The organism is Mesorhizobium sp. CNPSo 4670 (assembly GCF_057784235.1).
On record NZ_JBWJFQ010000024.1, the window covers coordinates 1 to 107523 of the forward strand.

Annotated in this window: 84 protein-coding genes and 14 pseudogenes; 53 read left to right on the plus strand and 45 right to left on the minus strand. The window is 57.9% G+C overall.

Translation table 11 applies throughout. From position 1 onward, the window contains the following. From AC0ZT5_RS29410 to AC0ZT5_RS29425, 4 genes and pseudogenes are all read left to right on the plus strand, one after another. Positions 1-290: transketolase C-terminal domain-containing protein (locus AC0ZT5_RS29410; RefSeq protein WP_488499287.1), on the plus strand; the 290-nt coding region annotated here is incomplete at its 5' end. Positions 291-798: 508 nt separating this feature from the next. Next, the gene (locus AC0ZT5_RS29415; RefSeq protein ID WP_488499288.1) at positions 799-1632 is read left to right on the plus strand and encodes an aldo/keto reductase; all 834 of its coding nucleotides are present in this window, start codon (positions 799-801) and stop codon (positions 1630-1632) included. A 268-nt stretch (positions 1633-1900) separates the two neighbouring features. Further along, positions 1901-2051, plus strand: a pseudogene (locus AC0ZT5_RS29420) (IS630 family transposase); the annotation flags it as partial. Between the two features lie 203 nt (positions 2052-2254). Further along, positions 2255-3019 carry an SDR family NAD(P)-dependent oxidoreductase gene (locus AC0ZT5_RS29425; protein WP_488499289.1) on the plus strand — a complete coding sequence of 255 codons (765 nt, stop codon included), beginning with the start codon at positions 2255-2257 and terminating at the stop codon, positions 3017-3019. 53 nt (positions 3020-3072) lie between these two features. Here AC0ZT5_RS29425 and AC0ZT5_RS29430 read toward each other — a convergent pair. The 3 genes and pseudogenes from AC0ZT5_RS29430 to AC0ZT5_RS29440 all read right to left on the minus strand — a co-directional run bounded on the left by AC0ZT5_RS29430 (position 3073) and on the right by AC0ZT5_RS29440 (position 5710). Beyond that, positions 3073-3770, minus strand: a pseudogene (locus AC0ZT5_RS29430) (IS6 family transposase). 26 nt (positions 3771-3796) lie between these two features. Next, positions 3797-5188, minus strand: a complete 1392-nt coding sequence (locus tag AC0ZT5_RS29435) for a radical SAM family RiPP maturation amino acid epimerase (protein WP_488499290.1) — start codon at positions 5186-5188, stop codon at positions 3797-3799. 159 nt (positions 5189-5347) lie between these two features. Beyond that, positions 5348-5710: a hypothetical protein gene (locus AC0ZT5_RS29440; RefSeq protein ID WP_488481722.1), complete on the minus strand. Its 363-nt coding sequence runs from the start codon at positions 5708-5710 to the stop codon at positions 5348-5350. Between the two features lie 728 nt (positions 5711-6438). Between AC0ZT5_RS29440 and AC0ZT5_RS29445 the strand changes: the two genes are divergently transcribed. After that, positions 6439-6747, plus strand: coding sequence for a hypothetical protein (locus AC0ZT5_RS29445; protein WP_488499291.1), 309 nt, complete (start codon positions 6439-6441; stop codon positions 6745-6747). A gap of 5 nt (positions 6748-6752) precedes the next feature. Here the strand turns inward: AC0ZT5_RS29445 and AC0ZT5_RS29450 are convergent, their stop codons facing one another. The 3 genes from AC0ZT5_RS29450 to AC0ZT5_RS29460 all read right to left on the minus strand — a co-directional run bounded on the left by AC0ZT5_RS29450 (position 6753) and on the right by AC0ZT5_RS29460 (position 8440). Continuing rightward, a complete protein-coding gene (locus tag AC0ZT5_RS29450) occupies positions 6753-7250 on the minus strand; it encodes an RES family NAD+ phosphorylase (protein WP_488499362.1) in 498 nt (165 codons plus the stop codon). 4 nt (positions 7251-7254) lie between these two features. Beyond that, positions 7255-7605 carry an MbcA/ParS/Xre antitoxin family protein gene (locus AC0ZT5_RS29455; protein WP_488499292.1) on the minus strand — a complete coding sequence of 117 codons (351 nt, stop codon included), beginning with the start codon at positions 7603-7605 and terminating at the stop codon, positions 7255-7257. A gap of 400 nt (positions 7606-8005) precedes the next feature. Then, positions 8006-8440: a hypothetical protein gene (locus AC0ZT5_RS29460; protein WP_488499293.1), complete on the minus strand. Its 435-nt coding sequence runs from the start codon at positions 8438-8440 to the stop codon at positions 8006-8008. A gap of 68 nt (positions 8441-8508) precedes the next feature. Here AC0ZT5_RS29460 and AC0ZT5_RS29465 point away from each other — a divergent pair. Continuing rightward, positions 8509-8923: pseudogene (locus AC0ZT5_RS29465) on the plus strand (ParB/RepB/Spo0J family partition protein); the annotation flags it as partial. 69 nt (positions 8924-8992) lie between these two features. On the opposite strand, the gene AC0ZT5_RS29470 reads toward AC0ZT5_RS29465, so the two are convergent. The 12 genes from AC0ZT5_RS29470 to AC0ZT5_RS29525 all read right to left on the minus strand — a co-directional run bounded on the left by AC0ZT5_RS29470 (position 8993) and on the right by AC0ZT5_RS29525 (position 18374). Then, the gene (locus tag AC0ZT5_RS29470; RefSeq protein WP_488499294.1) at positions 8993-9823 is read right to left on the minus strand and encodes an Effector protein NopP; all 831 of its coding nucleotides are present in this window, start codon (positions 9821-9823) and stop codon (positions 8993-8995) included. Positions 9824-10009: 186 nt separating this feature from the next. Beyond that, complete coding sequence (locus tag AC0ZT5_RS29475) at positions 10010-11047, minus strand: EscU/YscU/HrcU family type III secretion system export apparatus switch protein (RefSeq protein ID WP_488499295.1); 1038 nt, start codon at positions 11045-11047, stop codon at positions 10010-10012. After that, the gene (gene sctT, locus AC0ZT5_RS29480; protein WP_488499296.1) at positions 11044-11862 is read right to left on the minus strand and encodes a type III secretion system export apparatus subunit SctT; all 819 of its coding nucleotides are present in this window, start codon (positions 11860-11862) and stop codon (positions 11044-11046) included. The genes AC0ZT5_RS29475 and sctT overlap by 4 nt, the downstream gene beginning before the upstream one ends. Before the next feature lie 5 nt (positions 11863-11867). Beyond that, a complete protein-coding gene (locus AC0ZT5_RS29485) occupies positions 11868-12116 on the minus strand; it encodes an EscS/YscS/HrcS family type III secretion system export apparatus protein (RefSeq protein ID WP_488481770.1) in 249 nt (82 codons plus the stop codon). Between the two features lie 29 nt (positions 12117-12145). Next, positions 12146-12811, minus strand: a complete 666-nt coding sequence (sctR, locus tag AC0ZT5_RS29490) for a type III secretion system export apparatus subunit SctR (RefSeq protein WP_488499297.1) — start codon at positions 12809-12811, stop codon at positions 12146-12148. Continuing rightward, the gene (sctQ, locus tag AC0ZT5_RS29495) at positions 12804-13856 is read right to left on the minus strand and encodes a type III secretion system cytoplasmic ring protein SctQ (protein ID WP_488499298.1); all 1053 of its coding nucleotides are present in this window, start codon (positions 13854-13856) and stop codon (positions 12804-12806) included. The genes sctR and sctQ overlap by 8 nt, the downstream gene beginning before the upstream one ends. 15 nt (positions 13857-13871) lie before the next feature. Beyond that, positions 13872-14408 (minus strand): hypothetical protein, encoded by a 537-nt coding sequence (locus AC0ZT5_RS29500; protein ID WP_488499299.1) that lies wholly within the window; start codon positions 14406-14408, stop codon positions 13872-13874. Further along, positions 14384-15742 carry a type III secretion system ATPase SctN gene (gene sctN, locus AC0ZT5_RS29505; RefSeq protein ID WP_488499300.1) on the minus strand — a complete coding sequence of 453 codons (1359 nt, stop codon included), beginning with the start codon at positions 15740-15742 and terminating at the stop codon, positions 14384-14386. The genes AC0ZT5_RS29500 and sctN overlap by 25 nt, the downstream gene beginning before the upstream one ends. Continuing rightward, positions 15739-16362, minus strand: coding sequence for a type III secretion system stator protein SctL (gene sctL, locus AC0ZT5_RS29510; RefSeq protein ID WP_488499301.1), 624 nt, complete (start codon positions 16360-16362; stop codon positions 15739-15741). The genes sctN and sctL overlap by 4 nt, the downstream gene beginning before the upstream one ends. A 1-nt stretch (position 16363) precedes the next feature. Further along, positions 16364-16990 carry a nodulation protein NolU gene (locus tag AC0ZT5_RS29515; protein ID WP_488499302.1) on the minus strand — a complete coding sequence of 209 codons (627 nt, stop codon included), beginning with the start codon at positions 16988-16990 and terminating at the stop codon, positions 16364-16366. A gap of 13 nt (positions 16991-17003) precedes the next feature. Then, on the minus strand, positions 17004-17870 hold the full coding sequence (gene sctJ, locus AC0ZT5_RS29520) for a type III secretion system inner membrane ring lipoprotein SctJ (protein WP_488481777.1): 867 nt from the start codon (positions 17868-17870) through the stop codon (positions 17004-17006). Positions 17871-17879: 9 nt separating this feature from the next. Further along, on the minus strand, positions 17880-18374 hold the full coding sequence (locus tag AC0ZT5_RS29525; protein ID WP_488499303.1) for a nodulation protein NolB: 495 nt from the start codon (positions 18372-18374) through the stop codon (positions 17880-17882). A 185-nt stretch (positions 18375-18559) separates the two neighbouring features. Here AC0ZT5_RS29525 and AC0ZT5_RS29530 point away from each other — a divergent pair, with 185 nt between their 5' ends. Together AC0ZT5_RS29530 and AC0ZT5_RS29535 are read left to right on the plus strand one after the other, a co-directional pair. After that, on the plus strand, positions 18560-19258 hold the full coding sequence (locus tag AC0ZT5_RS29530; RefSeq protein WP_488499304.1) for a secretin N-terminal domain-containing protein: 699 nt from the start codon (positions 18560-18562) through the stop codon (positions 19256-19258). A 299-nt stretch (positions 19259-19557) separates the two neighbouring features. Continuing rightward, the gene (locus tag AC0ZT5_RS29535; RefSeq protein WP_488499305.1) at positions 19558-21435 is read left to right on the plus strand and encodes an HrpF/NolX family T3SS translocon protein; all 1878 of its coding nucleotides are present in this window, start codon (positions 19558-19560) and stop codon (positions 21433-21435) included. 974 nt (positions 21436-22409) lie between these two features. Here AC0ZT5_RS29535 and AC0ZT5_RS29540 read toward each other — a convergent pair. The 4 genes from AC0ZT5_RS29540 to AC0ZT5_RS29555 are packed head-to-tail and all read right to left on the minus strand — an operon-like array spanning position 22410 to position 25395. After that, complete coding sequence (locus AC0ZT5_RS29540; protein ID WP_488499306.1) at positions 22410-22973, minus strand: CpaD family pilus assembly lipoprotein; 564 nt, start codon at positions 22971-22973, stop codon at positions 22410-22412. Positions 22974-22981: 8 nt separating this feature from the next. Continuing rightward, the gene (locus AC0ZT5_RS29545; RefSeq protein ID WP_488499363.1) at positions 22982-24439 is read right to left on the minus strand and encodes a type II and III secretion system protein family protein; all 1458 of its coding nucleotides are present in this window, start codon (positions 24437-24439) and stop codon (positions 22982-22984) included. 28 nt (positions 24440-24467) lie between these two features. Beyond that, the gene (locus AC0ZT5_RS29550) at positions 24468-25154 is read right to left on the minus strand and encodes a response regulator (RefSeq protein WP_488481782.1); all 687 of its coding nucleotides are present in this window, start codon (positions 25152-25154) and stop codon (positions 24468-24470) included. A gap of 25 nt (positions 25155-25179) precedes the next feature. Beyond that, positions 25180-25395 carry a hypothetical protein gene (locus AC0ZT5_RS29555; RefSeq protein WP_488499307.1) on the minus strand — a complete coding sequence of 72 codons (216 nt, stop codon included), beginning with the start codon at positions 25393-25395 and terminating at the stop codon, positions 25180-25182. A 1330-nt stretch (positions 25396-26725) separates the two neighbouring features. Here AC0ZT5_RS29555 and AC0ZT5_RS29560 point away from each other — a divergent pair. From AC0ZT5_RS29560 to AC0ZT5_RS29590, 7 genes are all read left to right on the plus strand, one after another. Next, on the plus strand, positions 26726-26902 hold the full coding sequence (locus AC0ZT5_RS29560; RefSeq protein WP_488499308.1) for a hypothetical protein: 177 nt from the start codon (positions 26726-26728) through the stop codon (positions 26900-26902). Positions 26903-27109: 207 nt separating this feature from the next. Continuing rightward, positions 27110-28261: a TlpA disulfide reductase family protein gene (locus AC0ZT5_RS29565; protein ID WP_488499309.1), complete on the plus strand. Its 1152-nt coding sequence runs from the start codon at positions 27110-27112 to the stop codon at positions 28259-28261. A gap of 327 nt (positions 28262-28588) precedes the next feature. Beyond that, positions 28589-29068, plus strand: coding sequence for a DUF269 domain-containing protein (locus AC0ZT5_RS29570; RefSeq protein WP_488499310.1), 480 nt, complete (start codon positions 28589-28591; stop codon positions 29066-29068). Between the two features lie 20 nt (positions 29069-29088). Then, a complete protein-coding gene (locus tag AC0ZT5_RS29575; RefSeq protein ID WP_488481786.1) occupies positions 29089-29292 on the plus strand; it encodes a CCE_0567 family metalloprotein in 204 nt (67 codons plus the stop codon). Further along, entirely contained in the window at positions 29289-29606 is a 318-nt protein-coding gene (gene fdxB, locus AC0ZT5_RS29580; RefSeq protein WP_488499311.1) for a ferredoxin III, nif-specific, read from the plus strand. Before AC0ZT5_RS29575 ends, fdxB begins: the two co-directional genes overlap by 4 nt. Positions 29607-29726: 120 nt before the next feature. After that, complete coding sequence (locus tag AC0ZT5_RS29585; RefSeq protein ID WP_488499364.1) at positions 29727-29945, plus strand: exopolysaccharide production repressor protein; 219 nt, start codon at positions 29727-29729, stop codon at positions 29943-29945. A gap of 237 nt (positions 29946-30182) precedes the next feature. After that, entirely contained in the window at positions 30183-31196 is a 1014-nt protein-coding gene (locus tag AC0ZT5_RS29590) for a 1-aminocyclopropane-1-carboxylate deaminase (protein WP_488499312.1), read from the plus strand. A gap of 271 nt (positions 31197-31467) precedes the next feature. Here the strand turns inward: AC0ZT5_RS29590 and dcd are convergent, their stop codons facing one another. Beyond that, the gene (dcd, locus tag AC0ZT5_RS29595; RefSeq protein ID WP_488499313.1) at positions 31468-32034 is read right to left on the minus strand and encodes a dCTP deaminase; all 567 of its coding nucleotides are present in this window, start codon (positions 32032-32034) and stop codon (positions 31468-31470) included. Positions 32035-32725: 691 nt separating this feature from the next. Here dcd and AC0ZT5_RS29600 point away from each other — a divergent pair. From AC0ZT5_RS29600 to AC0ZT5_RS29625, 6 genes and pseudogenes are all read left to right on the plus strand, one after another. Next, a pseudogene (locus AC0ZT5_RS29600) lies at positions 32726-32932 on the plus strand (ATP-binding protein); the annotation flags it as partial. A 672-nt stretch (positions 32933-33604) separates the two neighbouring features. Next, on the plus strand, positions 33605-41611 hold the full coding sequence (gene xopAD / locus AC0ZT5_RS29605; RefSeq protein WP_488499314.1) for a XopAD/skwp family type III secretion system effector: 8007 nt from the start codon (positions 33605-33607) through the stop codon (positions 41609-41611). Between the two features lie 124 nt (positions 41612-41735). Further along, complete coding sequence (locus tag AC0ZT5_RS29610; protein ID WP_488499315.1) at positions 41736-41861, plus strand: hypothetical protein; 126 nt, start codon at positions 41736-41738, stop codon at positions 41859-41861. A gap of 913 nt (positions 41862-42774) precedes the next feature. Continuing rightward, the gene (locus tag AC0ZT5_RS29615; RefSeq protein WP_488499316.1) at positions 42775-43446 is read left to right on the plus strand and encodes a hypothetical protein; all 672 of its coding nucleotides are present in this window, start codon (positions 42775-42777) and stop codon (positions 43444-43446) included. Positions 43447-43874: 428 nt separating this feature from the next. Next, entirely contained in the window at positions 43875-44303 is a 429-nt protein-coding gene (locus AC0ZT5_RS29620; protein ID WP_488499317.1) for a hypothetical protein, read from the plus strand. A gap of 141 nt (positions 44304-44444) precedes the next feature. Then, positions 44445-44657, plus strand: a complete 213-nt coding sequence (locus tag AC0ZT5_RS29625) for a cold-shock protein (RefSeq protein ID WP_488481525.1) — start codon at positions 44445-44447, stop codon at positions 44655-44657. Between the two features lie 1316 nt (positions 44658-45973). Here AC0ZT5_RS29625 and AC0ZT5_RS29630 read toward each other — a convergent pair. Further along, on the minus strand, positions 45974-46369 hold the full coding sequence (locus tag AC0ZT5_RS29630) for an exopolysaccharide production repressor protein (RefSeq protein WP_488499318.1): 396 nt from the start codon (positions 46367-46369) through the stop codon (positions 45974-45976). Between the two features lie 1859 nt (positions 46370-48228). Here AC0ZT5_RS29630 and AC0ZT5_RS29635 point away from each other — a divergent pair. The 4 genes from AC0ZT5_RS29635 (at position 48229) to AC0ZT5_RS29650 (ending at position 52836) form a co-directional block, all read left to right on the plus strand. Beyond that, positions 48229-48918, plus strand: a complete 690-nt coding sequence (locus AC0ZT5_RS29635; protein WP_488499319.1) for an OmpW/AlkL family protein — start codon at positions 48229-48231, stop codon at positions 48916-48918. A gap of 161 nt (positions 48919-49079) precedes the next feature. Next, positions 49080-50339: a diaminobutyrate--2-oxoglutarate transaminase gene (gene ectB / locus AC0ZT5_RS29640; RefSeq protein ID WP_488499320.1), complete on the plus strand. Its 1260-nt coding sequence runs from the start codon at positions 49080-49082 to the stop codon at positions 50337-50339. Next, positions 50329-51171, plus strand: a complete 843-nt coding sequence (locus tag AC0ZT5_RS29645; protein ID WP_488499321.1) for a 2OG-Fe(II)-dependent halogenase WelO5 family protein — start codon at positions 50329-50331, stop codon at positions 51169-51171. Before ectB ends, AC0ZT5_RS29645 begins: the two co-directional genes overlap by 11 nt. A gap of 930 nt (positions 51172-52101) precedes the next feature. Further along, positions 52102-52836 carry a helix-turn-helix transcriptional regulator gene (locus tag AC0ZT5_RS29650; protein WP_488499322.1) on the plus strand — a complete coding sequence of 245 codons (735 nt, stop codon included), beginning with the start codon at positions 52102-52104 and terminating at the stop codon, positions 52834-52836. Positions 52837-53468: 632 nt separating this feature from the next. Here AC0ZT5_RS29650 and AC0ZT5_RS29655 read toward each other — a convergent pair. Together AC0ZT5_RS29655 and AC0ZT5_RS29660 are read right to left on the minus strand one after the other, a co-directional pair. Then, positions 53469-53888 carry a DUF2267 domain-containing protein gene (locus AC0ZT5_RS29655; RefSeq protein WP_488499323.1) on the minus strand — a complete coding sequence of 140 codons (420 nt, stop codon included), beginning with the start codon at positions 53886-53888 and terminating at the stop codon, positions 53469-53471. Between the two features lie 317 nt (positions 53889-54205). Beyond that, positions 54206-55135: a 2-oxoglutarate and iron-dependent oxygenase domain-containing protein gene (locus tag AC0ZT5_RS29660; RefSeq protein ID WP_488499324.1), complete on the minus strand. Its 930-nt coding sequence runs from the start codon at positions 55133-55135 to the stop codon at positions 54206-54208. Between the two features lie 739 nt (positions 55136-55874). On the opposite strand from AC0ZT5_RS29660, the gene AC0ZT5_RS29665 reads away from it, so the two are divergent. Then, positions 55875-56258, plus strand: coding sequence for a hypothetical protein (locus tag AC0ZT5_RS29665; RefSeq protein ID WP_488499325.1), 384 nt, complete (start codon positions 55875-55877; stop codon positions 56256-56258). A gap of 327 nt (positions 56259-56585) precedes the next feature. Here AC0ZT5_RS29665 and AC0ZT5_RS29670 read toward each other — a convergent pair. Next, positions 56586-56738 (minus strand): annotated as a pseudogene (locus tag AC0ZT5_RS29670) (helix-turn-helix domain-containing protein); the annotation flags it as partial. A gap of 320 nt (positions 56739-57058) precedes the next feature. After that, the gene (locus tag AC0ZT5_RS29675; protein WP_488499326.1) at positions 57059-58735 is read right to left on the minus strand and encodes a GMC family oxidoreductase; all 1677 of its coding nucleotides are present in this window, start codon (positions 58733-58735) and stop codon (positions 57059-57061) included. 215 nt (positions 58736-58950) lie between these two features. Here AC0ZT5_RS29675 and AC0ZT5_RS29680 point away from each other — a divergent pair. Continuing rightward, positions 58951-59064: pseudogene (locus AC0ZT5_RS29680) on the plus strand (hypothetical protein); the annotation flags it as partial. 32 nt (positions 59065-59096) lie between these two features. Next, positions 59097-59294 carry a hypothetical protein gene (locus tag AC0ZT5_RS29685; protein ID WP_488499327.1) on the plus strand — a complete coding sequence of 66 codons (198 nt, stop codon included), beginning with the start codon at positions 59097-59099 and terminating at the stop codon, positions 59292-59294. A 187-nt stretch (positions 59295-59481) separates the two neighbouring features. Here AC0ZT5_RS29685 and AC0ZT5_RS29690 read toward each other — a convergent pair whose 3' ends face one another. After that, positions 59482-60189 carry a hypothetical protein gene (locus AC0ZT5_RS29690; protein WP_488499328.1) on the minus strand — a complete coding sequence of 236 codons (708 nt, stop codon included), beginning with the start codon at positions 60187-60189 and terminating at the stop codon, positions 59482-59484. A 558-nt stretch (positions 60190-60747) separates the two neighbouring features. On the opposite strand from AC0ZT5_RS29690, the gene AC0ZT5_RS29695 reads away from it, so the two are divergent. The 4 genes from AC0ZT5_RS29695 (at position 60748) to AC0ZT5_RS29710 (ending at position 63362) form a co-directional block, all read left to right on the plus strand. Beyond that, positions 60748-61191, plus strand: a complete 444-nt coding sequence (locus AC0ZT5_RS29695) for an SET domain-containing protein-lysine N-methyltransferase (RefSeq protein ID WP_488499329.1) — start codon at positions 60748-60750, stop codon at positions 61189-61191. A gap of 210 nt (positions 61192-61401) precedes the next feature. Next, positions 61402-61587, plus strand: a complete 186-nt coding sequence (locus AC0ZT5_RS29700; RefSeq protein ID WP_488499330.1) for a hypothetical protein — start codon at positions 61402-61404, stop codon at positions 61585-61587. 236 nt (positions 61588-61823) lie between these two features. Further along, complete coding sequence (locus AC0ZT5_RS29705) at positions 61824-62102, plus strand: aldehyde dehydrogenase family protein (RefSeq protein WP_488499331.1); 279 nt, start codon at positions 61824-61826, stop codon at positions 62100-62102. 90 nt (positions 62103-62192) lie between these two features. Continuing rightward, positions 62193-63362, plus strand: coding sequence for a M24 family metallopeptidase (locus tag AC0ZT5_RS29710; protein ID WP_488499332.1), 1170 nt, complete (start codon positions 62193-62195; stop codon positions 63360-63362). A gap of 117 nt (positions 63363-63479) precedes the next feature. Here the strand turns inward: AC0ZT5_RS29710 and AC0ZT5_RS29715 are convergent. After that, positions 63480-63752 (minus strand): annotated as a pseudogene (locus AC0ZT5_RS29715) (IS66 family transposase); the annotation flags it as partial. A 238-nt stretch (positions 63753-63990) separates the two neighbouring features. Between AC0ZT5_RS29715 and AC0ZT5_RS29720 the strand changes: the two are divergent. Both AC0ZT5_RS29720 and thpD read left to right on the plus strand, forming a co-directional pair. Next, positions 63991-64176: a hypothetical protein gene (locus AC0ZT5_RS29720; protein WP_488499333.1), complete on the plus strand. Its 186-nt coding sequence runs from the start codon at positions 63991-63993 to the stop codon at positions 64174-64176. A gap of 698 nt (positions 64177-64874) precedes the next feature. Beyond that, the gene (gene thpD, locus AC0ZT5_RS29725; protein ID WP_488499334.1) at positions 64875-65807 is read left to right on the plus strand and encodes an ectoine hydroxylase; all 933 of its coding nucleotides are present in this window, start codon (positions 64875-64877) and stop codon (positions 65805-65807) included. 561 nt (positions 65808-66368) lie between these two features. Here the strand turns inward: thpD and AC0ZT5_RS29730 are convergent. The 6 genes from AC0ZT5_RS29730 to AC0ZT5_RS29755 form a co-directional block, all read right to left on the minus strand. After that, complete coding sequence (locus AC0ZT5_RS29730) at positions 66369-67652, minus strand: NAD(P)/FAD-dependent oxidoreductase (RefSeq protein WP_488499335.1); 1284 nt, start codon at positions 67650-67652, stop codon at positions 66369-66371. A 126-nt stretch (positions 67653-67778) separates the two neighbouring features. Next, positions 67779-68921, minus strand: a complete 1143-nt coding sequence (locus AC0ZT5_RS29735; RefSeq protein WP_488499336.1) for a M20 metallopeptidase family protein — start codon at positions 68919-68921, stop codon at positions 67779-67781. Between the two features lie 40 nt (positions 68922-68961). Then, positions 68962-70140 carry a M24 family metallopeptidase gene (locus tag AC0ZT5_RS29740; RefSeq protein ID WP_488499337.1) on the minus strand — a complete coding sequence of 393 codons (1179 nt, stop codon included), beginning with the start codon at positions 70138-70140 and terminating at the stop codon, positions 68962-68964. Between the two features lie 207 nt (positions 70141-70347). Continuing rightward, positions 70348-71418, minus strand: coding sequence for a GlxA family transcriptional regulator (locus AC0ZT5_RS29745; RefSeq protein WP_488499338.1), 1071 nt, complete (start codon positions 71416-71418; stop codon positions 70348-70350). Between the two features lie 389 nt (positions 71419-71807). Continuing rightward, a complete protein-coding gene (locus tag AC0ZT5_RS29750) occupies positions 71808-73211 on the minus strand; it encodes an aminotransferase (protein WP_488499339.1) in 1404 nt (467 codons plus the stop codon). A gap of 11 nt (positions 73212-73222) precedes the next feature. Continuing rightward, positions 73223-74701 carry an NAD-dependent succinate-semialdehyde dehydrogenase gene (locus AC0ZT5_RS29755; RefSeq protein ID WP_488499340.1) on the minus strand — a complete coding sequence of 493 codons (1479 nt, stop codon included), beginning with the start codon at positions 74699-74701 and terminating at the stop codon, positions 73223-73225. 682 nt (positions 74702-75383) lie between these two features. Here AC0ZT5_RS29755 and AC0ZT5_RS29760 point away from each other — a divergent pair. The 4 genes and pseudogenes from AC0ZT5_RS29760 to AC0ZT5_RS29775 all read left to right on the plus strand — a co-directional run bounded on the left by AC0ZT5_RS29760 (position 75384) and on the right by AC0ZT5_RS29775 (position 80722). Then, a complete protein-coding gene (locus AC0ZT5_RS29760) occupies positions 75384-76565 on the plus strand; it encodes a M24 family metallopeptidase (protein ID WP_488499341.1) in 1182 nt (393 codons plus the stop codon). Between the two features lie 879 nt (positions 76566-77444). Continuing rightward, positions 77445-79919, plus strand: a complete 2475-nt coding sequence (locus AC0ZT5_RS29765) for a GcvT family protein (RefSeq protein WP_488499342.1) — start codon at positions 77445-77447, stop codon at positions 79917-79919. Positions 79920-79931: 12 nt separating this feature from the next. Continuing rightward, positions 79932-80211, plus strand: a pseudogene (locus AC0ZT5_RS29770) (IS66 family transposase); the annotation flags it as partial. A 313-nt stretch (positions 80212-80524) separates the two neighbouring features. Next, on the plus strand, positions 80525-80722 hold the full coding sequence (locus AC0ZT5_RS29775; RefSeq protein ID WP_488499343.1) for an IS1096 element passenger TnpR family protein: 198 nt from the start codon (positions 80525-80527) through the stop codon (positions 80720-80722). Positions 80723-81527: 805 nt separating this feature from the next. Here the strand turns inward: AC0ZT5_RS29775 and AC0ZT5_RS29780 are convergent. Together AC0ZT5_RS29780 and AC0ZT5_RS29785 are read right to left on the minus strand one after the other, a co-directional pair. Further along, complete coding sequence (locus tag AC0ZT5_RS29780; RefSeq protein ID WP_488499344.1) at positions 81528-82913, minus strand: MmgE/PrpD family protein; 1386 nt, start codon at positions 82911-82913, stop codon at positions 81528-81530. A 226-nt stretch (positions 82914-83139) separates the two neighbouring features. Then, entirely contained in the window at positions 83140-83901 is a 762-nt protein-coding gene (locus AC0ZT5_RS29785) for an SDR family NAD(P)-dependent oxidoreductase (protein WP_488499345.1), read from the minus strand. A gap of 669 nt (positions 83902-84570) precedes the next feature. Here AC0ZT5_RS29785 and AC0ZT5_RS29790 point away from each other — a divergent pair. Then, a pseudogene (locus AC0ZT5_RS29790) lies at positions 84571-85080 on the plus strand (transposase); the annotation flags it as partial. A gap of 37 nt (positions 85081-85117) precedes the next feature. On the opposite strand, the gene AC0ZT5_RS29795 reads toward AC0ZT5_RS29790, so the two are convergent. Together AC0ZT5_RS29795 and AC0ZT5_RS29800 are read right to left on the minus strand one after the other, a co-directional pair. After that, on the minus strand, positions 85118-86263 hold the full coding sequence (locus AC0ZT5_RS29795; protein WP_488499346.1) for a M20 family metallopeptidase: 1146 nt from the start codon (positions 86261-86263) through the stop codon (positions 85118-85120). Between the two features lie 34 nt (positions 86264-86297). After that, complete coding sequence (locus tag AC0ZT5_RS29800; RefSeq protein WP_488499347.1) at positions 86298-87488, minus strand: aminotransferase class V-fold PLP-dependent enzyme; 1191 nt, start codon at positions 87486-87488, stop codon at positions 86298-86300. A gap of 300 nt (positions 87489-87788) precedes the next feature. Here AC0ZT5_RS29800 and AC0ZT5_RS29805 point away from each other — a divergent pair, with 300 nt between their 5' ends. From AC0ZT5_RS29805 to AC0ZT5_RS29845, 9 genes are all read left to right on the plus strand, one after another. Beyond that, positions 87789-88250 (plus strand): Lrp/AsnC family transcriptional regulator, encoded by a 462-nt coding sequence (locus AC0ZT5_RS29805; protein ID WP_488499348.1) that lies wholly within the window; start codon positions 87789-87791, stop codon positions 88248-88250. Positions 88251-88720: 470 nt separating this feature from the next. Continuing rightward, complete coding sequence (locus tag AC0ZT5_RS29810) at positions 88721-90115, plus strand: MmgE/PrpD family protein (RefSeq protein ID WP_488499349.1); 1395 nt, start codon at positions 88721-88723, stop codon at positions 90113-90115. A gap of 466 nt (positions 90116-90581) precedes the next feature. Then, positions 90582-92165 carry an ABC transporter substrate-binding protein gene (locus AC0ZT5_RS29815; RefSeq protein ID WP_488499350.1) on the plus strand — a complete coding sequence of 528 codons (1584 nt, stop codon included), beginning with the start codon at positions 90582-90584 and terminating at the stop codon, positions 92163-92165. Positions 92166-92376: 211 nt separating this feature from the next. Then, positions 92377-93966 (plus strand): GMC family oxidoreductase, encoded by a 1590-nt coding sequence (locus AC0ZT5_RS29820; protein WP_488499351.1) that lies wholly within the window; start codon positions 92377-92379, stop codon positions 93964-93966. Positions 93967-94125: 159 nt separating this feature from the next. Continuing rightward, complete coding sequence (locus AC0ZT5_RS29825; RefSeq protein ID WP_488499352.1) at positions 94126-95583, plus strand: aldehyde dehydrogenase family protein; 1458 nt, start codon at positions 94126-94128, stop codon at positions 95581-95583. Between the two features lie 231 nt (positions 95584-95814). After that, positions 95815-97404 carry an ABC transporter substrate-binding protein gene (locus AC0ZT5_RS29830; RefSeq protein WP_488499353.1) on the plus strand — a complete coding sequence of 530 codons (1590 nt, stop codon included), beginning with the start codon at positions 95815-95817 and terminating at the stop codon, positions 97402-97404. Between the two features lie 11 nt (positions 97405-97415). Continuing rightward, the gene (locus tag AC0ZT5_RS29835; RefSeq protein WP_488499354.1) at positions 97416-98375 is read left to right on the plus strand and encodes an ABC transporter permease; all 960 of its coding nucleotides are present in this window, start codon (positions 97416-97418) and stop codon (positions 98373-98375) included. A 9-nt stretch (positions 98376-98384) separates the two neighbouring features. Continuing rightward, positions 98385-99209: an ABC transporter permease gene (locus AC0ZT5_RS29840; RefSeq protein ID WP_488499355.1), complete on the plus strand. Its 825-nt coding sequence runs from the start codon at positions 98385-98387 to the stop codon at positions 99207-99209. Then, positions 99206-100879 carry an ABC transporter ATP-binding protein gene (locus AC0ZT5_RS29845; protein WP_488499356.1) on the plus strand — a complete coding sequence of 558 codons (1674 nt, stop codon included), beginning with the start codon at positions 99206-99208 and terminating at the stop codon, positions 100877-100879. The genes AC0ZT5_RS29840 and AC0ZT5_RS29845 overlap by 4 nt, the downstream gene beginning before the upstream one ends. A 66-nt stretch (positions 100880-100945) precedes the next feature. Here the strand turns inward: AC0ZT5_RS29845 and AC0ZT5_RS29850 are convergent. The 3 genes and pseudogenes from AC0ZT5_RS29850 to AC0ZT5_RS29860 all read right to left on the minus strand — a co-directional run. Beyond that, positions 100946-101233: pseudogene (locus tag AC0ZT5_RS29850) on the minus strand (ISAzo13-like element transposase-related protein); the annotation flags it as partial. A 78-nt stretch (positions 101234-101311) separates the two neighbouring features. After that, positions 101312-101755, minus strand: coding sequence for a UPF0149 family protein (locus AC0ZT5_RS29855; protein ID WP_488499357.1), 444 nt, complete (start codon positions 101753-101755; stop codon positions 101312-101314). Further along, positions 101728-101898 (minus strand): annotated as a pseudogene (locus AC0ZT5_RS29860) (transposase domain-containing protein); the annotation flags it as partial. The gene AC0ZT5_RS29855 and the pseudogene AC0ZT5_RS29860, both read right to left, overlap by 28 nt. Before the next feature lie 477 nt (positions 101899-102375). Here AC0ZT5_RS29860 and AC0ZT5_RS29865 point away from each other — a divergent pair. The 3 genes and pseudogenes from AC0ZT5_RS29865 to AC0ZT5_RS29875 all read left to right on the plus strand — a co-directional run bounded on the left by AC0ZT5_RS29865 (position 102376) and on the right by AC0ZT5_RS29875 (position 105415). After that, positions 102376-102582 (plus strand): hypothetical protein, encoded by a 207-nt coding sequence (locus AC0ZT5_RS29865; RefSeq protein ID WP_488499358.1) that lies wholly within the window; start codon positions 102376-102378, stop codon positions 102580-102582. Between the two features lie 645 nt (positions 102583-103227). Beyond that, positions 103228-103785, plus strand: a pseudogene (locus AC0ZT5_RS29870) (ATP-grasp domain-containing protein); the annotation flags it as partial. 235 nt (positions 103786-104020) lie between these two features. After that, positions 104021-105415, plus strand: coding sequence for an MmgE/PrpD family protein (locus AC0ZT5_RS29875; RefSeq protein WP_488499359.1), 1395 nt, complete (start codon positions 104021-104023; stop codon positions 105413-105415). A gap of 152 nt (positions 105416-105567) precedes the next feature. On the opposite strand, the gene AC0ZT5_RS29880 is transcribed toward AC0ZT5_RS29875, so the two are convergent. After that, the gene (locus tag AC0ZT5_RS29880; RefSeq protein ID WP_488499360.1) at positions 105568-105777 is read right to left on the minus strand and encodes a hypothetical protein; all 210 of its coding nucleotides are present in this window, start codon (positions 105775-105777) and stop codon (positions 105568-105570) included. 179 nt (positions 105778-105956) lie between these two features. Between AC0ZT5_RS29880 and AC0ZT5_RS29885 the strand changes: the two genes are divergently transcribed. Next, positions 105957-106952: an aldo/keto reductase gene (locus AC0ZT5_RS29885; RefSeq protein WP_488499361.1), complete on the plus strand. Its 996-nt coding sequence runs from the start codon at positions 105957-105959 to the stop codon at positions 106950-106952. Between the two features lie 96 nt (positions 106953-107048). Here the strand turns inward: AC0ZT5_RS29885 and AC0ZT5_RS29890 are convergent. Continuing rightward, positions 107049-107207 (minus strand): annotated as a pseudogene (locus tag AC0ZT5_RS29890) (integrase core domain-containing protein); the annotation flags it as partial. A 167-nt stretch (positions 107208-107374) separates the two neighbouring features. On the opposite strand from AC0ZT5_RS29890, the pseudogene AC0ZT5_RS29895 reads away from it, so the two are divergent. Then, a pseudogene (locus AC0ZT5_RS29895) lies at positions 107375-107523 on the plus strand (IS110 family transposase); the annotation flags it as partial.

Here is a 107523-nt window from a genome sequence, read left to right on the forward strand (position 1 = left end):
TTTCGGTCGAAGTGATCGATCCACGTACGTTGAAGCCGCTCGATCATGAGGCCTTCAAAACGTCAGTCGCCAAGACCGGACGGTTAGTGATCGTTGAGAACGCGCACCGCGTCTGCAATGTCGGAAGTGAAATCGCCGCGGTGATGGCGGAGGAGGCGTTCGACCTGTTGAAGCGCCCGATCCTACGGGTGAGCGCTCCAGATATTCACGTACCCTTCAGTCCAGCCCTCGAGAAGGAGTTCTTCCCGACGGAGGATCACATCATCGCCGCCGTACGGCGGCTGCTCTGACATTCTCAAAAAATTCGACAGAAGGGAAAGCACATCTAATCGAATGCATATTGATAGGTACAATAGCTACAGGTTGCAATTTAGGAGACGAGGTCAGTACGATGGGATGATTTTTCCAGTGGCGCGACCAAGACCGCGGCAGAGCGAATGGTATGATGACGAGAACCGTCGTATCGGAAGGTGCCGCCATTCTGGCCGTAGGTGCGCGGCGCCGCGAGCTGCAGCAGTTCGCCTTAGCAAGACGGAAATTGCGATGATTCTGACTTGTAGCCTGTCAGTTGAGTCTCGCGGTCGATGCACCGAAACGAGCAAATTTCTAGGCTTGCGGTAAGTCATATTCCACCCAAATTGGTTGACATGAGCTTGAACCTCAATTGTCCCCGATCAGGTATTTAAGTAGCATATTTGAATAGATTTCAACCGCCTGACGCAATCCTCTGGCGCGTCCACACTGTCGAAACTATTAACAAAAATACCTGGGGGTGGGGAGAAAAAACAAGGAGTTTTTATGTATAACGTTATGGCGAATGGCGCTGCGATCCCGGCAATCGGGCTTGGGACCTGGATGCTAAAGGGTGAAGTATGCTCGAAGTTGGTCGCGCATGCGCTTTCTCTCGGCTACCGTCATCTTGACACTGCCGCAGTCTATGATAACGAGAGCGCGGTGGGCGAGGGACTGCGATTTTCCGGGGTACCGCGCAACGACGTCTTCGTCACAACAAAAGTCTGGTTTACCGATATCGCTCCGGGAGATCTAGAGCGATCGGCGGCTGCGAGCCTAGAGCGGCTTGGACTCGATACAGTCGACTTGCTCCTGATTCATTGGCCAAACCCCACGATCGCGCTGGCCGGATCCATCAAGTCGCTGAACGCGGCTCGCGAATCGGGCATAGCGCGGCACATCGGAGTGTCGAACTTCCCCGCCGGGATGCTTGCGGAGGCGGTAGGCCTGTCGGATGCCCCGCTTGTGGCGAACCAAGTCGAATGTCACCCTTTTCTTGACCAGACCAAGATCTATGCCGCCTGCCGAGCGGCCGGCATGGCGATGGTTGCTTATTGTCCACTCGCCCGAGGCGGAGTGTTGTTCGAGGAGGCGGCGGTCCGGGACGCCGTTAAACGGCATGGCAAGAGCCCGGCGCAGATTGTGCTTCGATGGCAACTGCAGCAAGAAGGTTTGGTCGCCATCCCGCGCACTGAGCGAAACGAGAGGTTAGAGGAAAACCTTGACCTGTTCGATTTCGAGCTTTCGCAGGAGGAGATGACAGCGATCTCGCGGCTCGGGTCGCGCAACCACCGAATCTGCAATCCCGATTACTCGCCGACGTGGGATACGCTACCCTGACTAAATGTTCGCCTGGGATGTAGGTATCGGGGGGTTGCGTGAGTTATCCCACCGAGCCTCATGTATAGGAGACGGGCTGTGCAAGAGGCTACCACATATTTCGGATACGATTTCGGTTCTTCAAATCCCCCAGGTAGGGTCAGTCAAACTCCCCCACCCGCAAGACAGGAGAGAGGTGGTTTGTTAGTTTGACTTTGTTTCGCTGGCAAGGGATTCAGCGGATTCTTTGAGAAGATAGCTGCGTCCACCGAACTCAAGCAGATGGCATAAGATGGCCCGTCTGCGAGGACGTGCGCTGCGCGGTGAGCGCTGCCGGGCCGGCTTGCCGCACGGCGATTGGAAGACCTTTTACCGACGCGTTACGGCTGACGGACATGACCGCTCCGTCCGTTTACGACGGAGCCATGAACGGCAATGTGTAAGGACGACGGAGTTACGTCGGTGGGTTCAACCGTCGGATTCCGTACATTTGCGTCATCATCATGCACGGCTGCCAAATTAAAGTAGCCACAGCAAACTTATCGCGATGTTTCAAAAGGATTATTTCGTTTGGCACGGTGGATGCGTCGCTGTTTGCATCGGCGTGAAGAAGGCGCGATGGTGTTAATAAGGAGATTTGAAAATGGATTTAGGACTTGACGGCAAGGTGGCAATGGTCGCGGCCGCCTCCAGCGGCTTAGGTTTGGCCACAGCTGAGGAGTTGGCCAATGAAGGCTGCCGCCTGTCCATCTGTGGGCGGGATCCGATGCGGCTGGAAACAGCAGTGGATCGGTTGCGCAGCAAAGGCAAGGAAGTGCTTGCGCGCGTGACCGATGTAACTAACTGCGCGGATGCAGCAGCTTGGGTTACCGAAACAGCAAAGCATTTTCAGTCTATCGACATCTTGGTGACGAATTGCGGCGGTGTTTCTGCCGGGCCACCCTTGGCCATGACGCCCAAGGATTTCGACGATGCGTTTGACCGAGTGCTTTTGCCTTCGATAAATCTGGTCACGGCTGCCTTGCCGTATCTGCGGGGCTCGCCAGCGGGGCGAATATTGATGCTCGCTTCCGAGGCTATTGTGCGGACTCCGGTACATTTCGCGCTGTCGGGTGTCGCGCGAGCAGGGTTGGTGCCATACTGCCACACGCTCGTACAAGAATTGTCGGGCGAGAGCATCACGGTAAACGTGCTTGCACCTGGTGCACATAGTACCGCGATCCACGAAGCCAATCGCGTCGGCGAGTACGCCGAAGGCATTCGTGCTCTCGAGGATAGGACCCCGGCTCGACGCCTCGGCGATCCCTCGGAATTCGCAGCAGTAGCTGCATTCTTGGCCAGCGCCCGCGCGGCCTATGTCAGCGGCGCTTTGATCGTCATCGATGGCGGGCTGAGCGCAACTGTCTGAACGGCGATGTCACATTGTTTGATAACGGCCGCGATGAGCCAATGCCCTCGACCTCAGACGCCGGCGGTCACGGCATTCCATTCCGCCATGGCAAGCAACGATGAATATGTGTGGCGAGAGCGCAGCGCTTTGAGCGGGGTGGGACGAAGAGATTGCGGATGGTGGAGAAGATCGAGACGAAGCGAAGGCTTCCCGGTGATCGGAAGCCCTGCATCGTCCGCTCACGTTTTCGCAGCGGCACGTGGGAGTTTTCCGCCCGGTTGTTAAGCCCCTTGCGCGACCGGTGCTCGACATCCGGCATCACCTGACGCCTGGCTGCTCCGTAGGAACACAGCTTGTCGGTGATCATGCGCTTCGGCGCGACGCCCTGCTTCTTCAACAGCCGGATCAGCAGCCGCTTGGCAGTCTTGGTGTTGCGGCGGTTCTGGGCGATCTCGTCGAGCACATATCCATCTTGATCGACGGCCCGCCACAGCCAATGTATCCTGCCGGCGATACTGATGACGACTTCATCCAGATGCCAGATATCGCTCCGGCTTGGCTGCTTGCGGCGCAAGCGGCGAGCATAATCAGGTCCGAATTTGATGTCCCAGCGGCGGATCGTCTCATAAGAAACCACGATCCCTCGCTCCAGCAGCATTTCCTCGACCAAGCGCAGGCTCAGGGGGAACCGATAGTAGAGCCAGACCGCATGAGCGAGGATCTGGGATGGGAAACGGTGGCGCTTGTAGCTGATGACGGGCGTATTCATGCCAGCGCACTTATGCCACAAATCGCTCACAGCGAGTTAACTTGATAAGGCCCGTCGAGGTCCTCTTCGATCACCCCCGCCGCGTACAACTGGTCTAGCAGATCGGCGACTGCAAGGGCGCTCGCTCCGTCCGTTCCGACTCGCATAATAAGCTCGGAGGCTGTGCAGTTGCCGTACGCGATCAGATCGCCAACGGAAATCGGAGCGACCTGGTCGAGAACCCGGTGTTCCATGTTGCGTGAGCGGAGATGGAAGTACCGGTTCCCTGCCTCGTATTGCAGATCTCCGCGGAAGCGGATCGGTAGGTTGGGAGGTGGGCTTTCGAACATATGCTCGTCGATGATGCACTGCAGCCCTTCCCGGAACTCGTCGGGCGTGCTGAAGAAACGTTCGTCCACGATACGGTATCCGAGAGGCCAGCGTTCACTACCCGGTACCGGCGTTACCAGTTGTATACGTCCTTGCCGCATATTTACGAGGAAGCCGGAAACACAGGCGATCGTAGTGGGATAGTCCTCCGACAAGGCGAGTGAATCATCTTTGTTGGCTGCCTGGAGTTTCTCCTGCCGCTTGCGTGCGCGCCCGGCAAAAGCCTTTGTGGTCGGCCCCTCTTTGCCCTGCAGGACGAGTTCGACCCCCATCAGGTCCTCGGGCGAAAACGCCGCGTGAATCTGATTGAGATGGTTCGTGCTCAGCACTGAGAAACGATTCGTCACGCTACCGTAACGTTTGAACAGTTCAAGCACGCGCCTAGTGAGCGCGTGATCCTTAAGCGGGGCGGCCGTCGTCGTTTGTGGCAATGCGCCCGTGATTTGATAGTAGTCGAACAGAAAGCGGTCGTAGTCCGGGTTATCGATCGGATCTGTGGCCCAGTAGCAGAAGCCAGTGCGGGCTGCCGAACCGAACATCTCGCTCGCGACACCGACCACACCGCGCCAAACCTCGGCATGCTCCTTGCTATACTCATAATACCCCTTTAAGCGGTCGGCCGACAAGCCGCAGAACCAGCAACCGACGGAACAGCCTTCACTCAGCTCGAAAGCGATGATGGGGTGCGTGATCGACGGCGCCAATTCGCCCAGTTCGTCGTTGCAGCGCCGGATTTGGCGCTCGCGCCAAGCATGGAAGCGAGGGTTGGCTGTCAACATTTCGCCCTCGGCGCGCAGGATGTAGCGATGGCGCAACATCTCGCCCATGTACTCGTCCCACATCATAACCAGCGGCCACGTGGCGGCCTCCGGCTCGAAGCGGTGCTCGACGTAGTCCCCGCACCAGAGCGGCAGCATCTCCATTGGGTCAACTTCGATGCCGTAGCGCTCTGTTACCGATCGAGGGGCGTCGATGTTCTCCGAAAGGGCCGTGCGGAACTTCCTGTCGCCGGCAAGCCGCTCCATGAAGCGCTTGACGTGTGGCAACATTCGGCGGTCCTCCAGCGTTCGCTGGGCAAAGATTTGTTGCCAGTCTTCGCGAGGCTTCGAGTCAACCCTTGAAGTGGCCTGTTGTACGCCTGATGGCATGATCCCTCGACGCGGGTTGCTTTGATGTTACTTTAGGCCGGCTCGACCGAGCCAATGCGGTTAGGTTGCGACCAAAACAGCAATTACGACAACTAATACGACCGCAGCGACTCTAGCTCTTCCGTCGATTTGCGCAGGGCTAGTGGAATTAGCCAACGCAGTGGTCTGTACAAAGCTGGTCAAGGCCGGAACGCTCGAACCACACTTGCGGCCTGCGATCGCGCTGAGCTTCTTCGTACTGGACTTGTGCCGGCTGTTCGATCGGATGTAACTTTTAACCTCGTCAAGCGTGATGTTGTAGTTGAGGCTCTTTCCAATCGCTACGATCGATGCAAGCCCTCCAGCGCGTCGTTTGAGATTTTCAAGCGGACTGCCTTTTTTTCCTAGATCGTTGACGAATCGCTCTAAGTCAGTTTTCCGCATGACGAATTCGTGCCTTTGCTCGATGTTGCCTAACTATCCATCGCTCTCTCAAGCGATCGGATGATGATCCCGTGAACGTGCAAGCGCCGTACCAACCTCAAAATCCTGAATTTGCGCGTTGTCTGACAGTACGCATTGTCAACTTGCCGACTTTTCGGGTTGCGAATCGACCAATTGGCCCGCTCCGCTCGGATGCGGGTGAGAGCTCGCCCCAAACCTAGCCCGCCGTGATTGGGTGGCGAGATCAAGACGCAAGATCCGCCTGCACCTGTCGACATCCTGCCCCGATCAAGGCATCCTGCGCATCGTTCTCGATCGCATCCCCCAACTCGTGACATAGCCGACGGGCGCCGGACGCCCCGCTAAACAAACTCGCTGACCTCTCCGCAAACCCCGCCTTCCATCACAACGGATCATCGCTGGTCTGCTTGCCATGGCGGAATGGAATGCCGTGACCACCGGCATCTGAGGTCGACGGCATTGGCATCATCGCGGCCGTTATCAGACAACGTGACATCGTCCGAGCGCCTGATGCCCACGAGGGGCGATGCTTTCGCCATGACCGTAGTCGGCGTTCGACGAGCGCAAGCTCGCTGGCCGCGCTGATGAAGGAAATCCTCACCCTCGTGCAGCTCCATGATGGCGAGGCGATCGCCGCCCGCGATCGGCGGCTTCGATCTAAAATTCTCCGGTGAGCGTTCGGGAAGGACGGCTTCCACTACGCCACCATGCTGCTGCGCACCGGCGCCGAGCATGAGGTCGAGCTGCCCATCACCACGACCCCGATCGGCGCCATCGCCCGACTTGAGCATGCCCTCGACAATTTCGAAAGCGAGCGGGAGAGCTATGGCCGACGGCTCGCCGGTGCGCGAAAGCGCCTCGCCTCGTACAGGCTGCGGGTTGGCGAAGCCTTCACCTTCGAAGCCGAATTGACGCTGAAGCGCGAGCAACTGGCCGAGGTCGAAGCTGATCTCGCCAGCGACAAGGACGACGCCGACAACGGAAGTGGCGGTGCGGCTGATCGGAAAGCAGCATAGGCTTTCTATCTCGACAGGCGGTTCTCGTCGTCGATCAGGATCACGCGGGCCGGGGCTGCATCGCCCCATTTCCAAAGCACCAGGTTAAGATCGTCGGCGGCGGCACCGGAGGCGAAGCTCCTTACCAGCAAGCCATGATAGCCGCCGGCGATCAGCCGTCGGGCGAAGGCCTGCGTTCGTGGTTCCCCGCTCGCCCTCATCTGGTCGCGCCATGTTTTGTCGGCGAGTGCGGCAGCATCCATGCCCTCTGCCTCGAGCGCGAGATCATCCCGACAATCGAACACACCATTGATCTCAGCGTCGTAGGAGACGAGCGTCGTCGGCTGGAGATTGCCGACCTGGTTGGCTTCGCGTAAGGCCGTCATCACCGACAGCGACGCATAGAGCGCGGGCAGGCCCTTCGGATTGAATCGTCCACCGTAGAGTTCCGCGCCCCGCCCCGACAGCGGCTCGCGCGCATAGATCGGATTCAGCGCCCGATAGAGCTTTCCACGATACAGCACCGTTTCAGGCGTGCACGCCGGCGTCGACCGCGTCGACATAGTCCAGCACATCGTCGGCGCGGCCGCTGCGCACGAGCTGCATGGCCGTCTGACCCGAGAAGCCAGGCAGTGGCTCGGAGCGATACCAGGCATAAGCCATTAACTGCGAACCGAAACGCGGCTCGACCTTGTTGATCACCTCAACCATCTCGCGCAGCCGGCGCTGGGTCTTGTCCGACCGGATGCGATCCTTGCGCTGGACCGCGTCCTTGCCAAGCCCTGCGGTTCGGGCGACTTCCTCGCTGGTCGTGCGGAATGCTTCCGCGATTTTGCGCGGCGCGAAGAGGCCGTTGTCGGAATACTGGACGAGACCCATAGCCATCTCCTGCGGTTGTCGATGCCAATTTCTGTGACGCAATATAGCGTCGGTCGGTGCGGCATTCAATGGAAATAGTGAGACTTGGAGGGAGGGGAGGGAGGGAGAAAATCTGGTTCGCCGATCGGCCGACCCGGTGGCGCTGAAGCTCAACCGCGCCTCTCGCGAACCCGGCCGCGGCAGTCCCGCGCAGGGCTGTGAGGCCCGCTTGGCCGGCCGGGCAGGGATGCTCGCCCGCAGTTGCACCGCACGTCCGCTCCGCGTGCCGGGGGTGTCTTCGAGATGAAGACGAGGAGATCGCCAGGTCGCAGGACAGACGAACCAGCCCTGCTCGAAGGGCGATGATCGACTGGACGAAGCGCCCGGCATCCGTCCGGGCTGCCGTCCGGCGGCGATGACCTCAAGGCAATCCTTCGCGCGTGCTATGAGGAAATTGACGAGGCGTGGGATCGCTTCGATGCGGGTCGGCCATCCTCGCCACGAGCGGCCCGGTCGATGGCGTCGATCCCGCACTTTGTGAGCTGGTCCGGGCGCTTGCTCGAGTGGATGACAGCGTCCTGCCGTCCCGCACGCTTGCGCTCCGCAGCCAGGTCAGCATGTCGGCGGTCAACCGGCTGGCGGGCTTTGTCATCTTGGCGGCTATCTTCACCTGACCGGCGAAACGGTCGTCGCATTCTTCATCGCGCTTTCGATCCAGACGGCGGGCAATCCGGATGCGCTGCGGATAATCACGCGCGATTGCGAGGTGGCGCATCCGCTTGACGAGCATCGCATCATTGTCGGCTCGAAAGTGAGGCGCGCGCAAAGGCGATCCTTCGATTGCCGTCGGCGACATGCGGCGCCGAACCTGACCCCGGCCTGCTTCGGCGACGAGCGGGGGGAGCGAACCCTGTGCTCAGAACCGAAACGCTGCACCCTGCCGATCAGTTGGAGGCGTTCCGTGCGCTTCACGAGGAACGCGGATGGGGTGCGGAGAATCGCCGCCCGATTCGGCATTACCGCGCATTTCGTGAGGCAGCGCCTGCGGCTCGGCGCGGTCAGCCCCAAGCTGATGTAGGGTCTACCGAGACGGAGAGCTGACCCTTGACCAGCTGATGGCCTCGCCATCACCGACGATCCCGCCCGGCAGGAGCAGGTTTTCGAAAGCCTCACCTACAATAGAGCCCTACATCATCCGCCGCGAACTGACGCGGACGTATTTTGCAGCGAACAACCGGCGAGCCGTCTTATCGGCGCGGAAGCCTACATGGACGCGGGTGGCGCCATCCTGCGCGACCTGTTCACCGAGGATCGTGGCGGCTTCTACGAGGATGCCGCGGACAGATGTCCATATCGACTACCCGCACGCAAACGGCGGGGCGCGCCAAGATCAAATCCACCTGGCCGGTCACATAAAGTCATCCTCGTATGAGTATCTGGGTGAACTTGGTTTGCTGTTGGTATCACTGCTTCCGTTATCCTCAGTTCTGCAGAGATAGAGCGGAGATTTGCCTGCTCGCTGCCATTCACCGGCACTGTTCTTCGTCCACTTTTCAGGATGCTGGCTAGGATCAAGCACCATGTCGCCCTCATCCACCTCAACGAACCCCATCGCGGCCGCGCGGGCTTGTGCTTCTGGATTAGCGGCGCGCCAATTCAGTAACGGTCGGTCGCCGTCTTGCCGGAGTTGATGCTCCAGTAGGATGTCGCCTGCATTCTCGACTAGTGGATGAGTGACCTGTAGATCCACAATCGAGGTGACTTCGGTTCGGCCAGGAAATTGTTGCCTCCAACTTTCGCATTCGAAGTCAGTCATTCTGAAGCCGCCTTCCGTTCTCATCAGTCCGGCACTTTCACTTCCCAATTGGTAGCTAAAATATCGTGCGTGCTCGGTATCTCGACGAAGACCGTATTGGCTAGCAACGTCCGCGGTGCGAGAGGCTCGGGTCGAGACGAAGTCGGAATACACTTGTGGATTACCAGCAATGTGCTTGATTTCATCGCCGTGAAATTTCCTCACTTTCTCCCTGAAAGCAGACCTGTCGATCTCCACCACTGGAGGTCTGGGTTGCAGGGAATAGGCCTGTGTTGCCGCCGAAGACGAGCTACCGATGGGATCCGATCCGGTTAAGTGCATCCGGTCAAATATGTCCTCAAATCCTTGGCTTGCGGCATCCGTTTGCCTGGAGGCACTCCGCGCGTAGCGGATATCGGACGAGACACCGATTCGATTATACATGCCGATTTCGCTCCTTTTGCAATGAGCTAAGGCTGGCCAGACTGCAGCAGGCCTCAATAGATCGCTCGTTGACGATTAGCTGACGAGGGATTGTTCGGCTCCAGAAAAACGAACCGGACTGACTTGAGCGTCGTCGACGGTAATTTAAAATCAACTACAGCTGACCGGTCGAGTGATGCACCAAACCTATACTAGGCCGGCGGCGATAAGTGTTTTTGCGACAGGCGCGAAGAATTGTTTAGGGACGGCGTCGCTGAGCTTCATTGTGCTGATGAGCTGATGGGCAAGCACATGATCATCGACAATGTGGACACGTAGTGACCGCGCCTCATTTAACATGTCTGAAGCAGCATCGCCCTCTGCGCGGCAAACCAAGATCGGTATCCCGATCTCGTCGCGAACGTAACGCAGACCGACCAATATTCCACTCCCTTTGAAGACCAAGTTGGCCCGGTGCACCCCAAGCGGAGGTTCGCCAGCAGACTCGTCGCGGACGCGACGCCGCTCACTTTTCAACTCGGGCGCGCCTTGTTGTTCCTTCACCTCGCGCATCACCTCGGTCTTGGTCATGCGCATTTCGCGCATAAACAACGCACGCTGGACCAGAAGATCGATGAGTCCGCCGATAAGAAGTGCGCCGGCGCCAATCTCGCTCAGCAGCTTCGCCTGTGTAAACACGAGGCCGACGCAGCCCATGCCACAGACCGGCAAATAGACCATCGTCTTCCACGTGCCGAGAAGGAAGAGGAGAAAGATTGCGCTGAGAACCACGAATTTGAAAAATGTCTTGCCAACCTCCACTGCAGAGCGCGCAGACGCCATGCGCTTCAGCCCTTGAAACGGGTTAATCTTGTCGAAGTTGAACGTCATAGACTCTAGTGAGAAGACAAAGCCACCATTGGCTACCAATCCTGCCAGAATTACGGCGGCGACCAGGCTTCCAAGCAGCGGCCCTACAGTATTCAGTATAAGTTCTGCTAGCAGGACTAATGCTTGCCCCACCGCGAGATCGAAAGGCAGATTCTGCAGATTGTCGGCTAACAGTAGCGCTTCCTGACATTTGTCTTGGATCACATGCGCCCTTAGCCAGATGTAGCCGAACCCAACGCAAGTGGCGGCCGCGCGGGCGAAATCGGCGCTACGTGGAATCTGCCCCTTTTTTCGCGCTTCGCTCAGCTTCTTCGGGGTGGCGGGGTATGTCTTCTCTTCACTCTCATCGCTCATTTTAGCAGCCCGGCGAACCACTCAAGCGTGCCATTCGCCTGTGTAATCTCCAGTTTCATCCCCTCGATGAGAAAGGCGGTATACGTAACCATGATGATCGGAAAACCGATATTCTTGATCGTTGGGGATAGTTGGCTCGACTTGAACTGCGGCGCAAAACGCCGCAGTATCATCATTGATATGTCAACAAGCAGCAGAAAGGACACCACAGGCCCGGAGACCAACAGGGTCGTGCGCATGATGTGGTCGAGGAGACTTAGTACCTGCATTGCTCCTTGCGCGCTCATTGTAGGGTGGAACCGATACACGGGCCAGATCTGGAAGCTGCCGTAAAGCGCGCTGATCACGGCCTCCAGGCCTCCTGATGCGACGAAGATGGTAATTGCAGTGATTCCGAGGAAAACACCCATGGCGGAAGCTTGGCTGTTCGTCGCCGGGTCCGACGGAGCGGACGGGCTGGTAATGCCACGCTGGTTGTCGATAAACTCGCCGGCCGCCTGAAGGCTCCATAACGGGATGCCGAGAAAAGTGCCAAGCAGCAGGCCGACAAATACCTCCTTCAATCCGAGCAGAGCCACCTGGATCATGCGTGTTTCAGGATCGAGTGCCTGCAGCCCGTCACTGACGTGTACGATGCATGGGAGTGCGAAGGAAACAGCCAGGCAGCTGCGGACCAGTCCGCCGATCTGAGCCCGTGCAAACAACGGAAGAACCATCATAATGCTTATGGTGCGGGCCGTACCGAGGCCGCCTGCAACGACAAGTTCGATCGCCGCATGGATCAGGACTTGAATCTCTGCCGATGACGGATACATGTGGGCTAGTAGCCAGGTGTCATTGTGGGAAAGTCGGTAAAGATCTGGTCGGCCAGCCCAATGAGCGGGGCGCTTAGCACAGGGGCAGACAGGCTAATCACCGCGATCACGACCAAAAGCTTCACGGTGAGCGGCAAGCTCTCGTCCTGGATCTGCGTTGCCGCCTGGATGATGCCAATGACGAGGCCAACAATCACGGATGCAATGAGCGGTGGCAGAATCCAGATCATGAAAACCACCAGGGACTGGCTCATAAAAGTGACAATACTGGATTGAGTGATAATCAACCTCCCGGTGTGGCGTAACTCAACACAAGTCCGTGCATCAATCTCGACCAACCATCAATGGCAACAAACAAGAAGAGTTTGAACGGGACAGATATGACTGTCGGCGATACCATCGACATGCCCATCGCCATCAAAATCGTCGTTACGACAAGGTCGATGACGATAAACGGAAGATAAAGAAGGAAGCCTATTTCAAACGCACGCTTGAGTTCTGATATTAGAAAAGATGGTATGAGAATGGCAAAGTCATCAGATGTGGTTTTGGCACGCATTTCCTCGGGCCAGAGCTTCTCGGTCGAGGAGAGGAAAAAACGGCGCTGCTCATCATTTGTGAACTTCTTGAGATATTCGTGCATGGGCTCGCTCCCCGTTTTAGCGGCGTTTACCCAGTCATCCAACGTTTGATAGCGGAGCTTCGGATCGGTCATCCGGTCATAGGTCTGTTCAATAACAGGCGCGCTGACGAAAATGGTGAGGATCAATGCCGCAGCATACAATACTATGTTCGGCGGTATCGTCTGAGTACCGAGCGCATTGCGGACGAGAAACAGAACAACCGAGACCTTTACAAACGCCGTGGTTGTTACGACTACCAAAACCAGCAGGCCAAGGCCCGCTGTCACCGCAAGAAGCGATAGAATTGCCGGCTGGACCTCAGTCATGGGATGCCAACCTGCCACGGAGCCTGACGCCGAGCTGATCTCCGATCCGCACGATATCGCCACGCCCGATACGCCGACCATTGGCAAGTATGTCGACTGGACCCTCGATCGGTCGACCAAGTTCGAAAATATGCCCTTCGCCGGCGCTCCGCAATTCGCCAAGAGGCATCGGCCAGCGGCCGCATTCGAAGACAAGCACGAGCTCGACATCGTCCAGATCAGCTTCCGACGGTTCCTGCTGCAATTCGAATTGTGTCGTCATATGCGTATTCTCCAAGGGCCAAGACTGGGGGAAAAAGGGCCCCCGCAGGATCAGGTGGTCGCCCTCAATATCTGCCCCGGCCAATAACCGGCCCACGGATAGAGCAATCTGGCCGTGGCCGAACGGCGACACGTCTGGCAACAGAGCATCACCGACGCTTGCCTTGCGAAGAAGCGCGGCCGGAATGCAAAGCGTGCCGATCCGCCCTGCAACCATGACCGGCAGCTCTGGGGGTAGCTCGCGTGGCTGTCTCGATAACAGGCCAACCAATTTGCCGAACGTGCGGAAAACAGACGGCACCAAGCCATCTAGAGGCGAGAACAAGAACAGGTGGCCCTTGCCATTGACCGGCCCGAAGGTGATATCAAGTCCTAGATAAGGAGCCACTGTCATCGCTTCGCGAACATGCAACAGCTGCACGTTTGCTTGCGTCTGCTCCTCCAGTCGGGTGACGAGCGGCTCGAGTGCAAATTCGACAATGAGCGAAGCAGTAGGCTCAGAAGGGAAAGCAAGGCCGCTCTGCACAGTCGTGACGAGCGCCTCTACAAGCCGTCGCGACAACGACAAGACGATCGTTTCAGCTCCCACGCGCCACACGCAGTCAAGCATTGGAGTGGCGGAGGCTGGTTCCTGCCGCCAGACAATCCCATCCATGCGAACCGACAGCGGCTGATCGCTGATGCGGCTCTGAAAGGGCTTACGGGTGGCCGCTATATCATTGACCCACGAGACAACCTCGTGGGACAGCGTTAGCGCCGGTTCAAATATAGTAGGTGTGACCACTGGGGCTAGCTCAATCTATCGGATTTCGTTGTCCGACATTCGGGCCAGCGAATCCCTGCCGTATCGAAGGGACATCTCATCATCAGCCTCTATTTCGCCTGCGGCCTCCGAATGAATATCAACGGCGCGCCGGACGTCATCGTCGATTTGTTGCCACTTGCGCCTTGCCGCCGAACGTCTGACCCATAGGGCCCTCGTCTCGGACGCCGCTGTCTCGGCCTTTGTTTGGGTGGCGCGCGCATCATCAAGCGTCTGGCGTCTGGTGTTGACCACAGTCGCAAGCCGCTCAATGTGAAGGTGGTGATGGTCGAGTGCTGCGCTCGACAAGGTGTCGAGCGACATCAGCTCCTGGTAGTGATCCGCTTCGGCCCTTGCGCAATGCTGCTGTGCGATTGCGAGCCCGTGGGAGGCATCCTGTACGGCTAAGGCGGCCATACGGCACTCGGCCTCCTTCTCGGACAGCTCCCTAAGGGCACTACGCTCTTGCATATCCTTCAGAAGCCGTAACCTCGAAGCGTGAATACATTTCACGCGGTCAGACGCGACATCCATGCCACTGTTTCCTCAAAATCCGACGCCTCGCCTTCGCTCTGCTGCAAAAACTCCCTCAGTTCGCCAATCGAGGCGACAGCCCTGTCCGTTAGCGGATCGCCGCCTTGCTTATATTCGCCGACGTTGATCAAAAACTCCGTCTCGGCATAGCGCGAGAGGAGATCACGGAAGACGGATGCAGCCTTGCGATGCGCCCCGGACACGACCGCGTCCATCACGCGGCTGCGGCTCTGCAGTACATCAATAGCGGGAAAATGCGATCGCGCCGCGATAGCGCGTGACAGCACGACATGGCCGTCGAGAATGCCGCGCGATTCCTCCGCGATGGGATCGCCTGTGCCATCACCTTCGACAAGTACGGTATAGAAGGCCGTGATTGAGCCGTGCTCACCCATGCCGGCACGTTCCAGTAGGCCCGGCAACATGGCAAAAACGGAAGGCGGAAAGCCTCGCCGGGTCGGCGGCTCGCCCGCGGCAAGGCCTATTTCGCGCATGGCGCGGCAGAAGCGCGTCAGTGAGTCCAACATGAGCGCAACGCGTAGGCCTTGTTCGCGAAAGTATTCCGCGAGTGCGGTTGCCATAGGGGCACATTGCGCCCGCTCCACAGCGGAGCGGTCGGAGGTTTCAACGACAACAACCGCGCGGCGCAGACCCTCCTCCCCAAGATGCCGCTCGATGAATTCGCGAACCTCACGTCCACGTTCTCCTATGAGCGCCACAATGATAACGTCGGCGGCAGCGCCTTTTACGATCTGCGACAACAAGGTCGACTTGCCACAGCCAGGCTCGCCATAAATCCCGATCCGCTGGCCTTCGCCGCATGTGAGCAGACCATCCAGTGCACGGACCCCGAGCGGGAACGGCAACTCGACAATACGCCTTGTCATCGGATTGGGCGCCCTGCCGTGCAGCGGCCGCGTTTCGGCGGTCTTGATTTCGCCTTTGCCATCAAGCGGGCGGCAACGGCTATCAACCACACGGCCAAGCAAATCCTGGCCTACTGGTACTTCACGCATACGTCCAGTCGATATGACCTCTGCGCGGCTGGAAAGGCCCATCAAGTCACCGATTGGCGTGAGCAACACCTCGTTGTCCAACAAGCCGATCACCTCGGCTTCGAGCGACAGGCCAGTCCGCGTATCCTGCAGCAAACAGAGTTCGCCAATCCGCGTGTCTGGCAGGACAGCATGGACGAGTGTCCCGACAGCCCGCGTGACCCGCCCGCGTACGACACGCGTGTCGATTTGCTTTGCTGTAGACCTCAAAGACGCGATCGCCGGATCGTGAACCCGGCTGCCGGCGAGATTATTATGCTGCGGCACCGGCGTGATCACGCTTCGCCGTCTTCGTGTTGCAACCCGAAGCCAAGGCGCAGTGCGCGCAACTGTGCATCAAGTCCAAGATCGACATTGCCATACTCGCTCCACAGCACGCACTGTTGCGGCGACAAGGCCGGATCTGGATCAATGCGAACCCTCGGCCGGCCCTCCCGCCCGTCGCATTCAGCAAACGCACGCGCGAGCAAATCGACTTGTGTGGGACACACATGAAGGCAAACTTCCGCGCCGCTATATTTGCGCTCGATCGCGTGGCGAACCGCTTTCACTAACAGCTCGCCCGGATCGAAAGCGCCCAGTAGATCGGTTAGGATTTCTATTACCAGCTGTGGCAATTCCTGCTCCAGAGCCGCCCTTCGTCGCGCGACATCGGAGGCTGCCCGCGCAACCAATCCTGTCATTTCCTCCGCGCCTGCTTGCAAGCCCTCAGCATGGCCGCGCGCCCGCTCACGCTCATAAGCTGCGCGTATATGGCTGCGAACCCGCTCTTGATACCGTTTTGCTGCGTCAAGTGCTTCTGTGGCGTTGTGCCAGATATCGAGCTCAGGCCCCGGTATCAGTGGTCCGACTGGGCGCATCTGCGGCGCGCCGCGTGCTGCGGAAACATCGACTGTCATATCACCGGAACTCCGTCTCAAGATGGGCCAGGACAAGCGAAAACAACTGGCCCGAAGCATTCCTGTGTTCGGGCGCAGGGTTCTCGGTGGCGGTCCCGACGGGCAACCGCAGAAGCACGCGTTTGCGCTCAAGCGCCGAACTGTCATCGAGCCAAGCACCAAGGCAGGCAAGTCCATCGCGCTCAATTTGCTGCGCGAGTTTTTCCGGATCAGCAATCAAGCTGGTTTCAATCGCATGCGCGAGGTGTCGGATGCCAAACGCGTGAGCATCCTCGCCGATATGTCCAATAAGCGCGGTGAGGTGAGGCTTTGAAACGAGCTTCAGCAGCGAACGGGCATGCCAGATACTCCCGGCAAGGAGAGCAGCCCGACGCGGATCGTATCCGCGCAGAAGATCCGGCCCCCAGCCGCTTCCGTCCGAACCCATTTGATTGTCAAGCAGCAATTCTGCCAGTCTTGGTTGCAGCCTGGGACACTTCTGCAACTGCACCAATGTCGGAGCCGACAACGCCGGATCAAGACATGCGGCAAGACGAGTTGGATGAGCCGAAGCAGCAAGATCGCTCAGGCGTACGGAACGCAATTGAATCTCATGATCACGCTCGGCGGTCTCTATCGCTGTTGGCATCTGGGTATATTACCTATGCCCTATAGCCGATGAGCTTTTTGCGAATAGCCTCGACGGCTGACCCACCGGGGCGGCCCTCGACTTTGGCTATTTCGCCCGATGACTGCCTGCGCCGACGCCTTAGAACACTGGCCAGAAGATAGCACGCCACTGCGAACACAGCCGCGGCAACACCGGTCACGATTGCCAGAAGTGGCGCTGGATCGGATCTCGGTGCCTGGGCCGAAACAGTCGCCTGTAGAGGCTGTTGCTCATGTACGGACGGTTCCACCGGCACCAAAACCACTTCGACCTTTTCGTAGGACAGGCCTTCGATGCTGTCAGCGACGAGCATCTTTATCTTGGGCAGCAGAGCTGAGATGTTTGCTTTCGCGTCATGCCGGATGAAAACCGAGGCCGAGGATGGCGTGCCGCCCGATCGTAACAGGTCGTTGTTCGGCAGAACGACATGAACACGTACCGAGAAGACGCCATCGATATCGCTGATCGTTCGCGACAACTCTTCGCTCAGGGCATAGACGTAGCGGGCACGCTCCTCGGTCGGCGAGGCAATCAGGCCTGATCCGCTGAAAATCTCGCCGAGGTTCTTGAAAGATTGGCGGGGCAAGCCCTTGGCATTCAGCAGATTGATTGACCGCGCAAGCAGCTTCTCGTCGACCTGGATCGTGCTGGTCCCATCTTTAGCGGCAACTCGGACCGCATCAACCCCATTGTCAATCAGAAGTGCGACCATCTCATTCGCCTCGCGCTCCTGTAATTGCGTATAGAGGTCGACCTTGCACCCACTCAGGGCGAAGAGAAGTGGCAGCACGACAAAATGAAGCGATCGCCAACCGGGCGGGCGACTACGCATGATCTCGCCATGGGCCAAGCCAGTCATGCGGGCCGTTCATCCCTCTTTCAAGAGCTTGTTCACAGATGAGGTGATGCCGCTGACCCCTTTGGTTATAAGGGAAACTTGGGTGACACCATTATAGACATCACGCAGATCAGCAATCATCGATTCGAAATCATGTCCTGGCTGCGTTCCGGGTCCCCCACTTTCGACGGGTAGCTTCTGTGTCGGCTGAGCGAGAGCGTCCTTCTGCAGGGCTACAGGATGGTCAAACGCTGCAGACGTAACTGCGCTGACACGGTACATTGAAGAAATCGTCTCGATCACGCGGTCGCCCAGTGGGCTTGTCGGTGCAGCTGCGCGTTGAACATCCAACTGTGCGGCAACTGGCGCCTCTCCCGCATGCGCAGAAACGGTATCGTTTTTCATCGTGGCTGCCGCCTGCGCTAGCGCGCGATCGAACTGGGCCTGTTCGCCCAATGACGGTGACGCGACCCGGGGAAGAAAATCCGTCAGACTGGCAGCGATCGAAGTGACAGGCGTCATCATGCAATACCCGATTGTTTTCTCTCTCACGCAGGATGAGCCGAGCCGGTTGTTACCCGCTGTTGTGTCGATGCCTACAGAGGCAAGCTGACGACAAGCTGACAAAGGTCACGGTTAATCATTTAAAAAGTCACATAGCGGCCTTTAGTGACTTGTGAGAGTTTCAGCCTTTGGTTTATCAGGACGACATGTCAAGAACGCTCATCCGATCCACGATCCTGCACAGGTTGAAGAGACTTCTGTGCCTGGGGTTTTTTTTCTCCATCGCAATTCACACAACTCTCGCCGTCCCTCTGTCGCTGCCCTCCACACCCTATAGGTATACAGTTCTGGATCAGGATCTCTCTGCCGCGTTGCAGGACTTCGGGGACAATCTGAACATCACGATCAACATCAGCCCCGAGGTGAAGGGGCGGATTCGCGGGCGCATGCCAGATTTGCCACCGCGCGAGTTCCTCGACCGGTTGACCAAGGTGTACGATCTCCAATGGTACTATGATGGGCTTGTGCTCTATGTAACTGCCGCACATGAGGCGCAAACGCGGATGCTTGTGTTGACTTCGATTCGCTTCGAAGCGTTCAAGGCGGCTCTCGATAAATTTGGCATCTCGGATAACCGCTATGTCGTGAGACCCGCGCCGGGAAATGGCCTCGTCTTGGTTTCCGGTCCGCCGCGCTTCATCGCTCTCGTGGAGCAGACGTTCAATGGCCTCGTGGCGGAGGCGCAGGCGCATCCTCACGTCGCGCCGCCGCCGACGAGGGGATCTGTGATGATATTGTTTCGCGGCGCCTCCACCATGGTCGTCCGCGATGGGCAACCAGAAGCCTCGTATTCTTCTGACGTGCCACAGCAAGATGGCGCGAAGCCTGAGCTGAGTCAGAAATGATATCTATGGATCGCCGCAGTTGGCCGGAGAAGGCATCAACAGCAACCGCATCCTAATTGAGCATTTTCTTTCCAATTCGTCAGGTTCTCGAAAGCTGAACCGCTCATCGTTGGATTCATGATCTCAAACGATCACTGGCCGCTGTGCTAGAGTTGAACCTTCGAGCCATCAAGGAGCGGAGCAATCAAAGTGGGCAAGGGGCGAGTTGGCATCCCGGCCAATGCTTGGATTTGTTAAAGTTCATGAACGCGTTGGCGTCGCCCTCTTAGGGGATTGCAGTCACGTCTAAGGAGCCAAAAATGTCGATCAATAGCGCCACTAACGTTTACAGCAGCTCGAATCTCTCGCTGGACAACAGCCTGAACCCTTCACAGTTCGCACAGGTCTGGTCGAGCTCGGCATCTGCATTAGACAGGACTCAGCAAAGAGCGCCATCCTTTGACGGGATGCTGTCTAGTTACCTGCTCGAAACAAGAGATAGTCCCTTCGCGCTTCGGGATGCGCTGTCGCGGAATATTGACTTGCCTGAAGGATTGTACCGGCCCTCATCGGAACCGCTGTCGGATGCCGCGTCTTCCCTGGAAGAGTTGTCCCGGCACCCACTGGACCTTCTGCCGCCACATATGAGGGCAGCAATCGAAGCAATGGATCAGCAGCCCCAGCCCACTGCGACTGATCCCCAGGCCACTACGACCGATCCCCAGCCCGTGGCGCCCGCGCCTATAAGAAGCGACAGAATCACGTGGAACGGAGGCTCGCTGACCGATCGGGAGTTGCAGATCGTGGCGGTGCTGAATCGTCACAAGGACCTAATGCCCCTCGATTGGAAATCGTTGGGGGAGAAAGCCAATGATCCCTCCACGCCACCGGACTTGAAAGCGGCGATCGAGGCCTTGCAGCAGGATCCAGAGCTCTTTTACGCGATCGGCTCGCAGGGCGATGGCCGCTGCGGCGGCAAGATCAAGGCGAAGGATCTGGCCGGATTCTCCAACGGTCACCCACAAGTTGCGGCGTTTCAGGAGCAGCAGGCGCAAAACTACACAAAGAACTACATTCCATCCGACACCACTGAAAATACACAGCCGTCGGTCATGACGGCGAGCGATGCGATGCGCGAGCTTTACCGATACTCCGAAAACCTGCCGAAGAATCTCAGTGTGGCTGATTTCAAGCAGATCGTTTCAGGCGAAGCCAAAACCGGCAAATGTCCGCCCCAGGTCATTGCTGCGGCCCAGTACTTCGTCGATCATCCATCTGAGTGGAAGCAGTTGTACGGTGGTACGATAGACAAGGTTCATAAAGAAGATTTCCTGCAGGTCGCTTCATCAGCGATGAGCCTCACTCGAACCGAGCTGGATACGATCGAAACGATCAAGAGCAACCAGGACGCCTTCTTTGGGAGCGGTGTCCTGACTCGTGATAAGCTCGCGAAGATGGCAGCGGACAAGAGCCTGGATCCGAAAGTGCAGCAAGCGGCCTCACAGCTCCTCGCGGATCCTCTGCTGTTCAGCCTGCTGAACAATTCGATCACAGGCTACAAGACCCACCATCGTTTCTTCGACTTCGGCGGCGGGCATACGGTCGATTCCGGAGACATCAGCAAAAACGATTTTGCCCACTTCTGCGACGGTATGTCGTCTGCGAATCGCGCCGTTCAGCAGCCAAAGACCCATGTGCCTGAAACCGCTGCGGAGCAGGAAGCCGCTTCGGACATGATGGCGGGCCTGACGGACCAGCCTGATACCAAGTCAGCCAAAAAGAACGGCGGAGCTTTCATGCATGCGGTATCCGGAGTGCTCAAAATTCACTCTCAAATTCTTGACTGGGCTGCAACGGCGGTGGGCTTGCTTAGCTTCGTCCCCGGCCTCGGACAAATAGCCGATGTTGCATCGATGGCGCTTTCAGCAGAGGCGCAAGCTGAAAATCTTGTCCGTACAGCCATTACCGGAGGCAATATGAAGCATGCCCTGGAAGAAGCTGGCATCGCTATCGGAGCACAGGCGCTCGGCCTTATTGCGGGGCCTGAGGTCAAGCTGGCAATTCGCAACGGACTCGTGAAGAAGGCGCTCGAAGAGGCCGCCACGGCCGGGATCAATCTGCCGATTACCGTGGCTCAAAGCTATGCAGAAGGTTATTTGAATAACCTTCACGCACGCCTTAACTCCGCCCCTGCATAAGCCGGTGGTGTTCCCAACCGGGTCGGCACAACGGCTTTGTCTCAACATTGCCTGACGTGCGCTTTCCTGCGCGTGCCTTGTCCATGCGGTCGATCGGCCGCTGCGCAGGCTTTGCCTCCAGCTCGCCGATCTAATCGGCGGCTGGAAAATCGGAAGTTCGAGGTCCGGTCCAGAGCAGGTCCAGCTTGATCCGGTGGATTTATTTTTGCACTTGGCCGATGAGAAGGTGAGTACAGCTCGAAAAGGCAACCCCGCAGGAATTCTGCGCGCCAAGCAGAGAGGAACATCAAGGCCTCATAGGAGGTGGATTTTCAAAAGGATTGCCGCACAAAGTGGTGCCTAGCTCCGGTTAGCCCGGCCGCAACCCGAACATCGGTCGCGACCCTGGCCAAGTGTCAATGATGACGATGCTATCCGTCTTGTCTAGCTGGATATAGCAAGGAAACCGCGCCGATCCGCATCATCAGCTGCGGACGGCGAACATGCTGATAGGTGCGGTGCCCGCGAAGATGGGACCTCCGATCGCCCGGGGCCTATGGTTGCGTAACAGCCGCCGCGTGGCTCACGGCCACGCAGCCGCGCTGACTTGCTCGACACGGCCTGGCCCCGGTGGTGGCGCCTCGCCATTGAACCAAGTCGTTCGTCGGCGATAAAGGCGGCGCGGAGCTTTCAGATCCCAACAACGATTGCCGCTCCGTGCTGTTGCCGTCGTCCCGTGGCCATGGGTGCTTGGGGAATTGTCGGCCCCTGTCGCGGTGATAGTCACCGCTGCATTCCAAGCAAATGATCAGCGCTGCCCGTCGACGTGAGGTGGGGGGGCATCGTGTACCCATCCGGGTTGTCCAACGATCTCGATTGGGGACGATCGAGCATTTAAACAAGTTTGCGCCAGCCATAGCGAATTCGAAGAATCAGCGATCGTGCCTTCTGGGAGCAGGTCCCGACTCTATCGGGAGAAGAAGAAGGACACGAAATCACTCACCATTTTTGTCCGCGGTGAATGTCCTGTATTTGGCGACCGGGATGGCCGCACGATCACCCTTGCTTGGTGTGACAGCATTGTTGTCGAACAAGTCGCGCGGATCGTTGATCATTACCGCGAGATTGTGGCGCGTCGAACAGCCAAATGTCTGGTCGAAGAATTCATCGTTGAGCACCGTAGGAAACGAGGGACACACAGGAGGGCGGGCCTGATAGACAATCGCCTCTATCCGCGCTGCGCGGCCGTCGTGTTGGTCCAGCAAGTGGATGTTGGAAGCGGCGATACCCATCAGCTTCGCCTGATGGACTGCCTCTGCGCTGAGCAGTGGCGACCCGCTGATAAGAAGACGAAGCGCATCGCGCCGACCCCTGCTGGCCCTGTCGAGGAAAACGCGCAGACGCTGCAGTTCTGAAGCGCGAAGGCTTTGCAATATGAGGACGGTGGTCTCTTGCCGGATGAGAATCGGTGTCGATGGCTCTACATGAATGGGCGCGCTTACGCAGCCACTTAGGCTTGTTGTCAGGGCAACCAAGAGAAGTTTGATCCGCAACGTCACTCTACCTGCTATTCGATAATAAAGCCGTCACTGCTCTTGGCATCTGGCGCGGAGGTGCGCACGGCAGCGCGGCCTCGCGGAGCTGTTGCCGACGAATTTGTCACAGTGACACCCCTGGCCGAGTGCAAAGCCATACGGCCCGTTGGCGCGCTCATCTGGTCGGGGCTCGATCCCGGTCTTACGATGTAAGGCGTAACCAGAATAACCAATTCCGACTCATCCTTTTGAAATGAGGACGAACGGAACAGCGCGCCAAGGACCGGCACTTCGGCGAGCCCTGGGAAAGCACTGATGCTATTGCTGACGTTACGCCGGATCAGCCCACCAATCGCAAAGCTTTGCCCGCTGGCGAGTTCGACGACCGTGTCGGCACGGCGAGTGGAAATTGCCGGCACTGAGATGCCGTTGATTTGAACGGCACCTTGTGACGTGAGCTCACTGACTTCCGGCTTTACGCGAATATTGATCTGGTCGTTGCTGAGAACTGTGGGTAAGAACTCGAGGCTGACACCGAAGTGACGGAATTCAATCGAAACTTGCCCATTTTGCTGAGGGACAGGGACAGGAAACTCGCCTCCTGCGAGGAAGCTAGCGGTCTGACCGGACATCGCAGTGAGATTCGGCTCAGCCAAGACGGAAGCAATGTGCTCCTTGGCGAGCGCGTCGAGCACCGCTCCGATGCTGACATTGCCATCGTCGTATCCGATTTCTGCTGTACCACCACCACCAGCGGCACCAGAGGCGGCACCTCTGTCGCCGCTTATCAAACCAACTTTGAAGTTGCCGAACTGTCCGAAGGCCGACAGGTTAATACCCAGTTGCTTCATGGCGCCACGGGAGACCTCGGCAACGCGCACACTCAGATTGACCTGCAAGGAACCAGCGACCTTGATGTTGTTGACGACCTGCGCACCGTCACCGAGAAATTGCTCAGTTACGCTTTTCGCGGTGTCGACGGTTGCTGCGTCGGGCGCTGTACCGCTAAGGATTGCGCCGCGCGGCGTGTACTTGACGCGGATCGGATAGTCGCCGACCTGCTCCCTTAACATGGCCCGCAGATCGCCGATCGGTTGCGTGACGACAATATGCAGCTCGGCCAGAGCCTCGCCCTTATCATCCAAGGCGAACAGGCTGGTCCGCCCGGTTTTCTTGCCGAAGACGAAGACAGTTTTGTTCGAGGGTGCCTGATAGTCGGCGATCGTAGGGTCGGCAACAAAGATGGTAGCGGCTGGGCCGGGCAGATGGATTGTCTTGCCGAGCGAAGAGGAAAGGTTCAGCGTGGCATGGATGCTATTGGAAGCGGCATCCGGCTTCACGTCATCCCCGTTTTCTTGAGCCGCGGCAGAAAGTGGCGATAACAGCATGAGTGCGCACAGGAGAGGGCCTAAGTAAGGACAACCCGTAGCTCTCCAATCGTCGATGAGGGTTGGCAGCCTATTGGTGCCACGAGAACGAGTTCGAACCATTTTCAAGAGATTCTTTCTTTCAGACCAACTATGCGGATGCCGCATCAGGCAATTCAAGAATGTAACCAATGCCCCGCACGGTCTTGATCAGTGGCGTTGCACCTGACCTCTTTAGATGTCCACGTAGGCGATAGATTCCGACTTCGAGCGCGTTGGTAGATACTTCTTCGTTGAACGAATAGAGATGGCCTTCCAACTGCTCACGCGGCACAATGCGGCCTGCACGGTTAAGCAGATGCTCAAGAATACATAGTTCGCGTCGTGCGATCGTCAGAGGACGACCTGCCACGCAAATCTCTCGGCTGATCGGGTCGAAGTTGAGATTACCAAATACAAGGATAGGGTCGGTCATCCATGTCGACCGGCGCTGAATGGCTCTCATTCTGGCGATGAGCTCTTCAGGACTGACCGGTTTGAGTAGAAAATCGTCCGCGCCACCATTGAAAATGGCGATTCGCTTCTCGGGATCGCCAAGACCGCTCATAATGACGGCGGGAACCGAATGGCCCTCGCTCCTTAGCTGCTTCAGCCAGCCCAAGCCATCGCCATCGGGCAAACCCAACTCTAGCAGGAGAATTTCATAGCTCGCGCAATGAAATGCACTCGAGGCCTGTTCCAGAGTGCAAGCTACGTCAACGGCAAAACCGCTACTCACGAGCGCAGCGCGCACAGCGCGCACGAAAGCCGTATGATGATCAACGAGCAACGTTCGCATGTCACCTCACATCAATGCAGGAAAATCAATTGAGCGTCACCGTCAGCCAGGACCCGGGGTAGCAGCAGAAGTCGCGCGCAACGCATTCGTTGCCACTCTTTCGCATGAGTAATTGCTGAAGCATGCAAGCCGCATGCCGGCAGCCGCGGATAAGATCATGTGAAGACCTGATTTGCGGACCGAAACCGACGGTCGGCCGGCTCAAAAAGCCGCCAACCTCGCCTGCGATTTCTCTGCGCATCGAACACCTCCTGCGTGTAGCGCCCTGCTTTCATCAGCCAGCGTTGCCCGAAGCCAATGATTCGATGACTAAAGGGGTTAGCTTTGAAGAACCAATCGATTGTTCTGGTCGGAGGCATCCACGCGGTGGATGGGTTATGTGATCCCTATGCCGTTCAAGGAACCGACATTCGAAATGACCTAGATCGGTGTGCAGGCTGATGAACCTTCGACATTGGGTGTACCGTACCCAAGCGCAGTTGCGCATAGTGATTTGACGAGGCAGTGCCGACATAGGTGCCGCAGCCGGTGCGTGTGAGTAAGACCAGCTGTCTGAAGCGAGTGCAGCGCTTCGCCGACGATCGCCGCTTCACCTATCGGCTGGCCAGTTGGAGTTCCCTTGCCAATGCCGACAGAACGTCGCGACGTGATGCCCGGAGCGGATGTGGGTTCCGCTGCGTTTTGTCGACTGATTGGAGTTAATGCCGAAAGCCAATCAGTCAAATCACCTATGCACCCAGATTTCCCCCAACGCTTCGATTGCCAATCTGCTCGCAAAACACGGCCGTCTCCATGGGGCATGCGTTCCTGGCGTGCTAGCTGCCGTGCTATCCTAAGCCCAGTTCGAAATAGGCTAGGCGTTCCTGGGTCAACCCTCAGATGAGCGTGACGCCGCGGGGGCAGGAGACCTGCGCATGCTCGCCGCCTGTTGAGGTGTATCGCGCGCTGGGCTTGCGCCATAGGAGGATCATAAGGTCAGGGTAAATGTCGACGGGCTTGAGAGCGCTCGCCGATCATCGGCGTTCTCGGTGACGGAATCCGATCCTCGTCGACGGCACGCGCGCAGTGCAGTCCTCCCTGTTGAGATGTTGGTTTCGTGTCAGCGAAATGCGCCCGTCGATAAAGAATCTCACGCAGCCGGTGCTCGGGGCACTGCACGGAGCGACCGACCTGCGGGTGAGTTTGCGCAAAGCAGGGATGCCTCGGAACTCGACACGGACTATCGGGGCGTCCTCCAGGAGCGTTTCGATCGAGTCGCCGGTGGAAAGGCGGCCATGGATCGCGCTGACGGCGAGCCGCGTACCTTCCTTTCTCGCTAGACGACCCTTTGACCGTTTGCCGCCCGCGTTGCGCACCGTCCGCAGTCTCAATTGAAGTATCGTGGTCGGGGCATAGCGGTCGGCGCTCGACCGTGTCCCGAGCCAAGGCCACGTGGCCAACTCGTGGTTCAATGTCCTAGCAGGCGAGGGGCACAGGAGTTACGGGGACGGAGCGGCCCCTTACAAATGGCGAGACCCGCCGCCACAGGCCTGAATGGCACAAAGCTCAAGCCAGCGCGCGCGAAGCGGACAATGATGACCAGCCACCGTCGGCCCAAGGGCGACGGCAAATCCGCGCCGGCCGCCAAGGCGGACTCCGACGGCGGCGCTGAGCGCGTGATGCATGTCCGAAACCTGACAACGATAGAAAACATGTCGGGTTCAATACAAAAGGGATGTTGGGATGATGGCGGCTTTCAAGCGAAGTGATCGCGCACTGGGCGCTGAGTGCGTTGGCACGACGTTTGCTCGTTGAATTCCGGCAACAATGAATGTGGCAACACCGAGTTAAACGGGCCGCACCAGGCGGGCGAGACGAGCGATGCTCTCCTTTCCTTGAACCTGAGTGGCCCTCGCTAATATGCAAACGACCTCGACCATAAGTCGCTGCCTCGTGGCATAGCCTTGGAGACCAATATGGCACTGCAGATCGACTCACCGGCTCCTTCGATCAAGGCCGAGACCTGGCTGCGTGGTAAGCCCCTCGCCAGCTTCCATCCCGGCAAAGTGTACGTCGTCGAGTTTTGGTCAACTTGGTGCCGACCATCTGCGGCGGCGGCGTCCCAATTGGTGCAACTGCAGGAGAAATATAGGGACGACGGACTTGAGGTCGTCGCAACCGCTGCCGATGACTATGCCGTCTCGCCTGTTGAGGCCCGAGCCAAGCTGGAATCATGGCTGACCGAAAAGCTCTCGGATCTGAACTATCGGGTCGCATTTGATTCCTCAGGGGAAATGAACAGGCTTTGGAGGGAGCGCAGCTTTGCTGTGGGGCTGCCCACCTCGTTCGTGGTCGACCGGGATGGCAACATCGCTTTTATCGGTCACCCATGGCAACTCGAAGCGGTGTTGCCGAAAGTGATTAACGGCAGCTGGCGCACCAGCGACGATGCGAAAGCGACCAATCTGGAAAGGGTCGCCAGAAACAACGCAATAGCGCGCGAAGAGGCTTTGAAGAAGCCGATCTACGACAGGTTCTGTGCGGCGATACGGAAAGAGGACTGGAGGACGGCGCTTTCGGCAATCGAACAGGGAGTAGCCCTGATGCCGGATGATATCCATTTCCGCTTGGCTCATGTGCATTTGGTGGTTCACAAAATGCATGACATGTGGACCGGCGTACCCCTCATGCGCGAATTGGTTCGGGATGCGATCGACAGAAACTCCGAGAACTGGATGCTTGCAGCCCTGGACCAACTCTTCGGTTCCGCGCATGACCATTCGCGCTTCCCGTCCGCCGAGCGCTTCGCGTTCGGCAAAGAGTTGTCACAAAACATTCTCGCGGTTAATCCCCCGCAAGCTCCAAAGTTCCAGTCCTATCCTGCAGTAGCCAGGTACGTTTACGAGAGCGGCAACAAGGATTTCGCGATCGAGTTGCTGAAGCTGGCACTGAAGTCGCTCGATGACCCGGAGCCTGCTCCAGACGGCCTGAGACGACATCACCTGCCAGATCTGCTGCAGGCCTTGGCCAGCTACAAGGCTGGGAGGACTGTGACAGCGCTCTATGCGCGGCTCTGCAGAACTTTTCCCGAAAATACCAACCTGCGGCCGGCAGGGGAAAATACGTAAAAAGGCACGTCAGTTTGCATGTTTACTGGTCAATTCGTCCATTTCCTTGGCGTGGCCGCAGCAAATAGGCCCGATGCAGTGCCAGGTAAGCCGTTTGCGGCAAGTTCAAGGCTCCAATCTTGCGACCTGCGGTCACATCACGACGCAATCGATGTTGCACGCGTAACCGCAAAGGCAGCGCAGTCGAAGACGCCCCCGAGGCCGGCCACCGGGCCATCGATTTCTTGGAATTGCGCGCCCCGAACCGGGCGCCGACAGCGCAAGTGTGCACGAAGTAGGCGTAGCCGAGCAAAGAAATCGTCCTTCGAGGAAGAGGAATGGGAAAAAATGAAATGTGGGACGCGGCGATTAGCCCCGGCGGTCGACGAGGACGAAGCGGCCCTTGCCACCCCATTCCTCAGATGTCTCGTGCGGGTGATCCGTTCGGAGGAAGCCTACTGCTTATGGGAAGGCAGATCGGACGCCGCGCTGCTGGCGGACTTCATCGTCACCAAAAAAAAGCTCCGTGCGATTCCTGGCATGGGCTATCCCGATCCGTACGTGCTGTGGAGGATCGACATGTTTTACACCGCCGTCGGGCTTGCGATCGCGGAGCGTTTCCGCCCGGTTACATCGCCAATCATGGAGAGGAGAACCGTAAGGCCTCCGGACGCGTGCGCTTCGGGACCAGGTGTTTGTTCGTTCTCTCCTGACGTCGATCGGTTCGGCTTCGAGACTTTCCGGCAACTCGCGGAAGTCGGTAGCAAACTGGTCGACGATGCGACCGTAGAGATTGAACCCAGTGCCGGCGCGGCGGCGACGGCGTGATGAAAACCGGAGACGGATTAATGTCAGATCTCGAGAAGTTGCGGAAGAAGGTCCGCAGGCTGCAGTCGCGTGCGGGAACTGCGAAGATGGAGTTGCACGATCTTGCCGAGGACCTGCCGGTCAACTGGACTGAGATCAACGCTGTTGCCGCAAAAACGTTCGCCGTTTTTGCCGAGTGGGACGCTGCCAAGAGGGACCTCGCTGCGTGGGAGAATGCGCGATGACGAACGCTTTCGTCACCCGCGACGGATCCCCCTGGATGCCGCAGTATCTCACCGCTATCGACGGCACGACCTGCATCGGCTGCGGCCGCTGCTTCAAGGTCTGCTCGCGCGAGGTCATGCACCTTTACGGCGTCGATGACGCGGGTGAAATCCTCGGCCGCTGCGACGGCGAAGACGACGATTTCGATGGCGAGCTCAATCGCATGATCATGGTCGTCGACCATGCTGGCCGCTGTTTCGGCTGCGGAGCCTGCGCGCGCGTCTGCCCGAAGAACTGCCAGACACATGTGGCGGCCGACAAGATCACTGCGTGACATGGCCGACAAACCAGGAGAACTGCGTTGCCCTATAGAACCTTCTGTCTCGTCCTGTGGCTGGTGCTGTGTGCCGTCGCTTCGACTGTCTACGTCGCTTCGCATTCCATCCGCGCAGTGGTGGTCACGACACTTGCTTGTTCGTTGCTCCTTCAACTGACCTATTTCGCAAGCGTGCTCTTTCTGGTCTGGCGATCCGGCTGCGCTAGCAGGGCCTGCAAGAACGGAGCATTTCGGTCGTTGCAAGAAAAGCGGACAGCGCCGAACGATGAGGTGGCCGATGGATCCTCAGACATGCCTGAGCGTCTTGCAATTGGCCGCATGTCGCGACTTCGTTGAGGCGCGGTGGCAAGACCAACATTTCAGTCATTCCAGTCCCCGCAGAATGCAACTCTTCAGTTCGATCTGCAGTGGGAGTCGATCGCAGCAGGTCGCATGCCGACCACTTGATTCATTGGCTTATGAGACGCTGGATATAATGATCGGCCTTTCTTGAACATCGGACAACGCCGCGTGCCGCAAAAGCAAACGCGCCTCTTAGCCGACCGTGCAAGCTAGGTTTTTGCCGGAGAGAACATGCTTCAAAAGTTCGAGCGCTACCCGCTCACCTTTGGACCGACGCCTATCGAGAAACTCGACCGCCTTGGCAGGCATCTGGGGGGAAAGGTGGAAATCTACGCAAAACGTGAGGACTGCAACTCCGGACTTGCATTTGGCGGAAACAAGCTGCGCAAGCTCGAATACATCATCCCCGACGCCATCGCCTCAGATGCCGATACCCTTGTTTCCATCGGCGGCGTGCAATCCAACCATACGCGCATCGTGGCCGCGGTCGCCGCCAGGATTGGCATGAAATGCCTCCTGGTTCAGGAGAGCTGGGTCCCACATGAGGATGTCGTTTATGACCGTGTCGGCAACATTCTTCTAAGCCGCATCATGGGAGCAGAGGTGCACCTGGTCGACGAGGGCTTTGACATCGGGATCCGCCGCAGTTGGGAAAAGGCGCTCTATGAGGTCAAGGCAAGGGGCGGCAGACCCTATGCAATACCAGCTGGCGCGTCGGTTCACCCATATGGCGGTCTCGGCTACGTGGGGTTCGCGGAAGAGGTGCGCGCTCAGGAGAACCAGCTTGGGTTTGCATTTGACTATATCGTGGTTTGCACCGTCACGGGCTCGACACATGCCGGCATGCTCGTCGGATTTGCCAATGATGGTCGACATCGCAACGTCATCGGTATCGATGCCTCTGCCACTCCAGCGCAAACCAAGGTGCAAGTGCTGGCAATTGCCGAACATACAGCGGAGCTCGTCGATCTCAAAATGGGACTGATCGAGGAAGATGTGGTGTTGCTCGAGGAGTACGCACACCCCTGTTACGGCATTCCCTCCCAGCAAACCAAGGATGCTATCCGTCTGTGCGCACGCCTCGAGGGTATAATTACCGATCCCGTTTACGAGGGCAAATCGATGCAGGGGATGATCGACCTCGTCCAAAAAGGCTTTTTTGCCGAAGGTTCGAGGGTCCTTTTCGCGCATCTCGGTGGTGCGCCGGCGATCAACGGCTACAGTTACAGCTTTCGCAATGGCTGACCCCATACGGGCCGCGTCAGAAATGACCCGGCTGGGCGTTAGACAAGGCCCGATTGGTGTTGACCGCACCTTCCGGGCAGTTCTTTTTCTGCGATGGATCATGTCATGGCAGGGATCCTGGGAAATATAGGCTTGAGCAGCCGTTTATCCAAGGAATGCACGCATGATTTTGCGCTGACGCTCGGCGCGGCGAAATGATCGACTCAAAAAAAATCAGACGTATGCAAACAATGTTGCGTAGCTAACCGCCTGCCATGAACGCTTCGACGTGTTAGCCTTTTTTTGTTGTAGTTTGACCCGCAAAGCGGCCTTCATACCCACGAACCGGCGTGCCCAGAGTTTGCTCAAAAATCAGCTGGCAAATTTTCATCCCAGTCCGCAGTTTGACCGGCACTTTATTGTGATTGACCATTTCGAGCCGGATCTGGCCGGCGAAGCCTGCATGGATGGTCGGGGCGGTTAGATGAATTCCGATCCCTAATCTTGCAAGAGAGCTTTTCCCCTCAACGCGAGCAGCTATCCGAGACTGGAACTTCAATTCCACGAACTCGCGCGTCCAAGCCAGGATCATGTGGTGGGGCGGGAATTCAAACCCGTGCTCTTCATCGATATCGACGGGCGTAGTGATTTCCGCCATTACCTCTTCGTGATTGTATCCCTTCTGCGAAGGATCAATAGAGAGGTTAATGCCTGTCTTCTGGTCTTTGAAAAGAGTCAGACGTCGATCAAGGGTTAGATCGAGGCTGGTCGAGCTATAGAAGGAGATGTCAGGGGCGGGATCGATAATGATCGCTTCGTTTTGCAAAGCGATCTGGATTTCCCTGTCAGTCAGTATCATCCCGCCCCTCCATGTCTATTCTACCGATGCTTGTGGCACCCAAACTCTCCATGATCCGTTGATGGTTTCACGCGGAAGCTCAACAAGCAGGTTCGAATCATGGCTATTTATCGGATAGCCAATCTCTAATTTATTGTCCTTAAGTGAACGTTGATTCACAACCAAATGTTCAGCGCCGGTAGTGGTGTCCACAGAAACCACTACCTCACTAGGGTGCGTAGCAGGACCTACGTGCCTAACCCGAACCTTCATTGATTTAACCTCCTCAGCCAGGCTGCATATGATTTTTGAACCCAAGTTGAGCTAGGGCGGCTGATTTGCCTATCCATCGCACTTGTTTTCAACAGTTTCCTTGCACCGGGCTTGCGCCGGAACAAAGCGAGAACAACATGCCAGTTTTTGGCCAACTGGTCGAATCACGTTTTGTTCTGAGTGTCGAAGGACGGGCGTTAACAACCCGTTAACCCAATGCGAACGGCCCACCTTGTGGAGGGGCGGGCCGCTCTTGGGTTCTATGTTTTCAGCTTGTTTTCTATGGGGTGCCAATGTCTCTATGAGACTACATGTTGACCCGATATCGGTGTCAGGCACAAGCGCTACGCCCGTTCGTCGGGTTTGTCAAATATAGTCGCCCCCGGCTGGGAGCCGTCGCGACGGCTGCGGCCGGAAATTAACGCGCAAGTATTCCGCACTGTTTTTCCCACTCGTTAAGGCCCGCTACGAGGGCGCCAAGGTTCTCACTTCAAAATCGCGGCTTTCCCTGGGGCGAGGTCTTCGGCGCCCTTATCGTCGCAACCCCACTTTTCGATCTGCTGCTTCACCACGTGGTTGTCGTCCAGATCGAAGGATCGAGCTATCGCTCCGCCATCGAGCCGAGTTCATGACCCAACACCTGCGATGAAAAGCTTCCATCAGCTGCCGACAATAAATCCACGATCGCGGCCGTGCAGGTTCTAGGTCAGGCTTACGTCAGGTGCAGGGGGTATTTTTGGTGTCGAAGCGCGCAATGCTGTGGTTACGGCGGACTGGTTCCTCGCCGGCGCAGCGTGAGGAGTTCCGCCCTGCTGTGTCGAAACAAAGCGGTTTCGGCCGTCGCGGCGGGACCGTGTGTGCCAGGCGTTGTAACCGGCATTGTCGCCTACAGAGGAGACGAATCTTGACGGGAGTTGGCCGACGTTTGAATGCGCCCAGCGGATCAGGCACGCACTGGTCCCGTGCTGAATCAGATCGGGGCAGTGGAAGGGATGGCTCGGCGTTCGGTTCTGTCGTGCAGGGCTTGCGCCCCCACGATAGAGAGTCAGGATCGTCCTCCGCTCAACGGCCGCCTTCGGCCACCGATGTCGGGCGCCGCACGTCAGCCGATTCTTCCGTTAGCGCGCGTGATGGCCGGCCAGTCGACTTGCCGCAACGGGACGCGACAAGTCGGGAAGAAAGTTCGGCGCGTTGGAGTGCCGAGGGCCGCAGTGCCGACCCGTCTAGGAGTTCACAACTACGTGTTCCTTCGTCGCGCAGGCAACCCGTATCCGGCCTGGAGCGCAGACCTAAACGGCGGCGCCTGGATGATGTCGCCATGCAGGGCGAGCAAACTGCAATCTCAGAGGCACAATCTAACGAAGCTCTACACGCGATTTACTACGCTCACGACATCGTGGGATTCTCATGCGCAGTGGTGGAGCATGACAGACGGCTGCAGGACGCGGGCGACGAGATCCATGCAGCCTTCCTGCAAAAGGCCGCCGCACAGTTCAGAAATCAATTCGTCCCTCGCTTCGACGACGATATCCGCCGCGGGAAATCGTGGGGCTACGCCACCGCATGCAACGCGGTCAGTCGCGAGACCGGAGGTCAGGAAGGTATCGAAGCTTGCAAGGCGATGGCAGCTCGGGTGTCGCAGCTTCGCAATGCATCATTACGTGAAGTCGACCCCAAGGCCCTTTCGCTCTTGGCGGCATCATTTAGTCGGAATCCGCAGTCGAGAACATGCCGCAACGGAACAATCAGAATCGCCGAATTTTGCCGCGATGATGGCAGGGCACTAGGCGCGCTGAATAGTCAAAGTCTATCGTTGCTGGTGAACGGTTTCAGCAAGTGGCCGGAATGTCCGGAAACTCGTGCCGGCACTGAAGCCGTGGCCGGTGAGGTCCGTCGCCGCACCGACCGGCGTTTCCGGCTCGCTGATTTTAAGCAGCAGCATCTTGCGAACCTCGTAAACGGTTTTAGCAAGTGGCCGGAAGAGGAGTGGTCTCGCCAGACCTCCGGAGCGATCGCCGGTGAGGTTGTTCGCCGCACTCGCGATGACTTCGGGCTCTCTGCTTTTAATCACCAGGACTTGGCGAACCTCGTGAACGGTTTCGGCAAGTGCCCTGAACAGGAGGTCTTTTGCAAAGCCACAGTTGACATCGCGGGCGAGGTTCTTCGCCGCGACCGCCGTGCCGGGCTCTCTGAATTCACTAACCAGGAACTGGCGAACCTGGTGCAGGGTTTCAGTAAGTGGCCAGAAGAGGCGGCTTCTCGCCAAGCCGCAGGCGCGATAGCCGGCGATGTCCTGCGTCGTGACCACCGTGCCCGGCTGTCTGATTTTACTCCGCAGCATCTTGCGCTCTTTGTGAACGGTTTCAGCAAATGGCCGGAAGAGCAGTGGTCTCGCCAAGCCATCGGAGCGATCGGGGGTGAGGTCGGCCGCCTCGCCGCCCATGGCGGGTCCGGGCTGTCTGCTTTTAATCACCAGGACCTGGCGAACTTGGTGAACGGTTTTAGCAAATGGCCGGAAGGGGATGTCTATCGCCAAGCCACAGTCGCAATCTCTACAGAACTCTCTCGCCGCGCCGGCGAGCAAGGGCTCTCGCATTTTACCCCACAGGAACTGGCCAACCTGGTGAACGGGTTCAGCAAAATCCCGCACGATGCGGACTATCGCCAAGCCACAGCCGCGATCGCCAGTGAGGTTATTCGCCGCGGCGTCCAAATTTCTGATTTTAACCACCACGACTTGACCAACCTGGTGAACGGTTTCAGCAAGTGGCCACAACAGGCGGACTGTCGCGATGCAACACGCGCGGTCGCCGGTGAGGTGTTTCGCCGCGCCGACCAGTTGCCTCATCTTACTCAGCAGGCGCTGGCGACGTTCGTGAACGGGTTCAGCAAGTGGCCGGAAGAGGCGGCGTCTCGCCAAGCCGCAGTCGCGATTGCCGGCGAGGTCAGTCGCCGCGCCGCGCGCGGGGAGTTCGCGCTCTCTGAGTCTGATCCCCAGGACCTGGTGCACCTGGTGAACGGCTTCAGCAAATGGCCGCAAGAGGCGGGCTGTGGCAGCGCCACTGCGGCAATCGCCGGTGAGGTCCGTCGCCGCCCCGACCGGCTCTCTGCTTTTGATCATCAGGGTCTGGCAAATCTTGTGAACGGCTTCAGCAAGTGGCCGCAAGAGGCGGCATCTCGCCGAGCCACCAGCGCGATCGCCGGCGAGGTCCTTCGCCGCGGCGCCCGACTCCGTGACTGTGCCCACCAGCACCTGGCTAATCTGGTCAATGGTTTCAGCAAGTGGCCGGAGCGGGTGGACTGTCGCGATGCAATGCGCGCGATCGCCGGTGAGGTCTTTCGCCGCGCCGACCAGTTCCCTCATCTTGCTGAGCAGGCGCTGGCGACATTGGTGAATGGTTTCAGCAAGTGGCCGGAAGAGGCCGCCTCTCGCCATGCCGCAGTTGCGATCGCCGGTGAGGTTAGTCGTCGCGCCGCGCGCGGCGACGTCGGACTCGCTGATTTTAATCGCCAGGACTTGGTGCACCTGGCGAACGGTTTCAGCAAATGGCCGCAAGAGGCGGCGAATCACCAAGCCACGGAGGCGGTAGCGCATGAGGTCCTTGCCCGCCGCGCCCGACTCTCCGATTTTACGCGCTCGCACCTGGTTAGTCTGGTGAACGCTTTCAGCAAGTCGCCGAACGGGGCGTATTGTCGCGAGGCGACAGCCACAATCGCGGAGGAAATCCGCCAACGCCAGCTCTCCGATTTTGCTCCGCACGAGCTGGCCAACCTGGTCAACGGTTTCAGCAAGTTGCCGGAAGTGGCGGCATCTCGCCAAGCCACTGCCGCCATCGCAAGCGAGGTCCTTCGCAGTCCCCGGCTCAGGGACTTTAATCAACAAGATCTGGCTAATTTGGTGAACGGTTTCAGCAAATTGCGGGAAGAGCCGAACTGTCGCGACGCCACGGTTGTGGTCGCCAACGAGGTCCGCCGCCGCCAGCTCTTTGACTTTGCTCCGCAGGGGCTGGCGAACCTGGTCAACGGTTTCAGCAAATGGCCGGAGGCGCCGGACTGTCGCGACGCCACGGTCGCGGTCGCCAATGAGCTCGTTCGCCGCGGCGCCCAGCTCTCTGATTTTACCCATCAGCACATGGCTAATCTGGCGAATGGATTCAGCAAATGGCCGGAGGCACCCGACTGTCGCGACGCCACCGTCGCAATCGGACGAGAAGTTCTTGACCGTGATATCCGGCTTTCTCCTTCGCAGGAGCTAGCGAACCTGGTGAACGCGTTCAGCAAATGGCCAGATCAGGCGGAGTGCCAGCAAGCCACGATCGCGATCGCGCATGAGGTCTTTCTCCGCGCCTCTTTGCTCTCTGGGGTTGATCCGCTGGAGTTGGCAAATCTGGTGAATGGCTTCAGCAAATGGCCTGAAGCGCCGGAATGCCGCGATGCCACGTTTGCGATTGCGGGTGAACTCCTTCGCCGCGGCGCCCAACTTTCCAATTTTGCCCACCAGCACTTGGCTAATCTGGTGAATGGTTTCAGCAAGTGGCCGGAAGGGGCGGGCTGTCGCGATGCAACACGCGCGATTGCCGGCGAGGTCTCTCGCCGAGGCGAACTCTCTGATTTTTCCCCCCTGGGACTTGCGAGCCTGTTGAACGGCTTCAGCAAGTGGCCGGATGAAGAGGACTGTCGCAAAGCCGCGACCGTGATCGCCGGGGAAGCGCGTAAGCGCCAGTTCGCCGATTTCGCTCCTCAGGTCGTGGCGACCTTGATGAACGGTTTCACCAAGTGGCCGGAAGAGGAGGCGTGCCGGCAGTCCACGATGGACATTGCGCGCGCATTGGGCACGCGAGGGCAACGATTCGGTGTGTTTACCACCCCCCAGCTGACTATTCTCGCCAATGCTCTATCGCGAATGATCATGAGGGCGGAGGACAGCGGGGACATTCCGGACGCTGCTCTGCCGAAGGATCGGTTGCATAAGCTCGCCCACCACCTGCACTACGATAGTGATCGCCTGGCACAGGCTGGCGTTCTGCACATCACAACCATTTTCAAGGCGCTGGGTAAGGCTCGGCTGTCTGATGATTTCGGTTTGCTCGCACCGACAGGCTTGAACCGGCTCACGGAATTGCGTCAAGCCCCTGAATTTACGGCCCAGAACGATCTGGAAACCATGGGTAATCTGTGTGCTGCTCTGCTGCCGCTGGCGCGCAGCCCGCAAAAGGCCCTGCGCTGGCACCGCACGCAGGCCCTCAATCTGCTCAACGACCTCCAACCCGTGGTGGAGCAGAAGATCGAGGCGCATCTGAACGCAAGCGATGCGGAACGGACCCGCGGGCCGCTCGCCAGCCGCTGCCCCGCCTTGTCGATTTATCAGACCCTCAAGGCCCGGGCGGTACTGGAGAGATTGTTCAGGCCACCGTATGTCGAGGGCAAGAAGTCCGATTTGCGGGTGAGGCAGCAAGAGCTTGAGTTCAAGACCAAGGAGATCCTGGACAGCACGCGCGGCCTCATAGAAGGCGACCTTTCCAGCATGAGCTGGAACCTGATCGCGCAGATCGAGGCGGAAAGTCCAGTTGACGCGCTCGACTTATTCATGGAGCAGGATGCGGCGGCGATCCAGGCCCAACATCCTGCGTCGGTGTTCGACGTGCATCAGGTCTTGCGAAGCATGGATCACGAGCCCAGACCGCCGCAGGGCGAGGCGGGACTGATGCAGCTGCCGGTGGTGGACATGCAGGGCCGGCCTCTGGCCACGGAACCGGAGAAACGGTATTCGATTTTTCATCGGCTGACCTCGGGAGCTTTGCCGGTCGTTGCGGTGCAGCTGCCAGGAACCCCGAGCGCCTTCATGCTGGCGCGCACGGTGAACGTCAACGGTGTGCCATACCGCATGGACCTGTTCGGCGGCAGCAAGCTAAAGCCACCGCGATTGACCGTGTCTCAGATCGCAGCCCGTGCTCCAGGCGACGCAGCAAAGCCTTCCGGGGGAAAGCTGCTGGCGATTCCCTATGCCGATACCGCACCGGGCACCGCCTTCGAGCAGCTGTCGCGTGCCTGGGCTCCTTTCAAGGAGGCATATTATTACACTCAGCGCAGGGGTTTTGCCGCGCCGCCGGCAATCAAGGGCCTGGGGGTTCACGACTACGCGCTGGAAGGCGCCTTCAAACTGTCGCTGCTGCCGGATCGCCCCGCCAACCAGGAGCATCCCTTCAGGCTGACTGGGCCGGAGGGCCCGATCGCCTTGCGACCGCATGACGGCTGCGGCTTCATCAGGGCCTCGCTGGCCGAGCGTATGCCGGCTGTTCGTCGTGCCGGCGAGCAGGAAGGTCCTGATCGCGTGCCTGCCTATGGTGAGGGAAGGAAATCATGCCTGCCAGTCTCGGCGCTGCAACATTATCCGCGCGGCGAGCAAGTGGCGGACGAGGCGCGAGAAAAAGCCCTGACCTGGCTCGAGAGCCGACAAGGCCAAGAGCTGTCGGCCGAAGATCTGTTTCGCACCGTGACCGCCGGACATATCGACGGTCCCGGCGCCGTTGCCGTACCCTCCAGTGATGAGAGTCTCCATGTGCCGACGCTCAAGAGCGAGATGTTGGCGGGGACGAGCGGCGTGCTGATCGGGCGCTCGCCCTATGACAAGCCGAACCTGCGCCCGTTTGCGGCCGAAGGAGTCAAGTCGGCCGTCGAAGGGGATCCGACCGCTGTGTTTCTCGACAACTGCACGGCCATCCAATACAGCTTCAACGTCGCCCAGAAGGTGGGCAAGGAACTGGCGGCCGACGATCCGACCTTTTTTGCCAAAGGCATCCTGATCGTTGTGCCGGATAAGATGTGGCCGGCAGCCTACGCCGACCGTGGGCTGATCCTGTCTGCCGAGGACGTAAAGTGCCATTCGAGCTGGACCTCGGGCAAGGACCGCGTCAAGCAGGACACGCCGCTTGAGTGCCTCGGCATCCTGCAGGCGACCGAGGTGTTTGCCCCAGGCTCGCTCATTGCCGTGCCGACCCGTGAACAGAAAAAACTTGACGGTGACTTCGACGGAGACAGCCTCATCATCGTCGGCGACCGGCCGCAGCTTTACCAGCATGTCAGGCAATTCGACGAAGAGGAGCAGGCTCGCGGACTGCGCTCTCTCAAGCCGCCAAAGTCGCATACCCCGGCGATTGAGGACGGTCGCTACAAGTTCGGTCGCGCCAGCCAGATCCTCGCCGCCACGCGCAATGTTCTGGAAATCTATACCGGCCTGCAGCGAAACTTCCTGGCTCAATCGCATCAAGGCCGACGCTGGTTTGCCGAGCGTGCCATATTCGGCACCTACGAAGGTCTTCACCAAGAACTCAAGCGCGACATCCGAGGCCTGTTGGAGCAGGAACAGGTCAGTGCTGAGGATCTCCAGGACAAGCTCGAGAGGGCGCAGCACGAGATAGAGGTGGCAGACCATCCAGTCGCACGCGAGATGGCCGAGTTGCTCCTCGGCGAGCTCGAGGCGTGGGCCGCGAGGCTGGATGAGCAAGTCGGCCCCGCAACAGCCGCCAGCGTGAGCGAACCACAGCTCGAAATGAGCCAATCGCTCTGCGAGCTGTTCCCGGAGCTGGCGGAGACCTATTCGGCAACACCTCGGCTACGAGACCGCATCCAGCTCCTCGTCGACCGTTACCCTGCGCGCATCGACCCGCGGCCGGATGGTTACAATCCGCGTGACCTCGTGCAAAGCGCAAACAATCTCATGAGCCTGGGTATCAAGGTCGGAACTGACGCCTATAAGTCCGACACTGGCGCGCACATCTTTATGTTCAAGAGCAGGTACCTTGGGCGCCTGCTGCAACAGATACCAGGGTTGAAACCAGTGCCTTACACCAAGAGCATTGCGGCTGCCCTCAACCAGGGCCGGTTCGATGTCGACGCGACATTGCACGATCTGAAGGACAATCCGACGCTGGCGGCTTCCGTTATGCAAGCCTCGATCCAACTTGTTTCCCTGCGAGGCATACTGCCTGAACCCTCGCGCCGGGGACTTGTTGGCGATGATTCCGTCATGACAATGGCCTTGACTCGCGAGCAGGCCGTACTGCGCGCCCAAATGGAGGCTTCCCGCGCTCAAGCCGAAGAGAAAGACATCACCCCGGCGGCAATCGCGGTTGCCGAGGCACTCAGGGACGCCGATATCCCGGTGGAGATGCCCCACCTTGCTCAGCGTTTGAGATCGGAAAGCTCGATGACCGACCAACTCGTCGGCATGGAGGCCTCGTTAGAGACTGGCGCCCAGATGATCAGCAACGCTGTACGCCACGTCTTCGAATTCCCCGATAAGGATTTTACACGTGCCTTCAAGAAAGCCATTTTGGCCTTCGATGAGAGCGGCTATGCCGAAGTCAGCACGACCAACTGGTTCAGGTCGCGATCGCCCACCTTCGTCGGCATCAAGACTGTTTTCGCGACGCCGGGCGGCTACCGCTTCGAGGTGGAGTTCCACACGGCAGACAGCTACAAGGCCAAAATCGACAATCACGACACCTACAAGGAGCTGCAGAAGCTGCAGGAGCTGCAGCGAGAAAGCCATGAGCCCCTGGATCAATCCATGGCCGAGCAACTCTTGGAGCGCGTGCGACAGGCCTGCAACAAGGTCGTCATCCCCGACGGAGCCCTAGCGATCCCTCACTGGGACGCCGACGGGGATAGCACAGTTGGTGCAAGCCTGGCTCGTCGGTTGCACGTAGCCCCGCAACGACGCGCGGAGCACTCCCCGCTCGCAACAGAGATTCTTGGCGCCCTGGATGCGCGATCGATCGTGCTCGTCGGCATGAAGGGCGCCGGGAAATCCAGTGTGGGCCGTGCCCTCGCCAAACGACTAGGGCTGAGGTTTGTCGATTCAGATAGAGAAATCGAAGCGAAGACCGGCAAGTCCATCGCCAGGATTGTCGCTGAGGATGGCGAGGCGCATTTTAGGAATCTTGAGGTGAACCAGATCAGGCAGTCGCTCGAACAAGGACCGGCTGTGCTCGCAACCGGTGGTGAAGCATTCATGATCGACGAAATCCGGCATCATGTTGGCGAGAAGGCGGTCTCGATCTGGCTCAATACCAGCGAGGACGTAATCAAGCGGAACTTGAGACACAAGGGTCCGAAGGCGGAAACCGCCGACCAAGACCAGACGATCACCAACCTGATGCACGCGACCAATCCCGTCTATAAGCTCGCTGACCTCACCATTGCCCCGCAACACCAACGAGATCTCAAGAGCGCGAATGCTTGCCTGACCGCGCTCCACGCCCATCTTTGCGGTGAGGGCAGGCAGGCCCAAGCTCGTTCCGGATTGGAGGAGGCGGCACCATGACGGCCAGCCGCTCGGTTGCCGTTCAGTTTCTCCATCTTCTGCATCCGGCCGACGACCGGATGCGATAGGGCGGTCCTACCAAAGCGTCGCCTCGACGTCCTCTTGCTACGCCTCCCGCGAACTGATGTCGGTGCGCCAGCAGCCCGGAATCCCGTCGCTCGGCTTTGATATCATCGTCGAGAACGATGGGGACGAAGCAACGGCATCCGAGTACGGCGTGCGGATCACATTGATGAGTGGACAGGATTGAGCGAGCCGCTCCGCTCCGTTTCAGGGCGCCCTTTATAGCAGGCTGTTCGTCAGCCTCTCGACAGCCAGCCGGAGTAACAGGAAGGCGCCGTGCATACCTGATTGTGAACGTAGGCGCTAAACGTGGATCCAAGCCACTTCAATCCATTCAGTCCGATTGCTCCGCGACTTTGCTCGAAAGCTCTTCCCGGGCAAGAGGGGACCAAAAAGCGGTTGAGCATGCTTGAGCGCTGGCGTCAGAGCCAAGCGCAGGGTACTTCGCGAGCCACAGAGACCAACTCGGGCCAGCCAGTGTATCAGCCGGCCGCGTCGGCAAGACGAGATTTGGCGATTGCATGATGCGGCGGAACAACAACAACCCGTCGCTGCGCCGCACAATGCCAATTCGGCGCACTTTTGGGCAGGGGGTGGATCAGTGGGGCAGTTGTCAGCCGATAGTTGGAATACCGCGACCTTTTGGCGGGGTCTGGGTTCAGCCGCTCATTTGCTAGCGCCAAGTGTCAATCAACCAAGCCCGCCATCCCCCTTTGAGCACGACTTGGGGATCGTCGTTTGGGCCAGCCGGATCCAGCAGCCTACGCCCCGGAACTGGAACACGGCGACAGACAGACGTCTTGGACCTCATGCGCGGAATGCAGTGCCAGAACGTACTGCCCAGCGTATCCACGGCCGCAGACAGATTCACCATGGCGTGCCCTACACGGCGGTGTTGGCGCGATCGGGCAGGCAAGATGGCATGCAAACCTACCGAGCCTGACCAGGTGGTTGCCGACCGGCATCAGGATACATCGAACAGTCTGCGGTCGCGCACACGATGCGTTTCGTTGTTGCGGCTGCCGCCATTTTTTCAATCCGCGCCCAGGCTGCGTTCCTGCAGCCGTCGCCTCGTGACGCAACGCAAAGGATTTCGTAGCATGGGTACTCGACGTTTCATCGCAGCAGCAGCCTCCCTCGCCCTGATGGTGACGGTTTCGTCACCCTGCGAGGCCCGCGGCCCTTTCACCAACGACACGGCCTCGCGCACCGAGGCGCTGGCGCTCCTGGAAACCCTCGACGCTGATCTGCTCAGCCACCCCAGCGCCACGCTCACGCTGGAACGATGGTGTGGTGACCACGGGCTGGCGCCGGAAGCGAAGATCGTCGCCCATCGCGTGAAGGGCGATGACAAACCGCTGCCGGAAAATGGCCGTGAGGCATTGGGCATCAGCGCCGACGAGCCCGTGCGCTACCGCCATGTGCAGCTCGCCTGTGGCGCGGTAGTGCTCTCCGAAGCCGATAACTGGTACGTCCCATCGCGCCTCACACCGCAGATGAACCAGCTACTCGACACCACCGATCAGCCCTTCGGCAAGGTGGTCCAGCCGCTGCACTTTCGCCGCCAGACCATTAGCGCCGAGCTGCTGTGGTCACCGCTGCCCAAGGGATGGGAAATGGAGGCGCCGCTGCCGGCGGAAGGGAAGGGCGTGCTGGCCATTCCTCACGAGGTGCTTCGGCACCGGGCCATCCTCTATAGCGGGGCGAACCAGCCCTTCAGCCTGGTGGTGGAGACCTACACAGCCGAAGTTCTGGCCTTCGGCCGCCGTTGAAGGTTCACGAATTTTCACTTGCGGGCTGGTTGCCACTTATCTGCATCAGATCTGCATCAGAACAGCAAGACTGCAGGGTGTGGTGGCTGCATCGTAAGGAGTGTTTGTGATGGAAATATCCGGGGCGGTCTAAGTGCCGAAACGATTTTCGGCAGCGACCGGTAACGATCAAATCTATGCTGGCGGGGGCAGTGACCCAGCCTTCGGCGGCGCGGGCCATGACTACGTCGACGAAGCCGAGGGCAACGACGCGTATCATCGTGGGACAATGACACGCTCCACGGCGGCTCGGCAACAACTCCATGTGGGTGACGGCAGGGACTGCTGGTCGGCGACGAAGACAATTACACTTTCGTGCTCCAGTCCCATAATCCAACGCGTGCGCCAGATAACGAATCCCCGGCGACCTGAGGGCATTCCCGACGGACATGACCGGTATCCAGGATTTCGATCCGAAGCCTTTCGCCTTCGATGCGGTGGACGCAACGACAGTTTCAACGCGGACTTCGTCAACAACGGTAGCAAACAGCCTGGTCTCCGGCGACTTCCACAGCGGTGCGGCATCGGGTGCGAAAGGCCAGCACGCCATGGTGATCACCGGCCGATCTTTCACCTCTGCCTCTGCCGCCGCGAACGCGGTCTGCGGCGAGACCGCCAGCAACATCATCGTACGTTACGACAGCACCACCAAACTCAAGGGTTTGGCCTATGGAATCCAGAAGAACCATCCGCAGGACTTCATCCACCTGAACTTGCCCATGCCGGCTGGGTGCCTGCGCCTCCCGCGTCCGATTTCACGAAATCCCTACAGACCAACACCCTGCCGCCGGCGGGCAAACTCCCATTCCGCCACTTAATGGGGTGCATCAACCACGTGGCGATTCAAGCCGGACGCGGCAATTTTTCGCTTTTGCCTCGTCTAACACCGAAGTATTGGTAGGAAGTCGGCCTGACCTAATGGCCTGTCAATGTTGCAATTGTTACAAAGGAATACGCATATGGCGACTGGAACAGTGAAGTGGTTCAACAGCACGAAGGGGTTTGGATTTATCCAGCCCGACAATGGCGGTCAGGACGTTTTCGTCCACATTTCCGCTGTCGAACGCGCGGGCCTTTCGACCCTCACTGACGGCCAGAAGATCAATTATGAGATCGAACAGGACCGTCGCACCGGCAAGTCCTCCGCTGGTAACCTCAGCAAAGTTGGGTGAATCCGGCAGTAGCCTGCCGGACGCGCCACGCCCCGGATGCGAACGAGACACGGGCTCGACCGCAGACCGGGGTAGCAGATTGTTGCCAACCGCGCGAATTATTGTGAGCCAACGATGTTTGCGAGTGAAGCCGAGCTGGTCCCAGGCTGAACGAAACCGCAAACTACATGTTGCCGATCCCTCTCAAAGCCAGCCCTCGGAGAAGAGCGGAAGTGTGATCGCGGCCGCGCCGTCCTCACCCGACATTGACGAAATGGGCCGTTTCGCTCGCTGTCGAGAAGGGCAAAGTCCAGACAAAGGACCTACCGATACCGGGTGTTTCTAGCAGTGCCTCACCAGCTGGGGGGAAGGATTGCTACCTGCGGAAACCGACAGCTCAAGCTTGCCCGCTCGGGCGACAAGGGAGCAGCCGTAATTGTCCGAACCGGATAGATAGGTAACAGAACGGACTGATTGCATGGGTGACAGTTTTCTCATCCGCCGGGAGGACCGGCGATGGTTTCGCCAAATGTCGGCGTTGCAGGAAAGTCGCCGCGTTGCGGCCTGAGTTTAGCCGAGCCGCTTAGGTTTGCGCCCGGGCTTCGAAGTGCACGCCTCGCGGCCTCGAGCACCTCCTGAATCGCCGCACGATCATCGGGCGGCCGAAAGCAGAATGTCTTTGACGGCAGCGCTGGCGGTCTAGCTTTCGTCTTGGTCGTGGCGGCGAACTTTCTCGTGCCGCTCCAAAAGGCAGGCCGGATTCCTGTGGCCATTTGCGCAACCTGGCACGGCAGCCCCAAAACCATTTAGCGGGAACGATGGCGAGCAAGTCTAGCGGTCGCAAAGCGATTTCGGCGGTGAACGCCGCCTGGACGTCATGGCGTTCTTGACGGAGGTGCTTGAGGTCGACGCCTGGCAACTGCTGGCGCAAGTACGTCGCCACCGCGACCGTCATCAGGCACCGCTATTGATCAGCAGCGTCCTGTCGGCGTACGGGCCGAGGCCGGAGCCATGGAACTTGGCCTCGTTCAAAGCTCAAGCCTATAAGCGAAACGATCCGTCGGGCCGGCAATCAAGGAAATGGACATGCCACGCTGCGGCACGTGCTCACGAACAAAGCGGCTGGGTTGCGCTGGCACTCCGAGCGCGAGCGCTCCCATTTCCCCGCATCTTCGGTTCTGCTCATGATGCTTAGCGGCCAATGCCGCTTCCAAACGCGCGCCAGCAACCCGGGTGGTGTAATGTCCCGAGGTTGGGCCTCCGACGAGCGGCCGGGCGGTCGTGTCAGTCTAGCCTGCCTCTACAGGCTGCATGGAAGACGCAAACCAGCCTCTCGCTCAGATCGAAGTGGATGTGGCGGACATCATGATCGCATGCGAGTCTTCTGATTCGACTGTGGCGACGGTGTTGTCTTGCGTAGGCTCGGCGCAAGAGCTTGGCTCGCCTCCATGTTGACGCTCGGTGCGAAACTCGGCGCAGGTAAGTCTGCCACGCTGGCTTAGCCTTCTGTCCAGCTGTTGCAAAGGCATGTTTGGATCTAGTGCGACTGCCGGCCCCAGGCCCTGTTTCCAGACGAGATAAAGCACTGCCAAGGAATATGCGACCTGCATGAGCAAAAAGCACAGACCGGCTTGCACAAACATGGCGATGAACGAGCCGGTCAGGCAATACGTCGCGACCGCAAATACGGCCAACGTGCCGACCATGCCGCTAACAAATCGGGCTGCGGCCATTTCCTCAATTCCACCTTTCGCTTGTAGAACCCTCGGCTGGTTGAGCCGCGTGTTTAAAGAGTACGAACAAATAGTCCCCGCTGGGGGCATTGCCCTGACATCGCAGGCGCAGCAGCTGAGACAGCTTCGGGTTCAACGTGGCTGTCGCGGGCTCGGCATTGGCGAAACGGCTCCGTGGTGGGCGATGTCGCGCCTCGATCCGGAAACCAGATGACCGTCCGAAGCAAACACGCGAGCCAGATTTTCGATCGCTGTTCACAGTTCCGCTATGCACGGGAGATGACAAAGCACGTCGCCCAGGACGATGAGGTCGAACACTCCCTGCCTGAGCTGCGTTGGTCTTCGTAGACCACCCAATCGATGTGCGAAAAATCCGCATGCGCAGGCGCGTCAGGGAAAGCATTTGCGGCTCGACGTCCATGACCGTGACCATTCGCACAGCGCCGCCAACTGCTCCGTGAAAGCCTTGGTCCCCACCCGGCCTGAAGCCGCGGGCGAGGGAACCCTCGCAAGATGCGACCCGCACAACTACCTGGGCCTGCGAGCTGGGATTTTGTCTGGCAGCGCGAACCGGCGTGCGCATTGTCCAATTGCGAGTGGAAGAGGAGCGAGATCTGTCCCGCCACGCAGACGTCCTAATCCATCGCGCCTCAGGGGGCACGAACAGACGGCGACTTCCTGAAGCACCGGGTACGCTCTTTCGCTTTGCCATCGATTGATCAGTAGATAATTGTAGCCGTTCCTAATTCATAACTGTCGATCGGAACAATGGATTGTTTGGATGCAAGACATCGAAGCGGTAGATGTCTGAGCGGACTTGAATGACCAGCTCGCGATCCCTTTGTGGGCTCTCATTTGAGCGAGCATTTCGGGGAGTTCACGCAGGGCCACGTAGCCATCGAATTCGGAACCATAAGATTTCGGCTTCCGTGGCCCAACGGTCGCTAAAGCCGCGCTATGCCAGGAAGCCCGCGTCACTATGCGGCCAAGCACGACGGTCGCGGCATCGGTGCAGCCCCCCTGACCCGCAAACTTGCGGAGCGCTCCGATGCGCGGCTCCTGCAAACCTTGTGCCGCCATTTCCCTCACGTGCTCCAGATTGAACCTTCTGGGCAAATTCGCGACAAAGCCTGGTCTGAGTCATGGGCGCCTAGACATCTTCTTAGCGGACCGCGTCCGTCCACGAACGAGTACGGCTCGGGACATCACCGCAGCAGTATCACGAGCGACGTCTTGTTCAGCTTCTTGCCTGCGGCTTTATCGGCCTCAGTTCTGCGGCCATCATTCCTGGTGGTCGAATCGCGCAGGGCCTCGGGCCGGCAAGTCAGCGCTTTACAGCGCCATCTCGTCACTTGCCGCGCGTGATCCTTACGCCTGTGCTCCAGCAGATGCAGGCGATGCTGAGGAGCGCCGCCACTCCACGGGGACAACGGCGACAGCACCGGCACCACGCTCGCAGACGACCGGTTCGATGCCGCTCAAGTCTCTGCCCTTTAGCAGTGACCAAGCATCACGCATGCTCTCCGGTGCGGCGGCCGGCCATGTCGACGGCCAGAGTTTCGCCCGCAAGGCAACCCATTGCACCCATCCTCTGGCGAAATAGGGCAGGGATAGTTCTCGCGCGCTCGCGGTCGTTAGTCAGATTTGTGGGCAACACGACAGTATCAGCTCGAAACACGACAGTATCAGCTCCGCTACGAGCTCGTCGGAAGCGAATGGTGCTGTTTTCCAATCTCCTTGCCGTTGGCACGACAAATGCAACGCTGCCGGCGCAGCTCCCGGAGAGCGGCTGATGAGCAATCGTCGAGCGCGCAAACGGTGGAGCAACCGGCGGTGTCAGATATCAGGAGAGAACATTGATGACAAAAGTGCGGATGGCTTCGGCGCAGGTCGCTACAGCGTTCACCGTCCTTATCGCAATTAGCCAGCAAGCCTTGGCGGCAGACCCTGTGCAACCTTACGTCGCACAGGACCAGGGGCCGGTTGAGACGCCAAGTCCATGGCAGATCCGCGTCCGCGCGTTGGGAGTGAAGACCAACGATTCAGGTTACGTCGGCGGGATTGCCGGTTCCAATCTCTCCTATTCAGACACCATAACCCCGGAATTCGACATCTCCTATTTCTTCACAGAAAACATCGCTGCCGAACTCATACTTGCCACCACCTCCGCCAAGGTCGACGGCGCCGGAGCGATCGGCGCGCTGGGGAACGTCGGCAAAGTCTGGGTGCTGCCACCCACACTCACGCTGCAGTATCATATTACAGAGTTCGGGGCCTTCCGACCCTATGTTGGGGCCGGCCTTAACTACACCGTCTTCTATAATCAGAGTGTCGGCAGCGCGGATGCTCTCCATGTGAAGAACACCTTTGGCGCCGCGCTGCAGGTCGGCTTCGATTACATGCTGGACCAGCACTGGGGGGTCAACTTCGACGTCAAGAAGCTTTTCCTGGAACCAGATTTTACCGTCAAAGTGGCTGGCACAGATCTGAAGGGCAAGGCCAAGCTTGACCCCTGGCTAATTGGTGCAGGCCTCACATACCGATTCTAATGGGTCGCCATGTGAACCTACGGCGCCGATTTCGGACAGGCGAAAACGCACCGATCAGGGAGCTGCGACGCTGACATTCTGGCTCTGTCTTGTGGGATATCGCCAGCAAAACAAGCCTGTGTGCAACCTATTCAATGAGGCACCACGTGCAGAGCCCTACCATGAATACCGACGTTTTCGCGGCTTACGAATCGAACGTTCGTCGCTACGGCCGGTCCTTTCCTACAGTCTTCAAAAGGGCCCTTGGAGCGACGATCTGGGACGAGGCCGGTAAGCCATATATCGATTTCCTCGTAGGCTCGGGTGCCCTCAATTATGGGCACAACAACCCGAATATTATCGCGCCGGCGATTGAGTATCTCGTTGGCGAGAACATTCTGCTATCCCTCGACATGTATACGTCCGCAAAGCGTGAATTCATTGAAACGTTTGTGGATTCGATCCTGAAGCCTAGGGGCCTTTCCTACAAGATACAGTTTCCTGGGCCGACCGGCACAAACGCCAACGAAGCAGCGCTGGCGCTGGCGCGAAAATATACCGGGCGCTCGAGCGTCATGGCATTCACGAATGCGTTCCATGGCATGTCGCTGGGTTCTTTGGCGGTGTCGGGTTCGGCATCGACCAGGGAATTGGGCGGTGTTGCTCGCCACGATGTGATCCGTATTCCCTATGACGGATATCCGAACCAAGATTTCGATTCCGCCAGCTACATAGACTTCGCACTGGGCGATCCAGGAAGCGGCATTGAAAAGCCAGCCGCTATCATTTTAGAGACCATTCAGGCGGAAGGCGGCATGAACACGGCATCAGCTGCTTGGCTCGCAGAAATTCAGCGTATTTGCCGCAAGCACGGTGTTGTTCTGATCGTCGACGACATCCAGGCCGGTGCGGGACGGACGGGCGAGTTCTTCTCATTCGAGTCCGCGGGTATTGCCCCCGACATCGTATCCCTTTCAAAGTCCCTAAGCGCATCAGGTAGTCCTTTCTCCATCGTTCTGATTCGCCCTGATCTGGACATTTGGAATCCCGGTGAACATAGCGGGACCTTCAGAGGCAATAATCTCGCCTTCGTGACTGCAGGAGCGATGTGCAAACTGTGGTCCGACACGCAGTTCACTGCAGGTGTTGAGCGAACAGCCGCCAAACTGCAAGGACACCTTGACAGCCTCGTTGGGAAATTTCCCGACTGCATCGAACGAAAGCGCGGCCGCGGTCTGATGGCCGGTCTCAAATGCCATTCACCGGCCGTTGTCGGCCGTGTCCATGATATCGCATTCGAAAAAGGCCTGCTGATCGAATCTTCGGGACCAAATCGCGACGTTATAAAAGTCCTACCACCGATCACCATCACAGACGACGAACTCGAGCATGGCATCGCCATCCTGGATCACGCACTAAAGGAGCAAGCCAATGGGCACTAACCAAGCATCTCACACGCCTGCTATCTCTCCTACTACGATCAGGGAAAGAACCGGCTCAATCAGCATTGCGGAAATCGTGTCAGTCCTGAAAGGTGAGATCACCGCTCTGCACGTCAAGCAAGCCTTCAGTTCGGAAATAGCCGAAGAAATCAGCGCTAACTTTGTTAGCAGCCCCGGCCTCGGGGAACGCAAAGACGGTGTCCCTGGGCAATATGTCGGCGCATCACACTACAGGAACGACGCAGCCAGCTATTTCGCAGAGTCAGAAACTGCGCGATCGTACGTTAACGCTCTTTTCGGCAATTTGGTTGATCCCGTTCGAGCATTGTTCGACGCCTTGAAGCGTGAGCTTCACAAACAGGGCGTTGAATTGCGGTTGGCTCGCTCGGAGCAGGGGCAGGCCAATGTCTGTCGCGCTCTTAGCTGGTCTGGCAGTGGCGTGTATTCCTTGGAGCCGCACGACGATGTCGCTCAAGTGCTAAGCGCCGGGAAGGATTACGAGCTTTCTGCGGTGGCGCAAAACACTGTCGCGGCACTCAACTTCTATCCCAGCATAGCGGAGGAAGGTGGAAATCTGCGGCTTTGGAGCCACAAGCCCACAGTCCTCGATCGAAAGTCGCAAGGTGTGGAGACCACGGGATATCCCTATTCGGCAGCCTATCTTGAAGACGTTCCTTATCGCGAATTCCAGCTCAAGGCCGGGGACATCGCCCTGATCGACGGCGGTTTCGTCCATGGGGTCACCGGTCAATCCGGTACCGGACGGCCTCGCCTGGTGCTGAACAGCTTTTTCGGGTTTGCGCGGCCGGATCTTGTTCTCTGGTGGACCTGACGGTGGACCTAGTGACCCGATCTGGTGGACGCCTGCCTATGCCTGGCACTCCGCCAGCCGCTGGCGCAAGTCCGCGTAGCCAGAAAGCCGCCCCCGTTGTGGCGACGATAAAGAGCAAGCCCGGGTTTATGACCCAAGGTGCTTAGCCATCATCGTTTTTTGGTCGATCGCCGTCATCGGTTTTGTGCTCGTGGACGAAGTCGGTCGCTTTTCCCGGCCGAAGTCCGTGAGGCCCATGATCTGGAACGTCGGTCCTCTAGACCCGGAGGCAGCCGGCGGGAGGGTCCAGGCCGGGCGATCGCAGCTGCGGTCAGGCCGCCTGCATCCTTGGCTCTTGCAGTCCGCGTGCTTCCGTTTGGCGATGGAGGCCCGCAAATTCGTCGGCCTGTCTCGATTGACCCGATAGGACCTTTGCGTGCCCGGAACCACGGTGCTGACGCCGGCGGAGGAAGCCACTGTGCTGGCATTGCTCAAGAAGACGCTTCTGCCTCTGATATGCCGGATTGCTTGGGGATGCGATCCCAAGCCTCAGCCCCAGCGCTTGCACCTCTGCCTTGCTCCGCGAGCAGCGCTGCTACTAGAAATTCCGCCAAGATCGCGGTCCGGTTTAGACAGTCATTGGAGAACAGTGTTACACACAATACTACGATTCTACAAAATGAGAAAAACTAACCCTTCGCACGAACATAATTTATATAAAGTAGTAAGCGGTAAGGTCTTTGACAATTGCGGCGTGCCGATGACCCTGGCCCAGCCTCAGCCGTCACGGCGGAAATTGTTGTGCGTCGGGGAAAAGCATCGAGCGAAATGGACGCGGAGCAGAGAACTATGAAACTCTCGCCGATCAATGCCTCCCGATTTCGAGGGCAGGCAACCAGAGTGTCCAACCGGTATTCTCTTGTTCCGTGGCACTTCCCGAAGGCGGCTGGAATGGCGTTTGCCGTCGAGCTTGGCCAGTTTCTCGAACAGAGTCTTGCCATTGCTAAATCCGAGCAGTTGGTCGATCTGTTGTCTGGTTTCGCACGTAATTTCGGTTGCCCCTGGATCGCCTACGGCTCTCCGCCCGACCAAAGACGCTCAAGGCCGGCCCGACACCATCCGGCCCCTATCCTGACTTATCCTCATCAATGGCAGGAGCGCTGTCTTGAAATGAATTATGACAGAATAGAGCCGATCGTGAAAACGAGTCGAAAGCGGGCCGGCGCCTTTCGATGGAGCGAGGTGTATAACAACCCAAGCACGACTGGCGACGAACGTCGCGTTTTCGATGAGGCTGGGAGGTTTGGCCTAAAGTCAGGTATCAGCGTTCCCTTGCATGGCCCGGATGGCAGCTTCGCTATTATGAGTTTTGCCCGGCCTTGGGAGCGCGAATTTCCAGAAAAAGCGATAGCTTGTTTGCAGCTTGCTGCGGTACATTTTCATATTAGGGTGGCGGAGTTCTCGAGTCCAATTGGGCTCGAGGAAGTTCCTGACCTTTCTCCAAGAGAAAAAGAATGCATTCTATGGACAGCGAAAGGAAAATCATCATGGGAAATAGGAATAATTTTGGGTATCTCTATAAACACTGTCAACTTTCATATAAAAAATGCGATGCGAAAAATGGATGCAGATAGTAGAACGGTCGCTGCGATAACGGCAGTGAACTGCGGTATAATCGAATTATAAGAAGATGGTCGAGACCACCTTTAACCTAAATACGTACTTCATCTTGTCGTCGGCGGTAGGGACATCATGACGACCGCTACGCTCATTCCTTGGCCAGCCTCAAAGCGGATCAATCAAAAGGAAGGCCAGCTCGAAGTGGCTTGCGCACTGGTGGCGCTGTCGAGCGTCTACAAGCGGGCGGCGCGCAAGGAGGCCTCGGTTGGGCAGTGTGCATCTAGCAAGCTGGCGTGGTCATCGGCGGTCGCGGGGAGCAATGTGCCTCGCCCTGAGTAACGGGCGAGGTACCAACATCACGCATGGACGGCGGCACCGGCTGAAACCTTGTGCCACCTGTGCCCCAGGGACCTCGGTCGCTTCCTGCATGGCGAGGGCGAGAGTCTCACAAAGACCGTTCTGCATCCGAGGGGATCAGGCCAAAGCTGATGCGCGGGCGTGGGTGGTTACGCTACCAAACGCGCATTGACCACAGTATAATGCGGGAAGCCGTCCGTGCCAGGACCGAGCCTCCCAACGATCAGCCGACGTCAACATGGCGCCGACCGGTGCCTTATGATTTTAGGCGATCCAATTTATTCTTCAAAAACTGCCCCAGCCGGTGACTTCATGCTCCTGAGCACACGTCTTGTGCCATGTCAGGCTGACCAAAGATCACGAATCACTTTTGGAGTGCTGGCCTTCGCCTCTTCGATCTCTGCTGCAGACAGGCGGTCCGCCAATTGACCGAGCACCGAGCGGGCAACCTCTTCCGGATCCACCGTCGGGTCACGATGAACACCGTCGTGGATCCGGTTGAGAAACGAAGTACGATTTCTGGCTGTGGCGCGGCGGCGGGGATGCCATCCCTCGTAGTAAAAGCCGCGCAGTAAGGTTGGTAACTGCGCGCCCATGTGAACGGCCTGGTCGGGTTTCATGCAGTCGCGCAGGGCATGCAGCGTTGCAATCAGGGCTTGGTAGACCAGTTCGCGATCATGCCAGCGCAGTTTCCATGTCAGATCGCTGATCCAGTTCTGGGTTGAAGGCAAGGCGTTGTTGAGATCATGGCTCACGTACATGAGCATTCTCCCGTCATTGAAGGAGCATAGAGCTGCAGCGTTCCCGAATAAGCTCGGGCGGCTGCGCCGATGCCGCATCGGTCCAAGTCCCAGATGCGCAATCATCAACTTAGCGGCGCAAAAAGGGAAAGCCGTGGTCTGCAGCTCTGACAAGGTTAACGTGTGGATCTCGCGCCGGGATTGTTCACACAATGTGGCATGATGAGCGCGTTTACTGCCGAGGCGCGTGCAGCCGCCGGCGTTACATGCGCGCCCGATAACGCGACGGCGCGCGGCGTCGTCACCATAGTTTGCGCACGCTTGAGAAGACCGGACACTTACTGCAACTCTCGCGCCCTTCCGGCGCCATTCCCGGCTTCGACCGATTCGAAGTTGCGCAGCATCATTTCTGCGACTCTGAAGTGGTGCCCCCCTTGGCGCGAACTCAGATGAGCGTCGATGTCGGGATAGATAAAGAAAGGAAGCGAAATTCGGTCACTCAGACCATTGTGCGCGACCTGATGTGGCGTGCTCTTGAAGCGGTCGTCGCTCAGGGCCTGAAGCATGTCGCCCAAATTGACTACGAGACTGTCAGGCAGGCTCGGCACTGGTATCCAGCCGCCGCGGACCCACACCTGCAAAGAGCGCGTGGGGAGTTCCTCCTGCAGCACCAGCGTGAAGAAGCCACCGTCGGTGTGCTTGGCGCACATGCCGCCGCGAGCTGGATACCGGATCACGCGTTGGCCAAGCGTCGGCGGGCTGAAATGGCGTGGAAACCAGCCCTCTTCCATGCCAATCAGGTCGGCAAGCACAGTCCCGAGCTGCGGGACAACCCCGTCGAGCACTGTAGCCTGCAAAGCAAGCAGGCTTCGCGCGAAACCAGGAGCCAAGGCGTCATCTGGAAAGCGCGTGCTTCCGGCAAATGGACGCCGGTCGCCTTCGCTATCGATCCCGAGGTCGAACACTTCCTTTGGATCGGGGCCAGCTTCAGGATGTAGGATTTCACCACGCAACCGACTGTATCCGCGGGCGATAGTGGGATACATGCCTTGAGCAGCGTGACCGTAGCGTTCCTTGACGGACTGGGGCAATGCGAAGAACCGTCGCGAAGCCTCAATGGCTTGTGTGATCTGCTCCTTCGGGATGCCGTGCTCCACAAGAAAGAAGAAACCAAACTCCTCACAGGCCATTTGCAGGCGCTGGCATTCTTCGCGTCGTGTTGCATTGGCTGCTAGTTTCGCTAATGAAATTTGCGGTAGCGTGGTCATATTTGCTTGCTCCGTTGGCGTGCTTTGCCCCATGGGCTTCTCGAAAATTTAGCAGCCCGCATTCCTCGCTCGTATGTATGCCGTCGCTCAGAAGTGTGCCGGCTTGGGTACCCGCTCCTGCAGACGGCGCCTATCGTCCATCAAAGGATGTGGGCTCCACATAGAATGACAGTTCCCTGGCGCAGGTCGCGCGAGGCAGCCCAGCGCGTTAAGTTGTGAAGACGCCGCAGCAGATTGTGGTGTCTTACTTCAATCTCGAGTACTCCGAGAGGCATCAATTAAGCTCATAACGCGAGTTGTCGAACATTTTTAGCCGTCTTATGTACTTTCTTTTAGGGTTATATAGGAATGAGCCCTCCGTTCACGAGTATATGATACCAAGTTGGATATTCATATTCATTTCCGCCGATCCTAGAAATAGCACGCCTCATTGGCAATACATAATATTGTTATAAATCATGAATCAATTGCGACGTTCTTGTTAAATATTTTGTCATTCTTTTCGTGCGGGTTTGACTGGCTGCGTGAGCGGGTAAGCGGCTTTATTGAAACGACACACAGAGCTGGAGCCCGTTTTCCCCTGTACGGCCAGCGAGGGCCTACCGCGGTAAAGGGCAGCAGTCGCCGTCGTGTTCCGTAGGAAGTTGCGGCGCGAGCAGGTGCTGGCCTATTTCGCCGCGCAGCCGCCATGCCTTTGCCTTGTGGCTATGGAGTCAAGCGCCAGAAGAATGTGCCGCCGATGCCGAAGCGATCTGCGAGGCAGCGCAACGGCCCGACGATGCGTTTTGTGGCAGTTAAGAGCGAGGAGAAGCAGGCCTCGGCTGTGATCTTCCGAACCCGCGATGTGCTCGTCGGTCAGCGCACTCAGCTCATCAACGCGATCCGCGGCCATCTGTCCGAGTTCGGCCTGATTGCGGCGCGGGGCCTCTCGCATGTTGAGCGGCTCATTACACAGATTGAAGACCCTGCCTTGGGCGTACCGGAGGCCGCACGCTGTTGCCTTCTCATGCTCGTCGAAGCACTGCGTAGCCTCCAAGAACAGGTCAAATCGCTGGACACGGAGATTGCCGCTCGGGCCAAGGCCGACGATTTCGCTAACCGGCTGATGCCCGTGCCGGCATAGGTCCGCTGATCGCTACGCGAGGCAATGGCGCCGCCGGCGGAGATATTCCGCTCCGGGGGTGACTTTGCAGCCTGGATCGGCTGACGCCGATCTCGGTCGAACGTCCCGGATGGGTGAGCGAACGCTGCGGCGCCTGCTCATCATTGCATCCAGCGCCGTGGTTCTCTGGGCCAAACGCAAAGGCGTGCCATTCGGCTCGTGGCTTCATAGAATGCTGGCGCGAAAGCCGCCGATGCTAGTGATTGTGGCGCTGGCCAACAAGACCGCGCGCATCGCATGGGCTCTGATGACGAAGGGGGGAATCTACCGAGCTCCGACCATCGCCAGTGGCGCCAGTTCGCCGATCCTCGCCCGCGCAATCCAGCGGATCGCGCTGGACACTCCCACGCCGAACCGCGCCGCCGCTTGCCGCGCCGACATGCCCTCGTCCGAAGCCTTCAATACCCGCGACCGAAGATCCCCGCTCAATGCTCTTCCCATCGTTCACCTCCATCAAGGTGGATGTTGAATCAGCACAAAACGCAGCCATCACGTCACAATCGATTCATCAATCACAGGACGTGGTCTAGCGGACCATCGTCGATGATCCCGAGCCGGTGCGTCGCCCGCGAACCGCCGCCATACTGTTCTGAGCCTTGATGGCCTCTAGCCAAGGCTCGATGCGACAGTCCAGAGCTGGCAGACGCTGCCTATCGATCCTCCGCACCCGTTAGTCGACCTCGCCGGATGAAGCATAACTTCAACCTTCCGCAGGCCGGTCCGCCGAATTCCAACACTTACGCTAGGCTCCGATACCTCCGTCAGCCCTCATTCAATATTGCGTCAGAAATCTTTTCGGCGACCATGATTGTAGGGATGTTCGTATTTCCGCGGGGGGCGAACGGCATCACCGATGCATCGGCGACCCTTAAGCCTGATACCCGGTGAACGCGCCCTGATGGATCCGTAACACTGGTTTGGTCCAGCGCAGGTCCCATCTTGCAGGTTGAAGTGGGGTGGAAATTCCCAAAAACATTCTGACGTATAAAGCCATCGAGAAGCTCGTTGCTATCAAGGAGGTCTGAGATGGCACGACCATCAGTCATTGCAAACCTAATGAGGCTTCGGCGTAACCGCGCTGAAGAATCCATGAGCGCCGCAACAACGGTAGTGAGCCCGTAATTTAAGCGATTGTATTTACTGATCCGCTTTGCTCGCCCAGTCCAAGTAGAGGGAAATGGATCGAGCGCGACAGCTGACAGCGCTTTATGCTCAAACAACCGTGTCACGAACCGAAACGCCTCCTTCAGCCGCTCGGCATCGCGTTTGTCGCTTAACATATTGAAATTCACCTCAGGTTCAGTCGCATGAGACGAGTCCTTCAGCGAAACCGTTCCGGTTGAGTAAGTGCGGTTAACCCAAAAATAGAGAGTTCCAAGCCGTTTGCCGACCGGATGCCACGCAGACTTTGCGAGGGCTGAAATGGCCATATCCGTTGACGAGCAGCCCTCATAGCCTGATGAGTAGCGAGCATGCATCTGAATGTAGCCGGTCGCGTTGGGCGCCATGCGATCCTCTGGTCTCAAGTAGGCCGAGATGGCGACCCCGGGGTGCTCTTGAAGATTTTTCCCCACGCCATTCACATCTGCGACAACTGGAATGCCGAGGTTTAGTAGCTGCTCAGCCGGGCCGATTCCGGACCGCATCAACAACGCAGGGGAATGAATTGCTCCGGCACATATGACGACAGTTGACGCGCTGTAGGAGCGTCGGCCAGTTTCACTTCCAATCTCGACGCCCGATATTTGACGCCCTGAGAAGGTTAGTCGCTCGACCGTCGTCTCGGGCAAAATCGTCAGGTTGGGCCGAGCGCGAACACTCTCCGACAAATAAGCCATCGCAGCTGAGACACGATGGCCGTTGCGGTTCGTCAATGGGACAACTGAGTGACCATCGCGAAACTCGCCGTTAAAATCAGGCTGGAATGGTATGTTTCTATCTTCATAAGCGTTCGATACAGCGCGAATAAACCCAGACCATTCCGCTTTACTCGCGCGCCTAATAGGAAGCGGACCGTCATTGCCGTGAAAATCGTTGCTAAAATCTAGATCGCACTCAAGCCGTCGGAAGTATGGAAGGACATTTTCCCAAGCCCAGCCCGTTACACCGCTCGATGCCCATTCATCATAGTCCGCAGGGGCGCCCCGGTTTGCTACTTGAGCATTGATGCTAGATCCTCCACCCATGACCCGGGCTTGCTCATAGTGTACGCGACTGCTGACACCCTGCACTGTGCTCGCGGTGAGTGACGGCCACTGATAGCGCGGATTGTAGTAAGCCCGCGTGGGATCGGAATCGAGGATATCATCAGGGATGGCTTGTGGGGCAAAGTCAGGGCCAGCCTCGATGAGCAAGACGCTGCTTCCATTGGCCGATAGCCTGTTCGCGATAACGCATCCTGAAGAGCCGCCGCCGACGACTATGTAATCGAAAGCCAAGCCAATCTTCCCTTGCATAGGTGTGCCCCGACACGGGTAGCAGGTGTTATAGGTTCGTTTAGCAAATGCCTCCTCGTAGAGCCCGGACTTGAGAAGGCCCTGCCGTCCTCGCCTGCAAGTTGACTACCTCGTCCTCGATGCCCCATTAAGCGAGGTGCCCTAAGCCGGCATCGCCATGAGCCAGGCGCGCTGATCGCGGTCGAAATCGACTGGGACTGAAGGGCGGCCAATCGCGAAAAGCCGCTTGGCCTGGTAAGGATTTCGTCGTAGCGCTGAAGGCGCGCGGTCTCAGAGGCGTAGAAATAGTCGTGTCCAACCACCATGACGGCCGCGCCGCGACGATCCGCGGGGTTTCCCGGGCATGGCAACACTGCTACTTGCAATTCTTAGGAGGGCGCTGGATTATGTGCATCGCAAGCACGGCAAAAAATGCTTGTATGATCTGCGCCTCTTGGTGCCGATCGCCTTCGGCGACGGCGATCGAAAGGCTGGCCCTGAAAACATCCAAAGCAACAAAAACGTCCCTATGCTCTTCCATAACCTCGTCCTCCTGGCTTGAGGGCCCGCCAATTGAGCAACCTTGTTCCCACACCCCTATGCAAACATAGAGCCAAACCACGGTTCGAAGATTGCCTGAACCTGTCCGCGGACGCCTGCGTTCCTTCATTACCCGGTAAAGGCGACGATCAAGGCTGCCTATAGCTGCAAGTCAGCTCGCCTCGCTCCGACTGCAAGTGAAAGAGCCATCAGGCGAGGCTCGGCGCTTGCGCCTTAGCTGCTGTCCCTTCGATGAGCCGTGACAATTCGCCTCGCGTTAGCCAAATAAGCCAATCATCCTCCTCGATCCCTCGGTCAGGTAAACGTAAGATGGCCCCGTGTGGTTCTCGGTGGAGATAGCCATACTGATCGGCGACACCCTTCTCAATTGACCAAGTATGGACAAGGGCATAGATAAAATCGGGTCTCCATTTCGCCCACGCTAGCCCAAATGCAATTCCCGCAAATGTTCTAGGCAAACCCTTCCCCCTAAAATCCTCTCGGAGCCATATGTCGCCGTGATAAGCTACTAACCGAGCTATGTTTTGAGCGGCGGGCGCGCGGCAAATACATGACGGGCTAGAGCCGGAGAGGCTCTCTGGATTCGAGTAGAACGCTTTTAATGACTCGAGATGTTCGACCAAGTTGGTGATCAAGTCCACCCGAACAGCCTGAACATGCGCTACTTTTCCCGATTGATCTTCTCCTATAATCCAAAAGGCACGGCCTGCGTCAAGCCGCGAACAATCCGGCCTGAAGCTCGGATCGGTCTGCGGTTTACCGACAATATTTGCCGTGATCGCGATATATTCTTCGAAGCTCTCACCCATTTTGAACAGAAGGCCAAGTTTACGGGCCGTTTCATCAAGTACAGCTATGTATCTGGATACGTCTAGAAGTGTTGTATACTCGTTCATTCGGTAGTGGCTCGCCTTATTTTTACATCGAATCTCTCAGGCATAGGGGGGTCATAGGGACGGTGCTCTCCGGGAATCACCGCCACGGCAATCAACTCGGTTCGCCGAAGGCCAAGTTTTTCGACGTGTCCTCTTCCCACCCGGGGGGGGGCGAAACAAGCGGCGTTAATATTACTACTGCTTACACAGCAAAAGCACCCACGCATTTTGGTAGGTATCCCGAGGTGGAGGACGCGCTATCTTCGCTGGAGAGGCAATGGTGTAGCAGAGTTCATAAGATGAAAAGTTTGGGCATTAATCCGGCAGAAGACGCACTGCTGATCCCAACGATCAGTTGGCATTAGCGACCGCTGTGGGGAACCGCGTGGGCGGGAGCAGGGGCGATACTCGGAACATCGATGGCAGTTCCGCCAAAGATGACGTTACGGCAAGATCGGCGATCTCGCAGGCCGGAATCAAACGCTCGCCGTCGACTTCTCTGAAGCAGCATACTGCTATGCGCGACCGGAAGCTCAATGGTGGCACTCTTCAGTGCGAAGGCACACACAGGCAACGTTCATGCTCAGCATCAAGAGGCAACCGGCGATGGTCGACAAGATCTTTGATCGAAGCAATGCAGTGTATGTAAAACGTGTTCCCCGCAAAGGTCGTGGCCTGTTTGCAAACATTCCATTCAAAGCGGGAGATGTTATTGATCAAGCTCCAACTTGGGGATTTGACCAAGAGGATGAATATATGTTCAGGCGCACGGGATTATTGCAATATTACTTTGTTCGCGACGATCATAGAGATAACAGCGATTTGGCTGGTTACGTCGTATTCGGTTTTATATCAATAGTGAATCACTCGTTTAATCCGAATGCAGAAACAATTTGGACTGATGGGGAAGCCGGCGCGTGGGCGACTATTATTGCAACAAAGGACATAATGGTTGGCGAGGAAATTACGCATCGCTATAAGAATTTATTAGATTATCCTGCGGCGATCAATTTCGTCGAATGAGTTCAAAGGTGATGTTCAGCGATATAGAGTTGTTTGACCGCCTGAAACGTGCAGATGAGGGGCGGCATGTCTGGCGAAGGCTCTCGGGTGAAGCAGCCACCGTTATCGGTCATGACGCGGCTCACGGTTGAGCCGAGGCCTTTGCAATTTGTGCGAAACAGAGACGCCAGGCGCGGTGCGGGTCGATGAGATTTTCAGAAAGGACTGGGAATGGCTACCACAGAGGTGATCAAGAATTACATAGATGCAGAATGGCGGGATTCTTTGTCCGGCAAACGGATCGAGGTGGATCACCCATCGAATGCCCAGACGCTTGCCGTGGTAGGAGAAGCAGGCCGGAGGATGTCGAGCTTGCCGTCGCTGCTGCTCATCGCGTTTTTCGCGACCGCGTTTTGATAGACATCCATCCCTAAGAGCGTGGACGCATGCTGTTCGCGTTGCAGACGCACTTGAAGCGCGAGAGGACAAAGTTGCGACTGTTAACTGCATCGAGACTGGCAAAGCGTTGAACTTCGTCCATAAGGAAGTTCGGACCGCCATCAGATACCTGAGGTGTTAGGTGGCTTGGCCGATAAGCTTGAAGGTCGCGCGGAGCCAACCTTATCGACTACACTGTCAGAAGTCCGTTCGGCGTGTCCGCACACATCGCTCCTTGGAATGGGCCGCTAGAACTAACGGCCCGTTCGATGGCATGCGCCATCGCAACCGGCAACTCTGTGGTGATGCGGATTCTCTATCCGCTCCCCACCGCTCAAGATGTGGGAGAATATGCGCAACGAAATCGACCCGACAATCGCTGCGGTGGCGTCGCTGCTGACGCTGCTGCCGGTGCTCTGGCTAGCGGGGCTACGGCTGGCTGGTGGCGTGCACACAAGCTGGCTAGGCGCACCTCACCGGAGCCGGCCGCCTGAGCCTTCGCGCAGAGTTTCGGTTGGGTATACTCGTATGGACGGAGCTTTACCCCCGCGTCCAATGCCGTCTCATCTAGCGAGGGAGTTTCTATGCCCATAGTCAAAGGTCCGCAGGTATTCCCGCGCTCGGAATATCTGCGCAGGCTCGCTGCCGTGAAAGCGAAGATGGCTGAGGGTGATATCGCAGCGGTTGTAATCACCGACAACGCACATATCACTTACCTCACGGGGTCCGTCGCTCACTCTTATGACGCGCGCGGTGTCGTCATCCTGGCCTCGCGGGAAGAGCCGGTCTTCATTCTGCGCTGGATGGACGTGGCCGCGGCCGTCCAGGAGACGTTCATCGAACGCGACAGCATTATAGGCTACTCGGAAGAGTTGATGGGCGACCCCGGCAAAAACGGTTACGACGCGGTGATTGAGTTCCTGTTGGACCAGGGACTTGGGCAGAGCGGCATTGGGTTCGAGCTGTGCAACTTGACGGTCGACTCGGCTAAAAAGTTCAAGAGCCGTTTGGTGCAGGCGCGCATCGAGGACTTCTCGAAGGTGATAAGCCGAATCCGCAGGCTCAAGTCGGATCTCGAGATTATCATCATGCGCGAAGCGGCGGCGATTTCGGACGCTGGTGTGCTCAGGGCCGAGGAAGTTATGCGCCCCGGCATGCGGGAGGCGGATGCCATCGCCGAAATTGTCGGGACGCTCGCCCGCGGCGCGAATGGCAAACCAGGAACTTGGATCGCAACGCCCTACCTCTGCGCCACAACCCGAATTGGAAATCCGCATACGACCTGGAGCGAGGATACCCTCCAGCGAGGTTCACAGGTCAATCTTGAGATCGCCGGCGTCCGGCATGAATACCACGCTCCGATCTGCCGGACCTATATCCTCGGCAAGCCGACCGATCGCTTGCTGCGTATTCACGAAGCCCAGCTCGCCGGTCTCGAGGCGGGGCTGAATGTAATCCGTGCCGGCGCCGTCAGCGGCGAAGTGGCCAGTGTGATTCATAGCACGACTGAGAAACACGGATTCAAGAAGCGGTCGCGCGCCGGATACTCCATCGGTATCGACTGGATGGAAAACACGACCAGCCTTAAGCTTGGCGATACGACGGTTCTCGAGCCAAACATGACCTTTCACTTGCATCTCGGTTCCTGGGTTGAGGAAGACTTCGGCTACGTGCTTAGCGAGAGCATTCGTGTCACCGAATCCGGCGTCGAGGTTCTCACAAAGGCGCCACGGCAACTTTTCATGTTGGGCTGAGCCCGCGAACCAGCATCCCTCGACTGCTCTTAGCATCCCGCCGCGCTGTGCAACTTCCTCGGACTGACCTCCCGGACGAGCGAACGCCCCTTGCTGGGTGTCGTTCGGCCCATCCATTCAAGCGTTGAATTTAGGGTACCCGCTGTTCTCAGGCCACGGCCTCGAGCTCGAGCGGCACGAACAGGTCGCCCGGGTCGCGTTGCCGACGCGGACAAGCTTCCAATGTTTACAGATACTTGACGATGGAGCGCATAGTGACTCAGGCATCGCGATCGGTCGGACGAAGCGCTCGACCACGTTGCTGTCGATCTCGATGCTGTCGTCTGCGAGGAAGCGCGAAAGGCCTTCCCAACGTGAGAGCGTGTAGCGGATTGCCTCTGCGAGCTTGTCTTCTGACTGATTAGACCGAGCTTCTCACACAGCCATGGGTCGAGTGCCGCGATGATTAGAGTACTCTCTTCCTGGCGCATAGCACGGCGCTTGTCGACCGGTCGGCCACGGGGCCGTCCTCAATCTTGTAGGGTTAGCGATCCGTCTGAGCATCTCGCTGGCCATCGGCGCGGGACCGGCTGCCGCAGCATTTGTCTCAATTGTCTCATGTGTGGACGAATATCCGAAGAGGCCGAGCATGCCTGGAGCCGTGAGAGGTCCGGATTCGGGTGTGGCTTGGGGCCCAAGTCACGGACTGCAGCGTCTCATAAGTGCCGATCCGTCGCGTTTTACGTTTTACGAAGAGAAGAGGACAGAGCAACTGGCTGTGAAAGCATGGCGCGCGATATGGCAGGGCGGATCATCCTCAACAGCGACTGGGTGAATAGCGCGGGTTATGTCGGTACCACAACGCTCGATAACATTCCTCGCTGAGGCAATAGGGGGCAGTTTTTCATTTTGTCCGACGCATCCCCAGTTAATGACCACGATTCCCCTGGTTCGGACACCGCTCAGCGGAGTATCAAAGCGCTTCAGTGTTTCGACAATCACCAATCGCGCACATGGCAGTTATGCTTGGATCGCGAAGACCTACCACTCTTGGTAGTTTTGTCGTTAGCGTTCCTGAGGTAAGTCATCGGAATTCTCGGAACATGCGTCCTGTAGTTCAAATCCGCCCTCCCAGGCTGCACTGTAGAAAGCACGCTGATTGACGTACTTACTAGGGAAGAACATCATCATGTACGGAGCGATTAAGCAAACTACACAATACACACGATACACAGCTTGCACGAAAACCTAACTGAATAAATCACCTTCCGAGCCCCCGCACCGAAAATGGCGCAGCCGTCTGGCGCCCGGTCACGGCCAATGAGGCAATTCCACGAGAATTCCCTCTATCGCGATCTGCTTCAGTGCGACCACTTCCCCGATACAGGCGTGGTCGCCGAACGTGAGGTCGACAGCGCGATCGCCGGCCACGAGCAACGAAAGTTCACCAGGAGGACGGCTCCTGCGCATTGGAAGCCGGAGGACGCGTGGGGCAGTCCGCGCCGACGAAACCGTACGAAGAAGGAGAAGAAGATGTCTGCTATCACCCATACAGCAGAACGAAGACAGGACCTCTATCCGAGCCGGCTGCCCGAAGAGCGCTGGCTGCCCCGGCAGGACAAGACAGTGTGGAGCCAGTGGTGCCCCGACGCGCCGCTGACCACGCAGCAGACCCACCACTTCGACCGCGACGGCTTCATTGTCTTGAGGGATCTCTTCTCGGATGAGGAAGTTAAGGCGCTGATGCAAGAATCGGCGGCGTTGCGCGGCGGTGAGCGCGAGCTGGAGGAGGGCATTGTCATCACGGAGCCGGGCTCGGATGAGGTGCGCACCATCTTCAAACTGCCCGAGCACAGTCCGCTCTTCAACCGGCTCGCCCGCGACAGCCGCGTGGTGGACATCGCCAGCTATCTGCTCGGCGACGACGTCTATGTCCACCAGTCGAGGCTGAACTATAAGCCGGGCTTCACGGGCAAGGAGTTCTTCTGGCACTCCGATTTCGAGACCTGGCATGCCGAGGACGGCATGCCGCGCATGCGCGCCCTCTCCGCATCGCTGTTCTTGACGGATAACGATGCGCTGAACGGTCCCTTGATGCTGATGCCGGGCTCGCACAAGCACTTCATCGCCTGCGTCGGCGAGACGCCGGAGGACAACTACAAATCCTCGCTCAAGAAACAGGAAGTGGGCATGCCCTCGCACGAGGCGCTGGCCAAGCTCGCCAAGGAGCATGGCATCCATACCGCCACCGCCAAGGCTGGCACGCTGGTTCTGTTCGACGGCAACACGATGCACGGTTCGAACGGCAACATCACGCCGTTCGCTCGTTCGAACGCGTTCTTTGTGTTCAACGCCGTGTCGAACCAGCTCGAGGAGCCGTTCGGCGCAAAGAAACCACGCCCCGAATTCCTCGGCTTCCGCGGCGAGCCGAAGCCGATGGAGATAGCGTCGGGGAAGCTGGCGTAAGATAGCGCTTGAGAGGGGAACTCCGCTCTACCAACAGAACCCAGGAGAATACGGCTTAGCAATGCACGACTTCAAAAGGCACGCGCCGTGGGAACTGGGGTGCGCCGGCGGCGCGCACGCCGGCCATACATTCGAGATCGGCGTGAGCCGCGCGCGGGGCTGGTTCACACGCTTCAAGCCCACACCTATCCCCACGCTCCTTCGGGACGTACCCGGCAATGCGGGCGGTCAGACACGCGCCAACCAGTTCTCCGTGCGCCATCTCGCTGCTTCGCCCAGCAGGAGCCTAAGCTCACTGCCGGGCGCTGCGCCTTGGGAGGTGGCGGACTTGGGAAACCTTGCTACCTTCTATGCCGGTGCCAAATTCTAGCGCGTTCAGGGGATCGATCGACCCGAATGACGCCTCCATTAACGCGGGAAGGGACGCCGCGGGTGCATAAAAGCAGATGGGATGCGCCATTACCCCTGCGCGACATCGTCCGAATGCGGCTTCACGGTCTGGTGACGACGGCTCGGTCCGTAAGGGACCAAGGATTGCTTGTACGGAAGGGCTGCGTTGCGTCAGAAACGAGCATCAACCAAGTGAGCCAGTTGGGCTCCCACCTTATAGTATTTCTCTTTTAGCGCACGGAAAGCTGGGATTCCCGGAGTAGTGAGGGGAAGGGGCAAGTCTGACTCTGCAACATTCCCAAGAATATGGTCGGCCAGCACACGCCCAAAGACCGTAGCCGGCGAAATCCCACGGCCATTATAGCCGCAGATGCTAACAACATTAGGTGCGAAGCGGTGAAAACGAGGCAGGTGGTCATTGGTTGTCCCAATCATGCCATACCACTCGAACTCCAATTCGACGTCCACAATTTGCGGGAAGAGCTTGCGAACGGCACGCTTGGCCCATGATCGATGAATCCTGGCTGTGGTACCTCCGAGCGCGCCGATACTGCCGAAAATCAACCGTCCCTCGCGGTCCAGCCGAAACGAACTCAAGATCTTCTTTGTGTCCCAGCAGCCCTCGCGGTTGGGAAGAATGGACTTCAGTAGTTTGTCCGGGAACGGCCGGGTTGCAATGTTGAAATAAGGAATATGTATCTGCTCATGCCTCAGCTCTTGCCAAGGAGCTTTCGTATAAGCATCGGTTGCAACCACGACCCAGTCAGCCTCGACCGATCCTCCTGCTGTGTGCAATGTCCACTTGCCGTTTGATCGCTCGGCCCCGGTGACCCCACTTGAATTGTATATTTTTGCTCCTGCTGAGATAGCCGCGCGGGCAAGTCCTCGCGCATAACCGAGTGGCTGGATAGTTCCGGCGCGCAAATCAAGAAGTGATCCGGAATACGCGCTCGTACCAATGCGTGCCGCCGTCTCCTCTGCGTTGAGGAGACTCACGGGTGCGCCCCGTTTCCGCCACTGCCGCTCGCGTTCCCCGAGCTCATTTAGTCCTGTGTCGCCGACCGCGCAATGAAGCGTGCCGTGCCTCACAGGCTGGCAGTCGATGACGTGCTTGTCGATCAGAGACCAGACCTCGGCAGGCCCGTCGCCGAGAAGTTGCAAGACCTGTTCACCGAAAGGTGCGCCTAAACTTGATTTCACATCGTCGGGCTTCATCCATAGGCCGGCATTAACTAAGCCTGCGTTGCGCCCCGAGGCACCAAAGCCAATTTCTACCGCCTCAAGGACGCTGACCTTCACACCGGCTTGCGCCAGATGCAATGCCGTTGAAAGTCCCGTATATCCGCCGCCAACTACGGATACATCTTGTTTATGGGAGTATCTGAGAATGCTTGTCTGCGGGGCATCTGCTGCGCTGCGCTCCCAAAGCCCATGGGAGCGATTGTTATTCAGCATTTTCATCCTTTCCAACTCTCATCCGTAGGGGTCGCCCTTGGCGGCAATAGGAAATTGGATTTGTTTCCGGGGCGGCAAATTCATGCATTCTCATAGAGACGCGTATGCTCGAGCGGGCGTCGAACACTAGGGCAGCCGCATCAAGAAATTTCGGGCAGAGTCACAGAGGACGACAGCCCCTATCGACAGCGCCTGTTCATCGACCCGAAATCGCGGATGGTGAAGCGGATAGACCGCTCCAAGTTCCTCGTTGCGGATTCCCAGGCGGAAATAGACCGAGCGGCATTTCTCGCTGTAGAAGGCGAAATCGTCGGCTGCGGTCCAGCCCGGCGCGCTCAGCATGTGGTCCTGCCCCAGCAGGCCGCCACCGGTTCGGCGGATGATCTCGACCATGTCAGGGTCGTTGATAACCGGTGGTTCGCCACGCCTCAGGTCCACCTCGGCGTTGGCGTTGTGGATTGAAGCCACACCTTCGACGATCTGAGATAGCCTCTCCCACGCATACTGGCGAGTTGCTTCATGCCCGCTGCGGATCGTGCCTTTCAGCCTTACCTCGGCGGCAATCACATTATAGGCGCCGCCGCCTTCGATGCCGGTGATAGAGACGACCAGCGGATCATACGGATCGATCTCCCGCGACACGATCTTCTGCAACTCCGTTACCATCGAACAGGCGACGGCGATGGCGTCGACGCCTTCGGACGGTTTTGCGGCATGCGCGGAATTCCCAGTGACGGCAATGTCGAAAGTATCGCAGGCAAGCGTGTACGGACCCGCGCCGACCGCGATCTTTCCGGTCTCGGTATAGGGATCGACATGGATACCGATCGCGGCGTCGATATCGTCCAGCAGCCCTTCCTCGACGACCCGGCGGCCTCCGAGCGGCTCCGCCTCCTCAGCGGGCTGGAAGATGATGCGAACGGTGCCGCTGAACGACTGCTTCTGGCGCTCCAGAAGAACGCTGGCGGCGTAACCCATCGCGGCGTGGGCGTCATGGCCGCAGGCATGCATGACGCCCGGACGCTCTGAGCTGAACGGTACACCCGAGGTTTCCGTGATTGGCAGCGCGTCGATGTCGGCCCGGATGACGATCTTGCGGTTTGACAGGCCGGCCGTGCCGACGACGTCGACGGCGAGACCGAAGCCGGCCACGGGCCTGATGCCGCTCAGTCCGGCTTCTTCCAGTACCCTTCTGAGATAGGCTTGGGTCTCTCGTTCTTCGTTTGAGAGCTCCGGATTGCGATGAAGATAGCGTCTGACTTCCATCATCCGGCGTTCCAACTGAGGGTCCATCAATCCGTTGCCGGCTTCAGCGCTTGACATGGATCTCTCGCGGGAACTGGGTCAGCGTCTCGCAGCCACTGGCGGTGACGAGGATCGTTTCGCTCACTTCGATCCCCCAGCCTTCCATCCACATGCCGAGGATGGAGTGCAAGACATTGCCGGGCTTCAAGATCGTCTTGTCGCCCCGGCGCAGGCTGGTCGTGTGTTCGCCCCAGTCCGGCGGATAGGAGACGCCGATTGAATAGCCGATGCGGGATTCCTTCTTCAGGCCGTAGCGCTGGATGACGTTGCGCCAGCTTGCCTCGACCTCTTCCGCCGCAACGCCGGGCTTGATTGTGGAAAGCACCGCCTCCATGCCTTCGAGCACGGCCTTGCCGGTATCGCTGACCTTGGTTGGCATGGCGCCTAGCTGAAGCGTGCGCGCGAGGCCGGCGGCATAGCGGCGCACGACGCCGGCGAGTTCCAGCGCGACGGTTTCGTTCTCGCCGAACCGGCGGTCGCTCCACATGATATGCGGCGCCGACGCATTCTCACCCCCCAGAATGGTCGGCGGCAGGGCGGTAATGTCGCCGGCGAAATCCGGCGAGCCCGCTATTTGCGCTGCCTGGATTCTGGCAATGGCGTCGCACTCGCGCACACCCGGCGCAATCACCTCGTAGGCTGCCGTAACCGCCGCCTCGGCAAGACGCGAGGCCTTGCGCAGATAGCCGATCTCGGCGTCCGACTTGACGCTGCGTATCCAATTGACCAGGAGGTCGGCGTCGTGGAAGGCCGCGTTGGGCAGGCCGGCGGTCAGGCGGGCATGCGCCTTCGGCGAATAGTAATAAGCCTCGAGCTCAATGCCGATATTGCCACGCCCCCAACCCTTCTTCTCGATCCATCCGGCGATCCAGTCCATCGGATGGCGGTCGGGGCGCTGGACATGATCTTCCGGGAAACCGACAACGTTCTCGGGCTTCATCCACGCAGTCAGCAGCCCGCCCGCTGCGTCCATCGCGCGGCCGATCCAGACCGGTTCTTCGTCAGCCAACGACACCAAGACCACCTGCGGTGTGTAGAACGACCAGCCGTCGTAGCCGGTGATGTAGTGCTGGTTGGCGACGTCGTTAACGATCAGAAGATCCAAGTTGCGGCGCGCCATTTCAGCGCGGATGGCGGAAAGCCTGCCACGGTACTCGCTGAGCGCAAAGGGCAATGGGATCATATCGAAATCTCCTATTCTATCGCGTCCAAGTGCCTTCCCTAGCGCCTGTGCTGATAAGCGCGCTGGGTCGACCAAATTTGTAACTTGACAATCGGCAAAGCTGATCGAAGCAGGACCTCTTCGACCTCCGTTCCCGACTGGTACGCTGAGGTCATTCAGCAAAAGGAGGGCAATACCCGATCTTCTGAGAACAAGACGGCGCTCATGCTAGTGGCAGTTAGGCATCCATTCGGTACTGAGACTCCGATCGAACTGCCGGGTTCTATTTTTCTTCGGCTTCGATCTCATTTTTTTTCGGTTGTAGACTGGCAATCGTGATTGATGCGGCGCGCATCCATAGGCATCGCGGTAGGCTTTTGAGAAATGCGATGCAGAGACAAAGCCGCAAGCCATCGCGATTTCAACGACCGGCAGGCGCGAGCTGACGAGCAGCAGGTGCGCACGTTCCAGACGAAGATCCAGATAATAGCGACTCGGAGAACATCCAAGTTCCCTCCTGAACAGCCGCTCGATTTGTCGGCGGGATAGGCCGGCTGATCCCACTAAGTCATCCAGTAGCAATGGCTCCGTGAGATTTGCTTCCATCTCTTCAATTACCTTGATGACCGCCTGGTGGTTGAGTTGCACTCGAGAATGAAGAGGCAGACGTTGGCGGTCACCCGCTGAACGGGTCCTGTACGCGATGGCCTTTTCGCAAATGCGATTGACGACTATTGTCCCATGATGGCGGTCAACCAAATCCAGAAACATATCGAAAGGGGCGTCCCCGCCTGCGCAAGTGTATAGGTCGCCGTCCCGTTCGAAGGCGGTTTGAGTGGCTACCACGCCGAGGAACCGCTCGGAGAACATAGGAAATTGCTCCCAGTGAACCGCGCATCGCCGCCCTTCTGCAAGCCCCGCCCGAGCAAGCACAATCGTACCGCTGCTTATCCCTACGAGGCTGCCGCGGCGGTTGCGACACTCTCGCACCCAGGCATCAAGCTGTTTGTGTGGACTAGGAGCATTGCGGCCGCCAACGACCACGACAGCCGGTGCTGAGATCGATCGACGGTTTCTTTCACGTTCGAAGGACAACGAAGAATCGGCGCAAACCAACAAGCCGCAACTCGAGGCCGCAGGTTGCCCATCGTCCGAAATGACCTGCCAGCCATATTCGTCCCGTCCCAACACTTCGTTGGCCAGCCTCAGTGCTTCTACTGCCGACGAAAAGGCCTGAAGCGAAAAGGCTGGCAGGAGGTAAAAACAAAAATTTCGGCATGTGGACTGTAAGTCTAGCATCCCGGGGGTGCCCTTTCTCCTACTTACTTTCGCCTGGTGCTTCCAGGGCCGGTGCCCGACTGCGCCACCGACGTGCTTCGTTGGAGAGCCGCGCCGCTACACAACTCGAAGTGCTTTGCGGCTATCGAACCCGCATTCGGCTTCACCCGAGCGAAAGTGCGCTGGCTGCGCCAGAAGGCTCGATGCGTCTGTTCCGAGGCCTGGCTCCTTGGTAGACGTTTCGGTGCCGTCCCACTGCGGTGACGATGTCCTCCTGCCAAGTCTCGTCCGATCCGTCCCGCTCGCGTACCCACATGGCTCGCTCGATAGAGTGGGCCAAGACTCCAACTGTCGAACGTCGGAGAGACTCTCTAAGCGTCCTGATGCCGCAAATGCGGCGGCCGCCCACCTCAGGTTTTAAGCCCGTCTCGCGTGAGCTCATCCAAAACGAAGCGCACTGCACTTTCAGCGATGCCAACGATTTCTTCCACTTCAGCTTTGGTTGTCACCAAGGGAGGAGCGAAGCCCAGAATGTCACCGTGCGGCATGGCACGAGCGATAAGACCGCGATCACGCGCTGCCTTGGAAATTCGTGCGCCAACCTTGAGTGAGGGATCAAAACGCGTTTTCTTGTCGCGATCGGTCACGAACTCGATTGCGCCCATCAGGCCCACGCCGCGCACTTCACCGACGATCGGCAGCTGCGCGAACTTCGCCTTCAGCTGCGCCTGGAAAAATGCACCGACCTCGCGAGCGTTCCCCGGAAGATCTTCTTTCTCGACGATGTCAAGCACCGCGTTGGCCGCGGCAGCTCCAATCGGATGACCCGAATAGGTGTAACCGTGCGAGAAGGCGCCGACCCTGTCAGCCCCTTCTTCCAGCACCTTGTAGACTTTTTCACCAACGATTGCCGCCGAAAGTGGGAAATAGGCCGAAGTCAGACCCTTTGCGACCGTTATGAGGTCTGGCTCGATGCCGTAGTGATGCGAGCCAAACATGGAGCCAGTCCGACCAAAACCGGTTATGACTTCATCTGCAATGAGGAGCACATCGTGCTTTTTGAGCACGAGCTGGATTGCTTGCCAATAACCTTCCGGCGGAGGCGTGATGCCGCCGGTGCCGAGCACCGGCTCGCCGATGAAGGCGCCAACATTGTCCGGGCCCAGGCGTTCGATCAACTGATCAAGTTCCTCGGCCCGCCGCGCGGAAAATTCGCGTTCGGACTCGCCTGGGTTCGCGCCCCAGTAGTGATGTGGAACACCGGTGTGAACAATCTGCGGAAGCGGCAGGTCCATATGGTCATGGTAGAAGCTCATGCCCGTCATTGAGCCAGACACGACACTGCAGCCGTGATAGCCGCGTTCACGTGAGATGATCTTCTTCTTGTTCGGCTTGCCACGCAGATTGTTATAGTACCAAACAAGCTTGGCCTGGGTCTCGTTGGCGTCGGAGCCGGACATCCCGTAGAACACTTTGCTCATCTTGCCGGGTGCCATCTTCACGAGGCGATCGGAGAGAATCGCGAGCTCGTCCGTCGTGTGCGCCGCATACGAGTGGTAGTAAGCGAGCCGATAGGCCTGACGCGAGATCGCCTCTGCTACTTCGGTGCGGCCATAGCCGACATTGACGCAGTAGAGACCGGCAAAGCCATCGATAAACTTGTTTCCATGCGCGTCTTGAATGCGGATTCCCTTGCCGGTCTCGACGATTGTTGGTTCGCCAAGCTTGCCGGAGGCAAAGTCCTTGAGCTGCGTGAAAGGGTGCAGGACAGCGTTTCTGTCCTTCTCGCTAATATCCTTGATGTTGATAGTCATGGGCTTTCCTTTCAGGCCGCGATGTGGCCGATGCAGACATATTTGGGTTCGAGATATTCGAGGAGGCCGTGTCTCGATCCCTCGCGCCCGAGGCCGGATTGTTTCCATCCGCCGAAGGGTATGGGAGCCCCGGTAAATTTCGGGGTGTTGACGGCGACCATGCCGTACTCCAATTGATCGGTCAGCCGGATGGCGCGGTTTAGGTCACGCGTGTAGACGTACGCTGCAAGGCCCATTTCCGAATTATTGGCTCGGGCGAGCACCTCCGCCTCGTCATCAAAAACAAGGATTGCTGCCACCGGACCGAAAGTTTCTTCCTTGGCGATCAGCATCACGTCTGTGACATCCGCGAGCACAGTCGGGGTGACGAAGTTGCCCCCGAGTGGGCTGTCCAGTCCGCCAGCAGCGATGCGGGCTCCAGCACAAAGAGCTTCGGAAACCTGTCGCCTGCACTTTTCGGCTACAGATGATTTTGTCATTGGGCCAATATCTACACCCGGCTCCAAACCGTGGCCGACTTTCAGGTTATTGGTGCCCTTCGCGAATTCTTCCACAAAGCGCTCATAGCTTCCCCGCTGGACATAGATCCTATTGGCGGCCAGGCAGTCCTGACCGGAAGTGGCGAATTTGGCTGCCAAGCATCCAGCCACGGCAACCTCCAACGGAGCGTCATCGAAAACGATGAAAGGAGCATTGCCACCAAGCTCAAGTGAAGCCTTCTTCAGGGTTTTTGCGGACTGCTCGAGCAGGGTCCGTCCGACCTCCGTCGAGCCCGTAAAGGAGAATGCCCGCACATCGCTATGCTCGAGCAGGCGCCTTGCAAGCGGAGGAGCCTCGCCCGTGATCACTTGAAACACGCCGGCGGGAACTCCTGCTTCGTCGGCAAGACGGGCAAGCGCCAGGGCTGACAAGGGCGTCTCCGGGGCCGGCTTGACAATCATGGTGCAGCCCGCAGCGAGTGCGGCTCCTGCCTTCCTCGTGATCATCGCGGATGGAAAGTTCCAAGGGGTTATGGCCACCGTCACTCCGACCGGCTGCATCTGCACGGAGAGCCGGCTGCCTCTAAGATGACTCGGGATGGTCTCGCCATAGGCCCGCTCACCCTCGGCGGCAAACCAATCAAGAAAACTAGCGGCATATGAAATCTCACCGCGCGCCTCCGTCAATGGTTTGCCTTGCTCGGCGCTCATGATCGCGGCGAGGTCTTCCGCGTTCTCGCGCATACCCGCGGCCCATCTACGCAGGTATGCGCCCCGTTCCGAGGGAATGACATCGCGCCACTGTAGAAATGCGCTTTTCGCGAAGATGACGGCAGTGTCCACATCGGACATCTCACAAGCTGCTACCTGAGCCAGGTCCTCGCCAGTAGCGGGGTCCACCACCGCGATGGTTTCGCTCTTGGAGAGCCAAGCGCCATTCACGTAGGCGCATTTTTGCAGCAGATCTTGCCGTTTGAGCGTCGCCAGTGCGGCGCTTGCCAAGCCCTTCATCCTGTAACTCCAAACCGACTATTCGTTTTCATAAACTAGCGCTGTAGCCGCGGTTATTGGCGGCGCGATGTAGGGCTGACGGGGCGTTCTCCTGCGAATAATGACGTTCTGCTGAGTTTTTCGCCGTCTGCTCCGTTCTCCCTTGGCTGGCTCATGAGGAGTCGGCCTCGCGATGGCGACGAGGGACATGATGCACAAAGCTATGGATAAGCATCACACTTCAGCACATGCTGGAGGTGAAACGCTTTTATGCGGGCCCTTATCGTTTCGAGGATCGCACGCCCTATTTGGGACGAGCTCCGCCAGTCCCATTTTGCACGGACGGGCGCAGATGGGCGTCACGTCGGTCAGTATTTATCTTCCCCGCTCGGTCAGCATCGTCGGCACTCAGATGGACGATCGAAGGCTTGGCAGATGAAAGAGGCCCGGCATAGGTCGACCAGCATCCATTAGCGGTAAACCGATCCACCGCTCGTCCTTAAGGATATGCTCCGACAGTGCCAGCTCTCCCAGACCAGGAAGCTAAGCTGCGGGCAAAGTCACAAAAACGCAGGTTTTCTGCGACCGCACAGCCCGGTCCACGCCAAGCAGTGCATTGAAGCATGCTAGGTTGCCTATCAGTACGGATAGGCTTGGACGATGCTTGGTCCGACAACCACCCACTGCAGAGGACGATTACCAAATGGACTATGACAAACCCTTCCTACCTGCGGAGTACCGCCGCCGTGTGCAAGACGTTAAGACACGGATGGAGGAAGCAGGACTTGACCTGCTAATCTGCCAGGATCCCGCCAACATGTGCTGGCTGACCGGCTATGACGCCTGGTCTTTCTACACGCCTCAAGTGGTCTTGCTGCACCTCCAATCGGAAACGCCGATGTGGATCGGACGGCTGGTGGACGTAAACGGTGCTCGAGCTACGACAGAGCTGCCTCCTGAGAACATCATCAATTTTTCAGATGACCGACTCCATCATGCGGAACTGCATCCCTACGATGAAGTCGCCGAAATCATAAAATCGCGGGGATGGGGATCTGATCGCATCGGGGTTGAGCTTGATGCGCATTTCTACACTGCGCGAGCACATCAGCACCTTGTTAAAGGTCTTCCAAATGCAAAGTTCTCGGACAACCGCGGTCTCGTCAATTGGGCGAGACTCGTTAAATCTGACGCTGAACTCGTCTACATGAGGGAAGCCGGGCGGATTGTAAGCTACGCTATGCGCATGGCGATTGAAAATCTAAAGCCGGGAGTGCCGGAGTACGAAATTGCGGCTCAGATTTACGCCTCTCAAACAAGAGGAATCGACGGAAAATACGGTGACTATGCCAGCCTTTGTCCGTTGATTCAGGTTGGCGAAAAAACGAACGCTCCGCACCTCACATGGTCGGATAAACCGTTGCCTTCGTCGGGGCTCGTTCTCCTGGAGATTGGCGCAGCGAGACGTCATTATCATGCGCCGCTCACACGTACCATTTACATGGGAAAGCCACCTGAAGAAGTCAGGCATCTTGCCAATGCCATCGTGGAAGGTGGCGACGCTGTACTCGAATTGGCGAAGCCGGGTGTAGTCGTCGACGAGCTGAATGCCGTCTGGCATAGTGTCCTTAACCGGCACGGGTACATAAAAAAGGGCCGTTCCGGCTACTCAATCGGCATGAATTTTCCGCCCGACTGGGGCGAACGTACAGTGAGCATTCGCGCCGGCGAAAAGACTGTGCTCGAGGCGGGGATGTGCTTTCATTTCCAATCAGGGGTGAGACCTGCTGCCTTTGGAGCCGCCATATCAGAGTCGTTTGTTGTTACCGAGAAGGGTGGTGAGCGGCTAGCCGATGTAGCCCGCGAGTTGATAGTCGTGGACTAGCCGCAAGCTCCCCCATTACCTAGCCGATTGGGAAGCTGTGCCGAGTGCGAGCTTCCCAATTGATCTACCATTCTCACCCAAGTGATTCAAAGTGCCAAGCTTTTGGCGAGCGGCCCTTGTTTCCATTGGTCCGCGAAGTGACACTGAGAAATCAAAGGAGTTTGGCGCGAAGTGTAGCCGTTGTGCGCCGTCGACCTGTCCAAAAAAGCACGGGGGCAGCGGAATCGATGATGTTTGATGATGGCTCTTCGCGGATCTGAGTGAGTAGTTTGACTTACAAATCGGCATCTCTTGCTGGAAGATGAGGCGCGTTGGATGGCAACCACCGTCGCGTCCGATGATACACTGCTCGACCACTTCTCTCTCGGCTGTCCCTCTCCTTGGTACCCGGCCAGGGTGCGAGGGCAGTTCGCGTCGATGGTGAGTTGAAAAGCGCCGAGTCGAAACGGGCGTCCAATCGCAGGACGCCGCAGAGGGGTTCACGCGAGCCGCCGGCTGAACTTTCAGCGGCCGCATTTGCGCAATCGATGGGCACCGACCCGGCACGGCGCTAGCAATCGGCCAGCGCTTGAGGACGTTCATTGAGCGGTCGGCCGCCAAGCAACGAGGCAGCCGTCGTCCACGGCATCAATACACGACCGTGGGCATTCGACAATAGTGCACTCAGGAGTGCGCTGACTACTCGGCGCACATATTCGGCGGAAGAACAGCGAAATACGCAGAACGGAACCGTCCCGATACCTGATTAGCATGATTACGCGCGCTCTCGTCCCTTAACCTGTCGGAAAATGACCGGCCGTGGATCGTTTGGCGGACACGGCGGAGTGATTCAAAGCTCAAGTTGTGCTGCCCGCGACTGAAAACCGAACAGGGATACATATGACCATCAATCCGCCCTTCCGTCCCCGAGAAGTCCCCACTCGCCACCACGAGATTGTCATAGTTGGCGGAGGTATTGCGGGTGCGAGTGTTGCCTTTCATCTTGCAAAGAACGGCAAAAAAGACATTGCGCTTTTGGAACGCAACACTCTTACGTCCGGCACGACCTGGCATGCTGCTGGTTTGATCATGCAGACGCGTGGCACTCATGCGCTGACAGAGATCGCAAAATACAATGCAGAACTCTACTCCACTCTGGAGGCGCAAACTGGACAAGCGACAGGTTTCAAACGAAATGGCACGCTTGGTGTCGCCAGAACCAAAGAGCGCCTCTACGAAACCGCGCGCAATGCCTCAATCGCCAAGAGTTTCGGCCTTGAGGCCAATATGATTTCGCCCAGCGAGGCTAAGAAGCTCTATCCAGCCCTCAACACGTCAATCATCGAAGGTGCAGTCTTTATCCCAGGAGACGGCCAAACCAACCCCGTCGACACATGCATGGCCCTGGCGATTGGCGCTAGGAAGCATGGGGTAAAGATCCTTGAGAACACTGGCGTCACAGACCTTTGGCGAACTGCAGACGGCCGATACCAGGTCCGAACTAACGCAGGTGTCATTGAAGCTGAGGTTCTCGTACTCGCGTGCGGGCTTTGGACAAGAGACCTGGCATCCAAGCTGGGCGCGCGAATCCCGATCTACGCGGCCGAGCACTTTTATGTGGTGACCGAAGCGCTGGATTTTGCGTCGGCCAACCTACCTGTCCTGCGCGATACCGATGGCCATGTTTATCTGAAAGAAGATACCGGCAAGATCCTGGTGGGTGCCTTCGAGCCCTGGGGGAAGCCTTTGCCGATGGGGAAGCTCCCGAAGGAGACAGCCTTTATCGAACTCTGGGAAGACTGGGAGCACTTTGAACTTCCAATGACCAAGGCTATCGAAATTGTTCCTGACCTCGCCAACGCCGGCATCGCAAAGTTTTTTAACGGCCCAGAGAGCTTCACTCCCGACCTTCTGTTCATGATCGGTGAAGTTCCTGGATCCAAAAATCTCTACGTTTCGACCGGTTATAATTCGGAGGGTATTGAATACGGCGCGGGAGCAGGGCGGGCCCTGGCAGAGTGGATCATTGCCGGCGAGCCTCAGATGGATACCAGCTTCGTCGATGTGGCCCGATTTCATCCCTTCCAGATCAATAAGACATATTTGCATGATCGTACTGCCGAAGTGTTGGGACTTCACTACAGGATGCACTGGCCGAGCTACCAACCCGAGACTGCACGCGGTGTGCGCAAAAGCGTACTACACGATCGGTGGGCTAAGCTTGGAGCTAGCTTTGGGGAGGGCATGGGCTGGGAGCGGCCTATGTGGTTCGCAGGCGAGGGAGGACGGACGGAGAACGTCTATTCCTACGACGAGCCGAATTGGTTCGAGTATACCAGTCAGGAATGCCATGCCGCTCGAAATGATGCAATTCTGTTAGACCAGAGCTCGTTCGGAAAACATCTCGTTCAGGGGCGCGACGCCTGTCGGTTCCTTCAGTGGCTTTGCGCGGGAAATGTCGATGTGCCCGTAGGGAAGCTAGTGTATACACATATGCTTAATCAAAAAGGCGGGATTGAAACAGATATCACAGTAAATCGCTTGTCGAAGACTGAATTCCTGATCATCTCGTCAGCTACGGTCCATCCGAGGGATAAAGCGTGGATTGAAAAACACATCACAGGTGAATGGAACGTCACGATCACAGACGTCACGTCTGCCTACGCGGTTCTATCGCTGCAAGGGCCAAAGTCGCGCGAGATTCTGTCCCAAGTTACCGATACAAATCTTGCGAACGAAGCCTTTCCATTCGCCACCAGTCAGGAAATCGACATCGGGTACGCGCGGGTGATAGCCAACAGGCTTACATATGTTGGAGAGCTTGGTTGGGAGCTTCATATTCCGACTGAAATGGCTCAGCATGTCTTCGATGTTGTTTGGGATGCGGGTCGAGCGTTTGGACTTAAGCCTGCAGGTTACCACGCGCTTGAACATCTGCGGTCTGAACGCGCATATCGGGAATATCAGCTCGATCTTACACCAGTTGACACATTGCTCGAGGCGGGTCTGGGATTTACGATCGACTGGGATAAAGAATGTGGCTTTCTCGGAATGGACGCCCTAAAAGCCCAAAAGGACGCAATGCCGCTTAGAAAACGGCTGGTATCTTTTAAGCTTCGCGACCCCAAGCCTGTTCTCTTTCACGAAGAGCTTATTCGCTGCGACGGCAAGATTGTCGGGTATATTTCGTCTGGCGTGAAGAGCTTCACGCTCGGGACGTCAATCGGAATGGGATATGTAAGTCATCCCGCAGGTGTCACGAAGGAGTTGATCGAAACCAGCCGGTGGGAAATTGAGATCGCTGGCAAACTTTATGAATCCGATGCGTCGCTCCGGGCGTTCTTCGATCCAAATGGAGATCGGGCTAAGCAATAGGGTCGCGCTCGGATGCAGCGGCCAGAGAAGACATCCCGCACGTCATCCAAGCCACCTTCGAGCGATCGCAAGGAGCGTCGGGACAGGGCAAAGCCTGGCGGCGCCAAGGCGGGTCACGAAGGTCACAGCCGCGCCATGGGTGAGGATGCCGATCCCATCATCGATCATCATCCCGACCAATGTCTTTGCTGCAGCACCAGCTTGTCGAGCGATCTAGCGACCTATCTCAAGACTTTCCAGGCCGTCCTACGAGCGGCTGCAGCGCGCGTTCGCGAACCTTTTCGGTCTCACCAAACAGTCAGGGCGTATTGCTGAACATGTTGCGCCGTTCGCAGGGCGCGTTCGTGGCCCAGTGCGACAAGGCCGTCGCGGCGTTGCCCCGGGCCAAGGTCACCGCCTCCGATGAGAACCGTGCGGATTGAAGGAAGCAACGCCTACCACTGGGTGTTTCGCTGCCCCGAAGCGGTTGTTCATCAAGCGGCGCCAACGCGCGGCGTTTGGCTTCGACATGGACCACGCCTACGGTTTATTTTCAAAGCTGACAGGAAAGCTGTTCGGCTCGCCCAGCGGTTCAAACTCTTCGGCGAGGGAGCGGCTCTCGCAGCGTGAAGGGCACGCGCGTTATCACAGCTTTCCAGAAGGTGGGCTCGGCAACGACGTTCTTGTACGACTACGGTAACGAGTGGCGCTTCCGCGTTGAAGTTATTGGAACAGGGCAGGCGCAGCCTGATGCCGATTATCCGAGGATCATCAGCAAGATCGGCAAGGCTCCCCCGCAGTACCCGGACATCGACGACGACTGACGACGCACTGTGCCGCCTCGCTGGGTGGGCAATTAGCTTCGCCTTCTATCTGCGATGCCTTGATCTGGTCTGGTGCAGCAAAGCGAGAGGCGTTGACGATGTGCCCGAGCATCGACCTCGCCCAGGGTCTGTTCGAAGCGCGCCGAGAAGGCCGCTGTCATGCCTGCCTGGCTAGGGCTTTCCCGGACCGACCAAAGATCTTCGATGCGTCGCGGATCGATAACCCGCCAGCCCACGGATTACACCAGTTTGGCAAACAGGCGCGGCGAGGGTACGCAATGGCACGGCCTTCAACCCGTCTCAGGGCCATCTTCGATGAAGAAAATACGCCCAGTCCCACAGCATTGCCAAAAGTCGGTGGACTTTTGGCCGGTCCGCCGAACGTCCGGTTCTTTGATCGTCACCCTGCAGGCCTGGTGGTGTCGGTTTGTTGATCAGCTGAAAGTGGGTCACCAGATAGGGCAGATCAACGTTATAGTCATCCACGGGGATGCCAACGTCGAGGCCCTTGCCCTCTTTCGACCCGATGCCTCGCATGATGACCAAAGCGCCTTTGTTTGGATTCGTTAATTGGAGCAACAATCGAACTTGGGACGAGGTCGCGTGGCAACGCTTCCTTGCCGTTGTCAACCGAGGCCCGATGCCTATGATATGCCTGCAGCTTCAAAGTCGGCAGGCAGTTTCAAGTAGCACCATGTCCTGCGACGTGACGAGAGCTGAATCCGCGCCATCGGCTCGCGCAAGCGGGATAAAGAAATGCGATCGCGTCCCGAACCGCCTCTCTATTGACCCCTAATAACTTAGGTCAATTGACAGTGAGCAGAGGAAGGATACTTGAGAACTGGTCAGCATGCTCAATTTCCAGACACCTATCAATAATCTTATCGACTTGCGACTCGGGCAGCTTACCTTTTGCACAGAGCAAAAATTTCGTCCGCAAGTCCTCATCTGTCATCGGATTGCTAGGATCTCCCTTCAGATCTTTAGGGTCAATTCGTTGGTGCAGCTCTCGCCCATCGCGCGTTCGGATACGCACTTCGGCGGCTGGCAGGTTGGCATCGAACTCGGGACCATGTACAAGTTCCACGCGATCGATCAAACTCCGTACTCGCGGATCGGTAAAGTTGTTCTCTTCGTAAATGAGCGGGGTGATATCCCCGTGAAGCACCGCCATCGCCGTAAGAAAGTAAGAACTATGGTCGGCGGATTCCTTGTTTCTTGGATATTTTTTCACCAGATCCCCAGTGTGTACGACGGCGCGTTTATTGGTACGAATAGTGATCTTCTCGATGTCGTCGGGGCTAAGATTATGGTTGCGAACCAGGGTCGTCGTTGCCTCCAGGTGGCCTAGCGTGGTTGATTCCGCGGGCACGTTCTTGATCTCCACCCTTGAAATAAACCACCGATCGCCCAACGATTTTGGCAAATAGTCCACCGAGTTGCCAAGGATTGTATGACCAAAGCCCTTGATCCCCTCAATAATTCGCTCTGGCCCTGTAAATCCCTTGGCGGCCAGTTGACACGCGAACAAACCCATTTCGGAAAGTACGCCGTCAGCTATATTCTTCGTCATTACATATTCTTCCCCCGTGGCGTCGAGAATATCAAGGCCGACTGAAAGACTGCCCGCAATCCCCATTGCATTCGCTATTTGTTCGGCATTCAACCCCATGAGCCGGCCAGCAATTGCGGCCCCGACATATGGGTGCAGCGAGCCATGATGAAAGCCTCGCGCTTCGAGCGAAATCGTGAGGGCTTCGAGCATGCAGCCGTAGACTTGATAGCCGGCTACTAAGGCTTCTAGAAACTCCTTGCCAGAAGCACCAACTAGCTCGCTGACCGCGATGGCGGTCGGCAACGAACCGCTTGGATGCCCCCCGGCAACATCTCCCGCTACGAGGGAAATTGCCACCGTATCGTTGTAGTCGAGAAAGCGCATCATTCCTTGATTGGCGAGTATGGCTCCCCGCAATGGAACACGCGTGTTCTCACCCAAAATCGTAGCCTGCGCGGGCCCTTGCATCTCATGGGCGAAACCACGGCAAATACGTCCAGTGGGGCTGTTAAAGCCTCCGACAATACAAGCAAAAGCATCAATAAGTAGATGCTTCGAATGGCGCGCAATATTATCGGGTAGTTCATTAAAATCCACCGCAAGCGCTACTTCGGCGAGATCACGCGCTACACTCATTTCCAGCTCCTTTTGGACATATTCATCTCTTGACTTATGTGGTCGGGTGAGGGGTCCCTACCTTCTGTAATAAGGCGCTCGTTTGCGCTACCGAATCGCCGGGGTGGAACCCGGCGCTAGGCTGGGACGAGGTGCCGATATCGACATTATCTCCAACGCACATTAGTCGATCTAATAAACCGAGTTATTTCATGCTTGCGACATCGACAGTCGAGGCAATGCACAGTTAAAGCATGGAGTCGCCGCCATCGACGTAAATTGTGTTGCCAGTGACGTACCCGCCCATCTCCGACACGAGGTACAAGCAGGCGTTCGCAATGTCTTCGACGGTACCTAGGCGGCGCGCCGGCAATGTTTCTCTTGCGTGTCGGTATATGTTTTGAAGGTCCGGATAGTTTTTCATATCTCGATCCGTATCGATCCAGCCGGGACATATGCAATTGGCTGTTATCCCGTCGGGACCGAGCTCGAGCGCAATTGATTTTGCCAAGATGAGCATACCCGCCTTTGCCACATTGACGTGGGCTCGGTTCGGCATTGGGATCACTCCCTCTGACCCCGAAAGATGGATAATTCGTCCAAATTGTTTCTTGCGCATGTGGGGCACAACGGCCTTCGCAAGGTAGAAAGCGGAGTTCAAGTCGATGTTGATTACCTTCTGCCAATCGTCGACAGATATATCTGTAAACGCTTGATGAGGCCTGATTCCCACATTAGAGACGGCAATGTCGACCGACCCGAAATGCTTGGCCGCTTCATCCACGACATGGGCAATTGCGTCTGGATCGGCCGCGTCTGCGAGGACAGCGTAGGATTCGACACCAAGCGCGCGGACCTCCGCTGCCACGGTTTCAATTTTATCTTTATCGCGAAGTCCATTAACAACGATATTCGCGCCAGCACGAGCCAGAGTTAGAGCAATTGCCTTTCCGATGTTTTGGCCTGATCCCGTGATGATGGCAGTTCGGCCCTTTAGATCCTGAGTCACGCTCTACCTCCTGCACAATTGCCGACGCCGAGCGCCGTGATAAGGCTGTGAAATTCACCAACACTCACTTCCATCTCCTTTTTAACGTACTCATCCCATGAGCCATGCGGGGTCTGCATCACGCCTTCGGTCTTGGAACAGGTAAGCTTGTAATCGCTTTCAGAGCCTAGATGCCGGGACAGGCAACCTGTATATCCCCCTAGTGCTTTGACGATAATATTAAGATCAGTGGACCGCCTTGCGCGAATTGCCGGGCCCCGAACGCTGAAAATGAGCGCGTTTTCGCTGTGGACGCATATAATCGGCGATTGCTGGCTAAGAGTGGAGATTCCGTCAAAGTCACTGCGTCTGACCAAAGAGCTTGACGCTCTCCAGTTTTGGCAGAGCCCGCCCCGGTCCGAGGAGGGGGACGAACGAAACATTCACGTTCGCGGAAGAACAAGTAGTCGCGATTTTGAAGAGGCAGGAGGAGGGAATGAGGACCGCCGATGCCCGCCGCAAGTCGCGCGAATGCTTGAAGGAGACCACGCTATTCTCCACCCTCTGGCAAGCGCGGACAGCAACAGAGAAGGAGGAATACAGCCGCGACAGAACACACTCAGCGCGGGCAACACCCCGCCAATGGAATTCGCGGTGAAAAAGGGCGCTGGGAAATAGGCCATAAGCGCAAAGGACATCAATCTGAGCGAGATGGTCGAGCTGCTGGGGTGCGAGTGGTCGGTGCGGATCAGCCGCAGTGCTGAGCACATAACTTCGCCGCCACGGGTGGACGTTCAAAAAGAGTCCGCACACGTGCTGGAACAGGACCGCCCCGACATCCTGAAGCGCCGTCGCGCCTGGTTCCTGGTTCGATGGTCAGGTCGATCTCGATCCGGCGAAGCTCGTGTTGATTGATAAGACCGGGCTGTCGACCAGGAGGCCCGGCGCCATGAACGGCAGCGTGTTCCTGGCCTATGTAGTCGAGCAGGTTCTGATCCCGACCTGTCGGAGGGCGACGTCGTCACCATGAACAACCTGCCTGCTCACAAGGCCGCCTGCGTACGCGAGGCGATCGAAAACGCCTTCTCACAGCTCGAGGCTCTTATGCGCGCCAAAGCCGAGAGCACAACCACGGTCCTTTGGAACGCCGCAGGATCGCTCGTCGACCATCACCCCAGCCGAATGCCAGAACTAGGTTAAGGCCGAAGGCTGTGATCCACATCAAACCGGACGCGCTCTAGTAGCTCAGCATAATCTTTTGGTATATTTCGACGGCTTTGGCCAGCTGGTCTATCTCGACGAACTCGTCGGTTGTATGGGCCTGATCGATACTTCCCGGGCCGAGAACAACGCAGGGAATCCCGGCCAAAGAGAGCTGGCTAGCATCCGTACCATAAGGCACACCAACGTACTTACCAGTCCCGGCAACTTCATAACACGCCTTGGCTGACACCGCGGCAATTTTAGTCTCCTCAGCGCTCAGGGGGGCTGGATCTTCCAAAGCGGGCAGCAATGACCGCACCTTGATTTTGTCAGCACCCGTGCGCAACCCTTCCAAGATGTTTTCCACCTCTTGCAGAGCGTCTGCCGGTCGCTCTCCCGGAATGAGGCGTCTGTCAATCCAGACACGGCATGACGGCGGTACGGTCGCCAGTTCTGCTCCACCTTCGATCAGAGTGATTGTGAGGGTGGGGGGGCCCACCAATGGGTGTACGCGTTGGGACAAGGTTTCATTGATTTTGTCGAGCGCCAAAATAACCTTGGCCATTCCTGTTATGGCGTTGACTCCCAGATGAGGCTTGGAGCTATGGGCGGGCACACCCTCCACTTCGACTTGCCAGCGAACCGAACCTTTATGTGCGACGACGAGCTCCAGGTCCGTGGGCTCACCGACCACAGCTGCGTCGTATGAAACACCTGATTGAGCGATCGCTCGCGCTCCTTTCTTGCGGTACTCCTCATCCACGCTTGCGGCCAAGACGATCGTGGCTCGCGGCTTTCGCTCTCCGAGGGTGCTTAGAGCGATCAACATTGCCGCCAAAGGGCCCTTGTCGTCACAACTTCCTCGGCCATATATCCTTCCTTCCTTTTCCTCCGGAGAAAAAGGGTCTGCCGTCCAATTATCAACGGGCACTGTGTCCATATGGGATATGAATAAGACGCGCCTGGTGGGGTCCTGCCCTGGCACCCAGGTTAAGAAGTTCGAGCGGCCGTCGGTTACCTCGTGATATTTGTAAGGCAAATTTCGCTCATGGCAAAAGGTCTCAAGAAATGCGGCGACCTTCTGTTCCCCACTCCCTTGTGCTGACGCCGAAGGGTTGATGCTCTCAATTCTGATCAGTTGCTGGAGGAGCGCGACGGTCTGTGAGCTTATCGACGGCATAAATACTCCTATCTTCTAAGACGCAAATTGGCTGCTAGGACAACCAATCCTTGGTGAGGCGTACGACTTGATCGACCTCATCGGCCGTGTTGTACAGATGCAGCGAAAAGCGCAGCATGCCCCGGCGTATTGAGACGATCACGTGATTCTTCAACAAGTGCTCGTGGAGCAGCCGGATGCGGTTGTCAGCTGCGGGCGAGCCGCCAATGTTCCCCGGGTCCCCAAGAGCTACAATGCTTCCAGTGTGGTCCCCTGGGATACCGCCGCAGACGGGCAGACCAATTTCCAGCAGGCCTGACGCCAGCCTCTTGGCGACCGATGTGACGGCTTGTTCAATAGCCGGTGTGCCGATCTCCATCAGCTGACCCATTGATGCGTAGGCCGCTATGACGCCTGGAAAGTTGTAGTGGCCGATTTCGAAGCGGGGCGCGCCGGCGCGTAACTTTATCGAGTCGAATATGGGGGCCGATTCTGGCGCGTTCCCCATGTCGACGCTGAATCGCGCAAGGTAGACCGGACTTAGCCGATCAGCCCATTCCTGGCGACAGTATAGAAATCCTAAGCCGTACAGGCCCATCAACCCCTTGTAGGTTGATGCCACCAAACCATCTACACCCAGCCGAGCGACATCAGTGTTGAGGATACCAACTGATTGGGATGCGTCGGCCAAAAGGAAAGCGCCGACCCGCTTGCAAGCTTCGGCAATCGGCTCCATCACTGTCTTGAAGCCTGGGATCATCGTGACCGTTGACAGTGTGACAACACGGGTGCGAGCGTCGATGGCCTTTGTAACTGCGTCACAGGGGATTGCACCGCCATGAGCCTCTACCACCCGCAGTTCAATTCGGTGTCTGTCCCTGAGTTGCAGCCAAGGTAAGATGTTATTCGCGTGTTCCAATTCCCGGCAGAGGACAACGTTGTCTCCGGGCTTCCAAGGAACCGCGTTTCCGATGATATTAATGCCTTCCGATGCGTTCTTCGTGACAGCGATTTCGTCTTTTTCGGCGCCAATTAAGTGAGCGAATCGCGAACGTGTCCGCTCGACAAGGTCCATCATTGCTTCTTCGTCATTCAGGCCATTCAGTCTGTTGTCGAGGTGCTGATCCATGGACGTGCGTGTCGTCCTGGATATAAGCCCCTGATTGGCAACATCCATGTAAACGGCGTTTTTGGTGGCTGGGAACTCCCGCTTGAGAAGGCTCAAGGGAAGAAAATGATTCGTCATGCTCGTCATCAGACCCGTGTTCGCGTGAGAGAGATTTGCCGATTCTACTCAGATTGCCCGATTTCTACATTCAAAAGGCAACAAAACTGGCTTTGCTTGAGAAGCCGTCCAGCCATCTTGCGGGCGACCATACTTTTGGGCCTGGTTCATCAAGGACAAGAGGAGTGCCGCCGGGAAATGAGCAAAGGGCTTCGCTGATCGGATCATATTATGGGTTGATCATTGTGGAAGTGAGGCTAATATGTGCGGAGACGAGCAGTTTTTCTGCGCAAATGACCCTCTTTTTGCAGTGAACGTGAAATGGATCTGGATCGAGTTGACCGGAAGCTTCTCAATGCAGTGCAGCGCGACAATCGCCTCACCACGGCCGAGCTAGGCGAACTTGCGGGCCTTTCAGCCACTGCGTGTCAGCGACGGCTGAAACGATTGCGCGATGAAGGTGTTATCGAGGCTGACGTTTCCATCGTCTCACCCCAAGCTGTTGGTCGTCCCATGCTCATGCTTGCGGCCATAAGCCTTGAACGCGACAGGGTGGACATCATTGATCGATTCAAGCAGGCGGTACGGCGTACGCCAGAGATTATGAGTGCGTATTATGTAACAGGCGAAGCCGATTTCCTTGTCATGATCTCTGTTCGGGATATGGCTGAGTATGAGGCATTCACCCGCCGATTTTTCCATGAGTCTGATATCAAAGCAGTTAAGACGATGGTCGTAATGGATCGCATCAAGGCATCGCTTGCTCTGCCTATCGAGGAATAACGACGGTACTCGCCAGCTTCCAGTGTTAGCCGGCACTTGCTTTCACGAGCGCATCAACCTGGTACAAGGTAGTCGGACCTTGGATCGCGGTAAAGTTCGCCGGTGTTTTCTTATTTCGAAGATTTTGCTCGCCGCACGAGTTCGGCCGCCGTCGGCAACAGCGCCACCTACCTTGCTTGAGCACTACGGTGCCGAAATAACACAGCCGAGGTGACCGCCTGCGTGTCGGCGATCTCCCCTTCTTTGGAAGTCTAGGTGGCGCACGAAAACATCAAGAACGCAGTTTTCCTGCGTTGAAACCGGTGGGAATTGCGCAAAGCGTCTGCTAACGCGCCCTACGTTACAATGCTGACATCTGGCCTCGTCGCATGGATAGGATCGCCCGAGATCGTCTCGAGGCGAAGTGTCGAGTCAATCAGATCGACCTGCTCGCGCAAGGGCTTCGATCCGCATCGCTTGGAGGTTTGGCAATGGATGTTACGACGCGAATTATTCGGCACGTTCTCAATTCCGGACTACAGACGATACCTGAGAAAGCGATCGAACGAGCTAAGCTCTCCATTCTCGATACAATTGCCTGTGCAATCGGAGGATCGAATGATCAGATTGCTCACAGCGCGCGCCAACTGGGGGCCTTATCCGGTGGCAAGCCAGAATGCACAATTTGGGTTTCCGGAGAAAGGCTTCCATCGAGCTTGGGGGCACTCATCAACGCTACGACAGCTAGAGCCCTTGATTTTGATGATACCTACGAGATTGGCATTAATGGCTGCCATGCAAGTGCGTATAATGTCCCGCCGGCGTTGGCACTGGCTGAACGCGATCCTTCTATTACCGGAGGCGACTTGCTGTCGGCCCTGGCGACCGCTATCGACCTGCATATTCGTCTGGCGCGAAGCATCACCTCCAATGCTATAGACACAGGCCGAGACAACATGGTCGCCGTTTGGGGCACTACGGCGGTTAGTACCAAGTTGCTACGGCTTGATGAACAGACGACGCGCAATGCGTTCGGGATCGCTTACGCGCACGCTGCTGGCGAATTTCAAATGTATGAGGAAGGCGCCCACACTGTAGCGCTGCAGCAGGGATTGCGTGCTCGCTCGGGCCTTGAGGCCGCCCTTTCAGCTTTGGTGGGCTTTAATGGCCCGCGGGAGCCCTTCTTTGGTAAATCTGGATTCTACAAAGCCTTTGAACCAGACTACGAGCTAGCGATGCTTATGGACGGGCTTGGTTCCGACTATGTGAACGCTTCCATTAGCTTTAAGCCTTGGCCGTCATGCAGGGCTACGCATCACGGGATCGATGGAATGCTTCAACTACGTGAGAGGCACAACTTCACGGGTGACGATATTGTGTCGATTGAACTCGGAATGAACCAGCGCGCCAGGAGCGTTGTCGCACAGCCTCATGACCAAAAGTGGAGCCCAAAGGACCCTGTCGTAGCGCGTTTCAGTCTGCCTTACGCCGTCGCTGTGGCGGCGCAGCGGGGAAGCGTCGCGATTGCCGATTTTCGCAAGGAAACGCTTATGGATCCGGCTGTACGGAAGATCATGGCTGTCACGAAGGTCGAGATCGATCCTGAGATCGATCACACAAACGGGCGCGACGGAAATTCGCCGACAACAGTTACGGTGAATTTAAGGTCTGGAGAAAAATGCTCCATTCGCGTGGACATGCCGTTCGGGCATCCGGAGAAGCCGGCTTCTCTCGCCGACGGTATGCGGAAGCTGGAGGCTTGTGCCGAAATGTCGATGTTGTCGTTCTCCGAAAAGCAGCTAGGGTTGATCGGCGAGTTCATAGACGACCTTGATAAGCGGCCCACATTGGCGCCGTTGTTTGAACTCCTGGTTGGCACCAAATAGGGCAGTGCCCGAGGCGCGATAATGTATTCCAGACCGCGCGCGCCGTTGGCGCTTTTCAGTCGGATATCCGAACATGTCTATGCTTTCCGCACATGACGGCTTGGAACTTGCGGATGTCGACCCAACTGCCCGAGCCCTGAAAACCCGCCCAATAACGTTTGCGGCGCAGATATGGCGGGCTCTCGCGTCTTCGCATCGCGGGAGGGTCGCCAAATTCGTCGCTTGCGATCAATAAGCAGTCGGCGTTTCCCAGCTTCTACAACTCATTACAGAGGGAAACTGGCAGTCACGCCACCAGCGCTGGCCATTATGCGTATCGAGCAAAAAAACGCTGATTTGCTGCGTTCATAAGCAGAATTTGCATAAAGTTGACCACTGGCGCTGGCTTACCATTCAGTTCGTAGGAAGTGAGCCCAAGCCGCATCGGTTGCGTCAGGGCAACACTTCACAAAAATGGGAGATACCTATGTCGCAGGAACTCGACTATCTAAGCCGCCGCGTCGCTGCAGGGGGGTTAAACCGACGTGAATTCCTCGGCCGCGCGGCGGCCCTAGGGGTCAGCGCGACCTTCGCCAACTCGCTTCTTGCGAGTGCTGCGCTAGCCGAGGGTCCCGTTCGGGGAGGCTTCATCAAAGGCGGTGTCAGTGGCGGTGAGGCCACCCAAACCCTTGATCCGGCGAATTTTATGATGGTGCCCTTGACCTTCGGCAAATGCTGGGGCGAATATCTCGTCGCGGTAACGAACGATGGCAAACTTGAACATCGACTCGCCGAGGAAATCGGCTCTTCCAAAGACGCTAAGGTCTGGACCTTTAAGATACGCCAGGGCGTGGAATTCCATAATGGAAAGACCGTGACGGCGCAGGACGTGGTGGCGACGATTGAGCGTCATGCTGACAAGAAATCAAAGTCCGGTGCCCTTGGAGTCTTGCAAGGTATCGATAGCCTCAAGGCCGACGGCAATGATTTCGTAGTCACTCTTAAGGAGCCGAACGCCGATCTACCCTACCTAATGACCGACTTCCATCTCGTGATTCAGCCTAACGGCGGCAAGGATAACCCAACCGAAGGCGTGAGCGCGGGACCGTACAAGGTGACCGTCAACGAGCCGGGGGTCCGTCTCGGCGGCGAACGCTTTGCGAATTTCTGGCAGCCTGACAAGATGGGCTTCGCCGACCAGATAGAGATCATTGTTATTAACGACGACACGGCCCGCATTTCTGCGCTCCAGGGTGGTCAGGTCCATATCATCAACGGAATCCAGCCCAAGGTCGTGGATCTTATCAAGCGTTCGCCCAACTTGAAGATCGAGACCGGGTCGGGCCCGGGCCACTACAATTTCGCAATGGTCTGCGACAAGGCGCCCTTCGACAATAAGGACCTCAGGATGGCGCTCAAGCTCGCCGTAGACCGGCAAGAGATGGTGGACAAGATCCTGCGCGGCTACGGCGCAGTGGGGAATGACTTTCCCATTAACGCCTCCTACCCGCTCTTTTCCGATGACATCGAGCAGCGTGTCTTCGATCCGGACAAGGCCAAGTTCTTCTATAAGAAGTCAGGTCACAGCGGGTCGATCGTCCTGCGGACGGCGGACGCAGCCTTCCCGGGTGCCATCGATTCTGCGCAGCTTTTTCAGCAGAGCTGCGCAAAGGTTGGCATCACGCTTGACGTCAAGAAAGAGCCGAGCGACGGCTATTGGTCAGAGGTCTGGAACAAGCAGCCCTTCTTCGCGACCAATTGGTTAGGACGCCCGACGCAGGATCAGATGTACTCCACGACCTATTATTCTAAGGCGGATTGGAATGAAACGCATTTCGTAAGCGAGAAATTCGACAAGCTCCTCGTCGAGGCGCGCGGAGAACTCGACCAAGACAAGCGTAAGATCCTCTATCGCGAGATGTCTATCATGGTAAGGGACGAGGGCGGCGAGATCATTCCGATGTTCAACCAATCCATAGATGCGACTTCGGACAAGATCGGCGGGTTTGTCGGTGGCCGTGCTATGCTGATGGACCAATACGCGTTTGTGAAGTGCTGGCTTAAGGCGTGATTTGCAACGCGGAGTGTAGACCCTTGTGAACTCATAGGCGTTAGCGCATCGCGCTCGACCTCCTTCATCTGGGTCGATTTCGCACACCGAGCTGATGGATGACCGATCGGTCATCCATCAGGGGACGCTGCTGTTGAAGATTACCTTTCGCGTCTGATTCAATGCCTATTGTGTGGACTGAGCCTGTCCAGGAAGCGACCAGGGTTAAACAATGGAATTTGACTACATCGTCGTAGGTTCGGGAAGTGCGGGATCTCCAGTCGCCGCACGGCTCGTGGAGAAGGGCGCCCGCGTGTTGCTGCTCGAAGCTGGCAAGCGCGAAAAACTCCACGTGACGCGAATCCCGGCATCGTCGATGTATACCGTCGGCAACAAGCGATATGACTGGAATTATACGACGGAGCCGGATCCAACGCGTAATGGGCTTAAGGAGTCGTGGCCCCGTGGTCGCGTACCGGGCGGCTCTTCCGCGATCAACGGTATGATCTTCATTCGTGGTGCACAGGATGACTTTGACGCTTGGGGGAAGCTCGGCAACAGCGGATGGGACTGGAATTCGGTGCTTCCTTACTATCGCAAGATGGAGACTGCGGATAAATATACAGACAATGACCCCTATCGCGGGTGTATGGGTCCCCTGCACGTTTCGACGCTGCGCTGGCGCATTCCGGTTGCCGAGAAATTCATCGAGAGCCTTGTGAATTTGGGCGTCCCGAATAACCCCGACCTCAATGGAGCCTCGCACGAGGGCGTTGCCTGGAATCAGGGCTCCACGAAGAAGGGCCTGCGCCATTCTGCATTCGACGCGTATATTGGGCCGCTGCTGAAAGATCCTAATCTGATCATCATGGATGACGCCTTAGTCAACAGTGTGACCATGGAGACAAATCGTGCAAGGGGCGTCGTTTTTACGCGCAGAGATCGGGTCGTCCAAGCAAGTGCCCGACGCGGCGTCGTGCTGTGTGCCGGTGCATTGAATTCCCCACAGATACTAATGCTGTCGGGCATTGGCGATCCCGGCGAACTGTCGAAGCATGGCATAAAAACCGTTGTGGCAAGCCCCGAGGTGGGGCAGAACCTTTTAGAGCATCCGTGCCTGCATGTCCTGGCCGAGATGAATATAAAGACCGGAAACGCTTACGCATCCGGGCTGGGACGGGTTCGGGCGTTCGCAGAATGGGCTCTTGCAAGGAAGGGGGTGCTCACTGAGTCCTTGGCGCAAGTCATAGCTTTCCTCAAGTCAACCCCTGATCAAAAAGTGCCAGATCTCCAGTTCCATCTTTTGGCCTTCGGTTTTTTGTTGAAGAATGGGAGGCGACACATCCCGCCCCGAAATCTTGTGACGATCTACGCCAATGTGAACCATTCAAAAAGCAAGAGCCATTTGTCACTTCGATCGAATAATCCCCGAGACCCTATAGCTATTTATCCCCGCCTGCTCGATCATCCAGACGACCTAAGAGGTGTTTTGCTCGGCCTAGATTGGGTTCGACGGCTCGCTTCCACGCCACCCTTTGGCAGTCATGTACTTCGACTTATCGACGTGCCGTCTAGTGAAGCGGGGCGAGAGGCCGACGAAGAATATGTGCGCAACTCGACTGGGCCAGGATTCCATCCCGTAGGCACCTGCCGAATGGGCATCGATGACCAGGCCGTCGTGACTCCCGACCTGCGTGTGCGGGGAACTGAGGGCTTATGGGTTGCGGATGCGTCGATATTCCCAACGCACATTGCAGGCAACACCAACGCGACATGCATTATGATTGGTGAGCGCGCGGCAGACCTTATCCACCCCAGCTGAACAAGGATTGTCGTTGCCGCCACGATGCGATCGGACGTCGTAGCAGAGATTCTCCTTGAACCTGAGGTTGTTCGCCAAGGTCCATATGTGAATTTGTATCTAATTCGCGAAAACTCGGCGTCACAAGAGAATTAGGCAAAGAGTTAACAGGAGCGAGAATTGCAACACGAACGCGAACACTATGTGAATGGGAAGTGGGTCGAACCCCTGGAGTCACGCCTAATTGACGTGTTTGATCCCTCGTCTGAAGAAATTTTCACGCGGATCGCTTGCGGCGGACCAAAGGATGTTGATCGCGCTGTGGCTGCCGCTCGGGCGGCGTTCCCTCGATTTTCTACAACTACCCGGCGCGACAGAGTAGATATACTTCGGTCTATCCTTTCGGAATACGATAAGAGGCAAGAAGACATTGCCTTGGTGCTTTGCACTGAATTAGGTGCGCCGCTGGAAATCGCGCGCGAGTGGCAACGGGCATCGGCTGACCTTAGCGGGGTCATAGAGGTGCTAGAAAACTATCGTTTCGAAGAATTACAAGGGACGACCAAGATTATCCGAGAGCCGATCGGAGTCGTGGGATTGATCACGCCTTGGAACTATCCGGTTCTTCAGATCGTAATGAAGGTTGCTCCAGCGATTGCTGCGGGTTGCACGATGGTGCTCAAACCTTCCGAAGTGGCTCCGTTGAATGCCGTTATCTGGTCCGAGATCATGCATGCAGCCGGTGTGCCAGCTGGCGTGTATAACATGGTTCAAGGAGAGGGAGCTGTCGTAGGCGAGGCGATTTCAGCGCATCCCGGGATAGAAATGGTGTCTTTTACCGGTTCGACCCGAGCCGGCATCTTGATCGCTCAGTCAGCCGCGAGAACCGTCAAACGTGTAGCACAGGAACTTGGAGGAAAATCGGCGAACATTTTGCTGCCGGATGCGGACTTTGAAAGTGCTGTCACGAAGGGTGTGCTCGGAGTAATGCGCAATAGCGGGCAAGCTTGCAGTGCACCCACCCGTATGTTTGTTCCCGCGGACCGGCACGACGAGGTGAAGGGGATTGCCAAGGCGGTTGCAGAGCGGTTGATCGTCGGGAATGTACGTGACCTCAAAACGAATATCGGTCCAGTAGTCAATAAGAACCAATTCGACAAGATACAGGGCTTTATCCAGGCCGGCATCCAAGAGGGAGCTGATCTCGTCACTGGCGGGCTTGGCAGGCCGGAGCATCTGAACCGAGGTTATTTCGTGCGCCCCACTATATTTGCTAATGTGCATAACGACATGACCATTGCGCGCGAAGAGATTTTCGGGCCGGTTCTATCGATTCTGCCGTACAGGGATGAGGAAGAGGCGATCGGCCTCGCAAACGATACGATCTTTGGCTTGGCGGCATATGTTCAATCGTCGGACCTGGCGCACGCCCGCAGTGTGGCAGCCCGGATGCGGGCAGGCACTGTGCATATAAACTATCCGGCGTTCGACAGAGCCGCGCCCTTTGGTGGCTACAAGCAGTCGGGGAATGGGCGCGAAAATGGCAAGTGGGGTCTAGAGGAGTTCCTCGAAGTGAAGGCGCTGCTCGGCTACGACGCCCCTATGGCCGTAAACCGTTGCGGCGACGAGGCCGCGTGAAACTTTTCTGTGTGCGCTTCGTCGCCGGCGTACTTCTGTCCGACTGAGCCCTACTCTCGCTGTGGTCGAATTGTCCAGCCAATGCGTCATTATGCGTCTTGGGCGAGAAGACGCCCAATTCCTGCATTGATTGCCTACACATTTGCTCAACGCCGCCCGGCGAGGTTGGTACCCTCATCAAATTCCCCGCAATGTCGGCGCTAAGGGAAATCAACAATAAGGAGGATCCCGATGTCGCAGGAACTCGACCATCTCAACCACCTCGCCAGTGCAGGTGGTTTAAGCCGCCGTGAGTTTCTGGGGCGTGCGACGGCTCTCGGCGTAAGCGCCGCCGTGGCTAATTCGCTTTTTGCCGGTACCGCAATGGCGCAGATGCCCCAGAGGGGCGGTGTCCTGAAAGCTGGCCTTCAAGGCGGTAGCGCCACGGACAGTCTCGACCCAGCGCTTCCAGCAGGCGCACCTCCAATCACCTTTGGCAGATGTTGGGGCGAGGTGCTGATGGAGGTGACCCCCGATAACGGGCTTGAGTACCGAATCGCTGAGGAAGTTGGCTCGTCCAAGGATGCCAAGACGTGGACTCTGAAGATTCGGAAAAGCATCCAATTCCACAACGGAAAGGAAGTGACCCCCGATGACGTCGTCGCCACGCTGGAGCGTCACTCCAATAAGGAGTCGAAATCCGGCGCCTTGGGCATCCTTCGCGGGATCGAAGCCATCAAAGCCGATGGGCGTGACGTCGTGATAACGCTCAAAGAACCCAATGTTGATCTGCCCTATCTTATGACTGACTACCACCTGATCATCCAGCCCAACGGCGGCAAGGACCATCCCGCCGCGGGCATCGGGGCCGGCCCTTACAAGGTCGCCGTCAACCAGCCGGGGGTGCGGCACGTCGGCGAAAAGTTCAAGGACTATTGGCAAAGCGACAAGTTGGGCCACGCCGATCAGGTCGAAATCACTGTCATCAACGACGCCACTGCACGTATTGCGGCCCTTCAAGGCAATCAGGTCCACATGATCAATCGTGTCGAGCCAAAGGTCGTGGACCTGGTGAAACCAGTCCCCGGCATCACTATCCAGAATGTGACCGGCCGCGGTTGCTACCTCTTCAATATGTTCTGCGACACCGCCCCGTTCGATAACAGTGATGTCCGGATAGCCTTGAAGCTCGCCTTAGACCGCGAACAAATGCTAGACAAGATCCTTCGCGGCTATGGCGCAGTAGGTAACGACTTTCCTATCAACGACGCTTATCCGTTTTTTTCCGGGGACATCGAGCAGCGTGCCTTCGACCCGGACAAAGCCAAGTTCCACTATAAGAAGTCGGGCCATAGCGGGCCGATCCTACTTCGCACTTCGGATGTTGCCTTCCCTGGCGCGGTCGACGCCGCGCAGCTCTACCAGCAGAGTTGCGCCAAGGCCGGCATCACCCTTGAGGTCAAGCGTGAGCCCGGCGATGGCTATTGGTCCGAGGTCTGGCAAAAGCAGCCCTTCTATGCCTCCTACTGGACCGGGCGCTCAACGCAAGATCAGATGTACTCGACGTCCTATCTGTCGACAGCTGAATTGAACGACACGCACTTCAAAAACGAGAAGTTTGACAAGCTTCTCATAGAGGCACGCGGCGAGCTCGACCGGGAAAAGCGCAAGGACCTCTATCGCGAAATGTCTATCATCGTGCGCGACGAGGGCGGGGTTATCGTGCCGTTTTTCAACCAGTTCATAGATGCAACGGGGCCGGATGTGAAAGGCTTCGTGAAGCATCCAGCGCGGGATATGTGCAACGGCTACGCGTTGGCCCAATGTTGGCTCCAAGCCTGAAAAGCATGCTTATGTCCTCACCCATCTTGAAGCTAATTGCCCAGCGCATTGCGCTGGGCATCGTCCTTCTGTTGGCCATATCGGTCCTGATCTTCGCCGGTACGCAAATCCTGCCCGGCGACGTCGCGCAAGCCATTCTGGGACAATCGGCAACGCCGGAGTCGCTCGCCAATCTGCGCGAGCAGCTCGGCCTCAACCAGCCCGCTTACATCAGGTACTTCCACTGGCTCGGCGGTGCGCTCACGGGCGATCTCGGCACGGCGATGTCGAGCGGCCAGGACATCGCGACCTCGATCAAGGGGCGGCTGTGGAACACGCTGTTCCTCGCCTTCTGGGCGGCGGTCGTGGGCGTGCCGCTGGCCATCATTCTCGGCCTGATCGCGGTGCGTTACCGCAATGGCTGGGTCGACAAGCTGATCTCCGGACTGGCGCTTGCCTCCACCTCCTTCCCGGAATTCTTCATCGGCTATGTGCTCGTCTATTTCTTCGCCGTGAAGTGGCAGATCTTTCCCGGCATTTCGACTGTCTATGACGGCATGCCGTTTGGCGAGCGCGTGCAGTCGATTGTCTTGCCGGCGACGGCGCTGACGCTGGTGGTGCTCGCCCACATGATGCGAATGACCCGCGCAGCGATCCTCAATGTCATGCAGTCGGCCTATGTCGAGACGGCGGAACTGAAAGGCCTGTCGGCCTTCAACGTCATCCGCAGACATGCCTTTCCCAACGCCATCGCCCCGATCATCAACGTCGTCATGCTCAACCTCGCCTATCTGATCGTCGGCGTCGTCGTGGTCGAAGTGATCTTCGTCTATCCCGGCATGGGACAATACCTCGTCGATCACGTGACCAAGCGCGACGTGCCGGTGGTGCAGGCCGTCGGCCTGATCTTCGCCGCCGTCTACATCAGCCTCAACATCATCGCGGACATAGCGGCGATCATCGCCAATCCGCGTCTTCGACATCCGAAATAGGGGGCGGGCATGCTCGATATCAAACGCATCCCCATTCCCGCGCTGATCGGCATAATCCTGACGGCACTGTTCGTGCTGGCGGCGATCTTCGCCCCCTGGATCTCACCGCACGACAATGCCGAGATCGTCGGCGACGTCTGGGAGCCGATGTCGGCGGCGCATTGGCTGGGCACCGACAATCTCGGCCGCGATCTGTTGTCGCGGATGATCTACGGCGCCCGCATCACTCTGTTCATCGCGGTGCTGGCCACCGCGCTGTCGTTCTCGCTCGGCGCCATACTGGGGTTCTCAGCGGCGGTGTTCGGCGGCTGGTTCGACACGATCCTGTCGCGCCTGGTCGATCTCCTGATGTCGATCCCGACGCTGATCATGGGGCTGGTCGTGCTCTCCGTGCTGCCGACGAACCTGGTGACGCTGATCCTGGTCATGGGCATTCTCGACTCGACCCGCGTCTATCGCCTGTCGCGCGCGGTCGCCGTCGACATCAACGTCATGGACTATGTCGAAGCCGCAAAGCTGCGCGGCGAAGGCAGCTCGTGGATCATCTTCCGCGAGATCCTGCCCAATGCGCTGTCGCCGCTGGTCTCCGAACTCGGCCTGCGCTTCATCTATGCGGTTCTGTTCCTGTCGACGCTGTCCTTCCTCGGCCTTGGCGTGCAACCTCCGGACGCCGACTGGGGGGGCATGGTCAAGGAGAACAAGGACGGCATCGTCTTCGGCATTGCCGCAGCACTCATTCCGGCGGGGGCGATCGCCGCGCTCGCCATCTCGGTCAACCTTGTCGCCGACTGGATCCTCAATCGCACGACAAGCCTGAAGGGAGGACGCGGATGAAGGCTGACGGCAAAGCGAAGCCCGGACAACCCAAGCCAGGCGTGCTGCTCGATATCAGGAATCTGCGCATCGAGGCCACGGTCTACCCGCCCGGCGAGGCGCCAAAGAACATCGTCCTAGTGCACGATGTCTCGCTGACTCTGCAGAAGGGCAAGGTGCTCGGACTGATCGGCGAATCCGGCGCCGGCAAGTCGACCATCGGCCTGTCGTCGATGGGCTATGGCCGCGGCGGCGTGCGCATCATCGGCGGCGAGGTGATCCTCAACGACCGCGACATCCTGAAGGGCGGCAAGGAAGGTTTCCGCAAACTGCGCGGCCGCGAGGTCTGCTACGTCGCGCAGTCGGCGGCGTCCGCCTTCAACCCGGCGCACCGGCTGATGGACCAGGTGGTGGAAGCCACGCTGCTGCATGGCACGGCGACACGCGCCGAAGCCGAAAAGCGCGCCGTCGCGCTGTTCAAGAAGCTCAGCCTGCCGAACCCCGAAACCATCGGCGAACGCTTCCCGCACCAGGTCTCGGGCGGCCAGCTGCAGCGCGTGATGACGGCGATGGCGCTGTGCTCCGAGCCCGATTTGATCGTCTTCGACGAGCCGACCACGGCTCTCGACGTGACGACGCAGATCGATGTGCTGGCCGCCATCAAGGATGCAATCCAGGACACTGGTGTTGCGGCGCTTTACATCACCCACGATCTCGCGGTCGTCGCCCAGGTCTCCGACGAAATTATGGTGCTGCGAGACGGTAAGATGGTGGAGCACGGCGAAACGCGGCAGATCATAGAGGCGCCGCGCATGGACTACACTAAGGCGCTGGTGTCGGTGCGTTCGATCGAGCATGAGGAGAAGCAACCGACGCCGAAGCCTCTGTTGTCGGTCAGGAACGTCACAGCCGCATATGGTGGCGGTGCCTTGAAGGTTTTGCAGGACGTCTCGGTTGACGTCCATCCCGGCCAGACGCTGGCCGTGGTCGGCGAATCCGGCTCCGGCAAGTCGACGCTGGCGCGCGCCATCACCGGCCTTTTGCCGCCCGAGCAAGGCACGGTTACCTTCGATGGGCGCCCGCTCGCCAACCGGCTTGCCGACCGGCCGAAGGAAGACCTGCGCCAGTTGCAAATGATCTACCAGATGGCAGATGTCGCGATGAATCCGCGCCAGACGGTCGGCACCATCATTGGCCGGCCGCTCGAATTCTATTTTGGCATGCGAGGAAAAGAGCGCGACGCCCGCGTCGGCGAACTGCTAGACGAGATCGAGATGGGCAAGGGCTTCATCGATCGGTATCCGGCTGAGCTGTCAGGCGGGCAAAAGCAGAGGGTCTGCATCGCCCGCGCCCTAGCGGCAAAGCCGAAGCTCATCATCTGCGACGAAGTAACGAGCGCTCTCGACCCGCTGGTGGCTGACGGAATCCTAAAGCTGTTGCTTCGTCTGCAGAAGATTGAGGACGTGGCTTATCTGTTCATTACGCACGACCTCGCGACGGTGAAGGCTATAGCTGATTCCATCGCGGTGATGTATCGCGGCGAGGTGGTCCGCTTCGGCTCGAAGACGCAGGTGCTAACACCGCCGTTCGACGCGTATACCGACCTTCTGCTATCTTCCGTACCTGAAATGGAGGTCGGGTGGCTGGAGCATGCGATCGACGGTCGCCGAATGGAGAGCGCTGGGAACTGAGTTAACGCGCCGCTCGTTCGATATGATAGGGCCCACGCGGGATACGTTTGAACCTCGCTGGTCTTAGTCCACCGAGATCGCCGGTTCGCCGGCCGCCAGCGCCGCCTTGACCTGGTTGTGGATGTCGTGGAATTGGGCGTCGCGATCGGGATGGTTCGCCCCCGTGTTGCGGTTGGCTTGCAGCCTGTAGCCGAGCTTATGCAGGAGTTCGCCTACCAGCGAGCGGCCCGATCTGCTGACTGGTGTCGCACAGCGCGCCGGCAAGCTTCCTCAGGCTCTTGCAGGTCCAAAACACGGCGACTGCGGATCGCCCCGCGTGTCGGGCTCGATGAGCGCTCGCAGCTCGTCAATCAGTAAGCGGGTGCGCCAAGGCACCTTTCCCGAAATCGTCTTGATGCTTAGATCGCTCGTTAGTCGGCGCGCCAGTGCGGATCACTTCGGATCGTCATAACGGGTGACGTAGTGGAGTTCGCGCAGGGCGGGGATGACGAGGGCGATGTCTTTGTACGCCTCGTGCTCGATGAAGCGCGCGGTCTCGGGCCCCGGCCTGGGTTTGCCGAGGACGGGCCTGCCCTTTTTGTGGACGCAGTAGATCAGAATCGGCAGCAGCAGGCCGTGATTGGGGTTGTTGAGGTCGAGTAGCGATCTCCATTTTTTGATGTTGAGATTGATGGCCGCGTAGAACCCCTGGCACCACGGCCGCGGGTCGATGCCGCCGCTGGGCTTGGTAGCGAATCGGGGCGCATAATCCTGCGGTCTGTCGAAGAGCGTCTCGTTGATCCGGTTGTGGATCCTGGCGATGCTGGCAAACACTGCGTGATCGGCTGCAGAGCCTTTGGCCACGACGTCGCGCCGCAACCCCATGAGCGGGCACATCCAGTCTTTTCGAGATCGGGCACGCTGGAGGCGAAATCGGTCTCGAGATCTTCGAGTTCGAGCTGCACCTGGCCGAGCTTCTCGGAGGAGCGGCCGAAGGCCTTGCGGTTGAAGCGATCGATCTGCAGCTGCAGGCGCTGGATGCGAAGCGCGGCCTCGGCGCGGGATGCGGGTCGCTGCCTTGACGCTTACGGAAGCAAAATCGACACAAAATCAATGAGAGAAACGACCGAATTTAGCCGGCCAGACGCGCAGCCGCCCGCGCGCTCGGTTCTCATGGATCCTTTCCAGGAGTATCTCGAAGGACGCTGGCGGGAAGGCCAACGCAACTGGAGCGAAATCAAGTGCCCCGGCTTTGCAGGCAGCAGGGCGACCGTCTACAGGTGGACCTCCGCCCGCCAGCAGTGCTCATCGACCGCTCCGTCAAATGCGCGATGGCGACCGCCGTCGCGCCGAAACTGTGCATGGCTGTTGAGCGAAGACCCGACTTTGCTCGATGAGCAGACCGAGCAATTCTTGGGCCATCTCTATGACTGCGCGCCGGAGCTCTTGAAGGCGGGTGACTTGGCTCGACGTTTCGCTGCACTGATACGCGGCGACGATGATGCCGGCCTCGAGCAATGGATCGAGGACGCCACGACAGCGAACTGGCTTCTCTTGCAGCAGGCATCGGCCGTGACATTGCGGCTGTTCGGGCCGCAATCACCCAGCCCTGGAGCACCAGTCCGGTCGAGGGACAGATCAACCGACTCAAGACCATCAAGCGCCAGATGTATGGGCGCTCCGGGTATCCGCTGCTGAGAAACAGGCTGCTGGCAGCCGCCTAACAACCGTAGAAACAGACGGGGCAACCAAGGGAACGCCGCCCCAGCACCAGATATGCGGAAGATCCCAATCAGCCTCGAATCCGTTTAGCTCTTCAGCTGGCCGCCGGCCCTTTGGACGGGGGCGATGCCCGTGGCCCGCGCCACCGCAGCGATCCCACCGCACCTAGCCGCCAACGCCTCGGCCGCCGCAAAGCGCCGCCGAGAGCGTTCGTGGAACACAGGACGAAGCGAACCATGACGCGCCCGGTCCGCAAAGCCATCGCTTGCCCTCTGGGAACCAGATCACCGCTCATGAACCATTTGTCGTCGAGACCGCCTGCGAGCCCTGAAAACAGGCGCGAGCGCGTCCTTCAACCATCCAGATCTCCACCTTCGGAAACCGGCCCGCATATTCGATCGAGCTGGCCTTGAGGTCCCCGGCGGAGGTAGGGCCAATCGTCGGCCGGACAACTCTGTCAAACAAATTATTGCAATAAGATACTTCAAATAACTTTACAGAACTTTCGCAATTGAGGCTCGCCGACAATGGTATTGTCCGGCAAGTCTGAGGTCAGGGACGAATATAAGCCAGCGCCTGGTTACGCTCTGGCCGCCGCACGGCACACGCTCTGGCCGCCGCACGGCACACAACGGAGGTCGACGCCAATGGCAGGAAGAGCGCTCATCCTGGTTGAAGGCCGTAGGAGTATTGGTCTGCTATACGTGAAAGCGGCCCAGCGTCTTGGCGTTCATCCAATTACCCTGTCCGCCGATCCAGCTCGGTACGACTATCTCGCGGCGGAAGACATAGAGGCAATCCGTGTCGACACGGACAATCTCGATGCACTGATCCGCGAATGTTCCCGGCTTCGTGCGACCTGTGACATTGCTGGTATCACTGGCTTTACGGACCTTGACGAGTCAGCCTATGCGACAGTTGGCGAGCTCAGCCGATACTTCGATCTACCAGGACCGAACCCCGCATCGATTGAACGATGCTGCGATAAGTTCACTCAACGTCAACTCCTCGCGGAAGCCGGCATTCCAATGGCCGCTTATCGCTTGGCAGCGAATGCGACAGACGTAGAAAGCTGTGCCGCGGAGATCGGCCTGCCTGTAGTTCTTAAACCAGCCGTCGGCAGCGGCAACAGCGGTGTCCGATTGTGCCGCAATGTAGATGAGTTATCCCAACAGACAACCTATCTGTTGGACGGGAAGCACATTGCATGTTGAACCCAAGACACCGATCGTCAGGAAAGGCGATTACCGAGACTGTCTCGGATATGTCATCGCCTCCCATCCCGTGCTGGGGCCGAGCTGATACTTCAGCATGCCGCTGCCTTGATCGATTGGTCGATCATACCATCTCCGGCCCTTGGCGAAACAGAACAATCTGCGGTCCCCGAGGGGACTATGTTCTAGATATCGGCAGCCCGATGTTTCATTTGGAGGTATGGCAATGGATGTAACGACGCAAATCATTAGGCACGTTCTTAGTTCCGGGTTGGAGACGATACCTGAGAAAGCAATAGAACGTGCGAAGCTCTCAATCCTGGACACTATTGCGTGCGCGATCGGCGGATCGAATGATCCTATTGCGCACTTCTCTCGCAACTTGGGCGCGTTGTCGGGTGGCAACCCAGAATGCACCGTTTGGGTTTCCGGAGAGAAGCTTCCTTCCAGCTTGGCAGCCCTTGTTAATGCGACTACGGCCAGAGCCCTTGATTTTGATGAGACGTATGAGATTTATATCAACGGTTGTCACGCAAGCTCATATGATGTCCCGCCGGCCCTGGCACTGGCCGAACGGGACCCTTCTATCACCGGAAGAGAATTGCTGACCGCGGTCGCAACAGCTATCGATCTGCACGTGCGTCTCGCGCGTAGCGTTACTACATATTCTTCAAGTACGGGCCGCGACAATATGGTCTCTGTCTGGGGCGCGACCGCGGTTAGTACCAAGTTGCTACGGCTTGACGAAGAGAAAACCCGGAATGCGTTCGGAATCGCTTATGCCCACGCCGCCGGCGAATACCAGATGTATGAGGAAGGTGCCCACACTGTAGCGCTGCAGCAGGGATTGCGGGCCCGCTCGGGAATTGAGTCGGCCCTATCAGCTATGGTGGGCTTCAACGGCCCGCAGGAGCCGTTCTTCGGGAAGTATGGTTTCTACAAGGCCTTCGAACCTGAGTTCGACCTCGATATGCTTATGGACAAACTGGGCTACGATTATGTGAACGCTTCCATAGGCTTCAAACCCTGGCCGTCCTGCAAGTGTAATCATTTCGGGATCGACGGGCTGCTGCAATTGCGCGGGAAGCACAACTTCGTGGGCGAGGATATTGTTTCAATTGAGCTCGGGTTGAATCATCGCGCTGAGAGTCTTGTGGTTCAGCCGCGCGACCAAAAGTGGAACCCAAAGGACCCGGTTGTAGCGCGTTACAGCCTGCCTTACGCCATCGCTGTCGCAGCGCAATACGGCAGAGTCGCAATTGACGATTTCCGTACCGAAGCGCTGGCGGATCCGGCCGTGCGTCGGATTATGGCCGTTACCAAGGCCGAAGTTGATCCAGAGATCGAACGCACTCACGGCCAGTATGGGAATTCTCCGACAACAGTTAAAGTAAGTCTAAAGAGCGGATCAAAGCACTTTATTCGTGTGGACAAGCCGTTCGGACATCCGGAAAACCCGGCTTCGCTCATCGATGGCATGCGGAAACTTAGGGATTGCAGCGAAATTTCGATATTGCCGTTCTCCGCGAAACAACTCGGGTTGATCGGTGACTTCATCCGCGATCTTGATAAGCAGCCCACGTTGGCACCGCTATTTGAGCTGCTAGTGGGCGGTAAGTAGTCTCGGGTGAGTGGGGTACACTGAGGCGAGCTGATACAGAGTTAGGCGATTCTCATGAAACCAAATGTTAAAGGTGCTAACTCGCTGTCGAAAGCAGGTTCTCCACATCGTCTGCAAGGAGGAAGCAGCCGTCACCGATCTAGGTGGTTGTCCTACCCGCGCCGGAGAAACAGCGTCATTGCATCGACCGGATCAACCCCGGGGTGGCTGGTCAATACGAACGATAGCGGCGCCGACAGCAGCCCCACATCGCCGGTCGCGAACAAGAGCGGCTCCTCGCCCTCGAGAATGACCCAGCAAAGCTTTCTCTCATCACGGCGAAGAACTTGATCGTCTTCGGGACTGGTAAGCGGATCACCCAAGGTAGCCTGCGGTTAAGCCGCGCGTCACTAGCGTTTCCGCCCCGTCAGCTTAAGAATGTCGGAAAACGGATCGTTGGTCATTCTCGCACTCTCGCGCAAGCTTTTCGGATTTTCAAGCATTCACCGTACGGCCCGCAGTTCATATCTTTACCTCCACACGTTTTCAGAAGGTTGAATCCATGACATTGAGCAAGCGGCGACTGGGTAAGCGAGGCCTGCGGGTCGGCGCGATCGGGCTCGGTTGCATGGGTATGAGCCAGTACTACGGGCCGGCGGATGAGGAGGAGTCGATCGCCGCGCTGCACCGGTCGATCGAGCTCGGCTGCGATTTCTTCGATACCGCGGAAGCCTATGGTCCGTACACGAATGAGGAACTGCTCGGCCGCGCTTTTCGTGGTCGGCGGGACAAGGTGGTGATCGCCACTAAGTTCGGGTTTCGCTTCAAGAACGGCCGCCAGCTCGGCGCCGAAACCGATAGCCGACCCGAATCGATCCGCCGCGCGGTGGAAGGATCCCTGCGACGGCTCCAAAGCGACCATATTGATCTGCTGTATCAGCACCGCATCGATCGCGAGGTGCCGATTGAGGATGTCGCGGGTACGGTCGCGGAGTTGGTGCGCGAGGGCAAGGTGCGTTTCTTCGGCCTGTCGGAAGTGGGCGGTGCCATGCTGCGCCGGGCGCATGCGGTGCACCCAGTCTCGGCGCTGCAGAGCGAGTACTCGCTGTGGGAGCGCAACCTTGAGGGTGACGTGATCCCGGTGCTTCGTGAGCTGGGCATCGGGTTGGTGCCTTTCTGCCCGTTGGGCCGCGGCTTCCTCGCCGGTGGCGTCAAACGCGCCGAGGAATATCCTGAAGGCGATACCCGCCGGATCGATGAACGGTATCGGGCCTCGAACTACGACAGCAACGTGAAGGCGGCTCAGGCCGCGTTCGACATAGCTGAAGCCAAGGGCGCAAGGCCGGCGCAGATAGCGCTCGCCTGGTTGCTCCACAAGGGTGACGACATCGTCCCGATCCCAGGTACTAAGCGACGCGCCTATCTGGAGGAGAATGTCGGCGCCGACACTGTCCAACTGACTGCCACTGACATGCAGACGCTCGACGAGACGCTCGCGACAGGAACGGTTTCCGGCAATCGCTACCCCGACTGGCTGATGGCAGGGATCGATCGCTGATCGTCGGATCCGTCAACCACCCGATGCCGTAGTATCGGTGCTTGCCCGGGAACAATAGAAACGATTATGTTTCAGCGCATTCTCCGGAGGTAGCGGCTCGGCGCGCCACAGGGCCAGGGACGCGCGAGGCTGTGCGAGTGAGGTGAACAGCGTCTCGTTCAACAGTTCGTCGCGCAGGCGGCCGTTGAAGCTCTCGGTCAAGGCATTACGCATCGGCTTGCCAGGCGCGATGTAGTGCCATTCGACACGAACCTGGTCGGCTCAGAACTCGCTGCCGTAGCACCTACGGAATGAAGGAGCGGCGGCAGCTGAGACAGCGGTGCGCGCAGCTTTTCGCTGCAGGCGCGCACATCGAGGCGGCCATGGCCAGTCAAAGTTTCTCTAGAATGTGAATGTCACAACCCATTCCGGAGAGACCGACCATGACCACTTCAGATTCTACACCCGCCGCCGCGGTGCTGGTAGCGATCGACATTGCCAAGGTGCGCAATGAAGTTCTGATTGAAGCACCTGGCCACAAGCGCCGGCGTCGCCTTTTGGTCCTCAACACCCGTGCTGAGCACGACCATCT

Coding starts and splice junctions, on each gene's coding strand:
- AC0ZT5_RS29530 (WP_488499304.1), top strand. CDS start 18,560: ATGTCAAGAACGCTCATCCGATCCACGATCCTGCACAGGTTGAAGAGA.
- AC0ZT5_RS29835 (WP_488499354.1), top strand. CDS start 97,416: ATGTCCTCACCCATCTTGAAGCTAATTGCCCAGCGCATTGCGCTGGGC.
- AC0ZT5_RS29630 (WP_488499318.1), bottom strand. CDS start 46,369: ATGGCCGCAGCCCGATTTGTTAGCGGCATGGTCGGCACGTTGGCCGTA.
- fdxB (WP_488499311.1), top strand. CDS start 29,289: ATGACGAACGCTTTCGTCACCCGCGACGGATCCCCCTGGATGCCGCAG.
- ectB (WP_488499320.1), top strand. CDS start 49,080: ATGAATACCGACGTTTTCGCGGCTTACGAATCGAACGTTCGTCGCTAC.
- AC0ZT5_RS29500 (WP_488499299.1), bottom strand. CDS start 14,408: ATGGATGTCGCGTCTGACCGCGTGAAATGTATTCACGCTTCGAGGTTA.
- AC0ZT5_RS29570 (WP_488499310.1), top strand. CDS start 28,589: ATGAAATGTGGGACGCGGCGATTAGCCCCGGCGGTCGACGAGGACGAA.
- AC0ZT5_RS29730 (WP_488499335.1), bottom strand. CDS start 67,652: ATGCTGAATAACAATCGCTCCCATGGGCTTTGGGAGCGCAGCGCAGCA.
- AC0ZT5_RS29545 (WP_488499363.1), bottom strand. CDS start 24,439: ATGGTTCGAACTCGTTCTCGTGGCACCAATAGGCTGCCAACCCTCATC.
- AC0ZT5_RS29475 (WP_488499295.1), bottom strand. CDS start 11,047: ATGAGCGATGAGAGTGAAGAGAAGACATACCCCGCCACCCCGAAGAAG.
- sctJ (WP_488481777.1), bottom strand. CDS start 17,870: ATGACTGGCTTGGCCCATGGCGAGATCATGCGTAGTCGCCCGCCCGGT.
- AC0ZT5_RS29750 (WP_488499339.1), bottom strand. CDS start 73,211: ATGACTATCAACATCAAGGATATTAGCGAGAAGGACAGAAACGCTGTC.
- AC0ZT5_RS29810 (WP_488499349.1), top strand. CDS start 88,721: ATGGATGTTACGACGCGAATTATTCGGCACGTTCTCAATTCCGGACTA.
- AC0ZT5_RS29455 (WP_488499292.1), bottom strand. CDS start 7,605: ATGGGTCTCGTCCAGTATTCCGACAACGGCCTCTTCGCGCCGCGCAAA.
- AC0ZT5_RS29780 (WP_488499344.1), bottom strand. CDS start 82,913: ATGAGTGTAGCGCGTGATCTCGCCGAAGTAGCGCTTGCGGTGGATTTT.
- AC0ZT5_RS29800 (WP_488499347.1), bottom strand. CDS start 87,488: ATGACGAATCATTTTCTTCCCTTGAGCCTTCTCAAGCGGGAGTTCCCA.
- AC0ZT5_RS29865 (WP_488499358.1), top strand. CDS start 102,376: ATGGATCGAGGACGCCACGACAGCGAACTGGCTTCTCTTGCAGCAGGC.
- AC0ZT5_RS29795 (WP_488499346.1), bottom strand. CDS start 86,263: ATGCCGTCGATAAGCTCACAGACCGTCGCGCTCCTCCAGCAACTGATC.
- AC0ZT5_RS29525 (WP_488499303.1), bottom strand. CDS start 18,374: ATGATGACGCCTGTCACTTCGATCGCTGCCAGTCTGACGGATTTTCTT.
- AC0ZT5_RS29615 (WP_488499316.1), top strand. CDS start 42,775: ATGGGTACTCGACGTTTCATCGCAGCAGCAGCCTCCCTCGCCCTGATG.
- AC0ZT5_RS29815 (WP_488499350.1), top strand. CDS start 90,582: ATGTCGCAGGAACTCGACTATCTAAGCCGCCGCGTCGCTGCAGGGGGG.
- AC0ZT5_RS29440 (WP_488481722.1), bottom strand. CDS start 5,710: ATGCGGAAAACTGACTTAGAGCGATTCGTCAACGATCTAGGAAAAAAA.
- AC0ZT5_RS29845 (WP_488499356.1), top strand. CDS start 99,206: ATGAAGGCTGACGGCAAAGCGAAGCCCGGACAACCCAAGCCAGGCGTG.
- AC0ZT5_RS29660 (WP_488499324.1), bottom strand. CDS start 55,135: ATGACCACGCTACCGCAAATTTCATTAGCGAAACTAGCAGCCAATGCA.
- AC0ZT5_RS29805 (WP_488499348.1), top strand. CDS start 87,789: ATGGATCTGGATCGAGTTGACCGGAAGCTTCTCAATGCAGTGCAGCGC.
- AC0ZT5_RS29575 (WP_488481786.1), top strand. CDS start 29,089: ATGTCAGATCTCGAGAAGTTGCGGAAGAAGGTCCGCAGGCTGCAGTCG.
- AC0ZT5_RS29560 (WP_488499308.1), top strand. CDS start 26,726: ATGATGACCAGCCACCGTCGGCCCAAGGGCGACGGCAAATCCGCGCCG.
- AC0ZT5_RS29685 (WP_488499327.1), top strand. CDS start 59,097: ATGGCAACACTGCTACTTGCAATTCTTAGGAGGGCGCTGGATTATGTG.
- AC0ZT5_RS29710 (WP_488499332.1), top strand. CDS start 62,193: ATGCCCATAGTCAAAGGTCCGCAGGTATTCCCGCGCTCGGAATATCTG.
- AC0ZT5_RS29855 (WP_488499357.1), bottom strand. CDS start 101,755: ATGTGCCCGCTCATGGGGTTGCGGCGCGACGTCGTGGCCAAAGGCTCT.
- AC0ZT5_RS29485 (WP_488481770.1), bottom strand. CDS start 12,116: ATGAGCCAGTCCCTGGTGGTTTTCATGATCTGGATTCTGCCACCGCTC.
- AC0ZT5_RS29650 (WP_488499322.1), top strand. CDS start 52,102: ATGGCGTTTGCCGTCGAGCTTGGCCAGTTTCTCGAACAGAGTCTTGCC.
- AC0ZT5_RS29645 (WP_488499321.1), top strand. CDS start 50,329: ATGGGCACTAACCAAGCATCTCACACGCCTGCTATCTCTCCTACTACG.
- AC0ZT5_RS29445 (WP_488499291.1), top strand. CDS start 6,439: ATGCTGCTGCGCACCGGCGCCGAGCATGAGGTCGAGCTGCCCATCACC.
- xopAD (WP_488499314.1), top strand. CDS start 33,605: ATGCAGGGCGAGCAAACTGCAATCTCAGAGGCACAATCTAACGAAGCT.
- AC0ZT5_RS29885 (WP_488499361.1), top strand. CDS start 105,957: ATGACATTGAGCAAGCGGCGACTGGGTAAGCGAGGCCTGCGGGTCGGC.
- AC0ZT5_RS29755 (WP_488499340.1), bottom strand. CDS start 74,701: ATGAAGGGCTTGGCAAGCGCCGCACTGGCGACGCTCAAACGGCAAGAT.
- AC0ZT5_RS29875 (WP_488499359.1), top strand. CDS start 104,021: ATGGATGTAACGACGCAAATCATTAGGCACGTTCTTAGTTCCGGGTTG.
- AC0ZT5_RS29625 (WP_488481525.1), top strand. CDS start 44,445: ATGGCGACTGGAACAGTGAAGTGGTTCAACAGCACGAAGGGGTTTGGA.
- AC0ZT5_RS29610 (WP_488499315.1), top strand. CDS start 41,736: ATGTCGGTGCGCCAGCAGCCCGGAATCCCGTCGCTCGGCTTTGATATC.
- AC0ZT5_RS29620 (WP_488499317.1), top strand. CDS start 43,875: ATGACCGGTATCCAGGATTTCGATCCGAAGCCTTTCGCCTTCGATGCG.
- AC0ZT5_RS29690 (WP_488499328.1), bottom strand. CDS start 60,189: ATGAACGAGTATACAACACTTCTAGACGTATCCAGATACATAGCTGTA.
- sctL (WP_488499301.1), bottom strand. CDS start 16,362: ATGACAGTCGATGTTTCCGCAGCACGCGGCGCGCCGCAGATGCGCCCA.
- AC0ZT5_RS29555 (WP_488499307.1), bottom strand. CDS start 25,395: ATGCGCAGAGAAATCGCAGGCGAGGTTGGCGGCTTTTTGAGCCGGCCG.
- AC0ZT5_RS29470 (WP_488499294.1), bottom strand. CDS start 9,823: ATGTATAATCGAATCGGTGTCTCGTCCGATATCCGCTACGCGCGGAGT.
- dcd (WP_488499313.1), bottom strand. CDS start 32,034: ATGATACTGACTGACAGGGAAATCCAGATCGCTTTGCAAAACGAAGCG.
- AC0ZT5_RS29535 (WP_488499305.1), top strand. CDS start 19,558: ATGTCGATCAATAGCGCCACTAACGTTTACAGCAGCTCGAATCTCTCG.
- sctR (WP_488499297.1), bottom strand. CDS start 12,811: ATGACTGAGGTCCAGCCGGCAATTCTATCGCTTCTTGCGGTGACAGCG.
- AC0ZT5_RS29840 (WP_488499355.1), top strand. CDS start 98,385: ATGCTCGATATCAAACGCATCCCCATTCCCGCGCTGATCGGCATAATC.
- AC0ZT5_RS29590 (WP_488499312.1), top strand. CDS start 30,183: ATGCTTCAAAAGTTCGAGCGCTACCCGCTCACCTTTGGACCGACGCCT.
- AC0ZT5_RS29820 (WP_488499351.1), top strand. CDS start 92,377: ATGGAATTTGACTACATCGTCGTAGGTTCGGGAAGTGCGGGATCTCCA.
- thpD (WP_488499334.1), top strand. CDS start 64,875: ATGTCTGCTATCACCCATACAGCAGAACGAAGACAGGACCTCTATCCG.
- AC0ZT5_RS29565 (WP_488499309.1), top strand. CDS start 27,110: ATGGCACTGCAGATCGACTCACCGGCTCCTTCGATCAAGGCCGAGACC.
- AC0ZT5_RS29700 (WP_488499330.1), top strand. CDS start 61,402: ATGGCTACCACAGAGGTGATCAAGAATTACATAGATGCAGAATGGCGG.
- AC0ZT5_RS29740 (WP_488499337.1), bottom strand. CDS start 70,140: ATGATCCCATTGCCCTTTGCGCTCAGCGAGTACCGTGGCAGGCTTTCC.
- AC0ZT5_RS29695 (WP_488499329.1), top strand. CDS start 60,748: ATGCTCAGCATCAAGAGGCAACCGGCGATGGTCGACAAGATCTTTGAT.
- AC0ZT5_RS29425 (WP_488499289.1), top strand. CDS start 2,255: ATGGATTTAGGACTTGACGGCAAGGTGGCAATGGTCGCGGCCGCCTCC.
- AC0ZT5_RS29635 (WP_488499319.1), top strand. CDS start 48,229: ATGACAAAAGTGCGGATGGCTTCGGCGCAGGTCGCTACAGCGTTCACC.
- sctT (WP_488499296.1), bottom strand. CDS start 11,862: ATGTATCCGTCATCGGCAGAGATTCAAGTCCTGATCCATGCGGCGATC.
- AC0ZT5_RS29745 (WP_488499338.1), bottom strand. CDS start 71,418: ATGCTAGACTTACAGTCCACATGCCGAAATTTTTGTTTTTACCTCCTG.
- AC0ZT5_RS29460 (WP_488499293.1), bottom strand. CDS start 8,440: ATGTCGCCGACGGCAATCGAAGGATCGCCTTTGCGCGCGCCTCACTTT.
- AC0ZT5_RS29735 (WP_488499336.1), bottom strand. CDS start 68,921: ATGATGGAAGTCAGACGCTATCTTCATCGCAATCCGGAGCTCTCAAAC.
- AC0ZT5_RS29435 (WP_488499290.1), bottom strand. CDS start 5,188: ATGTTGCCACACGTCAAGCGCTTCATGGAGCGGCTTGCCGGCGACAGG.
- AC0ZT5_RS29830 (WP_488499353.1), top strand. CDS start 95,815: ATGTCGCAGGAACTCGACCATCTCAACCACCTCGCCAGTGCAGGTGGT.
- AC0ZT5_RS29515 (WP_488499302.1), bottom strand. CDS start 16,990: ATGCCAACAGCGATAGAGACCGCCGAGCGTGATCATGAGATTCAATTG.
- AC0ZT5_RS29415 (WP_488499288.1), top strand. CDS start 799: ATGTATAACGTTATGGCGAATGGCGCTGCGATCCCGGCAATCGGGCTT.
- AC0ZT5_RS29655 (WP_488499323.1), bottom strand. CDS start 53,888: ATGTACGTGAGCCATGATCTCAACAACGCCTTGCCTTCAACCCAGAAC.
- AC0ZT5_RS29760 (WP_488499341.1), top strand. CDS start 75,384: ATGGACTATGACAAACCCTTCCTACCTGCGGAGTACCGCCGCCGTGTG.
- AC0ZT5_RS29550 (WP_488481782.1), bottom strand. CDS start 25,154: ATGCGAACGTTGCTCGTTGATCATCATACGGCTTTCGTGCGCGCTGTG.
- AC0ZT5_RS29665 (WP_488499325.1), top strand. CDS start 55,875: ATGCCGAAGCGATCTGCGAGGCAGCGCAACGGCCCGACGATGCGTTTT.
- AC0ZT5_RS29720 (WP_488499333.1), top strand. CDS start 63,991: ATGCCTGGAGCCGTGAGAGGTCCGGATTCGGGTGTGGCTTGGGGCCCA.
- AC0ZT5_RS29765 (WP_488499342.1), top strand. CDS start 77,445: ATGACCATCAATCCGCCCTTCCGTCCCCGAGAAGTCCCCACTCGCCAC.